Source organism: Campylobacter sp. BCW_6877, from assembly GCF_001762445.1.
GTDB classification, from domain to species: domain Bacteria; phylum Campylobacterota; class Campylobacteria; order Campylobacterales; family Campylobacteraceae; genus Campylobacter_D; species Campylobacter_D jejuni.
Window position 1 is genome coordinate 57,672 of the sequence record NZ_MJWW01000059.1, and the last position, 115,343, is coordinate 173,014.

A 115,343-nucleotide genomic window follows, 5' to 3' on the forward strand; every position below is an offset into this window, starting at 1 on the left:
CTCATAATATTTTCAAGACGCGCTGTGCTTGTAGGATCAAAATAATGCAAGTCAATATACTCACTAGAAATATTTAAGTTATTTTTTTCACTATTTTGACACACTACTGTAAAAAAGTAACCTAAGCCTTTTTCAAAACAAAGCCTTTCTAAGAAATGCTTTGCTAAAATACCGTCTATTATAATTAAAATATTATTCATTTTAAACTCCAAAAAGGAAATTATAACAAATGGAATTTAAATTAAAGCATAAAGATGGAATGGCAAGGGTTTGTGAAATCACTACCGCGCACAGCACTTTTTTAACCCCTGTTTTTATGCCTGTTGGCACAGTGGGAGCGGTTAAAAGTCTTGATGCTAATGATATGAAAAATGAGCTTGATGCAAAAATTATTTTAGCAAATACCTATCACATGTACTTGCGTCCAACTTCTAAAGTGGTAAAAGATTTTGGAGGTTTGCATGGTTTTACGAAATTTGATAGAAGTTTTTTAACCGATAGTGGTGGTTTTCAGGCTTTTTCTTTAAGTAAAAATTCCAAACATTTTAACGAAGGTATAGAATTTAAAAGTCACATTGATGGGAGTCGTCATCTTTTTACTCCAAAAAGTGTTTTAGATACTCAATATGATTTTAACTCTGATATTATGATGATTTTAGATGATTTAGTAGCCTTACCCGCAACCAAAGAAAGGATTAAAATTTCTGTTGATCGCACTATACTTTGGGCAAAAGAAGCCATTGCTTATCATAAAAATATGCAAAATAAAGGTATAGGCATAGGGCAAAATATTTTTGGTATTATCCAAGGTGGTACAGATTATGAAGAAAGAAAGCGTTGTGCTTTAAGTTTAAACGAAATGCCATTTGATGGTTTAGCTATAGGTGGGCTTAGCGTGGGCGAAGAAAACGCCTTGATGTATGAAACAGTACAAAACTTAAACCCTTATCTAGATGAAAATCGTCCAAGATATTTAATGGGTGTAGGAACGCCTGAAGATTTAGTAGAAAATGTTGAGCGAGGAGTAGATATGTTTGACTGCGTGATGCCAACTAGAAATGCAAGAAATGGAACATTTTTCACAAGTTTTGGAAAATTTAATATTAAAAAAGCAGAATTTATCAACGATCATGAAGCTATAGATCCTATTTGCTCATGTTATACTTGTCGTAATTTTTCAAGGGGTTATTTGAACCATCTTTTTAAAGCTAAAGAACTTACTTTTTTTCGCTTGGCAAGTTTGCACAATCTACATTATTATCTTGAACTTGCAAGAAAGATGCGTGAAGCAATTTTGAATAATTCTTTTACGCAATTTAAAAGAAATTTTTATCACTTAAGAGGCAAATAAAATGCTAGAACTACATGAAAATCTAAAAAAAATCCTGCAAGCAAAGAATTTAGAAACTTTCTATAGTGAAATTTATGGACAAAAAATTTTTGTTTACGTGGGATTAAATTTGGAAACTTGGCTTTTTAATGATGAAAAAATTTATAAACTTCAAGATGAAGAATTTAAGCTTTCTAGCATAGAAGAATTTTCAAATTTTATTAAATCCATTTTAGAAGATTTTAAAGTACAAAATACTCATTTTCAAAACCTTTTAGAACACAAAGAAGGTATTATCTTAAAAGGTGGTTTTGTTAAAAATTTTTACAAAAAATCCTTTGTGTTAAGACAAAAAATCAACAAAAATCTAAAGCAAATTAATCTTCTAAGCGAAGCTTTCAATCTTTTGCTTAGTGAACAAGCACAATACAAAAAACATTTAAAAATTTTAAATTTATCCATCGGCATCTTAAGTAAAAACACCAAAGAACATCTAACAAGAGTTGATACTCTTTATACGTTAACAAGTGCAATTAAAAATGAAAAAATGAATAAAAGTATTTATCTTTTAAGTATACTTTCTTCTATTTTCTTGCCTTTAAATTTGATCGTAGGATTTTTTGGAATGAATACTAATAATCTTTTTTTCAAAGATAGCCCTTATGGTACACTTTATATTTTTTCTTTGATTTGCTGTATTTTGATTGTAGGTTTTATATTTTATCATTCAAAAAAGACTAAAGAATTTGATTTAGATGAAGATAAAAAAGCTAAAAAACAAACAAAATAAGCAAAATTTTGCTTATTTTAAGAATATTTATATATAATTTTAACTTATTTTTGCGCTCATAGCTCAGCTGGATAGAGCATTTGATTGCGGTTCAAAAGGCCAGAGGTTCGAATCCTCTTGAGCGCACCATATTATTTATCTTCTTTAATTTTTCTTTTAGCTAATCCCATATGCTCGTAAGCATCAATTTCTTTTTTGTAAGATCCAGAAATTTTCTTAAGTTCTTTATTTAAGTAACTGACTGTTTGTGCACTTGCATTAATATTTGCAGCCAAAGCAGAAACAAATTCTAGTTTCTTTTTTGTTGCTTCATCTAATTCTTTAGAAGTTTTTGAACCAAGTTTATGTGTCTGCACATAAAGTTTGGCAAGTTCTTTTAATTCAATATCCGTTAGCTTAACATCGGAAGCAGCAATTATCATTTTATCTAAGTCTGTATCAAATTTTTTAGTCTTTTCAGCTACATGCTGCTTTTGACTAGTTTTTTGCTTTTTAATTGTTTTTTTGCCATCACTTGTAATAAGATAAGCAATCACGCCTAAAAACAATAAAAGCGCTAAAGCAGCACAAAAAATAACCAAAAAAATATGGCTCATTTACAGTTTGCCTACAAAATTTCGCTTCCTTCTTGCAAAAAGAGCTAAAACCACCATCAATGCAAATCCCCAATAAACATAATTAGGAATTTGAGCCGCTTCGCCTGCAGCGTAAGAATGAAGTCCTGTTAAAAAGTAATTTACTCCAAAATAAGTCATAATAATAACCCAATAAGCAAACATACTCCATAAAGCAAACACAAATTGATTACAATATTTTGGAATCATTCTAAGATGCAAAATTGCTGCATAAACCAAAATACTAACTAAAGCCCAAGTTTCCTTAGAATCCCAACTCCAATATCTCCCCCAACTTTCATTTGCCCAAATTGCACCTAAAAAATTTCCTACAGTAAGCAAACAAAGTCCAAAAATCATTGCCATTTCATTAATTCTTGTAGCCTCTGTAATATTTCTCAAAATATTAAGATTATATTTTCCATCTTTCTTAAGAAAACACATTAAGAACAGTGTAAAGATACCAAGTAAGGCACAAAGTCCTAAAAATCCATAACTAGCAGTAATAACAGATACATGAATACTAAGCCAATAAGAATTGAGCACTGGAACAAGATTTGTAATTTGCGGATTCATTTCGCTTAAATGTGCAACCATTAATACAACACCGGATAAAATAGAAGTTAATGACAAGGCTATAGGACTTTTTCTAGAGAAAAATATACCCGACAAAGACAATGCCCAAGCTATATACACCATACTTTCATAGCCATTACTCCATGGAGCATGACCTGATAAATAAGCACGAAGTCCAAGACCTAATGTATGAATTACAAAAGCTAAAACATTTAAAACATATACCACTTTAAATATAAAAGAGATTTTTAAATTCGGTATGACCATTTTAGAAAAAACAAGAATCAAAAGTAAAAAACCCGCAATTAAATATACAGGAGCGAGTTTAACGAAAATTTCAGCCTTATTAGAAAAAATTTCCATTTCAACCTTGGTTTTACTAGGCATGACTTTATATCCTATTTTTTCTTGATATTCCTTGATAAATTTCAAGCCTTCATCAGCTCTAGTCCAATTGCCATCTTTAAAAGCATTTTCCACGGCACTAAAATAATTCTGTATTAAAGCCAAAACAATATGCCCTTCATCCCCCTTAAGAGTAGTTACAGCAGAAAAAGGTGCAAGCCAAACATTATTTGGATTATTTTGAACAGGAATAAATTTAAATAATTCACCACTAAAAACTAAATTTACAACATTAGCTCTTTCATCTAGTTTTATAATTTCCTTATCAAAAACTCCTCTTGCATTTGGGTTTTTACGATTTGCATTTTCAACATATTTTTGAAGTTTATAGCGATTATTCTCATCAAAGAAATCTTTATAAGAAATATATTTAGCGCTAGGAATTTCTAAAATATTTGCAATAGCATCACGAACTGCTTGATTTTGTGGCATTAAAATAAAAGGTTCTATTTGCCATTTATCTACATCAACGAGCATGGAAAGCATAACAGCGTTAGAATTTTGACCCTTATAGCTATCGCTTTGATGAATTTTTTCTAAAATTTCTCTTGATAGCGTATCAAAAGGCACCATTCTTCCATCTGCTGATTTTTGAACTATTAAAGTAGCAAGAGCTTTAGCATGATTAGTATTTACCACAGGTAAGGTTGAATTTAAATCTTGAGCAAAAGTCTTTTCAGAACCAAAAGATAGCAATAAAATAAAAATAATCACACTTGTATGTTTTAAAGTGTCTTTATTGATTAATCTTGCCAAAGTTCTAAATCTAGAATGAGGATTTAAAAAATTCATAAACATTCCAAGACAAAGCAAAAAATAACCTATATAAGTTGGTATTTTGCCTGGATCTTTATTTACAGATAAAACAGTCCCTTTTTCATCTTGATCATAAGAACTTTGATAAAATCTATAGCCATCATAATCTAAAACATTATTCATAAAAATTCTATAATCAAAATTTTCATTATTATTTTTTACAGTAATTTCACTTGCATAAGAAGCTGGAGACATAGAACCTGGATAACGATCTAATACAAAATCTCTTAAATAAATATCAAAAGGCAATTGTTCATAAGAAAGCGCCCAAGAAATAAAGAATTTTTGACCTGCAAGTTCTATCATAATAGGTTTATTATATTCAAAAATATAAAATTCTTTACTTTCATTTTTATAGCTTAATTCTAATTTTAAAGCATTAGAGCCAGTTAATTCTAAGTTTTTATTCTCATTGCTTAAAGCAAAATCTTTAAAATGTAATAATAAAGAATTTTTCCAATTTTGAGGCTCGCCAAAAGTAGAAATCAACATAGTTCTACCCACTTCTAACCAAGCAGATTTAAACCATAACCAAAAACTTTCATCTTGAGGTCTATTGGAGCCTTCTAAAGCTTCTTGCGCATGCAAAGAAGCAGCTTTAACTACAAAACTAATATCATTAATTTCATAAAGCCTTCTTTCCTTAGCATTTGCCTTTTCTCCAATTTTAAGGTCTAAATTTTGTCCATCTAACATACTTAAAAAATGTAAGTTTTCACTTGAACTTAAAGTTAAATTTTCATCAATTTTTACAAAAGGTGCTTTAACATTATCATTCATAAAAGCAAAGTTAACCCCTTCTATATTCTTAACTTCACCTTTTTCAAATTTAACATCAACACCTTGAGATCCTTTTTGAGAAAGCATCAAAACCAATAAAGGATCAGAATTATTATTTTCTTTATAAGTATAATGAGCATTTAAAATTAAATCTTTATATTTTAATACAGCTTGATCATCACCTAAATTAAGTTTTAGTTTAAAAGAATTAGCAAAAGGCAAATTTCCTATATAACGATCATTAACCGCACTATAGCGTTCTCCATCTTTTATAGCAGAAATACGCAAAGAAGTCTTAGAACTTTCTATAAGTGAATTTTGAGTATGCTCTCTAATAGGTAAAATACCTTCAAAACCAGCATATCTTGTCATTGCAGAACCCACTAAAATAAATAAAAAAGAAATATGAAAAATCATTAAAGGCAATTTTTTAAGCCCAAACATTTTATAACGAAACATCCCGCATAGTAAATTAATACCAAGTAAAAGTTGTATATATTCAAACCAAAAAGTATCATAAACCATTGCCCAAGCCGTAGGAGTTCCATAAGCACTTTCAATAAAAGTTGCCAAAGCACAAAAAAGCGCGAAAAGCAAAAACAATACAACCGAAACTCTTAAATCCCCTATGCTTTTTATTATATTTTTCATTCTTTTTCCTTTAAATTTTAAAGCCCTAAATATTTCTTTCTAATCTCATCATCACCTATTAAATTTTTAGCCTCGTTTTCCATTACAATGCGACCATTTTCCAAAACATAAGCATAATCACTTATTTTTAATGCAGAATAAGCATTTTGCTCTACCAAAAGAATAGTTATACCCTCTTCTTTTAAACGCACAATAATATCAAAAACTTCGCCCACAATCTTTGGAGCAAGTCCCAAAGAAGGCTCATCCAACATCAAAAGTTTTGGTTCGCTCATTAAAGCCCTTGAAATCGCAAGCATTTGCGCTTCCCCTCCACTCAATGTTCCAGCTAAAGCATGCTTTTTGCTTGCAAGTCTTGGAAAAAGTTTATACATTTGCTCTCTTAAATGCTCATAATTTTCAGCATTATTAAAAGCACCTATTTTTAAATTTTCCTCTACGCTTAAATTGATAAAAACACGCCTTCCTTCAGGAACTAAAGCTATACCTTTTTGAACTAAAGTATGAGTTAAATGTCTTTTAGTATCATAACCTAAGAAATTAACCTCACCAGTTCTTTTAACTGAGTTTAAAAGCGCATTTAAAGTTGAAGTTTTACCTGCTCCATTTGAACCTATAAGAGAAACAATATGACCTGTTTCCACTTTAAAATCAATCCCTTTAACAGCTTCAATTAATCCATAATAAACATGCAAATCTTTAACTATTAGCATCAAAATCCCCTAAATACGCAGCAATTACTTCTTTATGATTTACAGCATCGCAAAGTTTACCTTCAAAAATTGTTTTTCCATAATCAAGCACCAATACGCGATCACACAATTTATTTACAAATTTCATATCATGCTCTATAAGTAAAACGCTAATTTTATAATCTTTTCGTAATTTAAAAATGAGCTCAGCAAGTTCATCGCTCTCAGAGCTATTCATCCCAGCGGCTGGCTCATCAAGCAATAATAATCTTGGCTGAGTAGCCATTGCTCTTGCAATCTCAACTTTTCTTTGTTGTCCATAACTTAAGCTAGTAGCCTTTTCATGAACAAATTCTGCAATACCAAGTTCTTCTAATATTGCATAAGCCTTCTCTTTAAATACTTGTTCTATTTTTCCAAAACGTCCTAAATGCAAAAAGGCTTCAAAAATATTATATTTCATTTGTTTATTAAAACCAATAAGAACATTTTCAAGCACATTCATACTTGAAAAAAGTCTAATATTTTGAAATGTTCTAGCTATTCCTAAATGCACAATCTTATGAGGTTTTAAGTGATCAATTCTTTCTCCTAGAAATTCAACCGAACCTGAACTAGGTTTATAGTTACCTGTTATAATATTAAAAAGAGTTGTTTTACCAGCCCCGTTAGGTCCAATTAAAGCAAAAATTTCACCCTCATTGATTTTAAAAGAAGTTTCATTAATAGCCTTAACACTACCAAAACTTTTTGAAATTTGTTTTAATTCCAAAATCATTTTTTACTCCTTTTAAAACGCTTTTTAATCCCTCTAATCACATCACTCAACTCATAATAACCCATTATGCCTTTTCTTGCAAAAAGCATTACTAAAATCAGAACAATAGAAAAAACAACCATTCTAAGTCCTGGTGTTGATTGGATATCAAGATTTAAAGAATCTATTTTTATATTTAACTCATCTAAAAATCTAAGCCACTCGCTTCCACCAATAACCAATATCGCACCTATGATAGCACCTGTAGTAGAACCAAGTCCACCCAAAACAATAATAATCAAAAGCTGGAAAGTAAGTAAAAAATCAAATTGAGTTGGAGATACGGTAGTCAACAGACAAGCTAAAAGTCCACCACCTATACCTTCTAAAAATGCTGAAGTGCCAAAAGCTAAAGTTTTTATCCAAAAAGTATTTATTCCCATGGCACTTGCAGCATCTTCATCATCTCTTATAGCCTTCATTGCACGACCATATTTAGAATAAACTATATTTAAAATTAAAATAACCGCTACAATAGCAATACCGCCTGTCCAATAGATCGTGGAAAATTGTGGAATATCTACCAGTCCTCTTGAGCCATTAGTAATAGAAGGAAAATTAATAGCAGCTATTTTAATAATTATTCCAAAGCCTAAAGTTACAATAGCTAAATAATCCCCTCTCACGCGAAATACAGCAAAAGCTAAAATCAGGGCAAGCAAAGATGAACAAATTCCAGCTACAATTAAAGCTAGAATAAAGGAATTTGAATGGATAGCTAAAATAAAAGAACTAGGACCATCTAAAAAAAACTGATCATTTTTTGCATCAGCACTTAAAAGAACTAAAGCAGCTGCATAAGCTCCAATCGCAACAAATCCATTGGGTTCTAGTGAAAATTGTCCAGTTACACCATTAATAAGGTTGTAACTCACAGCCAAAATAATAAAAATAGCAATTTGATTAACAATGTTTAATCCATAGTCCCCAAAAATATAAGGAGAAATGAAAATAAAAATAATTGAAGCAATTAAAAAGATTAAATGTGAAACCTTAATTTTAACCATCATTAAAACCTACTCTTTTCAAAATTTATACCTAAAATTCCCGTAGGCCTAAATAACAATATAAACACCAAAAAAATAAAAGCAAATGCATCTTTAAAGCCTGATAAATCTGGGAAAAAAGCCACAACAACAACTTCAGTAAATCCTATAATAAGTCCACCCAAAACTGCACCTACTACAGAACCTATACCTCCTAAAACGGCAGCAGCAAAAGCTTTCAAACCTATTAAAGTTCCCATAGTAGGTTCAACAGAGTAATAATTTGCAGCCCAAAAAACACCTCCAACTGCTGCCAAAGCTGAACCTAGGGCAAAAACTATAGCAATAATACGATTTGCATCTATACCCATTAAATTTACTGTTTGTATATCAAATGCTAAAGCACGAATAGCTATACCATATTTGCTTTTATACAAAATCCATAACACTGCTATTAAAATAACAAATGTAAGAGCAGGAACCATTAAAGAACCATAAGTTGTTATCACTCCACCAAAATTAACACTTTCCTCAAAATAACTTGGCGGTGTAAAAGTTCTAGGTGTTGAAGTAAAAAGCATATTAAAAAGATTTTGCAAGAAAAAACTAATACCAATTGCTGTAATCAACAATGAAATTCTAGGAGCCTGTCTTAAAGGTTTATAAGCAATTCTATCTGTAGCCATTCCAACACAGGCAGCAAAAATCATTGCTAAAGATAAAGCTCCTAGAAAAGGAACATTTAGGTTAGTCATGCAAAAAAGAGCTGCATAAGCACCAACCATCATAATATCGCCGTGAGCAAAATTAATAAGTCTTAACACGCCATAAACCATAGTATAGCCAACAGCAATAAGAGCATACATACTACCCAAACTAAGCCCATTAACAAGTTGTTGTAAAAATAAAGTAGAATCCATAATCTTTCTATTTTTCCTTTAAGGATTGATAATATCTTTATAATTTTGCTTTCGATTTTTAATTTCTTTAACCACTACAGAACGAGTTGCATTTCCTGTTTGATCAATGCTAATAACACCAGAAACACCTTGATAATTTTTAGTTTGGTGAATTTTTTCATTGACGCACTTACTAGTAAGATTATCAACGCAAGCATTCATAGCATTTAGCATTACAAAATACGCATCAGCACCCATAGCCGAAAAATTTGGAACTTCTTTTGTTCCTTTAGCTTTTTCATAAACACTAATAAATTCTTTGCTTAATTTTGTAGTTGGATTATTAGCATCAAAACTATCTGTGAAAATATAACCCTCGCTTGCATCTCCAGCTAAACTAATAAAAGTTTGATCAGCAACTCCATCTGCAGAACCCATAGGAATATTTAAACCTGCGAGTTTTGATTGTCTTGCAAATAAAGAAGCTTCACTATAATAAAGCGGTAAAAAAATAAATTCTGGATTTAAACTTTTAACTTGAGCTACAATAGCTCTAAAATCTTTATCACCTGAATTAACTCTTAAAATTCTAAGAATTTGACCACCATTAGACTTGTACTGTTTTTCAAAAGCTTTTGCTAAACCTAAAGAATAGTCAGTGCTTTGATCTACCACAATAACAGCACTTTTGTAATTAAGTTTTGAAAAAACATATTTTGCTAAAGATGAACCTTGAAAACTATCCATAAAACATACTCGAGAAGAATATATTTTTTTATCAAGCAATCTATCGCCAGTTGCAGCAGGAGCGATCAATGGAATTTTATTATCCTCTGCTACGCGCATAACTTGCAATGTATTAGCAGTAACCATTTCCCCTATAAGACCTATAACTTTATCTTGAGAAATTAAACGATTTGCTCCACTCGAAGATTCTAATTTATCACCCTTAGTATCAATAATAGCAAGAGAAACCTTATCTCCATTACTTAAAGTTGATTGCATTGAATTTGCAAGTTTAATCCCTTCTAGTGCACTTTGTCCATATGCTGCAGTAGCTCCGCTAAGTGGTAAAACAACTCCTATTTTGACTTCCGCAGCACTTAAACTTAAACCTAGAATACTTGCTAAAATTAAACTTTTTTTCATTCTCTACCTTTATTTTAGTAATTATGGATTTATAATTGTTTTATAATTTTGTTTTTGATTTTGAATTTCTTTAATCACAACAGAACGAATAGCATTACCGCTTTCATCTATGCTAATCACACCACCAACAGCTTGAAAATCTTTAGTTTGATGAATTTTGCTATTAATACATTCACTGCTAAGATTATCAACGCAAGCATTCATAGCATTCAACATCACAAAATACGCATCAGCACCCATAGCCGAAAATGCTGGAAGTTCTTTTGTTCCTTTAACTTTCTCATAAGCTACAACAAAATCTTTTCCTAATTGTGTAAATGGATTGTTATAATCAAAACTATCAGTGAAAATTACTCCATTAACAGCACTCCCGCCAAGATCTATAAAAGTTTGATTATTAACACCATCTCCTGCTGCTAAAAGTTTATCAAAACCAATTTGTCTTGCTTGTCTCGCAATTAAAGCAGCTTCAGGATGATAAATAGGCATATAAACAAAATCAGGATTTAAACTCTTAAGTTGAGAAACCACAGCTCTAAAATCTTTATCTCCTGAATTAATAACAAGTTTTTTTATAATTTTCCCACCATTATTCTTAAAAGAATTTTCAAAAGCTCTTGCCAAACCTAAAGAATAAACATTGCTTTGATCTATGATGATAACAGCATTTTTAAGCCCTAAATCCTTAGATACATAAGTAGCAAATTTATCTCCTTGAAAACTGTCTTTAAAACAAACTCTACTTGCATATTTCTTTTTATCTAGCAATTTATCTCCAGATGCCACTGGAGCTATTAGGGGAATTTTTTTCTCTTCTGCTATAGAAATAGCTTGAATAGTATTTGGAGTTGTAGCTTCACCAATAATCCCAAGGACTTTATCTGTTGCTATTAAACGATTAACTCCGTTTGAAGTTTCAAGCTTATCTCCTTTTGTATCTATTGTGATAAGTTTAATAACATCTCCATTTGAAAGTTTTGGTTGTAGCTTATTAGCCAGTTCAATTCCGTTAAAAACATCTTGCCCATAAGCTGCCACAGTTCCAGTTAAAGGTAAAACTACTCCTATATTAATATCCTTAGCATATAAGCAATTTACCATAGTTAAAACACTTAAAGTTAAAGTTAGTTTTTTCATAGCATTCCTTTTAATTATAGTTTTTACATTTTATTTTAGAAATATATTATGTTTTGTTTTTTGCGCAGGTTCTTCTTCAAGAAGGTCTTTTACTTGCAAATCAAGCGCAAAATTTCCACCTTTAATATAAGCAATAATATTATCTATATCCTCGTGGCTTAAATTTCTAGCATAAAAAGCCATTTGAGAAGCTGTTGTAGAACTGCTACTATCAAGAGTATAACCTATCAAAGCTCCTTTAATATCCTCAGGAGACATATCTTTTAAAATTCTAGATCCTATAACACTCTTTTCAGCATTATCTCCATGGCAAGTATTGCATTTATTTTGAAAATACAAAGCCTTCGCTTTTTCCATATCATATTGCTTATTTGCATCAAAGGTATAAGTAAAAAATGATTTCAAGTTAATACCAAAAAGCGCAACAACAAATATTGAACTAATAAACAACCATCGTATAATCATGATTTTCCTTATTTTATTGTAATTTCCGTTTGTGTTTTATTTTGATATCTATGTGTTTTTTTGTTGTATTTTTTTTCTTTTTTAATATCATAGCGATAACGAACAGTCCCTGAAACTTCTATATCTTTAAAGACTTCATCTAACGGAGCTGCAAAAACAAAATGATTTAAAATCATACCAATTAAAAACATTTTTTTCATTTTTATTCTTTAAACACAAAAAACGATTATATCAAAAAAAGATAATCCTTGTTAATGACCACCTTTATGTAAAAAATAAAGTCCTACACAAAGAGCTAAAATCGATCCAGCAAGAAAAGCCATATCCACAGGAGTAGCAAATTTCATCTGTAAAACCCTTTGAAAGAAATTTACCACTAAGACCATAATGATAACTTTTGCAAGCTTGTCTTTTAATTGATCTAAGCTATGCACCTCTAAAACCTTGCTTTGTTTTGTTTGTTTAAATTCTTCTATTTCGCTGATAAAAAGCTCATAAACTCCAAAAGAAAAAATAAACAAAACTAAAGCCATAAGATAAAGATCAACAGCTCCTATAATTAAAGCCACCACATCCTCATGCAAATCCACATTAGAACCTGCATCAAAAAAATAATTATAAGTATAAAATATAACTTTTAAAACATCATAACTTGCAATAAAAAACAATACAAAAGCTCCAATTAAACCAAAAATTACGGGTAAAATTGTAACAATACGACTTCTAACAAGTAAAGATTCAAATATTTTCTCTAACATTTTTTTCCTTATTTATTTTTTAATTCTAACCATTTTTGCGCAATACGCACAGCATTTGTTGCAGCACCTACACGAATTTGATCTGCCACACACCAAAGATGGAGTATTTTTTTATCATACACATCAGCGCGAATTCTTCCTACATAAGTTTCATTAGTATCACTTGTCATTAAAGGCATAGGGTATTTTTTATTTTTAGGATCATCTATGACAACAACACTTGGTGCTTTTTCTAAAATTTCTTTAGCTTTTTTTACATCTATTTCTTTTTCAAAATGCATAGTAATGGCTTCGCTATGACTTCTTAAAACAGGTACTCTTACACAAGTTGCTGAAACTTCTAAATTTTTATGTAAAATTTTTTGAGTTTCATTGACCATTTTAAGTTCTTCTTTGGTGTAATCATTATCCATAAAAACATCAATTTGTGGAATAAGATTAAGTGCTAAAGTATAAGGAAAAGTTTGAGATTTAAACTCATCAAGTTTAAAAGCAAAAAAACTTTGCATGGCTTCGACCAATTCTTGCATTCCTTCTTTTCCTGCTCCACTTGCAGCCTGATAGGTACTTACATCAACACGCTTTAAATTAAATGCATCATTTAAAGGTTTTAAAACTTGCACCATTTGTATGGTAGAACAATTTGGATTAGCAATAATCCCTGTTTTTTTCCAATCTTTAATATCCTCAGGATTGCATTCAGGAACCACCAAAGGAACATCTTTTTCCATTCTAAAATGACTTGTATTATCAATAACAACAGCACCAGATTCTGCTGCAAATTTAGCATATTTTTCACTCACACTTCCACCTGCGCTAAAAAAAGCAATATCAATAGGATTTTCTTTAAATACATTTTCAGTAAGTTCTTTGACTTTATAAGCTTTGCCTTTAAATTCTACTTCACTACCTACACTTTTTGCACTTGCTAAAGGTAAAATACTTTCCACTGGGAAATCAAGTTCATCTAAAACATTTAAAAGCTCTTCCCCAACCGCACCAGTAGCACCCACAATGGCTATTTTTTGTTTTTTTGACATTACTTATCCTTTATTTGATATTTTTTAATTTTTTCATTTAAAATTTTTATATCCATACCTAAAATTTGAGAAGCTTGATCCTTGTCATAATCTACACTTAAAAGAACTTCACAAATCAATTCTTTTTCTAAATTCTTTACATCTTTTTTTATACTTCTAGCTTCTAAGAACAAATCTTCACTTGAAATTTCATCATTTTCACTTAAAATACAAGCTCTTTGTACAACGGATATTAATTCTCTAATATTACCAGGAAAATCATATTCAAGTAAAGCATTTTTAGCTTCTTGGCTGAGCTGTTTTTCCTTAAAATCATATTCTTTACAAGTATCTTCTAAAACCTTTTGAGCTATACCTAAAATTTCTTCTTTGCGCTCTCTTAAAGGTGGGATATTAATAGGAACAGTGTTTAAACGATAATATAAATCTGAACGAAATTCGCCATTTTTTATTTTTTCATCTAAATTTGCATTAGTTGCACTGATAATTCTTACATCTATTTTGATGCTTTTCGTACTTCCAAGTCGCGTAATTTCTTTTTCTTGCAAAGCTCTTAAAAGTTTGGCTTGAATTTCATAAGGCATTTCGCCAATTTCATCTAAAAACAAAGTGCCCTCATTAGCCATTTCAAAAAGCCCTATTTTAGTTGCATTGGCATCAGTAAAAGCACCTTTTTCAAAACCAAAAAGCTCACTTTCAATCAAATTTGCAGGAATGGCTGCCATATTAATAGCAACAAAAGGCTTATTAGAGCGTTTAGAATGAGTGTGAATATAACGAGAAAATACCTCTTTTCCTACTCCACTCTCTCCAAAAAACATTACAGAAGCATCAGTTTTAGCCGCTTTTTGACTTAAATTTAATGTTTTTTCTAAATTAGGAGAAGTTGAAAAAAAATCTTTATTTTCTTCTTTTTTTTCATTTTTTTTGCTTTTTTTATCGGCTGTTTTTTCTCTTATGATTTTAGCACGCTTAATAGCCTCGACTAAAGTATCAACATCAAAAGGCTTGGTTAGAAAATCTTTTACTCCCAAACGAACCGCTTCTATAGCACGGCTTAAAGTAGCATTTCCTGTCATAATAATAAAATCATATTTATTTTCACAGGCTTTAACAAATTCTATGCCATCAATTCCTGGCATATTAATATCTGTAATAATCAAATCTGTATTCTCATCTATTTTTTTTAAAGCCTCAGTGGCAGATTTGTAAGATTTAATATTAAATTCTTCATACTCTGCTAATGCAATTTCTAAGGATTTACGCATATTAATATCATCTTCTACTATGACTAAATTCATCCTAAGCCTTTTAAAAAATTTCTGCTATAGTATCTAATTTGCGCTTAATTTTGAATTTACTTTTTTTTAAGATAATAAATTATCGCATTTTGTTCGCCAAATTCCACGGTAAAACGTAAGGGTAAAATTTTAACATAGGTTTCACTTTGGGCACGTAATAAGTCGGTATTAACAATATCCTTAACACTGATTCTAGCTCCTATAAAGCAATCACTTAACTCATCTTTATGAGAATTTAAAAAATTAAATTTAGTTATTTTTGGCATATTATCATCAATCAATCCTAAAGAAGTTCGAGGTAAAACTTTTAAATCTTGAACACTATAAGAAATTTCACATACCCATTGTTCTTCAGTATTTTCACTTTGCGTCATTGCTAAGGATAAATTTTGATTTTGATGAAAGAGAATGAAATTTTTACTAGAAAGCTCTGCCCAAAAAATAAATTCATCTTGGGCAAAAAGCTTAAAGCTAAAAAAGATTAATAAGCAAACAATTCTTTCCACTTGTCTGCATCGATTTTAAGTTCTAAGTTTACTCTATAAAGCCCTTGATTAAAATTCTCATCAATAATACTTGCATTTTTAATCAAACCATTTACTTGCGCAGTAATAGTTGAACTTCTAAGCATTGCATCTTTTACAGTGTCTTTACCATTTACTTTCACACCATAAAGCTTACTTGCAAGCTGTCTGTAAGCATCTGTAATCGCTGCTCTTTTTGCTAAAGCTAGGGCTTGAGCAGTAGAAACTGTATTCATCGGAGCAATCCCTTCACCAACTGCTGTAAAACTAAGTTCCGTTTCGCTAGCATCTGGAGCCAACATTTTTTCTTCTCTGATAATATCACGCACATCATCTTTATCGACTTTTTGCACGATAACATCTTGAGATGGAGCAGTGCTATTTGCACTTGAATTTTTAGTTGCACTGTTTACACTTGGTACACAACCAGCGAAAATTCCTGCTATTGCTAGCATAAAATAAATTTTTTTCATTTTTACACCTTCAAAATATTGTAATTAGTAAAATAAAAAGCAATAAGCGTTCCAACTTTAAACTTATTACAAATCTAAACCAAAGTTTTCATCGCTTAACTCATCCTCATCATTTTCCTCTTTAGGACACTTAGCGATGCTAACCACCTCGTCATTTTCCACGTTAACAACGATGACGCCACTTGTGTTACGCCCTGCTTTTCTAATACTTTGCATATCAACACGTATCATCTTGCCTGAACTTGTAAGAGCCATCAAATCCATAGTTTCATCTACTATAACTACGCTAATAAGATCTTTAGTTTTTTCTGTAAGTTTCATGCAAATTACACCCTTACCACCTCTGCTTTGTAATCTATATTCTCCAGCATTGGTGCGTTTTCCTATACCTTTTGCGCTTATGCTTAAAATTTCTTGCTCATCATTTTCTACAACAACTGCACCTACTAATTCGTCATTTTTCTCTTTAAACTTAATAGCCGTCACCCCACGACTTACACGGCCGATTTCACGCACTTTGGCAAGTGGGAATTTGATACACATACCTTTTTTGGTTACTGCAAAGAGCATTTTACCTTGTGTGTTTATACTTTCTTCATTTTCAAAATTTTCATCATCTAAATTTTCAATTTCTTGATTTTCTAAATTTTCTTCACCACCACTGGTAAAAATTTCATTTTCATCTCTTTGAACAATAATAGCAGTTACCAACTCATCATTTTCATCCAAGTTGATCGCTCTAACTCCTACACTTCTGATATTTTGATATTCACTCAAATTTGTACGCTTTACAATACCATTTTTAGTAAAGAAACATAAAGATTTACTCTCATCAAAATCCGTGGTTGGAATAATAGCCATGATTTTTTCTTCAGCTTGTAAATTGATAAGATTTACCACTGCTTTTCCTTTAGCCGTTCTTGAGCCTTCAGGAATTTTATAAACTTTAAGCCAATAAAGCTGTCCACGATCTGTTACAAACATAAGCGTATCATGTGTATTTGCCGTAAAGAAACTTTCTATAAAATCATCATCATAAGTCGTAACGGCTAATTTTCCTTTTCCGCCTCGTTTTTGCTTTTCATATTGTTTACTAGGCACACGCTTAATATAACCGCGATGCGTAATAGTTACAACCATATTTTCATTAGGAATCAAATCTTCAATATCAATATCATCATAATCATCTTCAATTTGAGTAATACGTGGCACATCAAATTTACTTCTAATTTCTTTTAATTCATCGCGAATTAAATTTTCAAGCAAGGTTTCACTTTTTAAAATTTCTTCAAGTCTTGCAATTTCTTTCATTAATTCTGCAAGTTCATTTTCGATTTTTTCTCTTTCAAGTCCTGTTAAACGACCCAGTTTCATATCTAAAATAGCATTGGCTTGAAGCTCACTAAGACCAAATTTAGCTACCAAAGAATCTCTTGCGGTATTATTATCAGAACTGTTTTTAATTAAAGCAATCACTTCATCTATATTATCAAGTGCAATTTTAAGACCTTCTAAAATATGAGCTCTTGCTCTTGCCTTTTGAAGTTCAAAAATCGTTCTTCTAATAATAACTGTTTTTCTATGGGTTAAGAAAAGATTTAAAAGTTCTAACAAAGAGAAAATTTTAGGTTCTTTATTGTGAATTGCCAACATAATCACACCAAAAGTACTTTCCATAGTGGTAGATTTAAATAGATTATTTAAAACAATTTCACTCATAGCCTCACGTTTAAGCTCTATAACAACGCGGATTCCTTCTTTATTACTCTCATCTCTTACTTCAGATATTCCTTCAATTTGCTTTTCTTTAACAAGCTCTGCAATCTGCTCTATAAGTCTAGCTTTATTGGTTTGATAAGGAAGCTCATCTATAACAATAACATCTTTATTTGTCTTTTTTTCAATATGAGTTTTAGCGCGCACTTTCACGCGACCACGCCCTGTGCGATAAGCTTCTATAATACCTTTTTTACCATAAATTATTCCACCTGTTGGAAAATCTGGACCTTTGATAAACTGCATAATCTCTTCTAAGCTTGCATCTTTATTATCAAGCAAATATAAAATTCCATCTATCAACTCATTTAAACTATGAGGTGGGATGTTTGTCGCCATACCTACAGCTATACCACTTGAACCATTTAGTAATAAATTTGGAACCCTAGAAGGTAAAACATCAGGTTCACTTTCTGAACCATCATAATTTGGAACAAAATCGACCGTATCTTTATCTATATCTTTTAAAAGTTCATGAGAAAGTTTGCTCATTTTTGCTTCAGTATAACGCATCGCAGCAGCGCTATCGCCATCTATAGATCCAAAGTTGCCTTGTCCTGTAATACTTGGATATCTCATAGAAAAATCTTGAGCCATTCTAACCAAAGCATCATAAACTGCTGTATCTCCATGTGGGTGATAACGACCTATAACAGCACCCACTATACGGGCTGATTTGACAAAATCTGTCCTACTTTTTGCCTCGTCATTTTGCATAGCATATAAAATTCTTCTATGAACAGGCTTTAAACCATCTCTTGCGTCAGGCAAAGCACGACCTATAATAACACTCATAGAATAGTCTAAATAACTACTTTTTATAGAATTTTCTATATCTACAAGTTCAATATCAGAATCTTTGCTAAAAATATTCTCCATAAAAATCCTTCTATTAGTTCAAAGTTTTGATTATAGCATATTAAACTTTTGCATCAGCTAAAACAAGAGCAAAAAGTACAGAAATTTTATTTTCTTCTAAAACTTTTTTAGCTTCCAAAAGGCTAGAACCAGTCGTTACAATATCATCTACTAAAATTACAGGTTCGTGAATGGTTTTTAAGAGTTTGTAATTTCTTTTATGTTTTTGACGAAATTCTAAACTTTTTCCAGAATATTTAATATGATTTTGTGCTTTTAAAATATTAAAAACAGGTTTTACAAATTTTGTTTTAAGATATCTAGCTAAAATAGCAGAATGTGAATAAAGCATATCTTCAACCTTATCATCTAAAGCTATAACATTAATTGTCATTCTAGGATCAAAAAAATCTTTAAATTTTGCAAAACTTAATTTAGCAAGCATTTTATAAACGAAATAACCATAAAAATAATGTTTAGAGTGAAGCAAGTGTTGTATCTCATGGTATTTATAAAAAGAATAGACTTTGAAATTATTATCAAGCTTTCTTACATTTAAGGAAAATTCAGAAAGCTCTAGCTCACATAAATCACAAAAGCAAAGCAGAGCAAAAGCTCCGCAATTTATACACCTCAAAGTTCAGAGATTAAACTAGCTGCTTTATTTGCCATTTGTTTTATTAACAAATGAGTATAAAAAGTTGTTTCTTTTAGATCATCGAAACCTTGTACATCTTGCTTGGTGCGGATTGTAAATTTCTTATTTTTGTTTATATCGCTAACTTGTAAAACTCCTACTAGTTTTGAATGTAATCCTGTAGTATCTTGAGTTGCTCCATAAGATATAAATTCTAAATCAATCTTACTCACATAAGGTGAATTTTGATCGTTATTGTCAAGCACAACTATTCCTCTAGCTTCAAGTTCTTGTTTTAAATAAGTATAAAATACCGCATTAAAATTCACATCAACAAATAACTTTTTCCCTTTAGCATTTAAAACTTTTTGTCCTTCTTTTAAATCATAAAATCTATGCAAATAAACCTTTTTTAAAGCAATACCAGTGTCTAAAGTGCGTTTATTGGCACAACATTGAATTCCAACATCGCTAATGTATAAAAGCCCTTTAATCTTTGCTTCAAAGCCATCAGGACTTTCGCAAGAACTGCATTGAGAATTTCTAGAAATTTGATTAACTTGAGCAAAAGTATCTTGTTTAGTTGCACAAGCACTCAAAAATAAAATAGGCGCTATAAAAATCAAAAATTTTTTAAACATTTTTTCTCCTTAGAAAATTATTTTAAAATTGTATTAAAAATACAAGCAAATTTCAAGCCAAGTTTTAAATTTATCATCAATCTATCTTTAAAACACTCAAAAAAGCTTCTTGAGGTAAATTTACCTTACCTATAGCTTTCATTCTTTTTTTACCTTCTTTTTGCTTTTCTAAAAGCTTTCTTTTTCTAGTAATATCCCCACCATAGCATTTTGCTGTCACATTTTTACCCATGGATTTAACAGTCTCCCTTGCGATGATTTTATTTCCAATACTTGCTTGAATGGCCACTTCAAAAAGCTGTCTAGGAACTATTTCCTTCATAGCGCTAACAAGCTCTCTTCCTTTACCTTGTGCTTTCTCATTAGGCACGATAATGCTTAGCGCATCAACATTTTCACCCGCCACTTTAATATCAAGTTTTACCAAATCCCCTACTCTAAATTCTATAGGTTCATAATCAAAACTCGCATAGCCTTTTGTTAAGGACTTTAATTTATCATAAAAATCCATCACAATCTCATTTAAAGGTACATCATATTCTAGCAAAACACGCTCAGGTGTGATATAGTCCATTTTAACCTGCACTCCTCTTTTGCGATTTAAAAGAGTGATTAAATTCCCTAAAAATTCACTTGGAGTAATGATAGTGGCTTTAACATAAGGCTCTTTTATATGATCGATTTTATTAACAGGAGGAAGCTCGCTAGGATTTTGAATTTTAACAAGTTCTCCATCGGTTTGATAAATTTCATAAGTCACAGTTGGAGCTGTAGCAATTAAATCAAGATTAAATTCTCTTTCAAGTCTTTCTTTGATCACTTCCATGTGTAAAAGTCCTAAAAACCCTACCCTAAAACCAAAGCCTAAAGCCAAAGAAGTTTCAGGCTCATAGGTAATAGAACTATCGTTAAGTTTTAGCTTATCTAAAGCATCTCTTAAATCTTCAAATTTATCCGTTTCTATAGGATAAAGTCCTGCAAAGACAAAAGCTTTAGCCTTTTCAAAACCGCCTATGGCTTCTTTAGCCTTGTTTTTTACTAAAGTAATAGTATCGCCTACTTGTACATCACCTACAGTTTTAAGCCCTAAAACCACCACGCCTACTTCACCTGATTGTAAAGATTGAGTTTTAATTGGGCTTAAAGGATGAGGATAAAAAAGATCTTGAACTATATGTTTTTTATCCGTACTCATGACTAAAACTTCATCATTTTTAGCAATACTTCCTTCATAAATCCTAACTAAAGCCAAAGCACCCAAATAATTATCAAACCAAGAATCATAAATTAAAGCCTTAGTAGGAGCTTCATCATCTGTTTTTGGTGCAGGGATTTTAGTAATAATTGTTTCTATAAGCTCTTTTATACCCACTCCTGTTTTTGCACTCACGCAAATGGCGTCTTTACAATCTATACCTATAATATGCTCGATTTCATGCTTGACTTTTTCAATATCAGCATTAGGCAAATCGATTTTATTAATCACAGGAATGATTTCAAGATTATTTTCAAGCGCTATATAAACATTAGCTATAGTCTGTGCTTCAACACCTTGAGAAGCATCTACTACAAGTAAAGCCCCTTCACAACTTGCCAAAGAACGACTCACTTCATAAGAAAAATCCACATGGCCAGGAGTATCAATAAGATTTAAAACAAAATTTTCGTTATTAAATTTATAATTTAAACGCACCGATTGTGCTTTTATAGTGATACCACGCTCTTTTTCTATATCCATAGTATCCATAACTTGTGAACTCATCTGCCTATCACTAATAGCACCACACTCGCTAATAATCCTATCTGCAAGAGTAGATTTTCCATGATCTATATGAGCTATAATAGAAAAATTTCTAATATTTTTTACCGACAAAATTTCATCCTAAATATAAAATTTTAAAGCTAGGATTTTAACAAAATTTATGTTTAAAACAAATAAATTTTATTTTATATAAAAAACTTCAATTGAAATTTATATAAAGCATACTAAAATATCAAATGTTTGAAAAATATTTAAAATCAGCTATGTTTTTAGCTCTTTATCCCTTAGCAATGTTAGCTTCTAATTTGCACGAATTTATAGCACTAAGTCAAAATAACGAATCCTATCTCATTAAACAAATGCAAAGCGAACAAGCAAATTTGGACAAAGAACAAGCTTTTAGAAATTACCTACCCTCTCTTGGTCTAAACTCAGCTTATGTAGCCAACAATAAAGATCGCTTCATTATCGATCCACAAGAAAGTTTATTTGCTAAAGTCTCTCTTAATTTTTTACTTTTTGATGGGGGTGCTAGAGAGGCCAATTTAAAAGCTTTAGAAAGCAGAGAAAAATTAAGCCTTTTAGACAAAGAACAAAATAAAAATTACCTTGCCCTAAATGCAATCACACTTTATTTTAACACCCTAAGTCTTGAAAAAATTTTACTAGCAAATCAACAAAAAGTAGCTTTTTTAAAATCAACTTTTGAAAGATTACAAAAATTTTACGACGCAGGACTTAGCCCTAAAGATGAACTTGAAAGCATTAAAGCTAAATACCATTTAAGCTTATTAGAGCTCAGTCAAAATGAATTAAAACTTGCCAATATACAAAAAGAGATTAAAATTTTAAGCGATACAGATTTTAAAGTGCAAGGGAATGCTTTTTTAGAAAATCCACAACAAGAAAAAAGTCAAAACTATGAAGTAATGATAGCTAAAGAACAAATCAATCTTGCTAAAGAAAGTGTAAATTTAGCAAAAGCTGAATATTTTCCAAAATTTTATATTCAAGATAATTTTAACTTTTATAAAAACAATTATAATCCAAAAGTTCCGACTCCTTTTGCAAATTTAGCGGATCAATTCTTAGAAAAATATTCTCAAGGTAATCAGTTTATTTTAGGCATGGAATGGAAAATTTTTGATTTCAATGCAAGGGCTAAAGAAGTTGAAAAAGAGCGTTTAAACGTTCAAATAGCCAATGCAAACGCAAGATTTAGTGAGAGAAAAAATAAAGAAGAATTAAATTATTTAGACAAAAGTTTAAAAGTTTTACAAGAACAAATTTTAGCTCTTAATCTTAGCTTAAATGCTGCAAATTTGGCTTTTGAAAGTGTAGATAAAAAATACCAAGCAGGACTTGTTTCTTATGTGGAATATCTTCAAGCTTTAGAGGCTAAATTTAAAGCACAAAGCGATTTAGAGCTTGCTAAAAATGAATTTGAAATTACTAAAGCAAATTATTATTTTAATGCAGGTATAGATCTTAATTCAAAGGTTAAAGAATGAAAAAAATTCTATTTTTACTTCTTGCTTTTAATTGCGCCTTTGGCGAAGAAATTTATGCAAGTTTCAATGTAGAAGCATCAAAACAAAGTAAACTTGCCCTTGAAAGCATAGGTTTAGTTCAAAAAATTCCTGTAGAAATTGGACAAAAAGTCAGCAAAGGAGAACTTTTACTTGCTCTTGATCAAGAAAGTGAAAAAATAGCTCTTCAAAATGCCCAAAATTCTTATCAACTTGCTCTTGTAGAATACGAAAATACCAAAAGCAAAATGCAAAAAATCAAAGCTGTAGAAAATGTTATAGACAAACAAAGCTATGAAGATATGAAAGCTAAGTTTGATGCAGCTAATTTAAATTTAAACAAAGCAAAAATCAATATAGCTTATTATAAAAATATCATGACAAAAAAAGAATTGCGCGCACCTTATGATGCTATTATCGCAAATAAATTTATACAAGTGGGTGAAGGAGTAGGAGGAGTAGCTCAACCTTTAATAGAAATTTTTTCCTATCCACAAAGCAAACTGATTTTAAGTTTTGATGAAAAATACAAAGATAAAGTTAAATTAGGCGATGATTTCTTTTACAAAATCGATCAAAATGGTACAGAATTGAAAGGAAAAATCAGCCTTATCTATCCAAGTATAGAAGTAAAAACAAGAAAAATTTATGCTGAAGTGCAAACCACAAATTTAACACCAGGGCTTTTTGGTGAAGGTAGAATTATCACTAAAGATTAAAAATGTTTAAACTAGCTATAAACCGACCAATTACTGTGCTAATGTTTTTCTTAGCTCTCATGATTTTTGGGCTAATCTCTGCTTTTAGCATGAGTGTGAATTTATTTCCTAATGTTTCCATACCTCTTATAAAGATTACAAGCAAGGTAAATGGAGATTTAAATTTCGTAGAATCAAAAATCACTAAAGAAATAGAAAATGCTCTAAGTGAGATTGATGGGGTAAAAACCATAACCTCAGCTGCGTATGATAATTTTAGTGTGAGTGTAGTGGAGTTTAAACTGGGTAAAAATCTTGAAGTAGCTGCTAATGATGTGCGTGATAAAATAGGAACTTTAAGCCTATCTTCTAAGCCTGAAATTGAAAAAATCGGTTCAGATTCTGGTTCTGCTATTTCGCTTTTTTTATATTCTAAAGATAAATTACAACTCATGCGTGAAATCAATGACAAAATAAAACCTTTTTTGCAAAGAGTTGAAGGAGTAGGTAAAATCGAGGCTAAGGGGTTTTTAGAACCCCAAATTCGCATAGAATTAAAACCAAATGAACTTAGAAAATACAATCTTAACGCCCTTGATGTAGCAAATATTATCAAAAGTCAAAATTTTAAACAAGCCCTTGGCGAACTTAATAACAATCAAGATAACTATATCATCAAAGGCTATTTTGAAGCCACAAATTTAGAAGAACTTAGCAATCTTCGCATAAAAACAGGGGTATTTTTAAGCGATATTGCTAATATTTCAAGCCTTTATGAAGATAAAAAACAAAGTGCTTTATACGAAGGTAAAGAAGGGGTGCTTTTAGAACTCGGAAAAATCACAAATTATAATACCCTTGAAATGATTAAAAATGTCAAAAATGCCTTGCCTATTTTAGAAAAACAAATTCCAAAAGATATAAGCATTAATGTGCTTTACGATAAAAGCTTAAATATCCACAAGCACCTTTCTCAAGTGATTTTTGATATGGTTTTGGGAATTTTTCTAACCCTTGTAATTGTATTTTTATTTTTAAGAAATTTAAGTGCAACTCTCATTGCTTGCATAGCTATACCTACTTCTATCATTTCAACTTTTTTTATTATCGATCTTTTAGGCTATGATTTAAACCGCTTAACTTTCATAGCTTTAACCTTAAGCATAGGAATTTTTATCGATGATGCTATAGTAGTGATTGAAAATATTGCTAAAAAACTAAAAACTTATCCGCCTTTACAAGCTGCTTTTTTAGGTATCAATGAAATAGGTTTTAGCGTTTTAAGCATCAGTATAGTTTTACTTTGTGTTTTTATCCCTATTTCTTATATGAACTCTATACCAGGGCTTTTTTTCAATGCCTTAGGCATAAGCGTTGCAAGTGGGATAGTGATAAGCTTTTTGGTTTCTGTATTTTTAATACCTAGTATTGGAGCAAGATTTTTAAATCCAAAAGAAAGTAAGTTTTATGAAAAAACAGAAGTTTTTTTTGAAAAAATAGAGCAAAAGTATGAAAATTTACTCTATAAAATTTTACAAAATAAAGCAAAATTTATCCTAGCCACTCTTGTTTTTGTAGGGCTTTCTTTTGCTTTAGCTACCCGTATAGGACTTGATTTTTTACCTATGGAAGATGATAGCGAAATTCAAGTTTTACTTGAAAGCAAAAAGGATTTAAGTTTAGAAGCCATGAAAGAAAAAAGTTTAAATTTGCTTGAAAAAATCAAAAATGATAGCAATGTCAAATACGCTTTTTTACTTGTAGGCTATGATGATGCCAAAGATGCTACAAAGGCTAAAATTTATGTTAAACTTAAAAATTTAGACGAAAGAAATTTAAGACAAAGTGCTATAGTAAGTTTATATCGTCAAAAATTTCAAGATGAAAGTTTAAAAATCAAAATTTTAGAACTTCCAAAGATAGAGGGTGCAGGCATTGATGATCCCGTGCAGTTTTTAATCTTAGGAGATGATTTAAACACTCTAAAAGAAGCTGCTTCTCGAGCAAAAGAAATTTTAGGCACTAATGCACGCATTGTAGATATAAGCGACAATGCTAATGCTACAAAAGATGAAGTAGCCTTACACATCAACAAAGAAAAAGCTAAACTTTTAGATGTCAATCCTGAATATATCGCTGGGGTTTTAGGGTATTCTTTTTCGCAACTTAGCGTAGGAAGTATGGATAGAGGCAATTCAAAAGATGATATTATCCTAAGTTTTGCTCCAGAATTTAAAAAAGACATAGAAGCTTTAAAACGCATTAGTATTAAAAACAACCAAGGTGTAAATTTAGAACTTTCAAGCGTGGTGGATTTTATATACAGTAAGGATTTAAAAACTATCAATCGTTACAATAAAAACCGCTCTGTGAAAATCACAGCTGGAGTAAATGATCTTTCCTTAGGAGCGGTGCAAAAACTTTTACTAGATAATATGGATAAAATTTTAAATAATAATGCAAGTCTTAGCTATGCTTTTTCAGGCTTTATCAATCTTTTAGGTGAAACCGTGCAAGGTTTTGCTATGGCAGTAGTACTTGCTTTTGTTTTAATTTATCTTGTTTTAGCTGCACTTTATGAAAGTTTTATTTTACCTTTAATCATCATGATAACCATGCCTTTAGCCTTTGGAGGAGCATCTATAGGGCTTTTTATCACAGGGCATAATTTTTCGCTTTTTGTACTTATTGCCATCATCTTACTTTTTGGTATGGTGGGGAAAAATGCTATTTTACTTGTGGATGTAGCCAATAAAAAATGCCATGAAGGTTTAGATCCCGATAAAGCTCTTTTAATCGCTGGAAAATCACGCTTAAGGGCTATATTGATGACAACTTTTGCTATGATTTTTGCCATGCTCCCACTCGCTCTTTCAAGGGGTGCGGGCTATGAAGCTAATTCTCCTATGGCAATAGCCATTATCTTTGGGCTTATAAGTTCGACCTTGCTTACCTTACTCGTAGTACCTGCACTTTTTAAATTTTGTTTTAAGCTAGATAGCAAATTAAGAAAAATTTATGAGAGAGAAAAATTAAATTAACCAAAATGATTAATTTAATTTTTTTAAGTATTATTCTTATAAAGTGCTTTTAAGTTATCATAGGCAATTTGTATTTTTTCAAACTGTTCTCTTGCGTAAGCTTTTTCTATTGCACTTTTTCCTTGATGAAAATCAGGATGATAAAGTTTTACCAAAATCAAATATTTTTGTCTGATTTCACTAAGATCATTTTGCGGAGTACATTCTAAAGTATTAAAATAATTACTAAAAAGCTTAGCTAAAGCATTAAATTTCCATTTCATATTTTCTTTATTGTGAATATTTTGGCGAAATTTTTTATACTCTTCTCGGTCAACTTCAAAATTCACGCAATATTTTAAATGCTCACTCTCATCCGCAAAAGCTTCAAAAAGTTCAAGGGTATTCTCGTTTTTATATTCTAAAATTAGAATATTTGTCATTTCATTGTATTCTATATTATGATCTTGAAAATAATTTTTTATATAAGTAACAAATAATTTTTCATTAGAGCTTAACTTCATCAAAATTCTACCCGCAGCAAAATCAATCTTGATAAACAACATAGGCTTAAGCATATTATTTTGCTCAAAATTTAATCTAAAAGTTTTAAAATGAGCATCTTGTAAATTCTCTATACCTTCATTTGTACTTTTGCGATATTTTTGATCTAAAACTTTTAAGAAATAACGACGCTGTGGAATTTCATTTTCTTCAAAAAAAGAAAAAATTTTATTTTTTCGTCCTATGACCTTTGTGAAATTTTTGGTAATCAAGTCTTTAAAATACTGAAATACGCTAATATCATCTGTATTAACATTGATAGTTTCTAAAGTTTGCACGATTTGCATCTATTTCTCCCATAAAACCTCATTTTCAAAAAGCTCTTTAGTGCCTTTTAAAATTTCATTGGGTGTATAATCGGCTTTATAAGATAAAGATTGACACTTTTTTACAAAATACCCAAGATAAATATAATCTAAGTTCATTTTTTTAGCTATTTGTATTTCATTGAGCAAAGAAAATTTGCCCAAAGAAAAATACGAAAAATCAGGATCATAAAAACAATAAATGCTTGAAATTCCATCCTCTAAAATATCAATCAAATCAACACAAACGAGCTTATCTTCTATATAAAATGCAAGCTCATATCCAAAATTCATAAAACCATCGACATAAAGATTATAATACTGCTTAAAGCTTAAATCATAACGCTTCCAGTTCTTTTTTTCTTCCATAAAACGATGGTATTTATCATATAAAAACAAATGTTCATTGCTTAAATTGGGTGTTCTAAGCATAACTTTGGTGTTAATATTTTTATTTATAACCCTTCTTTCACTTTTTGAAAAATTATATTCATTAACTAAAATTCTAAGACTTAAACATTCATCACAATCTTTACAAATAGGGCGCGAAAAATACCTACCAAAACGACGCCAACCTCGTTTTATTAGCCCATTATTGATTTCTTTAGGGCAATTTTCAATGTATTTATACTCTATTCTTGAGTGTTTATCTTTTAAGTAAGGACACTGATCTTCAAGAGTACAAAAACCAATCTCAAGCATTAAATTTTCTTAATATCTGCATCTTTGATAAATTCGGAAAATTCATCCTGTAGTTTTTCTTGCTTTAAGAAAATTTCTTGCATTTCCTTATCTATGTTTGTTTCTTGATTTTTTTCGCGAATATCTTTAGCTAGTTTTTCTAAATTTTTTACACTTGCACCACTCTTGCTTGATTTCTTCGCTAATTTTGGAGTATTGGCGTTAGCTTGCATTTCTTTTTTAATACTTTTAAGACTGTCTAAAAAATCCATCTATTATTCTCTACTTTCTCGTATTTTTTTAAGCGTAGCAGCTATTGCAGCTATAACTTCTTCTTTATTTTCTTGATGACGATCTTCTGTTTTTTCTAATAATTCTTGCATATGTGTTTCTATGAAAGAGGTGTCTAAATACCCTCTTCTAAATTCTCTTGTTTTTGTAATAGCAATTAAAAATGGTATTGTTGTTCTAATATCATCAATCACAAATTCCTTCAAAGCACGCTCAAGTTTATTAACCGCTAAATCATAACTTGTTGCTTTAATAATAAGCTTTGCAAGCATGGAATCATAATAAGGCGGCACAGTATAGTCTTTATAAATATGACTATCAACCCTAACAGATGGTCCAAGAGCTGGGTAGTATTCTCCTATTTTTCCAGGACTTGGAATAAAATTTTTCCATACATTTTCAGCAGTAATTCTAGCTTCAATAGCAAAACCCCTAGGTTTAATATCGCTTTGTTCTATGTCCAAAATTTCTCCTGCTGCAATACGAATTTGTCTTACAATAAGGTCAATACCTGTAATTTCTTCAGTAATTGGATGTTCAACTTGAATTCTTGTATTCATTTCCATAAAATAAAAGCGATTATAATCATCAAGCAAAAACTCTATAGTTCCAGCATTTGTATAACCTACAGCCTTAGCAGCTGCCACAGCTGTAACACCCATGGTTTTTCTAAGATTATCTGAAATTCCAGGGCAAGGTGCTATCTCAATTACCTTTTGATGTCTTCTTTGGATAGAACAATCCCTTTCACAAAGATGGATAATATTTCCGTAGTTATCTCCTAAAATTTGAAATTCTATATGCCTAGGATTAACTACATATTTTTCCATAAATACTTCATCATTATTAAAGTATGTTAAAGCTTCTCTTTTGCAAGATTCAAAAGCATTTTCAAGATCTTGTTCTTTATGAACAACGCGAATTCCGCGTCCACCTCCACCACCTGAAGCTTTTAAAATAACAGGATAACCAATCTTCTCAGCAAAAATTTTAATTTCTTCCATGCTATAGGAATTTAATTTTTCAGTCCCTGGAACAATAGGTATGCCATTTTTAGCCATTAACTTACGAGCGATATTTTTATTTCCCATCTTATGGATTACTTCAGATTTTGGACCTATAAAAATAATTCCAGCATCTTCACAAGCCTTAGCAAATTCGTAATTCTCACTTAAAAATCCATAACCAGGATGGATCGCATCAGCACCACAAGCCTTAGCAATCTCGACAATGCGAGCAACATCTAAATATCCTCTTATAGCATCCGTTCCTATGCGATAAGCCTCATCTGCGATTTTTACATGCAAACATTCACGATCAGGCTCTGTAAAAACTGCAACACTTTTAATATGCAAATCTCTACAAGCGCGGATTACTCTAACAGCTATTTCAGCTCTATTTGCTATGAGAATTTTATGGATTTGATTCATAATTTGCCTTTTTTGTTATATTTTTATTGTAAATTTTAGCAAATTTTCCTTACAAAAACTTAGCAAAAAATTTAATTTATTTTAGTTATAATAAAACTTTTTAAAATTTTAATTCCAATAAAGAAAAGTTATAATTATAATGGTTGCTGATAAAAGATTATTTTATTTAAGTTGTATTTTAATCACCATAGGAATAGTATTTTCATACTCTCTTACAGCTTTTACTGTTCTTTTTCTTGACTATAGCGAGTTTCATTTTTTTATTCGTCAGCTTTTTTTTGGAATTAGTGGCATACTTATAATGTTTTTTATTTCTCGATTGGATCCTGATAAAGCACTTTCTAAAAAAATTATTTTAGCTATTTTGATTATTTCTTTTATCTTTATCATCATTTTACCATTTTTACCTTCTGTATTAGCAACAGCTAGCGGAGGAGCTAAACGCTGGATACGCTTAGGCCCACTCTCTATCTCTCCTGTGGAATTTTTTAAAATAGGATTGATTTATTTTTTAGCATGGAGCTATACAAGGCGTATTGATGATAGTAAAAAAGCTATCAGACACGAGGCTTTAATTCTTCTACCTTATTGCATCTTAGCTTCTATAGTTATAGGATATATTTATATCACTCAAAACGATTTAGGACAAAGCGTAATTTCTTTCTTTTTGATTCTAGCTTTAGCTTTTTTTGCAGGAGCTAGTAAAAGGCTTTTTGCTTTTGGAACTTTAATCATTATGATGATAGGTATAATGGTAATTTTTAGCAACCAAAGAAGAATTCAAAGAATCGCTTCTTGGTGGGGGAATATACAAGATGCTTTTTTACCTATGCTTCCTGATTGGCTGGCAAATGCTTTAAGGGTAAGTAGCAACAGCGAACCTTATCAGATTTCGCACTCTTTAAATGCTATAGCCCATGGAGGAATGTTTGGTGAAGGCCTAGGACTTGGAACTTTTAAATTAGGCTTTTTAAGTGAAGTGCATACTGACTTTGTTCTTTCAGGAATTACTGAAGAAATAGGACTCTTAGGTCTTGGAGTTATTTGCTATATTTATCTTTGGATGATTTTAAGAATTTTTAGAATTGCAGGAAGATGCGAAGCTAAACAAGATTTTATTTTTTGTTCAGGCATAGCCTTACTTTTACTTTTTTCCTTTTTTATGAATGCTTTTGGTATTATTTCTCTTACTCCACTAAAAGGTGTAGCAGTTCCACTTTTAAGCTATGGAGGAAGTTCAATGTGGGCAATTTGCATAGGCATAGGATATGTATTAATGATTTCAAAAAAGGTTAAATTATGACAATAGCTTTAACAGGTGGCGGAACTGGTGGGCACTTAGCCATAGTGCGTTGCTTATTAGAAAGTGCGATTAAAAAAAATATAGAATGTGTATACATAGGCAGTCAAAATGGTCAAGATAAAGCTTGGTTTGAAAATGAAGTACGCTTTAAGGAAAAATTTTTTTTAAGCTCTAAAGGAGTGGTTAATCAAAGCAAATTTGGCAAAATCAGTTCTTTACTCCACACCTTAAAACTCTCCAAAGATTGTAGAGAAATTTTTAAAAAATACCACATCCAAGCCGTTTTTAGTGTAGGTGGATATAGTGCAGCTCCTGCATCTTTTGCGGCTTTATTCTCACATTTGCCTCTTTTTATACATGAGCAAAATTCAAAAAGTGGCTCTTTAAATATGCTTTTAAAACCTTTCGCTACGAAATTTTTTAGCGCCTTTGAAAAAGAATTCAGCCCTTATCCTGTAGCAAATAAATTTTTTGATAATGCTAGGATTCGCAAAGAATTAAAAAATATTATTTTCCTAGGAGGATCACAAGGAGCTAGTTTTATAAACGAATTAGCTTTAAATCTCGCCCCAAAGCTTCAAGAGCAAAACATCAAAATCATCCATCAATGCGGAAAAAATGATTTTGAAAAGTGTAAAAAACATTATCAAAGCTTAAATATCCAAGCTGATATTTTTGATTTTAGTTCAAATTTGGAAGAAAAAATGAAAAATGCGGATTTAGCTATATCAAGAGCAGGTGCAAGCACCCTTTTTGAACTTTGTGCTAATACTTTGCCCACTATTTTTATACCTTATCCTTATGCAGCTAAAAATCATCAATACTTTAATGCTAAATTTTTACAGGATCAAGCTTTATGTCAAATTTTCACGCAAGTTTCGATCAATCTTGATGATTTTTTCAAAGCAATGTTAAAACTCAACTTAGAAGATATTTCTACAAGATTGCAAAATATAACACAAAAAAATGGTGGGGATATTTTACTAGAAAAAGCACTATCTGATAACTTGGCTTTTATACGATAAATATCCAAAGATATTTACCAAAATCCCTACAAAAATCAACATCAAAATAGCAAGTGAAAAATTTTCAAATTTGTCATGCAAAAAACCTATAATCCATTGTCCTTGTGCTGCGATTAAATACCCAAAACCTTGAGCTAAAGCAGAAAGTCTCGCTGCTATTTGAGCATTAGAGCTTTTTTGTGCAATAAAAAGCAACGCAATGCCAAAAACTCCACCCCATGGAAAACCCATGATGAAAGCACTGATGATAATAGAAATTTTGCTATCAAAAATAAAGAGCATACCAAAAGCGATCACATACATACTGCACAAACTAGCTATGTAAAAAGTATGTAAATTTTGCCTTAATTTTCCTAAAAGTAAAGGGCCAAAAAGAGACACTGGAGCTGCAACAAGTTGAGCAAATAAAACCATACTTGTAGAAAATTCTTTATCAAATCCTTTTTCTACAACAATTTGAACATACCAAAAAAACAAAGAATAAGCTAAAAAACTTTGAAATCCCATAAAAAGAGTAATTTTCCAAGTTGTTAAATTTGTAAAAAGATTGATTTTTTTATAAGCTTTTTTCTTAATGCGAAAAAATCTACCATTTTTAGCTTGAGGATAGTAAACTACTAAAGCTACAAAAGAAAAAATAGCCCAGAAAAACATAGCTCCAGCTAAATCAAATACACTAAGCAAAGGTATAGCTAAAGCAATACCCATAATCGAAGAAATACTCAAAACAAGACTATAAATTCCCATTATACTTGCTATTTTTTTTGGAAATTTTTCTTTAATAAAACTAGGAAGTAAAACATTTGCAATTGCTATACCACAGCCCATTGCTAACATTCCTAAAAATAAGCCATATACACCAAAATAAGAACGAATAATTTCGCCTAAAAAAATTAAAAAAATTCCAAAAACAATAGCACGAATAGGAGAAAAATACCCCACAATAAAAGAAATACTTCCAAAAGCTATCAAAGGAAGACTTGTAAGTATGCCCGCTACGGTTGAGTTTAAATAATACTTATCTTTAATAATATCAATAATAGGCCCCACTGCAGTAATTGGGGCTCTAAGATTAAAAGCTACAATAATAACAATAATAACATTAATCCAAAATATCTTTTTAAAAGAAGCCATAAAAGCCTTATTTGTTAAGTTCTACTTTGAATATTTTACCTTCTGCCATCTTAGGAATCCATAAAATATTACCTTCAATAAATATATCTGCAGGACCTTTCATCAAAGGAAATTCAAGTTTTACAGATTTAACATTATCTAAATTATAAATATATCCATTTAGATTATTTCCCCAAGAACTTACCAATAAACCATCTTTATAAGGAACTATTCCATCATAAGATTCTTTTTCATTTTTAATTATACTGAGTTCTTTTGTATTTAAATCATAAGCCATTACAACACCGCCACTTACACCATCAGGATGATAACCAGCTATAAAAAGCTTATGTTTTTTTCTATCTAGATATAACCCATTTGGACCGCCAAATTTTACTAAATCAAGTTTTAATAATTCATCATATTGCTTAGTTTTTAAATCAACCTTTAAAATAAGCCCTGTGCCAGTATCGCTAACCAAAAGCGTATTGTCGTCTAATTTTTCTATGTCATTTAAAAAGATTGCACCTTTAATAGGTAAATTAAAAATTTCTTTTTTAGTTTTAAGATCAAAACCGCGTAAAACATCGATATCTACCACATAAAGAGTTTTTCCAATCTCCATCATGCCTTTTGGTGCATTAAGATGGGTTAAAAATTTATATTCTAGCACTTTGCCATTTTTATCAAGCTTAGAAATAAATCCATCATTATCTTTCGCCAAAGGTTCAAGTTTTTCTCCTACATTAGATACATAAACATAGTTTTTATCTACAAAAATACTTTCAGGGCTTTTAAAACCATCAAATTCTTGATATTTTAATTCACTTGCACCAAGCAAACTTCCAAGAAGCGCTAAACTTAAAACATATTTTTTCATATTTTCTCCTTTATTTAAAAATATTTTCATTAAATTATATTTATTTAGATAAAAAAATGTGCTAGTTTTTTGATAAAAAATACAAGTTTTTTGTTTTTTGATATTGCTTAGGAGTTTGCTCATATTTCTCTTTAAATCTTTCAATAAACCAAGCTACCGAAGAAAAAGTGCACTCATTAGCTATTTCATTGATATTTTTTTTAGAAAATTTAAGTAAAATCTTTGCTTTTTGCAACCTTTTTTCATCTAACCATTTTTTAGGACTTTGTCCAAAACATTTCTTAAATTCTTTAGAAAAAGTTGCTAAATCTAATTTCGCAAAATTAGACATTTCATTTACGCTTAAAAATTCTCTACCACAATACTCAAAAAGTTGGGAAAGATCAAGGCGAAATTCTTTTAAAATTCCTGATAAAAAACTAATAAAATAAATATTCTTATTTAAAAGCAAATGTAAAAAAATCTCTTCAAATTTCAAACTCACTATAGGATCTAAAATTTGCGTATTTTCTTCAAAATGCGGTGAAAAACTTTCCAAAATTCCTTGCAAAATCTTATCATTTTTTACCCAAAAAATTTCATAGTTTTGAAACTTTTGATCTAGTTTAAAAAAATCTTTATACTTATAAATAAGTTCAATTAAAAATGCATTGTCAAAAAAAATAAATAAGCTTCATAAACTCCTTTACTAAGTCCTACATTACTTAAAGTATAGCTCCCAGCTTTTAAAAACAAAGTTTCATAAGAGTTAATCTTATAATCTTTTGATGCAGTATGTAAAATTTTATATCCTTTGCGAACAAAAGTTAAAAGATGACTTCCTACATTAACAAAAGTAGAATGCGAAGTATCCGTTTGTGTATATTTAGCAAAAGTGCAAGATTTAATTTTTTTATAATTGACACCTTTTAATTGCTTTAAATCTTCTGGTAAAGAAAGAATTTTATTCATCGTAATTTTTGCCTACATTCTAAAAGATACTTTTTAAGATCTTTTTCTTTCATTAAAATTTCACGCATACAAACGCCTGCTATATTTATATCTTTAAAATTTTCTATATTTTGAGCATTGATACCGCCTATAGCATAAAGTGGAATTTGACTAAATTCAAGTAAGGATTTTAAAAAATCAAGCCCTTTAGGTTCTAAACCCGCCTTGCAAGAACTTTCAAAAATATGCCCTACAAAAGCATAATTTACCTTATAACTCATCGCCTCTAAAAGCTCTTCTTTGCTATGGACTGAAGTACCAAGTATATGAAAATATTTTATTAATTTAGGCTCTTTTCTTAGCAAAGAAAGCGGTGCGTGAAAATAACGATGTCCCAATTTTAAACAAACCTTATCAAAAGAATGCAAAAAACAAGTCACTTTTTGCTTTGTGCAAATGCTTAAAACTTCTTTTGCTAAGTCATAATACTCAAATTCGCTTAAATCTTTTTCTCTTAAAACTATAGCATCTACCTTGGCCTTAGCAAGTTTTTCAATCTGCTTTAAGAAGTCTATTTGCACACATTTTCTATCACTTATAGCGATGATTTTTTTATCCCACATAAATGCTATCACTCATCACAGCTTGCAAATTGGATCTTTTAAGCATGGCTAAAATTTCATCTACACTCCTATCATCTGAAATTTCAAACTGCTCATCGCCCTTTTTCTCGCCCTTATGCTCACCTATACCCACACTCACTCCTGCACTCATTTTAGTAGCACCAAGCTTGATAACCTCATCTCTAAAACCTATTCTTTCACGACTTGAAATGGTAATACCCGCAAAAGGTAAAAAAAGTCTATAAGCACAAAGTACTTGCAAAAGGCGTTTTTCACTCACATCTTTAGGATGGATTTTGGCATTATTGATAATAGGTCTTAAACGAGGCACTGAAATAGAAATTTCAGCATGCGGATAAGCTTGTTGTAAAAAATGCGCATGAAGTGCCGTAGCAAGAGCGTCTTTTCTAAAATCATCTATACCCAAAAGTGCCGCAAAAGCCACTCCACGCATACCCGCTTTTAAAGCTCTTTCTTGAGCATTAAAGCGATAAGGAAAAATGCGTTTTTCGCCACCTAAATGAATTTTAGAATATTTTAAAGGATTGTAAGTTTCTTGAAAAACAGTCACATAATCACAACCCTTTTCATGTAAAATTTTATATTCATCTTCATTCATAGGATAAATTTCAACGCCTACAACCTTAAAATACTCTCTAGCTATTTTACAAGCATTTGCTATATATTCTACACTTGCAAACTCCCTACCCTCACCTGTTAGCATTAAAATTTCTTCTAAACCACTTTTAGCAATAGCTTGCATTTCTTCGTGAATTTCAGCTTCACTTAGCTTAGCTCTTGCGATTTTATTTCCTTTTTGAAAACCACAATAAACACATTTAGAATTACAATAATTTGACAAATAAAGCGGAGTAAAAAGAGAGATAGAATTTCCAAAATATTTTTGCTTGACTTTGGCGGATTTAAAGGCTAATTCTTCTATGAAATCTTCTGCTGTACTTGAAAGCAAGGCTTTTAAATGCTCTATACTTAAATGCGCTTGATTTAAAGCATTTTTAACATCCTTGGCGCTAAATTGACTCTCATCATAGCTTTGAACTTGAGTTAAAACCTTGTTTAAAATTTCGCTTTTTATTTCCTGCATGTGAGGTAAATGCTGCATATAATCTTGCATGATTAATCCCTTAAAAAGCCTGTTAATGGAGAACTTGCTTTAGCCTCGCTCACACTTGCCAAACCCGCCAAAAAAGCCGCTCTTCCTGCATTTACCGCCAAAGAAAAAGCTCTAGCCATCAAGGCTATATCTTTAGCTTCAGCTATGGCTGTATTTACCATCACCGCACTTACTCCCATTTGCATAGCTTCACAAGCTTGCGCAGGACTTCCAATACCCGCATCTACAATAATAGGCAAATCAATTTCATTAAGCAAAATTTGTATAAATTCCTTAGCACATAAGCCTTTATTGCTCCCAATAGGTGCTGCCAAAGGCATGATAGCCGCAGCTCCTGCATCACGCATAGCTCTAGCTGCGTAAAGATCAGCATGCATGTAAGGTAAAGGCGTAAAGCCCTCTTTAGCTAAAAGCTCGCAAGCTTTAATCGTTTCATAATTATCAGGCAACAAATACCTACTATCACTTATCACTTCTATCTTGATAAGTTCTCCGCAACCAAGCTCTCTTGAAAGCCTTGCAATACGTAAGGCTTCATCGGCGTTTCTTGCGCCTGAAGTGTTGGGTAAAAGTGTGATATTTTTAGGGATATAATCAAGTATATTAGCAATTTCCCCTGTATTTGCACGGCGTAAGGCTAGAGTGATAATCTGCGCTTTAGCTTCTTCTATGGCTGATTTTATAAGCTCTAGCGAATATTTTCCAGAACCTAAAATAAATCTTGAATCAAACTCGTATTTGCCTATTTTTAATTTATCATTTTTTAAATTTTCTTGCATTTTTACTCCTTATTTGCTAAAAGCTCTAAAACAAGGTTACTTTGATGTCCTGCGCAAATATTTACCCTTGGCGCCATAAGTCCATTTCCTAGCTTAGCACCATTTACCAAATCCCCACATACATAGAAATTTTTAGCAATTTTTCTTGTTTGTATGCTGTTGCTATCGCCATAACCCGCAAGTCCTGAAGCACAGATTAAAATACTATCTTTGTAAAATCTATGAAAATTTTGTGCTATCATCGCTTTTGCGATAGCACTATCAAAGGCTTCACAAACTATATCTATATCTTTAAACAAAGACTTTAAATTATCCTCATCGATTTTTAAAGTGCAAATTTCAACGCTAATATAAGGGTTAATCTCGCTAATTTGCTCTTTTAAAGCTTCGGTTTTAAATTTACCCAAATCACTCACACGATAAGCTTGACGATTCAAATTACTAGGCTCAATCACATCAAAATCAATCAGCTTTAAAAACCCCACACCGCTTCTTGCTAAATTTATCGCTATATGCGATCCAAGTCCGCCCAAACCACAAACTGCCACACGCCCATTTTTAAGCTTGTCGTGAAGCTTTGGAGTGTGTCTTGCTCTCATCATAGCATCTAACGCATCTTTTGGAGGTAAAGTATTTCTTTCTATACAAAAAAGCTCATCATCTTCATTTAAAGCAATATTCTCTTTTGTTGCAAAACCATTGATAATCCAAACATCATTTTCATTTTTGCTGATATTATCAAAAAATTCCAAACTTGTTTTAAAGTCTGTATCAAGTTCTTTACCATTGAATTTCACTCTCATCATCCACCTCCTACAAAGCTTACGATTTCAGCTTTATCGTTTTCTTTTAAAATCAAATTTTCAAACTCACTTTTTGGTACGATTTCTCCATTTAATTCTAAAGCGATAAGTTCGATTTTAAAACCTTTTTCTTTAATAAAATCCATAAATTTAAGCTCTTTTAACTCAAGCTTTTGTCCATTGATAATCATTTTAAACCTTTAAAAATTTTCTATCAAGTCTTTAAAAACAAGACAAAGTTTTTCAAATTCTTCTATACTTACTCTTTCATCAATAGCATGAATTCTATCATTACAAACCCCAAATTCCACTACTTTTACACCATATTTTGCAAAATACCTTGCATCACTTGTACCGCCTTTAGTATTAAGCTCTGGCACTTCATGAGTGATTTTTTGAACGCTTTCATTCATTTTTTGAACGATTTTATTGTCGATATTTGTCAAAAAAGCTTCGCTTGATTGTTTTAGCTCTAACTCATAGTTTAAACCATGACAAATTTTTTCTACATAGCTTTTTACATCTTCTAAGCTTGTATCAGGGGAATTGCGTACATTAAACATAAGTTTTAAATCATTTGGCGTTATATTACATACCCCCATACCTCCGCGAATATCGGTAATAACAATTTTTGAAGGACTAAATTCAGCACTTCCAGGATCAAGATCAAAACCCGCTAAAAGCTTTAAAACCGGTGCAAAATCATGCACAGGATTGATACATTTTTCAGGATAAGCAACATGCCCTTGTTTTCCGCGGATTAAAAGCTTTCCATTAATAGAACCACGACGCCCTATTTTAATGCTATCGCCGATTTTTTTAACACAGGTTGGCTCAGCAACCACGGCATAATCAGGTAGTATATCTCTTTCTTGCATCCATTCTAAAACAGCCTTAGTTCCATATATAGCTTCGCCTTCTTCATCACTTGTTAAAATAAGACTCAGCCTAGCTCCTTTAAAATCCGCATTCTTTGTCGCATCTACAAAGGCTGCTACTCCGCTTTTCATATCTTGAGCACCTCTTGCATAGATAAAGCCTTCTTTTTCTATAGGCACGAAAGCATCGCTACTCCAACCCTCGCCTGCAGGCACCACATCTACATGCCCACCAAAAGCTAAATGCTCGCCTTCATCTTTAAATTTTTTAGTGAGTAAAAGGTTTTTAATGCCTTCTTTTTCTATAAAAAAAGCTTCAAAATCACTCAGTTCCATAGCGATGAAATTTAAAGCTCCATCATCATTTGGCGTAACAGATTTAAATTTTAAAAGTTCGATTAAAAATTCTTTTGCATTCATTTTTTATCCTAAGAAAGTTTTATATAATAAATTAAGAGCAAAATACTCTATAATTATAGCTGAAATTATATTGATTATAAAAACAACTTTTGCACTAAAAATATGACTATATCTTGCCACCACAAAGGCTAAAGCACTTACCCAAAAAAGTATAGCCACAACAAGCCCTAAAGTCATCAAATAAGCATGATCACTATTTAAAACCACACTTGCAGCACTAAGCCAAAATCCTATCACAAAAGGATTTGAACCATTTAAAAAAGCTCCTTTAATATAACTTTTCAAAAGACTTTCTTTAAATTCTTTATGCTCTAAATTTAAGCTTTCTTTCTTTTTTCTTAGCATCAAGTACGCCATATAAGTTAAAAAACAAAAACCAAAAATCGCCAAAGAACGCATAAAAATAACATTGTCTAAAAAATTTAAAAGCCCAAATTGAAGCAAAAAAAGATAAAGCATATCTATACTAAATGCTCCAAGTCCTACAGCTATGGAATTTTTAAAAGCTTTTAGTGCATAAGTTAAAATCAAAATATTTACAGGTCCAAAAGGCACACTCACTCCAAAGCCCAAAAAAACTCCACTTAAAAAAGAATCAAACATTACCATCTTTCATAAAATTTTCTATATCAAGTGCGATTTTATCAATAGCGCTTATAATATCTTCTATGTAGATTTTATCAAAATACCGCTCTAAATTCGCATCTTTTTCGTAGATATTTAAAATACTTTTTTCACACATTGAAGCATAACGCCCTACAGGCAAAACCGCCCCACTTGTGCCTATGCTGATAAAAAGCGAAGTTTGATTTAACAAAGAATAAAGCGTAGCATAAGCAGGAGCTTGCTCTTCAAACATGACTATATTGTGTCTTAAATCCTTGCTTTTGCATTTTGGGCATTGTTTATCTGTGATTATTTCATAGCCTATATTAAAAATTTCTTCGCATTTTAAGCAGCGAAGTTCAGGCAAAAAGCCATGCAAATGAATCACATCTTTACACCCTGCACGCTCTAGCAAATCATCTACATTTTGCGTGATGACAAAAAGATTTTTACCCCATTTTTCTTTTAATTGTGCGATTTTTTCATGAGCATAATTTGGCTTTACATTTTGAAGTTGCGCCCTTCTTGCATCGTAAAAATCAAGTACTTTTTTAGGATTTTTTCTAAAACCTGTTGCAGAGCAAACCTCCATCACATCGTATTCTTCCCAAAGTCCATCATTGTCTCTAAAAGTTTTAAGCCCACTTGGAGCAGACAAACCCGCTCCGCTTAATATCATTATATTTTTCATAATTTTACCACCTTAGCACCAAAACCACCTTGATTGATCGGTGCATCATTAAAGCCTTTGACACTTTTGTGAGTTTTTAAAAACTCTCTTACCGCAAAGGCAAGCTTTCCTGTGCCAATACCATGATAGATCAAAACCTCATCAAATCCCGCTATCAAAGCATCTGAAATAAATTTATCAAGCCTTGAAATAGCCTCATCACTCCTAAGTCCATGCAAATCCAAAGTTACGCTTAGATTGCTTGGTTTACTTACGCTTATACTTGTTTTTGCTACTTTTTTTGGCATTGCACCACTTTTTTTAAGCAGTTTTAAAGGCACGCGAAGTTTGATCTCATCGCTTTCAACCATAGCATCGTTTTTAGAAATGCTTATGATTTTACCCTTAATTTTTTCATATTTTACAAAATCTCCCACACGCAATTCTTCATTTTGTTCCATACTTGGCAAAATGATTTCTTTTTTAAGCTCATTGGCTTTATTAAGGCTTCTTTGCTTGTCTTTTGTGTCTTTAAGCTGTATGGTTTTTTTAGCTTCTTCTATGGCTTTGTGAAATTTAAATTCTAAATTTCTCAAACTCGTACGAAATTCTTGTTCATTTTTTTCTTTTTGCTCTTTTAAGGAAAGTAAAATTTCATCGACTTTTTGCTCTTTTTTCTCGACATTTTCAAGCTTAGCTTTTAATTCTAATTCAAGATTGATATTTTTACCCACAAGCTCTTCTAAATTTTCTTTATCCTCGCCATAAAGCTTTTTAGCCTCGCTAACTAAATTCGGCGGAATCTGATAACGCAAAGCGGTTTCAAAGGCATAAGATTTTCCTATAGTACCTTTTAAAAACTCATATTTTGGGCGTGAAAGCTCTTCATCATATAAAGCAGCGATGAGTTCAACTTGCTCATTCTTTGCTAAAAGCATGGCAAGGCGTTTGTGGTGCGTGGTGATGATGATTTTAAGATTATTAGCTATGAGTTTTGAAATTAACACACTATACAAACAAGCCGCTTCTTCAAAATCTGTTCCAAGCTCTATTTCATCGATACCTAAAAGCAAATTTTTCTTAGAAAAAAGCCTGGAAAAGTGCAACATTCTTCCTGCAAAAGTTGAAATGTCGTTTTTAACATTTTGCGGATCTTCTATGATGGCATCAAATTCTTTAAAAGTGCCGATTTTACTTTCACTTGCTTTTATATGCATAGGCAAAAGATGTTTAGCTAAAAATGCTGCGCTTAGCATGGATTTTAAAAGCATGGATTTTCCACCTGCATTTACCCCTGTGATGATTAAAACTTGTTTTTTAAATTCCAAACTCACGCTTTTTGGATTTTTTAAGGCAGGATGAGCGAAATTTTTAAGCACTAAATCCGTACTTTGATCACACAAAACAAATTCAAAATCCCTTTTTTTAGCAAGCAAAACCCTAGCACTATAATGATCAAAAAGATCAAAGGCTGTATTGATAAATTTTAAAAAAGGTAGGTTTTTTGCTAAAAAAGCTGAGAAATTTTTAGCGTATTCATAATAAATTTCTTCTTTTTGATTTTTGATTTTTTCTATATCATTTTGCAAATTTTCAACACTTAAAGGCACGATATAAAAGCCGCCACTACTACTCCTGCCTATGATTTTTGCTTTAATAGCATGATTAAACCCACCTCTTACAAGCAAGGCTTCAAGATTGTTTATAAGATGGATTTGTGTATCGATAAGATAAGGCATCAAAGCTTTTGTGTAGCAAAATTTCTTAAACTCAGCTATTATGCTTTCATTTTTTAATCTTAGAGCGGCATTAAGATTTACAAGTCTTTCATCTAAACTTTCTTTTAATTCTCCTTTCTCATCGAAATTCAAACAAAGCTCCAAAGCCCCGCTAACAAATTCTATCTTTTGCAACCAAGAGTCTAAATTTGTTCCTAATTTTATTTTTTTTAGCTTTTCAAAATAACGAAAAATTTTTACAAATTCAAAAATTTCATCTAAATGCAAAATTCCTTGCTTACTTAAATGCACTAAGGCTTTATCAAGATTGCCAAGCTCTGGCATAGCAGGAAATTCCACCTCGCAAAGCTCATGTATGCGTTTAAAATGAAGATTAGAATCTCCTTGCAAAAAAATCTCCTTATCTCTTGCAAAAAGGCCTTTAAATTCTTCTAAATAGCCGTTTAAATCAAGCTTTGAGATCAATTCTTCTTTTGCATCATTCATCATTTAACCTGCAATCTTTAATATCTATGATTAAAGAATTAAAACTTTGATTATTATCTTTTGAAATAAAACTTCCTGTACCAAATTCATAATTAAAATACGCCTTAGAAACATTGATATCTTTACATAAAATATTTTTATTTTGATTAAAAGCTACGATAATATCTGTTCTTAAACGACTTTTTTGCGTATTTTCAAATTCAAAAAATACCGCTAAAATGATAAAAATCACAAGCAAAATACAAAAAAAAGGTTTGGTTTTTTTGCCTAATTTTTCACGCAAAGCAAAAGTGATTAAGGCTAAAATTAAGATAATTAAAAGATATAAAAAAAACCTACTCATTTTTTTGCCTTAATTTATTGCTAATATCTCCCGCACCAAAACCTATAATAAGCCCTTCTTCAAAAACCTGCCCCTTAGAAGCTACCAAAAATTTACCCTCTCTTTTAATATCTTCTACAAACAAAGCCTTAGGAAAAACCGCCTTTAAATCAAGTTCTATAGACTCTTCTCCTGCGGCATAAACAGGTAAAATTACAAGCTCATCAACACCTTCAAAAGCCTTTGCAAATTCCTTTAAATTTGCGGCCAAACGCGTGTAGCGGTGAGGTTCAAAAATGGCTGTGATTTTTTTATATCCACCTAATTTTGCGTATTCTTGTGCTGCACTTAAAGTCGCTTTTATTTCGGTAGGATGATGACCATAATCGTCAATTAAAACCAAATTTTCATCAGCATGTAAAATATCAAAACGCTTTTTAATACCTTGATAATTTTTAAGCCTGGTTCTTATCGTTTCTATATCTAAGAAATTTAAAGCCGCCAAAATCGCCAAAGACGCATCAAGGGCTAAATGATATCCCATACCAAAAACCTTAAATTCACCTAAATCTTTCAACTCAAAACTTGTAAAAGGTTTGAAATTTTCTATACACATGGTGCAGTTTTTGATATCTTTGCTCGGATAAAGCTTGATTGACTCATTTTTATAATTTTTCAAAAACTCATCTTCAGCATTAATCACACGAATTTTAGCCGTATCTAAAAACTCCACATAAGCATGATGGAGTTTTGAAACTTCATTGCCATAATGATCTAAATGCTCTGCTTCTGCATTGGTAACTATAGCCAAATAAGGATTTGAATTTAAAAAAGAACTATCGCTCTCATCAGCTTCAAAAACAAGGTTTTGGCTTTCTTTATAAATCATATTTGAACCAAATTCTTTTAAAATCGCTCCGATAATCACAGAAGCATCATCGAGCAAAGAAGCTAAAATGCTTGAAGTTGTGCTTTTTCCATGTGCTCCTGCAACTGCAAAAACACACTTATCTTCTAAAATAAGAGGCAAGGCCTCCTTGCGTGAAAGACATTTAATGCCTAATTCTTTAGCGTGTTTAAATTCAGGATTTTCTTCTTTAATTGCAGCAGAGTAAATAACTAAATCTTTGTTTAAAATATTGTCTTTATGATGAGGGATGCTGACCTTAACCCCTTCTTTTTCAAGTTCTTTAGTAATTTTACTTTCCTTAAGATCACTCCCACTAATCTTAAAGCCTTTTTCTTTTAAAAATCTTGCTAAAGCGGAAATTCCTATACCACCTATGCCGATAAAATGGATATTTTGCATCATTTAAACCTTTATACTTTAAAGGCTAAATTTTAGCACTTTTTTACTAAAAAGAAAATATAAATCCTATTTTGAAATGCCTAGACGCTGACTTAATTGATAAAGATTTAATTCTTTATAAAATTGAGCGAAATTTTTATGGTATTCATCAAGCTCAAAGGCATGATTTGTATCTTTTAAGGTATTATTATTTTCAAAATAATACCCCTTAGCACCGCTATATACTCCATTTTTATCAATCCATACAGCATCGTTGATCCCAAATTCAAATTTCTCATCACTTGGTCTTGCTAATATATTTCTTCCGCCTACGCTTAAATACTTAACATTATTTAAACTTAAAGCATAAAGAGTTGGAAAAATATCCTTATGAGATCCTATACGATTCTTATCATAATAAATATTATCTTGCAAATCCTTAGGAATATAAAGATAAAAAGGCACGCTATAAGCAAAAGCTTTTTGGGAATTTAAATCCATACTCATTTCGCGTACTCTATGATCTCCAGTTGCTGCTATAATGACACTATTCTTAAATGGACTTTGTTTTACTTTATCTAGAAATTTTCCAAATTCATTGTTTGCATAAACATAAGCTTTGATAATATTGTCTTGTTTATCTTTTTCATAAGGAAGCATATTAAGCAAAGTTTGTGGAATGTTTTGTAATTTTGGCAAATCATTTTGCGGAATTTTATAAGGTGGATGATTAGAAATAGTAAGAGCAATTATAAGGGTGTTGTGTGGATTTTTTTGAAGTAAGTCATAAACTTTTTTATATAAAAACTCATCAGCAATCCCATAACCATTTTCGCTATCTTTTGCTCCATTATACTCTTTCATTAAAATATTTTCATCTATAATCTCATCTACTCCCAAAATACTGAGATAATTTTTAATATTTTGCCAAGATCCATTACCTGCACTTACAAAAATCACCTTATATCCTGCTTTCTTATAAACAGCAATAGGTGTTAAATCTAAATAAGTTTTCTGAAATTTACTTGTAGAAATATTAGAAAATGGACTTACAAAAAATAAGTTTGCAAAACTTGGTATAGTTCCATTACTAGAACTCAAAAAACGTTTGAATAAAAAATCTTGCTTAAAATGTTTATCTAACGAACCCAAAAAATTATGTTCTGTATTTGTAAAATCAGCCAAATTAAGCCCAAAACTTTCCATTAAGTTAACAAATACACTAGGATGATTCTTTTCAGCTTTTAGATTTATAGGACTTTGATGCAAATAATCAAAAAGTTTTTCTTTAAGTTCTTGTGCTTTCAAAGGTGTGATAACCTTCAAAGCCGCTTCTTCTTTATATTGTTTTAAAGCCCAAGAAAATGCCATAATTGGATTTAACATTGTATCATTTACAACACTATACTCACTAAAAGAATAATTTTGTACATTTATAGCCACGTGCTTAAATGGACCCCTTAAGGCTATAACATAAACAATAATTAATATTAAATTTAAAGCTATCAAGGGAAACAATCTTAAATTAATAGGTTTTAACTTTAAATTTAATATTTTCAAATTTAAAAAAATACAAAAAATTCCAAAAATCAACATTAAAGCTAAAATTTTTAAAATTGGATAATCATGATAAATAATACTTAAAATAGTTTTTGTATTATCATCTTTTAGAGTAAACATAAAAATATCAAATTTAGTCTTATAAATTTCGTAATAATAGTATTTTGCATAAGAAAATCCTATACAAAGACAAGAAAGAACAATTATATAAATGCTTGAAAAAATGAAATAAAAATTTTTACTATATATTACTAACTTATTATTTATTTTTATATTAGAAAAAATTAAACTTAAAAAACCACAAAGTAAAAGTGGCAAAAATGCTGCGCTTAAAAATCTTATATCATGAAAAATACCTAAAAGAAACATTAAAAAGATTTCATTTTTATCACTAATTAAACCAGTAGGGATGAAAGAATTTTGCATTAAAATACGATTAATGGTAAAAATTACTATAAATAATACACTAAAAATAAAAATTTGAAGTAAAATTTTTCTCATATTTACCTTCTTTAAAAATTCTTAAGAATTTTATCAAAACCCCAAAGTTTTCTTGCTTCATCACTTTTTTTAGGCTCTATAATAAGCATTTCTTCTTCAGAACCTAATCTACTTTCTATCTCACCAAAAGCGTTGATAAACAGAGTATCACCGTAAAAATTCCACTCATCTTTTGTTTTGCCTATGCGATTTACTCTTAAAATGCTTGTAGAATTTAAAAAAGCTCTTGTTTTTAAAAGTTCTTCCCATCTTTGTTTGCTTTCAAAGGTACAAGCACTAGGAACGATAACCAAATCAATTTTTTTCGCCATAATCTGTTGCCAAAAAATATCAAAATGCGTCTCAAAACCAAAAAGCAAAGCACATTTTAATTTTTCATAATTAAAAGTAAAAATTTTTAATTCTGATGGAGTTTTGTTGCTGAAAAATTTTTCTTCATTCCAATGTTCATAAGGCATTAAAATTTGCTGTTCATAGCTTTTAACACCATTTGGAGCAACTTTTAAGCAAAGTTTTTTATAATTTTTAGCTTCAACGCTTACATAAGGAGCGATGATTTCTAATTCATATTTTTTAGCAAATTTAATTAAACTTTCTTTTTTGGCTTCGCTTTGTTCTTTTATCATATTTCTTGGCATGTGTAAAAGTTCTGTAAAAAAACTATTGATCACATATTCGCCCAAAACTACCAAATTTGCCCCATTGTCTTTTGAAGCTTTAAGATAATAATCGAGCCTTGATTCACTTAAAGCTAAAGTTGGAAACTGTAAAGCCGCTATTTTACTCATCGATTTGCTCCACTTCTAATTTTGCTTTTTCAAGCTCAAGTCTTGCTTTTTTGATACTCTCTAAACCTTCTTTGTAAATTTTTACACTTTCATCTAAGGCAAGCTCTTGATTGTTTAATTTTTCCAAAGATTCATTAGCGTGTTTTAAATTTTCTTCAAAACTCATTGATGATTAACCTTGTAATTTGGTGCTTCATGAGTGATAGTAACATCATGTACATGACTTTCTTTAAGCCCTGCAGTGGTAATTTCAACAAATTCAGCTCTTTTTTGAAAATCTTCTATATCTTTAGCCCCAACATAACCCATAGAAGAACGCAAACCTCCTAAAAGTTGATGCACCACGCTTCTTATACTTCCCACATAAGGAACACGCCCTTCTATACCTTCAGGAACGAGTTTATCTTGAGCGGTACCTTGCTGAAAGTATCTATCCGAACTTCCCTTTTGCATAGCCCCAAGCGAACCCATACCACGATAAGACTTATATTGTCTTCCTTGATAAGTAAAAAGCTCTCCTGGACTTTCATCCGTTCCAGCTAAAAGCGATCCTATCATAACAGAACTCGCACCCACAGCTAAAGCTTTTGCAATATCACCTGAATATTTAATCCCGCCATCAGCTATGACAGGAACGCCAAATTTATTTGCTTCTTCCACGCACTCATCAATGGCCGAAATTTGAGGCACACCCACACCTGAAACAATACGCGTAGTACAAATACTTCCTGGCCCAATACCTACTTTAACCGCATCTACTCCTGCTTCACAAAGTGCTTTTGCTGCGGCTGCAGTAGCGATATTTCCTGCGATAAGATCTAAATTTGGATATTTAGTTTTAATTGCTTTTATCGTATCAATAATACCCTTAGAATGTCCATGCGCAGAATCAAGCACAACAACATCAACGCCTGCTTCAACTAAAGCATCCACACGATCCATTTGCCCTACTCCTATAGCCGCACCCACGCGTAATCTTCCAAAATTATCTTTATTGGCATCAGGATATTCTTTGCGTTTTTTAAGATCTTTTATAGTGATAAGTCCTTCCAAGCGTCCTTGTTCATCAACTATAGGAAGTTTTTCTACTTTGTTGGTGCTGAAAATTTTTTCTGCATCATCTAAAGTACAACCCTTTGGAGCAGTAATTAAAGGCATTTTAGTCATAACATTTTCAACCAAATTTGAAAAATCACTCTCAAATCTTAAATCACGATTGGTAAGTATGCCTATTAGTTTCTTATCTTCATCTACTACAGGAACACCTGAAATTCTATACTCTGCCATGATTTCTAAAGCCTCTGCAACACTTGCTTTAGGACTTACAAAAATAGGATCGATAATCACTCCACTTTCACTTTTTTTCACTCTTTTTACTTCTCTAACTTGTGAAGCTATATCCATATTTTTATGAATTACCCCAAGTCCTCCAAGTCTTGCCATCATGATAGCAGCTCTGTGTTCAGTAACTGTATCCATAGCCGCAGAGATTAAAGGCATATTTAAAGTGATATTTTTTGTTAGTTTAGTGTGAATTTTTACTTCCTTAGGTAGAACTTCAGAATACCCAGGACGCAGTAATACATCTTCAAAAGTTAAAGCTCTTTTTACAATTTTCATCTTTCATCCTTAATTTTTAATCATTTGTTCTAAACTTAAAGCCCCATCTAACAAGGTTTGTTCATCATAAGCTTTGCAAATCAGTTGTGCTGATATATTAAGCCCTTCTTTATCTTTTGCAACAGGCACACTAATGCCTCCAAGTCCTGCTAAATTTACAGAGATAGTATAAACATCTTCTAAATAAGTTTGCATAGGGCTTTTTTGAGTATCAAATTTAAAAGCCGTTGTAGGAGTTACAGGCATAAAAATAAGATCACAATCTTGCAAAATTTCTTCATATTTTGCCTTGATAAAAGCTCTAGCTTTTTGTGCTTTGATATAATACGCATCATAATATCCACTACTTAAAACAAAAGTTCCTAACAAAATTCTTCTTTTTACTTCTTCGCCAAAACCTTCGCTGCGTGTATTTACATACATTTCTTTTAAATTTTGGATATTTTCAGAACGCTTGCCATAACGCACCCCATCATAACGACTTAAATTTGCACTTGCTTCAGCTGTTGCGATGATATAATACGCTGCGATATCAAACTTAGAATCAAGCAAATTTTTATATACAATCTCATGTCCATTAGCTTTTAATATATCTATGGTTTTTAAAAGTGCGTTTTTTACTTCGCTATCTGCATCATTGACATAATTTTCAATCACTGCAATTTTTAATTTTTTATTTGCATTTAAATTTGGAGCGGTTTTGATAAACTCGATATTTGCACTCGTGCTATCCATTTTATCATATCCTGCGATCGCATCATATAAAATTGCCGCATCTTCTACATTTTGCGTTAAAACCCCGATTTGATCCAAACTTGAAGAATAAGAAGCCAAACCATAGCGACTCACTCTTCCATAACTCGGTTTAAATCCTACACAACCACAAAAAGCCGCAGGTTGGCGTACAGATCCTCCTGTATCAGAACCTAAACTTGCTAAAGCCAAGCCACCCGCTACCGCAGCAGCACTTCCACCACTTGACCCACCTGGAACACGCTCAAAATTTAAAGGATTTAAAGTTTTTCCATAACAAGAACTCGCTGTTGAACTTCCCATAGCAAATTCATCCATATTACAACGCCCAAAAGGAGAAAAACCATTAGCCTTTAAATTAACAATCGCACTTGCATCATAAGGAGCGATATAACCTTGTAAAATCTTACTCGCACTAGTAAGCTCCCAGCCCTTTACACTGATATTATCTTTTATGGCTACAGGCACACCTTCACCTGAAACACTTAAGTCCTTATCTAAAAATTGTTCGATATAAGCACCTATTTTTTTTTCTTTTTTTGCTTTTTCATTGAGTTCTTTTTTTAAATTTTCAAGTTCTTCTTTGGAGTATTTTAAAGCTTCTTTTAAAGTTGTCATTTATTTTCCTTTGTTTTTTTGATCAAAAATACCGCTAAAGCACTAAAAGCCAAAACCACCGCTATAGTTGTGATGATAATACTATTTGAAATAGGATTTTCTAGCATTGAATCCCTTTTAAAACTTCTTCACATCTTAAACAAGGCGTTTCTTCATCTTTACTTTGAAGTTTCCAACATCTTGGGCATTTACAAAGTGAAGCTTTGGTGATTTTAAATTTCTCATTCTCTACTTCAAATTCAGCCAAAATTTCTTCATTTTCATTACTGATTTGACTTACCATAAACCAATCGGCTAATTCCTCATTTGGGAATTTATTAAAACTGATGTTTAAATTTAATTCCAAAGTAGATTTAATGATTTTATCTTTTTTAAGCATATCAATTTGTTCAAAAAATTTCTCTCTAGCACTCATTAAAAATGTATCATCTATACCAAAATCATAATCAAAATCTTGAGTTAAACTTAGATCAAATACATCTTTTGCATCGCCTTTGATTAAAACATTGGCATGTTCTAAAGCCTCATCTACGCTATAGCTTAAATTTGGAGCAAGTAAATTTAAAAGCTCTTTTGTTATCAAAGCCATAGCCACTTGAGCGGATTTTCTTCTTTGAGCATTTTCATTATCGCAATAAAGCCTATCTTTACTAATATCAAGATAAATCCCACTTAAATCCGCACTTAAGAAATTTAAAAGCAAACTAAAACCTTTAGCAAATTCATAAGCAAAAAATGCCTCTTTGCTTGCTTTAAAAACTTTAGTTGCACGGCTTAATATCCATTTATCAATAAAACTAAATTCTTTAACTTCTAAATCTTTTAAGTCATTTGTATTAGCAAGTAAAAATCTTATAGTATTTCTTATTTTGCGGTATTGTTCGCCTACTTGTTTTAAGATATTGTCTGAAATTTTTAAATCACTTGAATAATCACTTAAAAGTATCCAAAGTCTTAAAATTTCAACTCCATAGGTTTTTGCTACATATTCAGGAGCAATCACATTGCCTTTAGATTTAGACATTTTTTGCCCTTTTTCATCCGTAGTAAAACCATGAGTTAAAATACTTTCATAAGGTGCACTTTCATTGATCGCTGTACCTACAAGCAAAGAGCTTTGAAACCAACCCCGATGCTGATCGCTTCCTTCTAAATACATACTTGCTCTTTTTTCTCCTGCATCATAAAGTCCGCTATTTAAAACTGCATTAAAAGTACTTCCACTATCAAACCAAACATCTAAAATATCATATACTTTTTCTAAATTTTCAGCTTTATATTTTGAATTTTCAGGAATTAAATCTTTGATTTCAAACTCCCACCACGCATCAGCACCGTGTTTTTCAAAAATAGCTACTACAAAGTCAAAAAGTTCATCATCAAAAATCACTTCTTTAGTGTTTTTATCTCTAAAAAAGGCTATAGGCGTTCCCCAGTCCCTTTGTCTTGAAATACACCAATCTGGTCGATTTTCCACCATAGAACCTATTCTTTTTACTCCGCTTTGCGGATAAAAGGTTGTTTTTAAAAGTTGTTCTTTTGCACACTCTCTTAAAGTTTTTCCTTGAAGTTTTGGTTCATCCATTAAAATAAACCATTGTTTAGTAGCTCTATAAATCACAGGCTTATGCGTTCTCCAACAAAATGGATAAGAGTGTATAAATTTAGAAGAATGTAAAAGTTTTTCGCCTAAAAGTTCTAAAATTTTTTCATTGGCCTTAAAAATATGAAGACCTATAAACTCTTCAAGCAAATGAGAAGGCAAAAGCCCTTTAGCTCTTAAAGTTTCATCATAACATCCGCTATCATCAACAGGCATTAAAACCTCAATGTCATATTTCAAACAAGCATAGTAATCATCTTCGCCATGTCCTGGTGCAGTATGTACAAGTCCACTTCCACCATCCATCAATACATGCTCGCCCATAATTAAAACAGATTTTCTTCCATTTAAAGGATTGATAGCTTCAAGTTTTTCAAATTCTTTTGCGTTTAATTCTTTTTGAATTTCTCCACTTGTAAGTCCTTTTTCTACCATACTTTTAAGTAAAGCACTTGCAAAAATCAAACCTTCTTTAGTGATCACATAATTTTCGTTAGGATTTAAGGCTATAGCTTGATTAGCCACCAAAGTCCAAGGCGTAGTTGTCCATATCACTGCACTTGCTTTTGAAACGCCTAATTTTTCACAAGCTTTTATATCCAAATCAAAAGCCACAAAAATAGAATAATCCTCTTTATCTTGATATTCTACTTCAGCTTCTGCTAAAGCTGACTTTGCCGCCCAACTCCAAAAAACAGGTTTAGAACGCTCACAAAGTAAGCCTTTTTTAGCAATCTCGCATAAAGTTCTATAAATCGCTGCTTCAAACTCAAATTTCATAGTCAAATAAGGCTTATCCCAATCTGCAATAATGCCTAAATTTTTAAATTCTTCTCTTTGGATATCTACAAATTCACTCGCATGTTGTCTGCAAAACTCACGAATTTCTTTTTTACTTAAGCTTTTTTTCTTTTCTCCAAGCTTTACTTCTACTTGTTGCTCTATAGGTAAACCATGACAATCCCACCCTGGAGTAAAACGCACACTCTCACCTTTAAAATAATGCGTTTTGATAATAGTTTCTTTTAAAATTTTATTTAAAGCATGTCCTATATGGATATGTCCGTTAGCATAAGGGGGGCCATCGTGTAAGGTAAAACTTTTTTTCGCATTTTTGCGATTTTCTTTCATTTTTTCATAAGCATAATTTTGCTCAAACCATTTTTTAAATCTTTGCGGTTCAAGTTCCGCTAAATTCGCCCGCATAGCAAAACTAGTACTGGGCAAAAGTAGAGTTTCTTTGTAGTCCATTTTTTCCACCTAATTTTTAATAATCTTAAATTCTACTCAAATTAGCTTTAATTTCTACTTTGTTTTTGGCTATAATTATAAGAAAAAAAGGAAAATTTATGAAACATTTGCTTTATCTTATAGGAGATGAGCTTACTATAAACGAAAAATTCAAAAATTATATTTATAGAACTTATGAAGAAAAATTTAAAGAAATTAACGAAATTCGCATACAAAATAAAACCGATAAAGATTTACCCTTTTTACTTGAAAATCTCTTAAATCAGTATGATTTTATCACTTTATTTACAAGCTCTTTGCATTATGCGACTGTTGCTAAAATTTTAGCAACTTTAAATGATGATAATCTTATCTTAAAAGATGATACCTTGGTTCCAGATAAAGCAGAATTTAGTAAAAATAGCTTTGTATGTAATTTTTCAAATTCAAAAATTAATGTCGTTAAAATAAATCCAAGCGGAAAATTACCTGATCTTCTTGGGCATATAAAATTAAATTTTGCATATTTTTGCATTTTTGGCATGGATGATGAAAGCGCTATATTACTACTGCAAACCCTAACAAAATCTTATGAGATAAGTATAAAATCAACCAAGCTTTTAGATAATCTTGTGCTTATTAAGGCCACTTGCGCTAATTTTGGAAAACTTGATGGTTTTTTAAATAGCGTAAAAAATCTTTTTGGACAAAAAGTATTTTTAGGTAAAGATCCTATACATTTTATAAGCTCTAAACTTTTAGAAAAAAAATTAAAAATTTCTTTTGCTGAAAGTTGCACAGGCGGACTTTGTGCAAGCACCTTAACCAAAATTTCAGGTGTAAGTGAAATTTTTGAAGGATCTATTGTAAGTTATTCCAACCGCATCAAACACGAATGGCTTGGAATTAGCGAAAGCGTCTTAGAAAATAATGGCGAATACAGTGAACGTTGCGTTTATTTTATGCTAAAAGGTATTTTTAAAACAGCTAATCCTGATTTTGCCTTAGCTATTAGCGGAGTAGTTGGCGAAAAAGATGAGGGAAAAATAAAATCAGGCACTATTTATATAGGTGCAATGTTTAGAGATGGAACTTTTGTCCAAGAAACTCTTTATTTAGATGGGGATCGTGAATTTATGCAAGAACAAGCCGTTTTAGCATCTTTTTGCTTGCTTTTAAAATTAAAACCTGAAATTTTTGAAATTTAAAGGATTTAAAAATGAAAGAAATTAAGCTAAAAGAAGACTTGGAAAAAATTTATCCCTTGATAAAACAATTAAGAAACAATCTATCTTTGAAAGTTTTTTTAGACAAATTCCAACTTGCTACACAAACTCAACATTATAAACTTTTTGCCTATGAAAATGAGGGAAGCTACAAAGCAGCTTGTGGAGTCATGCCTTTTAATGTGCTTTATCATAACCATTGTCTTTATATTTGTGATTTTGTCGTAGATGAAACTTTAAGAGGAAAAGGTATAGGTCAAGCTTTTTTGAAAAAAATCCAAATTTGGGCAAAAGATCAAGGATATGAAGAATTAGAACTAAGTTCAAGTTTTTTTAGAACACAAGCTCATAAATTTTATATCCAAAAAATGGGTTTTGAAAAATCCGGTTTTGTTTTTAAGAAAAATATCAAACTATAATATTTTTTGATTAAGCTTTGCATTTTATAATTAATATTATTATTTTTGATTTTAAGGAATAAAATGAATTTTAAAGAACTAATTTCAAAACGCAGAGCTTGTAAACTTTTTAATGATAAAAAAATCAATGAAAAGGATTTGCATTTTATCTTAGAAAGTGGAGTCTTAGCCCCAAGCTCACATGGATTTGAGCCTTGGAAATTTGTAGTATTAGAACAAAAAGAACACAATCTTAAACTCTCAACCCTATGTTACAATCAACAAAATGTAGCAAGTGCGAGTCATAATATTATTTTTCTAGCAAGAAAAGATCTTCAAAGCAAAGATGAATTTACACAAAAACAGGTGCGTCGTTTCTCAGGTTCTAGCGAAGAAAATTTTCAAAAAATTTTAGAAATTTACACCCATAAAACCAATGCAATGAATGATAATGAACTCTATCATTACGCACAACTTCAATGCTATCTTGCTATGATGCAAATGTCGCTAGCTGCAATGAGCTTAGGTATTGATTCTTGTATGATAGGCGGCTTTGAAAAAACTAAGGTTGATGATTTTCTTCATTTAACTTATCCTTTTGAAACTGCTGTAATTTTATCCTTAGGATATAAAGCCCACGAACCAAAATATTCTACTCAACGCTTAAATTTTAATGAAGTCGTTGAATTTTACAAGGAAAAATAATGAAAAAAGAACTTGAAATTTTTAGCACAAGATATTCTTGTAGAAATTTTAAAAATGAAAAACTCAAAAAAGAGGATTTAAATTCTATTTTAGAAATAGCAAGATTAAGCCCCAGTTCCTTAGGACTGGAACCTTGGAAATTTATAGTAGTGCAAGATGAGAAAAGAAAAGAAGAGCTTTCTAAAATTTGCAACCAACAAAAACATGTAAAAGATTGCGCTGTATTAATTATCATCATTTCAAGACTTGATTTTTTAGATTATTTTGAAGAAAAACTTAGAAAAAGAGATATGAGTGAAACAGAAATTCAAAAACGCTTAGATACTTATATGCCTTTTTTAAAATCTCTAAATCAAGAACAAAAAATATCTTATGCAAGAGAACAAGCTCATATAGCTCTAGCTAGCATACTTTACAGTGCTAATGCTTTAAATATAGCAAGTTGTACTATAGGTGGTTTTGATAAAGAAAAGCTTGATTCTTATTTATCACTTGATATTCAAAAAGAAAGATCAAGTTTGGTGGTGGCTTTAGGATATTGCAACGATGAAAAAAATCCTCAAAAAAATCGTTTTAGTTTTGATGAAGTTGTAAAATTTATTTAAATTTTGCTTTTAAGCAAAATTTAAATAAAAATAAACTGATTCTTTTTTGTATTTTTACTAAGTCTTTGCTTAAATTTTATACAATTTTGATTATAATTTTACATTTAATTTCACAAGGCTTGTTATGAATTTACCCAATATCTTGGCGATTTTTAGAATGGTTTTAGCGCCTTTGCTATTTTTTTTATTAATTCATAAATTTGAAAATATTCATCAAAGTTGGATTAACTATTTTGCTGCTTTAACTTTTTCATTAGCAGCTTTAAGTGATTTTTTCGATGGATATATCGCAAGAACTTGGAAACAAACTACAAAACTGGGTGGAATCTTAGATCCATTAGCTGATAAAATGCTTGTTTTAGCAGCTTTTTTAGGGCTTTTACTTACAGGAAAAGCTAATGAATGGGTAATTTATATTATATTAGTAAGGGAATTTTTTATCACAGGTTTTAGAGTTGTGATGATTAGCGAAAATTTAAATGTCAATGCTTCTTTTGCAGGCAAACTTAAAACCGCTTTTCAAATGACTGCGATAGGATTTTTAATCATGGAGTGGATAGGCGGAGAAATTCTACTTTATATAGCTTTGATTTTAACTCTTTATTCTGGATTTGAATACATCTATACTTATACAAAAGCTCAAAAAAAAGGAGAAAAATGAGATCTTTATTGTTTTTAATTATTATTTTGATTTTAGGAATTAAATTTTATTCTATTGAATTTTTAGCAACTGTTTTAGTCATCTCATTTTTAATCTTCTTTCACGAATTAGGACATTTTTTAGCTGCAAGATCTTTGGGTGTAAAAGTTGAAGTCTTTAGCATAGGATTTGGAAAAAGTCTTATAGAACGTGAATTTAAAGGCACAAACTATCGCTTAAGTGCTTTGCCACTTGGAGGATATGTTAAACTTAAAGGACAAGATGATATGCGTCCTGGTTTTGAAAATCTAGACAAAGATAGCTATAGCATTTTAAGCCCCTTAAAAAAGATTTATATTCTTTTTGCTGGACCATTTTTCAACCTGATTTTAGCTTTTTTTCTTTATATTATCATAGGAAATTTAGGTCTAAACAAACTTGCTCCACAAATAGGAAACATAGCGCCAAACTCTGCTGCACAAGACATAGGACTTCAAAAAAATGATACTATCTTAGAAATCAACGGTGTAAAAATTCAAAGCTTTGATGAAATTTCAAAACATTTAAGTTTAGAGCCTTTGAAAATATTAATCAATAGAGAAGGAAAAAATTTAGAATTTATTTTAACTCCAAAAATAGGACAAGGATATAATGACTTTGGGCAAATTATTGAAAAACCTCAACTTGGAATCAGTCCAAATGGTACAAGCACTCTTGTAAAACATCAAGGTTTAGAAAGTTTTAAATATGCCGCACAAGAAAGTTTTCAAGCTTCTACACTCATCATCAAGGGTATAGTAAAACTCATAAGTGGTGAAGTTGAAGCAAAAAATTTAGGTGGTATTATTACCATGACTGAAATTACCTCAAAGGCTGCACAAAATAGCTTTACTTTACTTTTATTTATCACTGCTTTAATTTCTATAAATTTAGGCATTTTAAATCTTTTGCCTATTCCTATGCTTGATGGAGGACATATACTTTTTAATATTTATGAAATGATTTTTAGACGCAAGGTTCCACAGCGTGTTTTTGAATATCTAAGTTATGCAGGCATGGCAATACTTTTAAGCTTGATGCTCTTTGCAACTTATAATGATATATCAAGGATTGCAGGTGAATAAAAAATTTTCCTACCCTATTCCAAATTTTACTGATAGAAGAAAAAGTATCATCTTTTGGCGCTATTTGCGTTTTCAAGCAAGAAAAATTCTATATTTTCCTCAAGTAAGACTTCTGGAAAAAACGCTTAATGAAGAAAAAAATAAACATTTAAAAGACTTTTTCTCTCAAAGACCCTATGCTTGCTACAATGCTACAAGAAGATTTTGCGATAAAAGTTTTAAAGCAAATGAACGCGTTAAAACACTTATTTATGATGTTGATAAGGGACTTACTTGTTTTAAATTTCTTCCCGAAGAACAAATGATTTTTTCTTTTGATAAAGATTTTGAGCTTTTTTTAGGATATAACCATAATGTTTACGAAGAAGGTTTTTGGGCTTTTTCTTTAAAATTTAAAAAATACACTATTTCACAATGTAATTTTTGCTTTACTTTAGAAAATAATCTTCTACTTTCTTGCATACAAGGATATAAATACAAAGATTTCAATATTTTAGAAATTAATAAAATTTTAACTAAAAAATGTCACGGTTTGCGCCCTGTTGCTTTACTTATAGAATGCTCTAAGATGCTTTGTGAAATTTTAAAACTTCAAGCTACTTTAGGTGTACATGAAAAAAATCAAATCCGTTCTCAAAAAGGAAAAGAAAAGGGCTATTTTGTAGATTATCAAAAAATTTGGCTAGAAAATGGTGGAGAATTAATAAAAATCGATAAACACAAATACTACAAGCTCCACCACTCGCAAAAAAACCTAGAAGAAATCCCTTCGCAAAAACGCTCCATGTATAAAAAACGTTTTGCTATACTTGAAAATATTAAACAAAATTTATTCCAAATTTTATCTAAATAATACTTTTTAAATATTCTACACTTTTCTCGCAACCTTTTTTTTGAAGTTTTAAAAGCCTCTCTAAGCATTCTTGAGATACTTCTTGGGGATAATAATACTGCATAGCTTTTAAATCTTCAAATAAAGCTTTTTCTATCTTAAAAGCCCCTTTACCTAATTCTTTAACCCCGCCTGTTCCTTTTTCTCTTTTAAAAGTCGCACAATAAGGATAACATTGCTCTACATTAATACGGTCAAGTCCTTCTTTTTTAAGAATTTCTACACAAGTTTTAATGTCTAAATTTCCTTCTCCTAAAGGAACGCCACAAACATATTCTACACCCTCTTCAATGAAAACTATATGATCCTTACAATGCGTGCTAAAAGTATATTTAGCCATGTCTTTGCAAGCTTTTATAGGATCTTCATAGGCCATCATGGAATTTCCAAAATCATATAAAAATCCTATTTTAGGATGATTGATCAATTTCAACAAATCAAGCAAATCCTCTGAAGTTTGATACTCATGATTTTCTATAGCAAGTTTTAAATCATATTTTTCCAAAATCGGTATCAAAGCTTTTATTTCATCCTTTGTAGCTAAAAAATCTTCTTTATCGAATCTAGTAGTAATTTTAGAATCATCATAAGCCCCATCGCTAGCATGTTTAACCTTTTTATTTTTATCGGTTAAGGGCACATAAGAGCGTATAATTTTAGCGCCTAAAATAGAAGCTACTTTAGCAATTTTTTCAAATTTATCTTTATTAAAACCCTTAGAGTCAATCTCACAATACATATTGTATTCATCCAATTTGGCTTTAATTTTTTTAAGATGATTTTCGTCATCGCTTCCTAAGCATCCCCATTCTTCATCCAAACCAAAATCTTTAATGATATTTATAATCACACCCTCACAGCCCAAATTTTTAGCAAAATCGATATAAGAAAATATATCCATCCTACCATTTTGAAACCATAAATGCATGCTTTCAGTTTCTAAACCTATTTTCATGATACCACTCCTTTTAATGCTTTTTTTTAGCTATCATCTTAAGTAAAATCGTAGTTACAATCACACCACAAATAGTAAAAATCCCCATTAACGCAAAAACAATTTGATAGCCTAATAAACCTTTAAAATGATCGATCATAAAACCATAAAGTGCAAAACAAAAAAGTTGTGGAGAATAACCAAAAATACAAGCTATACTCATAGCAGCTCCGCTAATTTCTCTAGGTACTTCTATCTCATCCACAGGTGCAAAAAATGTCGCACGCATAGTAAAAACAAGAGCGGCAAAACCTAAGGTTAAACTCATACCAAAATAAATATTTAATTTCTCATGAGGCATAAAAACAAAAATTAATATGGCCAAGGCTCCTAAAATCAAAGCAAAACGCAAATATCTTGTTGAAGATTTAAAGGTTTTATCTGCTAAATATCCCCCAATTGGCCCACCTACTAATTTTAAAGTGTATTGATTGATAATACCATAAGCACCGACCAAAGCCACAGGCATACCATAAATATCTTTTAAAAATGGAATAAAATAAGTCAAACCACAATACACAGAATAAATAGTAAAAATGGTCAAAGATACCACCCAAATTTCAGGAGTTTTAATCGCTTTGATAACTCCATTCCAAGCGGCTTTGTTTTTACTGATTTCATTTCCTTGCTCATCTTGGGTATTAATTTTGTCATCTTCAAGTAGAAAATATGCCAAAATACCTGCTATAATCACACAAGCGCTATAAAATAATATAGCAGCCTTAAGTCCACCTGCGCCAGACCCTAAAAGTAAAAAAATTCCCAAAGCGCTAAAAGCAACTATAGTATCTATAACACCACGTCCTGCTTCTAAAAATCCAAAAAGTCTTCCTTGTTGAGTAGAATCTCCAAGCAAGCGAATGGCTTTAAGCAAAACAGGCCAATACACAACTTCTCCAAATAAAGAAAGCAAACCCCAAGCTATTAAAATTCCATAAAAAGAAGGGAAAGTAGAAATATAAATTCCAACCAAACCCACACAAACCAATGAAAAAGGAATGAGTATTTTTTTAGAAAATCTATCTGCTATATAAATAGATGCAAAATTTCCTACCGTTTGCACTATGCCATAAACTGAGAGCGCGAGTCCAATTTGTGTATTGCTAAGATTCATAAATTCTTGCATAGGCACATAAAAGGCATCTTTTAAAGAGGAAAGTTTAAAAACAGTTCCTCCGCCAATAACTAAAACGATAAAAGTAAACCAACGAATAGGTTTCGTACTATTCATATCCACCCTCCTTTTTTAACAATTCGCAACTTAAATAATTATATCACGGATTAAGATAAAAGGTTAAAATTTCATCTTTAAATTATAAACAGTAATTACAAAAAGTTACAACACTTATTGAAGTATAAATTAAGTATATTTTGATATAATTTAGTCTTGCTTTATGCAAAATCCTTGCTCATGAAAATGGGCTTTAATATCCATAAGGAGAAAAGATGAAACATTATGAGGTTTTATTTATCTTAAAACCAACACTTACCGAAGAGGAAGTGAATGCGAAGTTGGAATTCGTTAAAGAAGTCCTAACCAAAAATGGTGCAGAAATTGAAACTGTTGTTCCAATGGGCACTAGAAAATTAGCGTATAAAATCAAAAAATACGAAAGAGGAACTTATTTTGTGATTTATTTCAAAGCTCCTACAAATTTGATCGCTGAGCTTGAAAGGGTGTTAAGAATCACTGAAGAAGTAATAAGATTTTTAATCGTAAAATATGAAAGCAAAAAAGAAATTGCAGCTTGGGAAAAACTAAGCCACGGGATTAAGCAATCTAAAAAAGAAATCAAACCTTTAGATGCTCCTGAAATTCAATAAGGAAAAAGATGTTTAACAAAGTTGTTTTGGTTGGAAATCTTACACGTGATATAGAAATGCGTTATGCACAAAGCGGTAGTGCTATTGGAGCTTCCGCTATAGCAGTAACAAGAAGATTTACCACAAATGGAGAAAAAAGAGAAGAAACTTGCTTTATTGATATAAGCTTTTATGGTCGCACCGCAGAAGTTGCAAACCAATACCTTACAAAAGGTTCAAAAGTACTCATAGAAGGACGTTTAAGATTTGAACAATGGAGTGATCAAAATGGACAAAATCGCTCTAAACATAGCATTCAAGTTGAAAATATGGAAATGCTTGGCAATTCCAATGCTCCACAACAAGGCGGAAATTTTGGCAATAATAGCTTTTCAAACAACAATTATAGTGGAAACTATGAAAATCAAAGCTATGATCCTTATATGAGTGAAAATCAAAATTTTAATAAAGCAAAAACAAACCCTGCTCCACAAAGAAACCAAAACCCACAACACGAAGAAAAATTAAAAGAAATTGATATCGATGCTTATGATAGCGATGATACTAATTTACCATTTTAAAGGATAAACTATGGCAGAAAAAAGAAAATACTCTCGCAAATATTGCAAATACACTGAAGCAAAAGTTGAATTTATTGATTATAAAGATACAGCAATGTTAAAACATGCTTTATCTGAAAGATTTAAAATCATGCCACGCCGTTTAACAGGTACAAGCAAAAAATACCAAGAAATGGTAGAAGTTGCAATCAAACGTGCAAGACATGTAGCTCTTATCCCTTATATAGTGGATAGAAAAGAAGTAATCAATAATCCTTTTGAAGGACTATAATCTTTTAAAAGCAAACTTGTAAAAAGTTTGCTTTTATATACATTTATTCTCAAAATAAAATTAAACCAAAGTATATTTTAAAACATCACTAAAAGTATCAACAGCAATGATTTCCATATTGTCTCTAACCTCACTAGGAATATCTTTTAAATCCCTTTCGTAATTTTTTCTTGGGATTAAAGCTATTTTTATATCTGCTTTATAAGCTGCAATTAATTTTTCTTTTAATCCACCTATTGGTAAAACTTTTCCTTTTAAATCTATTTCACCTGTCATTGCAACATCTGCTTTAACCTTTTTATCACTAAAAATAGAAGCAATGGCTGTGCTTATCGTAATGCCTGCACTTGGGCCATCTTTTGGAGTAGCTCCATCTGGCACATGTATATGAATATTATAACTATCATAAACATTAACTTTAGGATCGATAATTATTTTTTTAGGTATTTTTATTTTTCCTTCATCGATTAAAACTTTTATCATGCTAAAAGCAATTCTAGCTGATTCTTTCATTACATCACCCAAACTTCCCGTGAGCGTTAATTCTCCTTTACCTTTAATTTTTACAGCCTCTACTTTTAAAACATCTCCACCTACACTTGTCCAAGCCAAACCATTAACCTGACCTACTTGATTTTCTCCATTATTTTTTTCTATTTCAAAAACTTTTTTATCTAAAAATTCATTCAAATTTTTTGTATTAATAATGACTTTTTTAATATTTTCTAAAAGTAGTTTTTTAGCACTCTTACGACACAACTCTGCCACTTTGCGACGCAAATTTCTGACTCCTGATTCACGAGTATAATCACTAATGATTAACTCTATAGTTTCATCATCAATAGATAATTCATTGGATTTTAAGCCATGTTTTTTAAGCTCATCTGGAATTAAATATTTTTTCATTATATGAAATTTTTCACTTGGAGTATAAGAGCTAAGTTCTATAAATTCCATTCTATCTCTTAAAGGTGCAGGAATATTGCTAATATCATTTGCCGTTGCTATAAAAATGACTTTACTTAAATCAATATTAAAATTTAAATAATAATCCCTAAATTTAGAATTTTGCTCTGGATCTAAAATTTCTAAAAGCACCGCACTTGGATCGCCTCTAAAACTGCGATTTAATTTATCAATTTCATCCAATACAATTACAGGATTAATTTGTTTTGCCTCTATAAGTCCTTGGGTAATACGTCCAGGCATAGCGCCTATATAAGTTCTACGATGACCACGTAGCTCATTAACATCTTCAAGTCCGCCTAAGGCTATGCGAATAAGCTCTCTTTTTAAAGCTTTTGAAACAGAATTTGCCAGTGAAGTTTTACCCACGCCAGGAGGTCCATAAAGACAAAGTATAACTTTAGCACCATCTTTTTCTGCTATTTTTCTTTTTTCTAAAAGTTCCCTAACTGCAAAATATTCTTCTATGCGTTCTTTTGGTTTATTTAATGCATAATGATCATGGTTGAGCTGTTTTGAAACTTCTTTAATATCAAGTTTTTTCTTAGAAATTTTTTCAAAAGGAATATCTAATGCTGTTTCTATGTAAGTTTGAATCATCGATGCTTCGGAATTATCTTGATGAATGCGTTCGAATTTTTCAATTTGTTTTTTGATTTCTTTATAAGCATCTTCGTGCATAAATTTCTTCTTTAATTCCAGACGCTTTTGATACTCTCTAACCTCATCTTCTTTTTGTGTGTCAGAACCAAGCTCTTTTTGAATTTGTCTTAATTGTTCTTTTAAAAAATATTCTTTATTTACCTTATCAATACGAGAATGTACTTTATTTTTAATTTCTTTTTGAATTTTATTGGCTTCTATTTCTTGGGCAATTAAATCTATTAATTTTACTAATTTTTGCTCAAGATCTGTTAAAACAAAAAACTCATAAGCAACTTGTTTTTTAATACGCACAGTATTTAAAATCAAATCACAAATCCTAGATGCATCAAAACCTTCTTCAATTGTTCTTAAAAGATCCGGAGAAAAATAATGACTAATATTTGCCAAATTTTTTACCTTCTCTTTTAAAACTTCAAGAAGCGCTTCTTTTTTAGTTCCTTCTAAAAAGTCTTCTTTTATAAGTTCTATCTTGGCTTCCAAAGGTTTATTAGAAATTTGCTCTATAATTTTACCCTTAGCATATCCTTGAAAAAGTATTTTCACCCTTCCATCAGGTAAAGGAACTTTTCGCATGATAGTCCCAATCACTCCACAATTATAAATTTCATCAAAATTTCTTCCATTTTCCAACCTTGAAGGCGCAACAAAAAGCATACTATCATTTTTAATCGCAAGATCTAAAGCTTTCATATTGGATGAATCGTTAATAAAAATAGGAGTTATCATAAAAGGATATAAAAATAATTCATCTTCAACCAATACTGGTAAATTTGCTGGATAATTTTGTATCTCTTCAATCTGCATTTATTTTCCTTGTTTATTAAAATCTTTCAAATATACTTCTATACCAAGGAAGCTCAGGTTTGATAATACTTTGCTGATAAAATTCACTTTCTTGAAGTCTTTGTTTATAAATTTGTGCACTTTCATCATGCCCTATGCGCTGGTATAGATTTTCTATAGTACTATTAAGATAAAAAACCGCTAAATTAAATTTTGTAAGCATTGTCTGAACCAAAGGTTCATATTCTGTATAAGGATAATCTTTCAAAAAAGTATCTATTTCTTTTTGGCTTTCAAGCATTAAAGCCTGATTACGATTTGGCACTGCAAATGCATCAAATTTTGCTTTAATTTTAAGATAGCGAATATAATCAGCATTGCGTGAATTTCCAAATTTTTTATTATATTCATCTAAATAAAATTCAGCTAACTTATATTCCTCTTCATCCATATGAGCTTGTGCTAAAATAATTAAAGTAGTTTCCAATAAAGGATCGGCAATGTGCTCACTTGCCATGCCATTATAATGATCATCGGCTTTTTCCAAATCCTTGTCCTGTAAATCTTTAATAATTTGCTTATACCACTCACTAGCACTAAGATTGTATAAACCTTCATCATTTTTCGTACTACACGCATTAAAAAAAACACTTAAAAAAACCAATAAAAAAATACCTTTTTTCATACTTCACCTTGATTTATATTCTCAAAAATCTATATTTTAACGATTTTATAATTATGTTCTTCTAAAATTATAATAAAATTAATTAAATAATTTAAAATTTTGGAATGATTATTGCTTATTTTATGTTAAAATATTAAACATTATAACTTGAGGAGAAAACATGACCCTAGCTGTTAAATGCCCTATCTTAGGTTTTGAAGAAACCAAAAATATGGAATTTTCAACTATCGATGAAGTATTTGTAAGACTTAAAAGTCTTGATGGTAAAGACTTTTCTTTTGTTTTAATTAATCCTTATTTAATTAGACCTGATTATGAATTTGATATACCAACTTATTATCAAGAGCTTCTTTCTTTAACACCTGAATCTAATATGAAAATTTTTAATATAGTAGCCATAGCAAAAAGCATTGAAGAATCGACAGTGAATTTTCTAGCTCCAGTAGTCATTAATCTTGATAATAATACTATGGTACAAGTGATACTAGATACAGTTAATTATCCGGACTTTTTTCAAGCTGATCAAATTGCTAATTATATTAAAAAATAATGCTCTATATACTTGCAAATGGAGCTATGGCAACAGCCTTAGCCTATGGATTAAAAGATAATTATGAAATTTGTATAGTAGGAAGAAGCATAGAAAAACTTCAAGCCCTCACCAAAGAAGGCTTTAAAACCTTACTTTACAAAGATTTTAACATAGAAGGTAAAGATGTTATTTTAGCATTTAAACCCTATGCTTTAGAAAATATTGCTCAAATGCTAAAAGGACAAGCACGTATCTTAATCTCTGTTTTAGCCAATGTTGATTTTGAAAAACTACAAACCATCAAAGCTCAAAATTATGTTAGAATAATGCCTAATACAGCAGCTAAATATAAGGCTTCAACCACACCATATATACTTAAAAACTCTCATTTTGAAAATGAAATTTTAGACATTTTAAAAACTTTTGGCTCGGCTTATAAATTAGATAATGAAATACAAATGAATGCAGCTATGGCGATTAGCGGCTGCGCTCCTGCTTTTTTAGCACTTATAGCAGAAAGTATTGCTAATGCTGGAGTTTATGAAGGTTTGTCAAAAGAACTTAGTCTCAATCTTACGCGCTCTTTATTTAAAAGCTCTAGTACTTTACTAGAACATGAACATCCAGCTATTATCAAAGAAAATATTTGCTCCCCTGGCGGAGTTACAATAAAAGGCATAAAAATACTCGAACAAAAAGGAATTCGCGGAAGTTTTTTTGAAGCCATAAATGCTAGCAGCGCTAAATGAAAAAGGCTTTCATACTTATAGAAAGTATTAGTGCTATAACGATCATATCTTTAATTTTCATTGGCATTTTTTATTATTATACTCAACTTTACAAAAACTATGAAAATTTAAATATTTTTGAAAGACTCTATAGACTTCAAGAAGAATTATATGAAAAGCCCATTTTTAAAACCATCATACTTCAAACTTCAGCCTTAAAACCTATAGTTTTACAAGAACAGTTTGTTAATGATGGTATATTTCAATTTCAAAAATTATATTTTCAAGATCAAAATTATAGTGTTTATTTTAAAGAATGAGCAAAGCTTTTACACTTTTTGAACTTATATTATCACTAATACTTTTTACTTTTATAACTAGCTTACTTTCAAAACCTTTAATGGATTTTTATCATTTAAATTTCACTGCTTTACATACAAACAATCTTATCACTCAAGCACATTTAAACTTGCTTAAAATAGAAAAATTAATACAAAATTGTATTAATATTACATTTTCACAAAATACATTAAAATGTCTTTTAAAAGATGAGTTAATTAGCCTAAAAGATAATAAACTTTATCTTATTAACTCTGCTCTTATTTTAGAAAATAATCATACACTTTATTCACCTCATTCTGATTTTAAAACACAACTCCAAAATAGAAAAGATTTATATAATGACAATGAACATATTGGCTATGCTTATAAAATTAATAAGGTTGAAAAAATATTCATCTTAGAAAATGGTATATCTGCAAATTTTACAGGTAGTTTTATTCCTTTGCAAGCTCAATTAGTTATCAAATTGCAAAATGGAGAACTTATATATGAAATAAAGCCAAAATTTAATGAACAATTAAACCAACAAGGATTAATTTCTAAAAACATAAGCTCATTTAACCTGCAAAACAATAAATTAAAAATTTGCCTAAAAAGACAAGCAAAATATTGTCTTGAAAAAAGAATTTTACTATGAAAAAAGCTTATGTTTTAATTTGGACAATTTTTTTAATATTACTAATAAGTCTATGGATGAGCTTGACCTTAAACATATCTAGCTACACTCCAAAAATAATCCAAGATAGTTATTACTACCTTCAAGCTCAAATTTTAAGTCATAATGCAACACAATTTTCTAAATATTTTTTATATCAAGCAAAGCAAGAAAATAAAGAATGTTTAGATAATATATATTTTAATTACACAAAAGCTTTGATTAAAATAAAATATTTTTATCCTATTGCACAATGTGTTAATTTTAAATTTTCCAACTTTAATCCCGATGCAAATTTAAGCAAAGATGGTGTTATTATAGCCCACATTAGCATTGCTTTAAATCGTGATAAAAACGTCAATGATGAAATTTTACTCACAAAAAGCATTATTATTTATCCCAAAGAAAATTTTTGGAATTTAAAAAATTAAACCAAAGTCTTAGCAAGCTTAACACACTCTAAAAGACTTTGATTTTCGCATATATAAAGATTTTTAAAATTTAAAAGCTTCTTTGCTGTGCTTTGTCCTATAACTACAACCTTATCTTCTTCTTTTAAGCTATAAAATTTTAAAAAATTTTCTACACTTAAAGGAGAGGTAAATATAAAAATAGCAGGATGAGTAAGTTTTTTGTCACCTTTTTTAAAAACATTTTCATAAACAATTATTTCATCTAAATCCACACCTGCATTTTTAAGATCCAAATTTAAAGTCGAAACAATATTTTTAGCCCTTAAATACAAACATTTTTGCGTTTTTAATTCCTCTTTAAATTCAAGAAAAAGATCTTTTCCATAAGCCTTTGATGGAATTTTAATCTTTTTAAAACCTAAATTTTTAGCGTATTGAGCTGTACTTTGTCCTACAGCGTATAAATTGAGTTTGAAATTTAAAGTGATTTTTGCATGTTGTAAAGCTTTTAAAGCATTTTTTGAAGTACAGATTAAAACATCATACAAACTCAAATCTATACTAAAATCATAAAAAATAATCTCATTTAAAATAAGATTTTCCACCCCTTTAAAAGGAGTTTCATTTAAGAGGTAAATTTTCATAGATTTTACGCTTTAGCTCTTTAGCTGCCAAAAAAGCATCTTTAGCATCCATGATCGCCCTAACCACAGCCACGCCGCTTAAATTTATACCCTTTAACTCATCAAGCACTGCTTTATCAACCCCTCCTATAGCTACAACCCCTATAGGACTTTTATCACAAATTTGGCTTAAAAGCTCAAGGCTTAAAAGCGAACTTTCTTTAGTAGGCGTTGCCTTGATAGCTCCGCAACCTAGATAATTTACTCCTTGTATAAACTCAAGTTGTTCTAGCTTTTTAAGGCTTAAGCCTATGATTTTTTCATCTCCTAAAAGCTTTCTAGCTAGTTTTACTTCTAAATCTTCCTGCCCTAAATGCACCCCATCAGCATCTAAGGCTAAAGCTATGTCCACTCTATCGTTAATCAAAAAAGGTATTTTATAAGCCTTGCAAAGTTTTTGCACCTTTAAACCTAGTTTGTAAAATTCTCTTGCATTAAGCTCTTTTTCACGAAGTTGAACTATACTCACTCCGCCTTTTATAGCATTTTCTAAAGTATTTAAAAAACATTCCTCGCTTTTATTTCCCTTAGTAGCAACCAAATAAAGGCTAAGATCTAATTTATTTTTCATCTAAAAACTTGAAAAAATGATTTGTAGGACCACAACCTTTTCCAAGATTGAGTGAATAATAAATCGCATTTCTTACATATTCTTTGGCTTCACTAACGGCATAAAATAAATCCTTGCCTTTAGCTAAATTACCAGCAATAGCCGAAGAAAGCGTACAACCTGTACCATGAGTATTTTTAGTTTCTATGCGTTCGCCTTTTAAAATATAAATTTCTTTTCCATCATAAAGCACATCATTGGCATTTTCTTCACTATGCCCGCCTTTAAGTAAAACTGCCTTAGCTCCCAAGCTACATAAATGCTTAGCTGCCTTTATCATCTGCTCTTCATTGGCAATCTTAAAACCACATAAAAACTCTGCTTCAGGAATATTAGGCGTAAGAATGTCTGCAAATTTTACTATGGTTTGTTTGAAAAAATCACAATTTTCTTGAGGCATTAAAGCATAACCATTTTTAGCAAACATTACAGGATCGATCACTATGTTTTGAGGTTTAAACTCGCTTAAATTTTTAGCTACACAGCTCATTAATTCACAAGAACCTATCATTCCGATTTTAGTTGCCTTTGGCGCTATATCTTCAAACACGGCAAGCATTTGTTCGTCCACGCTTTGAGTAGGTATATCGTGTACAGAAATCACCCTTGCGGTATTTTCAGCTACCACACTTAAAACCACACTCATACCAAAAAGATTGTGTGCACTAAAGGTTTTAAGATCGGCTTGTATCCCTGCTCCACCACTACAATCACTCCCTGCTATAGTTAAAACAGGTATAAGTTCACTTCCTTTTGCTTTCATAAATCTTCCTTTAAAATTTTGATCCATTCTTCACCCTTAGGGCTTAATTTTTGTCCTTTAAAACTCTGTTTTGCAAAAGCTACGATCAAAGCATGAAAAATTTGATAAAGTTCGTAAAGTTCGCATTTTTTTCCTAAAATTTTACACAAATTTTCTTGCTCACTTTCTATGCCACTTTGAAAAAATTCTCTTAATTCTTCATAATTTTCAAACTCATAACCTAAGTAAAAAGCCAAACGCAAACTATAGCTATCTACAACCAAAATCTCTCTTTTACAAAGATAGCTTAAAATACCATCAACACTTTCAAAACCTAAACCTTTGATATTTAAAAGCCATTCTCTGCTTACATTTGTTTTAAAATTTTCTAAATTTTTATAAGTGTTTATGATACTTTCTACCAAGCCTTTTAAACGCTTGGCTTTGGTGTTGTAAAATCCGCTAGGCTTAATTAAAGTTGCAAGTTCTAAATTGGATAAAGTATTGATTTGTTCTAAGCTTGCAATATTTTCTTTTTTTAAATTGTCTAAAGCTTTTAAGACATTTTTCCAATTTGTATTTTGAGTTAAAATCACAGAAATTAAAAGCTCAAATTCACTCAATCCTTGATTTTCAAGCCAATCAAAATCATGATAATTTAAATCCAAATTTAAAAGCTTGGTAAAAATTTGCGCTCCAGTCATTTAAAATTCTCCTTAAAAGCCAAATAAAATTGCTTCACAGTACGACCACTTCTACTTGCTCTTAGAGTAGTAAATTCTTTAGCTTTAGCGTGTAAAAGCTCTTTATCACAAGAATAATCTTTAAAATAAAAATCTATCATCTTTAAATACTCTTCTAAATTTCCTTGATAAAAACTTAACCACAAACCAAATCTATCACTCAAGCTTAATCTTTCTTCAGCAGCATCGCTTAAATGAAGTTCTGTATGTGCAATTTGCGTATCAAGATTATCAGCAATGCTTTCACTTAATAAATGCCTACGATTTGAACTCGCATAAATAATTACATTATTTGGGGCTTTTTCTATGCTTCCCTCAAGTAAAGGTTTTAAAAATTTATAACTATCATCTCCCTTCTCAAAAGAAAAATCATCACAAAAAAGTATGAATTTAAAATTTTCTAATCTGATTTCATCGATGATATCTGCTAAGGCAAATAAATCTTCTTTATTTAATTCAACAAGTCTTAAGCCCTGATCTTTAAATTCGTTAAATATAGCCTTAATTAAACTTGATTTTCCAGTACCCTTAGATCCCCATAAAAGTGCGTGATTTGCCCCTTTGTTTTGAATGAAATTTAAAGTATTTTCATAAAGTGCTTTTTTTTGTTTTTCCATACCTACTAAATCTTTTAAAGCAATAGGATCGATTTCAAAAATAGGCTTTAAATAGTCTTTTCTTGCTCTATAAATTGCTGCATAAGTTTTGTTCCAATCCATTTTAAGCCTTTCTTAAATGCGTTAAAATTGCCTCTAAAATATCATCATCGTCTTTGCTTTTTGCTTTGATGAGTTCTTTTTCATCATTTAAAGCAGTAAATTGAATATTTTGCTCATAGTTGCTAATACTTTTAAATTTATTTAAAGCTAAAATTTTAATAATAATCAAAGATAAAAATTGCTTAGTATAAACGTCAAGTTTTCCAAAGCGATCTTCAATTTCACCTTCGATCTCATAAACCTCATGAACTTGCTCACACTTGCTAAGTCTTCTATAAAGTTCTAATCTTAAGCGATCTTCGCTGATAAGCTCACTATTTAAAAAGGCATTAACATTGAGTTTTAAATCAAGTTTATTTTCTTTTTGATCCACTTCATTTTTACTTAAAGCATTAAGTTCATCTTCTAACATTTTAAGATATAAACTATATCCAATTTGCTCGATATGTCCACTTTGATCTACGCCTAATAAATTTCCACCGCCACGAATTTCAAGATCATGATAAGCCAAAACAGAACCTGCGCCTAAAAAAGAATTACTTTCTAAAGAAACTAGACGCTTTAAAGCATCTTTTGTGATAGCATTTTTATCTTCGATTAAAAAATAACAATAACCTTGCTTATCACTTCTTCCTACACGCCCACGCAATTGGTGCAAATCAGCCATACCAAAACGATCGCTTTTTTCTACTATGATAGTATTTGCATTAGGTAAATCAATCCCACTTTCTACGATAGAGGTACTTAAAAGCAAATCATATTCTTTGTTTTCAAATTTCAACATTTCTTCTTCTTGCACCTTGGCATCGATTTTAGAATGTAAAATCAAAATACGCAAAGTAGAAAAAAGTTCTAATAAATGTTTTTTACACTGCTCTATACTTGCAATATGATTATGAATATAAAAAATTTGCCCACCACGTCTTAACTCTCTTGCTATAGCTTCTTTTAAAAGTGCGTCATCATTTTCTTTGACAAAAGTTCTTACATCCATTCTATCTTCTGGTGGAGTTTGTAAAACACTATAAGATTTTATAGAACTTAAAGCTTGATTTAAGCTTCTTGGTATAGGGGTTGCTGACATGGATAAAATATGTGAATTTTGAGTGATTTCTTTAAGCTTTTCTTTTTGCTTCACTCCAAATTTATGCTCTTCATCAATAATAACAAGAGCTAAATTTTCACATTCTACACTTAAAAGCGCATGAGTTCCTACAACTACACAAGCTTTATTTTCTTTTAAATTTTGTAAAACTTGTTTTTTTTCTGCACTACTTGTAAAGCGATCCAGTTTAAAAACCTTTATATCAAAAGGATCAAAACGCTTTTTTAAGGTTTTATAATGCTGATGAGAAAGCAAAGTTGTAGGCGCAAATAAAAATGCACAAAATCCACTTTTAACCACTGGATAAATAGCATTCATGGCAACTTCTGTTTTTCCAAAACCCACATCACCGCTTAAAAGCCTATCCATAACTTTTCCACTTTGAAAATCTTGCAAAATTTCATGACAAGCTTTCTCTTGATCGCTTGTATAAATAAAACCTGCACTAGTTATAAAATCAGCTTGTCTATTTAAATCCACTGTAATTTTTTTTGCTTGCACCAAAGATCTTTTAGCCGCCATAATAACAATTTCAGAAGCTATAGCTAAAAGTTTAGTCTTTAATTTTTCTTTAAGTTTAATAAAGCTTGTTTTACCTAGTTTATCTAAGCTTGGAATAGATCCACTCACACCCAAATATTTATCAATCAAATAAAGATTTTCCACTGGTAATAAAAGCTTATCAGAATTTTGATACTCTATAGCAACAAACTCTTTTTTTGCTCCGCTTATCACTATCATCTCAAGACCTAAAAATTTGCCCACTCCATAATCTTCGTGCACTATATAATCCCCATTTTTAAGCTCATCTATAATCAAACTAGCTTTTTTTCTTGTTTTTTGTTTTTCTTTTTGATTTAAAGAAATGATTAGCTCTTCAGGACTAATAAGATTAAGCCTTAAATCACTTTTTACAAAATGGATATTTTGAGTATCTTCAAGCTCCAAAGCTTTAAACAAAGCTTCATTTTTAGCTAAAAGTGTGATTTTTTTATTTTTATGAAATTCAAAAAAATCTTTATTGTAAGAACTTTGCAATTCTTTAAATTTTTTAGCTTGAGGTAAAATTTTTGCATTCACAAAACTTATATCTTTTTCATATTCATTAATATCAAACTTTTCACAAGCTAAAAAATCAAGTTCTAAATAATCAAAAAAATCATCAATACACCAAAATCCTAAAGAATTAATATCATGTATTAAAGTATCGCTTTGAAAATCTTCTAATTTGTCCTTAAAAATTTCATAATTTTCTTTGTCAAAATATTTTAAAAAAGGACAAATTTCAAAATATTCTAGTTCATTAGGAATAGACTTTTGACTTTGCAAATCAAAATATCTTATGCTTTCAATCTCTTCGCCAAAAAGTAAAATTCTAATAGGATTTTCTTCATTGATACAAAAAATATCAATAATATCCGCACGAATTGAAATTTCACCTTTATCCTGAACTATATCTACAAATTCGTATCCCAATCTTGAAATTTCATCTTCAAAACATTTCAAATCAAAATTTTGTTTTTTATCGATATGATAATTTTGTAAATGTTTTTTTGAAGGAAGTTTTTTTAAAACAGTATTTAAAGGAGAAATAAGGATTTTTTTTTCTTCTTCTTTATGATAAGCATTTAAAATCTTGCAAAGATCAAAAAGTTCTTTGGAAAAAGCCCTTAAATCATCTCTAAACTGCGCTCTAAAATCAGGTAAAACAAAGGTTTTTAAACCCTTAAATCGTGAAACTTGAGCGAGCAAATCTGCTTGTTTTTCATCTTTACAAAGCAAAAGTTCACAAATTTTTGGATTTTGTAGGTATTCATAAAATGAAGCTTGCATTATTCTTCGTTGTTATTTTCAATAAGTTTGATAGTATCTTCTTTAATTTTACTAGTTCCATTAAAGCGACCGCCATTTTCTATAGAAATTTTTTGCGTTGAAATATCGCCATTAACAACTCCGCCCGCTAAAATTTCTAAACTATTGGCCTCAAGTTGCCCTTCAAAATACCCATTTACTACAATTTTATCTGCTTGTAATTCACCTTTTAAATTTCCATTTTTTCCGATAACTACAATGCTTTCAGAATGAATAATACCACTTAACTCTCCATCGACATGAAGCATAGAAGCAAAATAAAATTTACCCTCAATTCTCGCACCTGAAGAAATTACTGTTGTTTCTGAGCTAGGACTGGATGTTGGGCTGATACCGCCTTTATTAAAGATTGCCATGGAACTCTCCTTTCTTGATTAAAAAAATCATTCATATTTTTTCTTTGCAAATTTAAAAAATACAAAGGTTCTAAAGTTTTATTAATAAACCTTACCTCATAGTGCAAATGCGGTCCCGTAGAAAGACCTGTATTGCCACTATAACCTATCAACTGCCCCTTGCTAACAAATTGACCTGCTTTGACTACTTCTTTGCGCATCATATGAGCAAATACTGTTTTAAAACCAAAATTATGCAATAAAATTACATTATAGCCATAGCCATTATCACTATAACCTGAAAATTCCACTACTCCACTTGCTGGTGCATAAATAGGAGTACCAATTTCTGCTCTTAAATCAATACCAGGATGAAATTCCCTTCTTTTTAAAAGCGGATGCTCTCTCCAGCCAAAATTTCCTGTAATGCCTTTATTTTCAATAGGCCATCCATTAGGAATTTGCCCCAAAATTCCAAGCTGCTGCTCATTGGTAAGCTGAAGATTATCAAGTCTTGCACTAATTGTAAGATTATTTTCTGCTTCTAAGCCCAAAGCCTCTTCAAAAGAAGCTATTTTATCTTCTATAGCTGCATACTGCTGAGTTTTTTCTTCTATGCTTTTTTGCATTTGCGAATTAGATAATTCCAATTCTTTGCTTTTTTTCAAAAGCTCCTCACGCTTTTCACTGATATCACTAAGTTTGCTATCGAGATATTTGATATAAAAACCACTAAAAACTAAAAATAAAACAATAAAAGCAATAGTATAAAAAACTATTTTTTTGATTATTTGATTTAAATAAAAATGTCTTGAACCGTTAATATCTGTAATGGTAATAGTGAATTTATTTTTTACCACACCACTCCTTTAAAAAATTTTCTACCAGCATAAAAGAGCCAAAAACTAGATTTTTTTTATTTTCTTCTAATTTTACAAATTCTTTACATTGTATGCCTAGCTTTGATGCAATACTATAAATTTCATCATCAGCCAGCTTTCGTTCTGCACTTTTATATTTATATATTTGTATTGTATCAATAATAGGCTTTAATGCATTTAAAATTTGAAAAATATCCTTATCCAAATAAGCATTATAAATAAGATTTATTTTTTCTCCTTGAAATTTATCAAGCATAGCCTTAGCAGCCATGGGATTATGACCCACATCAACAAAAAAATTTGGAGAAATTTCTTGGCATCTTCCTTGTAAATTTAACTCTTGTAACTTTTTTAAAGCTTCTAAGGTTTTTTCTTGCGAAGTTAAAATTTCACAAGCCTTTAATGCAAGCTTTAAATTATGCTTTAAAAAACAAGGTAAAACAAACTTTTTACAATAAATCTCAAAATTTTCTTTCAAAAAAGGATTTAAGGAAGAAACTTGCAAATCAGCTTTTTTTAAAAAAGCAATTTTTTTTGCTAAGTTTAAAACATTTTGCTCTTGCTCATCACTTATAAGTGCTATAGGTGCCATAATTTTAAGCTTGGTTCTTGCAATATCTTCTAAAGAATTACCCAAAATTTGAACATGGTCAAATCCAATTCTTGTAAAAATATTCATTCTTCTTTCAAAAACAGAAGTAGCATCATATTCTCCACCCACCCCTGCTTCTAAAACAATGAAATCGCATTTTTGAAATAAAATCATAGCTAAAAAAGTAGCATATTCGAAATAACTTAATTTTTGCAAGTCTTGTTTAAAAATTTCTTCAAGTCTTATATGCGCTTGATCTAATTCTTCATCATTTGCAATCTTACCATCAAGATAAAATCTTTCATTAAAACTGAAAATGTGCGGGCTAGTATAATGCCCTATTTTATAATTTAAATTTTCTAAAAGTTGAGTTAAATATCTGCCCGTGCTACCTTTACCGTTTGTGCCTATAAGTTGGATTATAGGAATATTTTTAAAATATTTCTTATATTTTTCATACATTCTAAACATCAAAAAACGGTCAATTTTATCGTAATTTATACTTTTTTGGGCTAAAAAATTCTCAACTTTCATTATATTGCTCATTAACCGCTGTAATTTGCTTTATTAACTCGTCTAAAATATTAATACTTGGCTTACTTTGCTTATCAAGATAAGCCACTTGAATTTTAGGAGTTATAATATCTTGCTTATAAATAAATCTAAAATTTTCTATAGTTTTAAGATTTGTATTTACAAGCTGTGTAATTTCATCTTTACTTTTTCCTGGCGAAACAATCAAATAACTCTTTTCATCTATCATCCACAGTTCATCAAATTCGCTACAAGAATCTTTTAAAATTTTTTTAAATCGAACAAAAATTTCATTCAAACTTCCCATACCATATTTTTCCATAATGAAACGGTAATTTACTATAGAAAATAAAGCTAAAGAATAATTAACTTTATACTTATTAAAATTTTCATCCATTTTATCAAGCTCTTTAAGAACACTCCAAGCCTCTCTCTCCTCCAAACTTTGCGTGAATTCAATTTGATTATTTAAAGATGTAATTTTTTCTCTAAGTTGTTTAAATTTTAGTTTTAAATCCTCAAAACTAAGTTTTACTTCCCCATTTTCATCTGGTTTTAAGGTATTAATAAAATCCATGTTTTGTTCATTCGATTTATTAAGCAAAACAAGCAATTCATAGATTTTTTTTAGATTATCATTAAAAAAATTTAAATTTTTTTGGACATACATATTATCAACCATTATGCGATGATTGATAAATTCCATTAATTCGTTCTTAAAATTTTCTTCGCCTATTATAAAAGGTTTTTGTGTTAAATTTTGTATAAAACCTTGAATTTTTAAATCTTCCACCAATGAAGGATTTAAACCCAAGCATAATAATTCACTAAAGTGCTCATAACTACGCTCTTCAAGTTTAACTAAGAGTTTTTTAATCACGCTATCATAATCATCATATTTACTAATGCCATATTTACGAGCTTGTTCTTCTAAATTATTTTCATCATAATTTCTTTCAAGCTCTTTCCATTTTTTGGTAAGCAAGTAAATACTTTCACTATCCATAGTTTTAGAAATTCTAATCGAAGTCACCTTAGCCAAATCTCTTATCTTTTTATCCTTACTTATTTGCAAAGTTTTAGATATGGTATATAAAAAATCAAAAAATTCACTAAATTGTTTTCCGCTTTGTCTATTTAAAACAGAAATTAAAAAACTAATTAGTTCTTCTAAACTTCTTATAGTTTTAGAATTTAATTCTTGTTGATAAATCGGTAAAAGTAAGGTTTTGTATTTGTCAAGTTTAGCTTTATTTGAGCTTGTGATACCATATTTTAAAGATAGTTCTTCAAAAATTTCCGTATAATTTTCAGGAGTTGGTTTTAGTTTTCTTTCTTTTAATGCAATTAAAGTTTGCTTTGCTATTTCATTAGTATTTGGAATCACGTTTTTGCCCTTTAATAGCAATTACGGAAATAAACTCATCAAATGCCTCGCTTGAAGCTGCTCGAATAGCCTCATACCTTGCAGAATCACTAATAATACTATTTGGAGAAATTTCAAAATTATAACTTCCACTTGTACTAAAAGCCTGACTTGAACCATCTTTAAAGACAACATTAAAATCTAAATTTAATTTAGCTTTATAACTAATGACATAGCCATTTTTATCATAAGCTAAAGGAATAAATTCTAAATTATTCATTTTAACATTGATTACATCATCTGCCTCGTGTTTTAAAGCAAGTTTACGCCCTAATTTTGAAATTACCATTTCTTTTAAAGTATCGGCAACATAGATACTATTTTTTGGGTCTTGTTGACTTAATTCAACATTAACATAAACCTTCTCATCGAAAATATTATTAGCGATTTTTGATGTAGGAACATATCCACAAGCACCTAAAAATAAACCTATACAAAAAATTAAAATCTTTTTCATTTAATCACTAGATTAACTAGCTTTCCTTCCACATAAATTTCTTTAACTATACTCTTACCTTCAAGCCATTTAGCAGTATTTTCTTTTGCAAAAGCTAAAATTTCTTCTTTACTCGCACTACTTGAAATTTCAAATTCAGCCCTTTTTTTACCATTAATACTTACAGCTAAATTTAAAGTATCTTTTACAAAAACCTCTTCTTTAAGTTCTAATTTTTTGAAATTTTTACATTTAAAAAGCTCCTCGCTAAGCTCAAAACAAACATGAGGAATAATAGGCTCTAAAATATTTAAAATAATATAAAAAGCCTCTTGCTCCAAAGCTTCATTTTTGCAAAGCGCTAAAGCATTTAAAGCTTCCATGCAAGCTGCAATTAAAGTATTGAAAGCAAAACTTTGATGATAAACTTCAAAAGATTTTTTCAAAGCTTCATATACCTTTAATCTTGCATATTTTTCTTCTTTATTTAAATTTTCTTGTTTTAATTCTACAAGCTCACCTTTTTTAACATTTTGCGCCCTATCATAGAGTTTGCAAATAAATCTATAAGCCCCTTCAACCGCATCATCATTCCATTCAAGCTCTTTAGCCGGAGGCGCAGCAAAAAGTATAAAAAGTCTTGCGGTATCAGCACCGTATTTTTCTATAATCTCATCAGGATCTACAACATTGCCTTTTGATTTTGACATTTTAGCACCATCTTTTAACACCATACCCTGAGTTAAAAGTCTATCAAAAGGTTCATTTTGTGTTAAATAACCCAAGTCTCTTAAAGCTTTTTGGAAAAATCTCGCATAAAGTAAATGCAAGATTGCATGTTCAATACCACCTATATATTGATCCACACTCATCCAATACTTTACACTTTTTTCATCTAAAGCTTTTTCCTGCCAAGTTCTCTCATCACTTGCAAAACGTGCAAAATACCAAGAACTTTCAAAAAAAGTATCTAAAGTATCACTTTCTTTTTGAGCCTCTTTGCCACATTTAGGACAAATACAATTTTTCCAAGTTGGATGTTTATCAAGTGGATTACCCTCACCTGTAATTTGCACATCTTCAGGTAAGATAATAGGTAAATTTTCTAGTTTTTGAGGCACTATACCACAAATTTGACATTTAATCATAGGAATAGGCGCACCCCAATATCTTTGGCGTGAAACACCCCAATCACGAATTTTAAAATTTACAACCCTTTTTCCTATATTTTTAGCTTCAAACTGAGAAATGATTTTTAATCTTGCCTCATTACAATCAAGATTATCAAACTCTTGGCTATTAATTAATTTTCCTGATTTTTGCGTATAAGGTAAATTTTCTTGAGTTTGAATAACTTGTTTGATGGCAAGATTATATTTTGTTGCAAATTCAAAATCTCTTTCATCATGAGCTGGAACAGCCATAACCGCTCCACTACCATAATCAGCCAAGACAAAATTAGCCACCCACAAAGGAATTTTTTCTCCGCTTAAAGGATGAATGGCATAAATTCCTAGAAAATAACCTTCTTTTTCAGAACTTTGTCTTTCTCTTGGGCTTTGATTTTGAATAGTTTTGATTTTATTTAATACATCTTGATTTAATAAATTTTGCGAAAGCAAATTTTGAACAATTTTATGTTCTGGAGCTAAAGCGATATACGAAACTCCATAAATTGTATCTGCTCTTGTAGTAAAAACTTCTAAAGAACTTTCTTTGGTTTTTTGCTTGCTTTCTTCGTCTAAATTTAAAGAAAATTCCAAACCTTCGCTTTTACCAATCCAATTTTCTTGCATAGTTAAAACTTGATTAGGCCATTTATCTTTTAATTCTTCTAAATCTTTTAAAAGTTCCTCAGCATAAGCAGTGATTTTTACATAATAACCTGGCATTTTTTTCTGCACCACTTCATGACCACAACGCCAACATTTTCCGTCTTCAACTTGCTCATTAGCCAAAACCGTTTGATCTTGTTCACACCAATTTACATTTGCTTCTTTAGTGTAAATCAAACCTTTTTCAAACATCTTAATAAAAAATTCTTGCTCAAATTTTGTATAAAGTGGATCTGAAGTAGCAAGCATTCTTTTTTTAGAAAAAGAAAAACCTAAAGAAAAAAGTTCTTTTTTCATATAAGCTATATTTTCATAAGTCCATGACTTAGGATGAATTTTATGTTTAATAGCTGCATTTTCAGCAGGCATGCCAAAACTATCAAAACCTATAGGATGTAAAACATTAAAACCTATCTTGCGATAATATCTTGCCAAAGCATCACCTATAGTATAATTTCTTACATGCCCCATATGAATGCGTCCACTAGGATAAGGAAACATCGATAAAATATATTTTTTAGGCAAATTTAAGTCATCTTTTGGCTCAAAATATTCATTTTCATCCCAAATTTTTTGCCATTTTTTTTCTATTAAACTTGCTTCATAAGCCATAAATTCTCCTTACACAGTTCCTTTTTCATACATTGCACGATTGCGTTCTTTATCTTGTTTTCTTTTTGCTTTTTCAATTTCTTTATTTCTAAACTCAAGCACACTAAATTTAAACCATAATAATGTCGGACTTGCAACAAAGATAGAGCTTAAAGTTCCCGCTATAATACCTACAATTAAAGCCAAAGAAAATCCTTGTATCATTTCCCCGCCAAAGAAATAAAGTATCACAACGGTTGCTAAAGTCAACCCTGAAGTTAAAACCGTTCTTGATAAAGTTGCTGAAACACTTTCATTAATAATAGGTGCAAGTTCGGTTTTTTTACTTGTTTTAATACCTTCTCTGATTCTATCAAAAATAATAATTGTATCATTCAAAGAGTATCCAAGCACAGTTAAAACAGCAGCCAAAGTATCTAAATTGACATCAATTTTAAATAAAGAAATTGCTCCTAAAGTAATCACAACATCATGAATTTCACTGATTATAGCCGCAAGAGCAAAACGCCACTCAAAACGCAACGCTATATAAATTAAAATTGCTATCAAAGATACAGCTATAGCCATAAGTCCTTTATTTCTAAGTTCATCACCTACTTTTGGTCCTACCACATCAGCACGACGCACCTCAAATTTTCCCGTATCCTTTAAAAGAGTGCTTATATGCTCGCCTATATCATTGCTTACATTATCATTACTTCCTAAAAAGCGTATAGTTACTTCTTCATTGCTTCCAAACTCAGTTACAGATAAATTTTGAAAAGTTCCTTGATTTTCTAAAATTTCTCGAATTTGCGTTATAGGAGCTGCATTTTCATATTTAAGCTGAACTAAAGTTCCTCCGCTAAAATCAATGCCATATTGTAAACCCCTATCCCAAAGTAAATAAATAGAACCAAAAAACAAAATAAAAGAAAGGGAAATAGCAGCAAAACGCATTCTCATAAAATCATAAATTTTCTTTTCGCTAAAAAACTGCATTATCTTCTCCTATAGCCAAACCAAAATCTTGTATTATTATTTTTTTCTATGCGTTGCATAAAATAATCAAACATTCCGTGAGTTCCTAAAATAGCTGTAATCATAGAAACAACGATACCAATTCCCAAAGTCACAGCAAAACCTTTAACTGCTCCTGTTCCATAGGCATAAAGTGCTACCGAAGTAACTAAAGAAGTGATATTTGAATCTATAATCGCACTCATAGCATTTTTATAACCTTGTTCTATACTAACTCTTATATTTACTCCATCTCGCAAGAGTTCTCGTATACGCTCATTGATAATCACATTTGCATCTACTGCCATACCCACAGTTAAAACAAGTCCTGCCATCCCTGGTAAAGTTAAAGTTGCTCCAAACATAGCCATAACAGCAACTACTACCAAAACATTAACTAGCATTGCAATATTTGCAAAAATTCCTGCCACACCGTAATACATCATCATAAATACTACAATAAAAACCGATGCACCGATTAAGGCTATCATACTCATTTTAATACTATCAGCACCTAAAGATGGTCCTATGCTTCTTTGTTCAAGTAATTTTACAGGCGCAAGCAAAGCTCCACTTCTTAAAGCTACCGCCACATCGCGTGCTTCTTCTTGAGTAAAAGCTCCACTGATTTGCCCACTACCTCCGCCTATGCGTTCATTGATAGATGGAGCAGAATATACTTTATTATCAAGTACAATAGCAAGACGCTTTCCAACATTTGCTCCTGTATAATCAGCAAATTTTTTAGAACCCTCGGCATTTAAAGTAAAATTAATCACAGGATAATTACTCTTATCACTAATCCCTACTCTAGCATCAGTAAGCATAGATCCATCTAAAATAGGTATACTTTTTAAGGTATATTTTAAATTTGGATTTCTAGAATCAGGCACTAAAATCAGTCCATAACTCGCAGCCTCAGCGTCGCTCATTGTGGAAGCTTGACCCATTTTAGAATCATCAACTTCCATAAGTTGTAAATGTGCTGCTTTTGTGATGCGTTCTTTTGCTCTTAGTTCATCTTCTTTGGTTTTAATCCCTGCAAGTTCAACCAAAATCTTATCATTACCTTGTTTAGCAACTGTTGGCTCTGCTAAACCAAATTGATCAAGCCTATTTCTTATGGTTTCAACTGCTTGCAAAAGTGCAAAATTTTCTATATTTTTTACTTCTTCTGAGGTAAAAGAAATTTTATAGTGCATATTTTCACTTTGTATATTAATTCCTTTTATTTCTTTAAGCAAATTTTCAACTTTTGCAATATCCGCATTATCAAGCAAAGTAAATTCTAAAATATCATCATGGGTATTTAAGCCGTCATTTAAAATATTTTCTTTATTAAAAGAATAACTCAATGAAGATGCAATTGATTTTATTTTAGATTTTACAGCTTCTTCATTATCTACACCTAAGAGCATATAAAGCCCACCTTGCAAATCAAGCCCTAAATTAATCTTCACACCACGTTCTGACTGCAAAAAAGAAGGGAGTGAAAAAGCCACTCCAAAAATAAATACCGCTATAAAAATAATCAAGCGATAATTGATTTTAGAATTACGCATCAATTTTCTTTGCTATAAATTCTCTTGAAATTTTTGCAGTAACATTGTCTTCATTAAGCTTAACTTTGATAAAATCCTCCTCTGGTTTTACGACTTCACAAATAAGTCCGCCATTAGTGATGATTTTATCTCCTTTTTGCAAAGACTCAAGCATTTGTTTATGTGCTTTTGCTTGTTTTTGTTGCGGTCTGATCACCAAGAAATAAAAAATTGCAAATAACACTACAAGAGGTAATAATGAAGTTAAAATTGAATTTTCTGCCATATTTTTCCTTTATTCCAAAAAAATTAAACACTAATTCTATCATTTTTAAAATAATAAAAGTCTTTTTTATTGCAATTTTACTTTCAAATTCTATTTATCTATCATTTTTTGAAAATATTTTTACACAAACCATTAGCCCATTTTTAGCTATTTACGGGTTAGTTTTACTTCTAAAAAGTAAAAATTCTAAACAATATTTTTGGATAGGTTTTTTTGTAGGGATTCTTTGGTTTTGGTGGATTGGTTTATCTTCAATTTATTTTAATCTAAACTATTTAGTACCAATTATACCAATTATCATTGGTTTTATTTATGGACTACTTTTTAGATTATGTTATTTATTAAAATTTGATTTTTTAAGACTTTGTGGAATTTTTTGCATAAGTTTTATCCATCCTTTAGGATTTGATTGGCTTAATTGGGGAATTTTTACAGTTTATGGTTTTTTTGACCCAAGTTATCGTGGTATTATTTGCATATTTTTAATAGCATATTTCATCTATGAGGGTTATATATCAAGATATTATAAAATAGCAATTGTTCTTGTTTTATTCTTTAGTGGATTTCAATATAATGAAAAACAAGCTCAAACTCTTAATTTAAACTACAAACTCATCAATACTAATATCTCTCAAGATCAAAAATTTTTACAAGAAAATTTAAAATCAAATTCTGATATCCTAATTCAAGATATATTTCAAGCTATAAATGAAAAAAAAGAACTTGTAATCTTGCCTGAAACCGCTTTTGCTTTTGATTTAAAAAATACCAAATATGAACTTATGCTTAAAGAATTATCTTATAAAATTACCATTATTACGGGAGCATTTTATACTGAAAAAGAGCATACTTACAATAGCACGTATATCTTTAAAAAAGGCAATGTCTATATTTTAAATAAGCATTTTTTAGTTCCCTTTGGTGAAGAAATTCCATTTTTTAAAGACTTAATAAAAAAATATTTTCTTAAAAATATTGAAGAATTTTCCCAAGGTCCTATACAAAGCAAATATAAATTAGACAATCAAATTATTACAAATGCAATTTGTTATGAAGCTACCAAAGAACAAAACTATCAAAATTCACAAATTATTATAGCTCTAAGCAACAATGCTTGGTTTAATAATAGCAGCGAATACAAACTCCAACAACTCTTAATGAAATTTTATGCAAGTAAATATGGGGTTAGTGTTTATCATGCTACAAATGGTAAAGAGAATATAGTTATACTCCCTAAAAAGCTTTTAAGTAAAGATTGGAAAAAATTTATCCAAAGAAATATTTAATGATAAAAAATAATATTAAAATTTTAATTTTAAAGTAATTTAAGTTATTTTATATTATAATTCTGTCAAATAATATTTTGACTTAGAGGGGTTTTTACCCCAAAGCTAAATTAATTTAGCTTCCTTCCTAACTTTTATATTTATGGGGGATATTGAAAAATATCCCTCTAAGTCAAAAATTAATACAACTTCATTAATTCTTTATAATTATACAAGCCTTATTTAAGCTTGTATAATATTGTTAATTTTTTAAAGCAGCTTTTTAAACTGTTCTAGAGCATCAAGTTGTTCCCAAGGATAGTCCTTTTGTCCTACTTGCCCACGAGCCGCTACATCCGCATAAAGAAAAGTTTCTTTACTTGGTTTATCCAGATGAAATTTATCACGGATCCAATTTGGCGTTAAAGAGAAGTTTTGCATAACAAAATCACTTAAAACATCATCATTTACACTGGTATTTGTGCCCATACAATCCACACTTACCGAAGTAGGTTTTGCAACACCTATAGCATAACTAAGTTGAACAATACATTTTTTAGCAAGCCCTGCTGCAACTATATTTTTAGCTAGCCATCTACCTGCATAAAGTCCACTTCTATCAACTTTAGTATAATCTTTGCTCGATTGTGCGCCACCACCTATTGGAGAATAACCTCCAAAACTATCTACTATAAGTTTTCTTCCTGTTAAACCACTATCATGTAAAGAAGAATGATTAATATATTTACCAGTTGGATTGATTAAAATTCTAGTCTTATTAGGGTCAAAAAGTTCTTTTGGTAAATTACTATCTAAGATAAGTTTCATCACCAAAGATCTTAAATCTTCTATTTTCATACTTTCAACACAAGGCGCAGAAACTACTATAGTATGAATACTTTGCGGTTTGCAATTTTCAAAATTCGCCTTAGTGCCATAATCAATAGTTACTTGAGTTTTAATATCCACGCCAAGTTCGTGTGGATTTGCTTTTGCATAAGCGTAGACTTTATCACATAGCATTCTTGCATAGCTAATGGCTGCTGGCATGTATTCTTCAGCCTCACAACTTGCAAAACCAAACATAATGCCTTGATCACCTGCCCCTGTTTCGCCATCTTCTTGATCAACACCTTGATTGATATCAGGGCTTTGTTCATTTAAAAACACCATAACATCAACTTCATCAGGATGCAAACACTGCTCTTTGTTAAAATGCCCTGCCCCATCATAACCAATGTTTTTTAAAACATCTTTAACTAAATTATCGTAATCAGCTTTACTAAGTTTGTGATTTGACTTAACTTCGCCTCCTATCACAACCTTATTTCCTGCGACAAAAACCTCACTCGCCACCCTTGAATTTTTGTCATTTTTCAAGAGTATATCCACTATCGTATCAGCGATTATATCAGCGCACTTGTCTGGATGACCTGCACTTACGACTTCTGAAGTGAATAGATACATAAAAAGTCCTTTCATTTAAAATGAACCACAATTGTATCCAAATAAACTTATCAAAGCTTGATAAATTAAAAATTCTCTAAAATTAAGCAAAAATTAGCTAAAATCAACTTCTGATATAAAAAATATTTAAAAGGTTTTTATGTTTTCTAAAATCATTCAAAGCTACGCTAAAGGCAACCTCATAGTTCAAATTTGCATAGGTATAGTACTAGGAATACTTATAGGCATTAGTTCTAAAGAAATATCTGAAATTGCAAATTTACTCGGAATACTTTTTACAAGCGCCTTAAAAGCTATCGCTCCTATGCTTGTTTTTATTTTAATTTTAACCTCAATTTGCACTAAAGATTTTTCTCAAAGTGGTGCTAAGATCAAAAATATTATTATTTTGTATATAGTAGGTACCTTTCTTGCTTCAGCTTGTGCGGTTCTTGCTAATTTTTTCTTCCCTATAAAGCTTGTTTTAGATGGAGTTCAAACTGCTACAAACTCATCTCCAACCCACATGAGTGAGATTTTTAAAGATCTTTTATTTAAAATTGTCGATAATCCCATAAATGCTCTTTCAAGTGGGAATTATTTAGGAATTTTAACTTGGGCAATAGCTGGAGGTATAGCATTAAAACACTGTTCTAACGAAGCAAAACAAGTTTTTATAGATATCAATGAAGGGGTTTTGAAAATTGTTAAATTTATAGTAAAACTTGCTCCTTTTGGAATTTTTGGACTTGTGGCTAATTCTGTAGCACAAACAGGAGCACAAGGTTTACTAAGCTATGTAAAACTCTTAATTTTACTTGTAGCTACTATGCTTTTTGTTACTTTTGTTATCAATGCTTTAATAGTCTTTTTTTATACAAGAAAAAATCCTTTTCCTTTGATTTTTATCTGCTTAAGGCACAGTGCATTTTTTGCTTTTTTTACAAGAAGTTCAGCAGCAAATATTCCTGTAAATATGGCACTTTGTGCCAAACTTGGCATAGATAAAGAATTTTATGGTATTTCTATACCTTTAGGAGCTACTATCAACATGGCAGGAGCAGCAGTTACTATAGCTATTTTAAGTCTTACTGCAGCTAATACTGTTGGTATAGAAATCAGTCTTTTGCAAGCCTTTTTATTAAGCATTATTGCTACCTTTGCAGCTTGCGGGGCTAGCGGAGTTGCGGGTGGATCCTTACTGCTTATACCTTTGGCTTGTTCTTTATTTAATATAGACTATGATATTGCTATGAAGGTAGTTGCCATAGGTTTTATTATAGGGGTTATTCAAGATAGTGTTGAAACTGCTTTAAATAGTTCTACAGATGTTCTTTTTACAGCAATTTGTTCTAAAAATGAATTAAATTATAATATCAAATAAGGTAAAAACATGCGTCATCTCATCACTACAAAGGATTTTAATAAAGTCGAAATTATGGAGCTTTTTAAAGAAGCAAGTGATTTCTTAGATGAAAAACCTAGAACTTTTCTTGAAGGAAAAAGTATCACGACAATTTTTTTTGAAAACTCTACACGCACCCTTTCATCTTTTGAAAGCGCTGCAAGAAGATTAGGTGCTAGGGTTTTACGCCTTGATGTTTCAAGATCAAGCTCTAGCAAAGGAGAAACTCTTTATGATACTGCTGCTAATTTAGATGCGATGAGTCCTAATGCTATTGTTATAAGACACGCAAACTCAGGAGTTCCTTTGATATTAGCAAAGCATATGCATTGTCCAGTTGTTAATGGAGGAGATGGAAAACACGCCCATCCTACCCAAGCTTTGCTAGATTTATTCACTATTTATAATCATTTTCAAGGCGATGTCGAAGGTAAGAAAATTTGCATCGTAGGTGATATTAAAAATTCCCGCGTTGCAGCGTCCAATATAGAACTTTTAAGCAGATTTAATCTTGATATTACCCTAGTAGCTCCACCACATTTTATACCTAATACCCATCTTAAAAAACATTATAAGCTTGATGAGAATATCATAGCAAATTCAGATATTATCATGAGTCTTAGAACACAAACAGAAAGACATAATAAAACCGTTTATGCTTCACTTAAAGACTATGCAAATGATTTTTGCATTCAAAAAAGCTTAGTAAAAGATAAAAAGCTTATTTTACTACATCCAGGCCCTGTAAATCGCAATATTGACATAAGCGATGAAATGATGAGCGATGAAAGGACTTTAGTTTTAAAACAAGTTAAAAATGGAGTGGCCATTAGAATGGCTGTTCTTAAAAAACTCATATTAGAAAATGAAGGATAAAAAATGTTAGAATGGGATTTAAGTGCTTTATTTCACGATAAAGAAGCGTTGCAAAATTTTACACAAGATCAAATCCAACAAAGTTTAAATTTCAAAAAAAACTATGAAAATAAACTTTATACATTAAATGCTAATGAGTTTTTACAAGCTTTAAAAGATTATGAAATTTTAAATCAAGCTCTTGGCAAAATCATGACTTATACTTATTTGCTTTTTGCTAAAAACACTCAAAATGGTTCTTTTTACGCACAATACGAAGAAGAATGCAAAAAAATAGAAGAAAATTTACTCTTTTTCGAGCTTGAATTTTGCGAGTTAGCTCCTGAGAAAAGTCAAAAATTTACAACTTTTTGCAAAGATTATGATTTTTATCTTTCTAATTTATTGCAAAACAAACGCTATAATCTTAGCAAAAACGAAGAACGCATTATGCTCTATCTTTCCAATACAGGTGCAAATGCTTTTAGTAGACTTTTTGATGAAAGTATGAGCGCTTTAAAAATCCCTTTTGAAGGTAAAAAACTTAGCGAAGAAGAAGTTCTAAGCAAAATGTATGATGAAGATAGAAAAATACGCAAAAAAGCTGCTAAAAAATTCAGTAAAGTTTTGCAAAAAAATAGCAGACTTTTAAGTTTTATTATCAATATGATAAAAACAGAAAGAAAAAACATAAGCTTATTAAGAGGTTATGAAAATGCTGAAATTTCAAGACATATCAGCAATCAAATTTCACAAAAAAGCGTTGATTCTTTGATAGCAAGTGCACAAAAACATTTTAACTTAGTATCGCAATTTTACAAAAGAAAAAAACAAATTTTAGGCTATGATGAGCTTAAAGACTATGACAGATATGCACCCATAGGAAAAGAAGCAAGTTTTGATTTTAAAACAAGTAAAAATATTGTTTTAGAGGCATTTCAAGCTTTTTCTCCTCAATTTTATGATATAGCAAAAAATGCTTTTGATCAAGGTTGGATTGATGTTTATCCGCAAGAAAATAAACAAGGGGGTGCTTTTTCACATTCTGCAACTTCTGATGCACATCCTTTTGTTTTATTAAACTACACCGATAAAAGGCGTGATCTTTTTACACTTGCACATGAATTAGGACATACTATCCATCAAAAACTTTCTTACAATGTAAGCTACTTAAATCAAAACACACCTTTAACCACCGCAGAAACAGCTTCAGTTTTTGCTGAAATGCTCGTATTTGATTTTATTAAAGATAAGTTAAAAAAAGAAGAACTCCTATCTTTATATGCAAATAAAATCGAAGATATTTTTGCAACTTTTTATAGACAAATTAATTTTACTTGTTTTGAAAGACGCTTACATGCTCAAGAAAATGAACTTAGCACCGAAGAAATCAATAAAATTTGGATGGAAGAATCTCAAAAGATGTTTCAAGACAGCGTAAAACTTACAAAAAATTATGCTTCTTGGTGGAGTTATATTCCTCATTTTATCCATTCTCCTTTTTACTGCTATGCTTATGCTTATGCACAACTTTTAGTTTTAGCTCTTTATGGACTTTACAAAAGTAAAAAATGTGAAAATTTTAAAGAACTTTATATCAAAATGCTTTCTTTAGGTGGAAGCGTGAGTCCAAAAGAACTAGTAGGAATGTTTGGCTTTGATATAGAAGATGAAAATTTTTGGGAAATAGGCATAAAAGAAATTCAAAAACTCATCAATGAATTTATGGAGTTACAATCATGCTAGAAACAATCTTAAAAAATGAAAATTTTATCCATACCATGCAAAAGCATTGTTATGAAGTTATTTCACACCTTATAGAAGAAAATATAGAATTTTCCATAGTTGCAAATACAAATTTCATAGATTTTAGCCCTGAACTTCCCAAAGAGCTTGATGTTAAACAAAATCCTTATGCTCTTTTTGCTCTTGGAGGATACACCTTTGAATCCATACAACTAAATAAAGATTTCATTCAATTTCACGCAGGTTTTGGAAATGATGATTTTGATAGTTTTGTAAAGGTTGATTTAGGAGCTATCACGCAAATTCAAATAGAAAATAGCATTTTATTTGTTAATTTTAGCCTTTATAAACGCGAAGATAGTAAAAATTTACAAAAATCTAAAAATATATTTTTAAATAATCCAAAAAATAAAGATATTTTCAAAAAATGAATCTATTTGAAGATTTAAATTATAGTCAAAAACAGGCAGCAAGCCACATTGATGGAGCTATGCTTATCCTAGCGGGTGCAGGTAGTGGAAAAACCAAAACTATCACCACTCGTCTTGCTTATCTTATCGGTGAAGTAGGCATCCCCTCGCATAACACTCTTACTCTTACTTTTACAAATAAAGCAGCTAGTGTTATGCGTCATAGAGCATTAAATTTTCTACAAGGCAATCACAATCCTTTGCTTTGCACCTTTCATAAATTTGGACTTTTATTTTTAAAACTCCATTTTGAAAGATTGGAGCGTAAAAATAGTTTTATTGTTATCGATACAGATGATACAAAAAAAATAATTAAAGACTTAATCCATGATAAAAACAAAGATAATGTCTATGATATTATCAAATACATATCTTATTGCAAAAATGAAGGCAAAAGAGTAAGCAATGTCTTTGAAGATTTAAATTTACTAAAAGAACATAATTTTGAAAAATATCAAAATGAATACAAATTTGCCAACTATTACCGTGCTTATGAAGAATACTTATTAAAACAAAATTTTGTAGATTTTGATGATCTTTTATTGCTAAGCAATCTCATTTTAGAAAATGATATAAATTTTGCCAAAGAACAAAGCTTACTTTATAATTACATTACAGTTGATGAGTATCAAGATACTAATACCTTGCAATATAAAATTCTAAAAAATCTATGTTGTATGCATGAAAATATCACAGTTGTTGGTGATGATGATCAAAGTATTTATAGTTGGCGTGGAGCAAAAATTGAAAATATTTTAAATTTTCAAAACGATTTTAAAAATGTTAAACTTGTAAAACTTGAACAAAACTATCGTTCAGTAGGGACTATTTTACAAGCAGCAAATAATCTCATATCTCACAATGAGCAACGACTTGGAAAAACTTTAATCTGCACTAAAGATACTGGGGAAAATATTAAAATATTAAAAAACGAAAACGAAAAAGATGAAGGTTTATATATCGCTCAAGAAGTGAAAAAATTGCTAAATTCTGGAGTAGAAGCTAAAGAGATCGCCGTTTTATTTCGAGTTAATGCACTATCAAGAGCAATAGAAGAAGCATTTATGAAGGAAAAAATTTCTTATAAACTGCTTAGCGGTATGCGTTTTTATGAAAGATTAGAAATAAAAGATTTAATCTCGTATCTTAGACTTATCTTAAATCCAAACGATGATTTGTCATTTAGGCGTATTATTAATCGCCCTAAAAGATCCATAGGAGAAAAAGCCTTAAAAAATTTAGAAGAATATGCAAAAAAACGTCAAATTTCACTTTTTGATGCCTTATGTGAAAGCGATGGCGGTGTAGGAATTTTAACAACAAAAAAAGCACAAAATGAAGCAAATATTTTTATACAAAATATTCACACTCTAAAAAGCTACGATAATGCAAAAAAAGTTTTTGACAATATAGAAGAATTATTTAAAATCAAAGATTATTTTTCAGAGCAAGATGATGGAGATGAAAGAATCAGAAATCTTGATGAGTTTTATGCTAATCTAAGAGAAAAACTCAAAGAAGATCCCGAAGCTTCTTTAGAAGATCTACTTAGTGAAATTTCTTTATTAAGTGATCAAGATAATTTAGATGAAGAATGTGTTTGCTTGATGAGTATTCATGCTAGCAAAGGTTTGGAATTTGATTATGTTTTTATAATAGGCTTTGATGAAGGATTTTTTCCTTTAAATAGCGAAGAAAATCTCGAAGAAGAACGCCGTCTTGCTTATGTTGCCATCACTCGCGCCAAAAAATTTCTCACAATAAGTGTTGCAAATTCTCGTTTTTATCATGGTTCAAGAGCAAATATCAATCCTAGTCGCTTCTTAGAAGAAAGTAAATTAATCAATGAAAAATCAAAAAATCAAAATATACAAAAAACTAGCTTTTGTAAAGGAGATCTAGTTAAACATAAAATTTTTGGCATTGGCAGGGTTGTTGAAGTTAATAAAAGAGGAAAAGAGGAACAGCTTAATATTAATTTTGGCGGCATAATGCGTGTAATCATGGCAAGCTTTGTGGAAAAAGCAGTATGAACAAGATCTTTGCAGCCTTTAAACCAAGGGGTTTGAGCTCTAATGCCTTTTTAAGCACTTTAAAGAAAAAATATAAAAATAAAAAAGCAGGATATTCTGGCACTCTTGATCCTTTCGCCAAAGGGATTTTAATCGTTGCATTTGGACAATACACAAAACTTTTCCGTTTTTTAAAAAAAACTCCAAAAACCTATAAAGCTACTTTATGGCTTGGAGTTTACTCCTTAAGTCTTGATGATCAAAATATAAAAGAAATTAAAAATATAAAAGAATTTGATCTTGCAAATTTACAACAAATCGTTGATCAAATGCAAGGAATTATCTCCTATACACCACCGCAATTTAGCGCCAAAAGAATCAATGGAACTCGCGCCTATGAACTTGCAAAAAAAGGTATAGAAGTAAATTTAAAACCTTGTCAAATGGAAGTATTTGATTGCAAGATCTTAAGCTATAATCATCCTTTTTTAAATATTGAAATCACAGTCAGTGAAGGTGCTTATATAAGATCTTATTGCGAACTTTTTGCTAGAAAACTAGGTATTAATGCGACTTTAAGCTCTTTAGAGCGCATTAAAGAAGGTAAATTTGTTTATAATAATGAGAAAAGCTTAAATGTGTTAAAATACATTAACCTAAAGCCAAATTTTATCAAGAATTTAAGTAAACTCGAAAATGGTGCTAAAATTTTTGTCGAAGAATTAGAATTTCATGATGAAGGAGATTATTATATTGAAACAGAAAAATATTTTAGCGTAATTAATATTAAAGAAAATACAGTAAAATATCTTCTAAATAAGGTTGAAAAATGTTAATATTATCAAGAAAAGAAAATGAAAGTATAATTATCGGAGAAGGTATAGAAATCAAAGTCGTTCAAACAGGGAAAGGATATGCCAAAATAGGCATAGAAGCTCCAAAATCTCTTATGATACTTAGAAAAGAACTTGTTCAACAAGTAAAGGATGAAAATTTGCATTCTGTTGTTCAGAATGATATTAAACTTGATGACTTAAGCAAAAAACTAATCAAATGAAAGCTTACGCTAAAGCAAATATTTTTTTAAAACTTACCGGTTTTGACTCAAGAAAATATCATCTTTTAGAATCACGATTTATACTTTTAAAAGATCTTTTTGATGAGCTTGAGCTTGTTGATAAAGAATCAGACTCTAAAAAAGAATTTGAAATCATTAGTAATTTTAAATGCGAAAATAATATTATTCAAAAGGCTTATTTGCTACTTTCTAAAAGATATAATAACGAATTAAAAGAATTATTTAGCAAAAAAAGCCTAAAACTCACAAAAAATATCCCAGTATGTGCTGGGCTTGGTGGTGGAAGTAGCGATTGTGCGAGTTTTTTACTACTAATGAATGAAACCCTAAAATTAAAATTAAACCTACAAGAACTTATAAATTTAAGCATACAACTAGGAAGTGATATTGCCTTTTTTTTAAGTGGCTTTCACTCTGCTAATGTAAGTGGCTGTGGTGAAATTATAAAAGAATTTGAAGATGACATACCTAATTTAAAATGGACTTTTCCACAAATATCTTGCCAAACTAAAGCTGTTTATGATGAATTTGATAGAGGAATATTTGACTTTCAAAAAAACAATAATCAAGCGCAAATCTACAAAAAACTCAGCACAAAAGAGTTGTTACAAAACTTTAAAAACAAAGAATTAAATGATTTATTTACTCCTTGTGCAACTTTATATCCTAAAATGAAGTCTTACTTACAAGAAGATTTTTTTCTAAGCGGTAGCGGTAGTAGTGTTTTTAAGGTTGATCGATGAAAATTATTGCGAGAAATAAAAAAGCTTTATTTGATTATAGCATCATAGAACGCTTTGAAGCCGGAATTGTCCTTAAGGGAAGTGAAGTTGTAGCCTTAAGAGCAGGAAGAGCAAATCTTAAAGACTCTTTTGTTCGCATTATAAAAAATGAGATTTTTTTACTTAATTCTCATATTTCATTGCTTCATACTACACATTCTTTCTATAAACACGAAGAAAGAGGTGCTAGAAAGCTTTTAATGCATAGAAAGCAAATTGATAAATTATTAGGTAAAGTAAGTATAGAAGGATATACTATCGTTGCATTAGATCTTTATTTTAACACAAAAAATAAAGTAAAAGCCACTCTTGCTTTAGCTAAAGGGAAAAATTTGCACGACAAGCGTGAAACTTTAAAGAAAAAGCAAGCCGATTTAGAAGCTAGAGCTGCTATGAAAAATTATAAATAAAGGAAATTAAATGAAAAAAATTTTAACCCTATTTTTAATAAGTTTAGCATTTTTTCTTAATGCTTGCTCCAAAAAAGAAGAAATTCAAAATGATTTTATGTTTGAAGAGTATCACAAAGGAGATAAAATAGTATTAAATAGTGTAAATGGTGGAAGCAAAACTTTAATAAGAACAGATAAAGGTTTTGTGGTAGAAGGAGAGGAAGGAAAAGTTCTAATGTTTGATTTTTTTGGCACTTTTTGCACCCCATGTAAAGAAGAAGCTTTAGATCTTAGCAAACTTTGGAAAAATAATTCTAGCAAATTTATCATTATAGGACTTACGCATTTTGAAGATGTTAGCGATGAAACAGTTAAAAAATTCGCAGATGATTATGGTGCTTACTATTTTCTAAGCAATGGCAGCTCTAACGATCGTATTATTGCTCAAATTTTAAAAGATATAGACTATCAAAATATGGAGCAACTTCCTTTTAAGGTCGTTTTAAAAAATGGAATTTATCAAAAAATAAGCGATTACTGGAATAATAATGCTCCAACAAATTTTTATCTTGGTAAAATTCCAACAGAACTCATGCAAGAAGATTTAAATAAAATCTACAAAGGAAAATAATGCCAAAAACCCAAACTCTAGAACAAATAAAACTTAGTGAACCAAAAATGTATAAAGTTATACTCTTAAATGATGATATAACAACTATGGATTTTGTTATAGAAATTTTGATGAATATTTTTCATCAAAACCTTGAGAAAGCAAGTCAAACAATGTTAGAAATTCATCACAATGGTTCTGGAATTTGTGGCATTTACACTCAAGAAATAGCTCTTTCAAAACAAAAAAAAGTTATAGATGCGGCTAAACTTGCTAATTTTCCACTACAAGCGAAGGTAGAAGAAGAATGAAATACCAAGAAAATTTACAAAAATATCTTGATAATGCCAAAAATCTAAGCTTAATAAACCACCATGAATTTGTTACCTGTGAGCATGTGCTGTTTGCATTACTAAAACTAAGCACTGATTTTAAGGATATATTTGAAGAATTTTCAGATGGAGATCTTGAACTTCTAGAAACTGAATTAAAAAATTACATTTCTCAAAACAATCAAATTATTAAACAAGAAATAGAACCTACAATATCTGTTGTTTTAGATGAAATCTTACTTTCACTTAAAAATAAAAATAATGAAATTAAAATTATAGATTTTTTAGAAAAGCTCATACAGGATTCAAGAAGTTATTCTAGCTATCTCTTAAAAAAACACAACATAAATCTTAACAAAATTCAAGAACTTCAAAATCATAAAAATATACAAAATTTAAGCAACCACACAAGTGATTTAACACTTTTAGCTCAAAATGGCAAGATTGATCCTTTAATAGGAAGAAAATTTGAACTTGAAAGAATGATGCAAATTCTTTCACGTCGCAAGAAAAATAATCCTATTTTAGTAGGAGAAGCAGGAGTTGGCAAAACGGCCATTGTAGAAGGATTAGCATTGGCTATTGCGGAAAAAAAGGTGCCTAAAAACTTACAAAATGCAAAAATTTTTAGTCTTGATATGGCTAGTATACTTGCGGGAACAAAATACCGTGGAGATTTTGAGAAAAGAATTAAAGAAATTTTAAATGAACTTGAGAAAATACCCAATGCTATTTTATTTATTGATGAAATTCACACTATAGTAGGAGCTGGAAGCACAGGAGAATCTCATACTGATTTTTCCAATCTTTTAAAACCAGCTCTAAGTAATGGAACTTTAAAATGCATAGGTGCAACAACTTTTATGGAATATAAAAATACTTTTGATAAAAATAAACCCCTAAGTCGCCGTTTTGCTAAAATAAATGTAGATGAACCAAGCCAAGAAGAAAGCTTGCAAATTCTTAAAGGATTAAAAAACAAATATGAAGAATTTCATCATATAAAATTAAACGATGAAATTCTTCAATATGCTGTAATTTGGGGTAAAAAATTTTTTAATGATAAATTTTTACCTGATTGTGCTATAGATCTGATCGATGAACTTGGCGCTTCTTTTGCTTTAAATCCAAAAGCTAAAAAAAATGTCAATTTAAAAGATTTAGAAAATGTTTTAGCAAAAATGACCCACCATCACAAAATGTTTGAATTCGATCAAAATAAAGCTTTAATGAATTTAAAAACAAATTTAAAAGCAAAAATTTTTGGCCAAGATGAAGTTATAGATAGTCTTGTTTCATCACTTAAGCAAAGTTTCGCAGGATTTAAAAATTCCAATACACCACGCGGAGTGTTTTTGTTTACTGGATCAAGTGGAGTTGGAAAAACAGAACTTTGCAAAGCTTTAGCTGAATTTTTAGGTTTAAATTTAGAACGCTTTGATATGAGTGAATATGCAGAAAAACATGCTATAAGTAAACTAATAGGATCTCCAGCTGGATATATAGGTTTTGAAGAGGGTGGACTTTTAAGCAATGCTATCCGCAAAAATCCTTTTAGTCTTGTTCTTTTTGACGAAATAGAAAAGGCTCATCCTGATTTAAGCAATACCTTTTTACAGATTTTTGACAATGCTGAACTCACCGACAATAGCGGTCTTAAAGTAGATTTTAAAAATACAATCATTATTATGACATCTAATCTAGGGCTTAAAGAAAGCAATGAGCTTGGTTTTTTAAGTAAAAATGAAGAAAAAAGTAATCGTGCTATCAAAGACTTTTTTGCTCCAGAATTTATTAATCGTATTGATAAAATTTTACATTTTAATGATTTAAACGATGCTATACTTGTTAAAATTATCGAAAAAGAACTTGATGAAATTTCTAAAAATTTAAACAATATAAAATTATCAGCGGATGATAAAGCCAAAATTTATTTAACTAAAAAAGCCTATAATAAAGAATTTGGAGTAAGGCTTTTAAAACGCATAATTTCTGAGGAGATAGGAGAAAAAATCAGTGATGAAATTTTATTCGGAAAGCTTAAAAAAGGCGGTATAGCTAAAATCAAACTTGGTAAAAATGGAAAGCTCGAATTTATATTCTAAATTACTCAATGCACCTAAAAATGCTCCTGTATTTTTAAGTCAAAATTTAGAAGCTGATTTTATTGTAAAAGCTTATACTTTTGGTCTATTCCCATGGACAAGTAAACCTGTAACTTGGTGGTGTCCAGATCCTAGATGCATTTTAATTCCAAATCAAATTCACATCCAAAAAAATATGAAAAAATTTATTAATCTCTATCAAATTAAACTTGATTATGATTTTTTAAAATTAATTACATTATGTCGCGATACACGCTCTCAAAGCTGGATAGATGATGAATTTATTACCACTTATTATAAGTTATTTACCCAAGGCTATGCGCATAGCCTTGAACTTTATGAAAATAATGAACTTATAGGTGGAATTTATGGTTTAATTTTAGGCAAGGTTTTCTTTGGTGAAAGCATGGTAAGCATTAAAAAAAATGCATCTAAAGTTGCCATGATTAAGCTTTGTGATTTATTAAAACCTTATGATTTTATCATAGATTGTCAAGTTTATAACCAACATTTAGAATTCATGGGTGCTCATAATATTTCTAGGAAAGAATTTTTAAATATTTTAAAAGAAAAATGCAATCAAGAAAGTGGTTTTAAAAATTTTAAAGATTTAATGACTTAAAAAATAAGCGTGAAAATCACGCTTATGACATTGCTTTAGCAACTTCAGTAGAGCTTTCACGAATTTTCTCCATACATTCTCTTGCTTCTTTTGCAAGTTCAACACTCTGATTAACATCCTCTAAACCGCTTTTAATACTCTCAACCACTTGTGATGTAACATTACGAATAGAATTAATCGTAGTGGTAATTTCATTAACTGAATGCCCTGTTCTTTCGGCTAAATTTCTTACTTCATCAGCAACAACAGCAAAACCTCTACCATGTTCACCAGCACGCGCTGCCTCAATAGCAGCATTTAAAGCAAGCAGATTAGTCTGATCAGCAATATCACTAATAGTCTGAATAATAGATTTAATTTCATCTGATTGTTGATTTAATGAAGAAACAAGATTTGAACTTTGAGACATCATATCAGCAATATTCTGAACATTTGAAACAGTGTTTTCAATTACACGATCTCCATCTTGAGTAAGATTATCATTTTTTTCTGCAAGTTCGCTTATGAGGCGAAGTTTTTCTTGATCTTTTTTAACTTGTTCGCTTATATCTGTAGCAAATTTAATAACCTTGTAAATTTTCCCATCATCATTTTTAACCGGATTATAACTTGCTTCAAGGTATACTTTTTTATTATTTCTTCCGTATCTTATATATTTACCTGATTGAAATTTGCCCTCTCTTAAATCTTCCCAAAATTGAACATAGTCCTTAGAGTGTCTATAATTAGAATCACAGAACATACTATGATGCTTTCCTTTAATCTCATCAATATTAAAATCCATAGTTCTTAAAAAATTTTCATTAGCCGTAATAATAGTCCCATCAGGTTTAAATTCAATAATAGCCATGGAACGATTAGCAGCAGCAATAGTATTTCTAAGATCAAGCATTTCATAATGTCTTTGAGTTATATCATTGGCAAATTTAATAATTTTATAAACATGGCCATTATTATCACTAATTGGAAGATAATTTGCTTCTAAATAAACATCTATCCCTCCCTTAGCTATACGTCTAAAAAGACCACTTCTAGCTTTTCCATCTCTTAAATCTTTCCAAAAATCACTATATGCTGAAGAATTAACAACTTCAGGCAAACAGAACATACTATGATGCTTGCCCTTGATCTCTGAAAGGGAGTATTTCATAGTTGTTAAAAAATTTTGATTTGCCTCTAAAATAACGCCATCGGTGGTAAATTCAATTACTGCCATGGTATTCCCAATAGATCTTAAAATATCTCCTAAACCATTACACTTTTTTTCAAGTTGTTCAATTATTTCAGTATTATTTTTCTTAGCACCAAACATAAAACTCACCTTTTTAATAATAAATTATTTTAAAATTATATCATATTTATATAGTATTATTTACTTAAAATTATATTAATTTATAAGTTAAATATATCCTTTAAACCTACAATAACCATCTTAAACCCCATAGCAGCAATAAACACTTGTGCTATACGAGAAAAAACATGCAAAATCAATTTTCCAACTATTTTTTCTATAGTAGCTGCAAAATGAAAAAGTACAAACATAAAAATAAAAGCTATCATTACTCCGCCAAGAGCAACATCAAGCCCACCATCTTCTGCTATAACGACAATACTAGCTAAAGTTCCAGGTCCAACAAGCATAGGAAATGCCATAGGTATTAAACTCTGTCTTAAAATTTCCTTATCATCCATATCCTGATAAGAACTAAAATCCTTAGTTACAATTTTTGTTGAAAAAAGTAAATTTTTAATAGCCATTACAATAAGAACCAAACCACCAGAAACCCTTAAATCATCTAATGAAACTCTAAAAATATAGTTCATAAATAAAGGTCCTGATAATAAAAATACCAAAACTATAGTAAAAGCTGTATAGACAATAGTTCTAAAAAGTTTTTTCCGAAGCATTATAGGTAATCCATCGCTCATAGCCAAAAATTGAGTTAAATTACCAAAAGGATTTAAGATGGCAAGTAAAGTAATTGCAGCAAAAAATATCAAATAAAGCTCAGAACCCATACTAGAAAACACTATCAATCCTTAGTTTTTACAAATTCCAAAGAAATAGAATTTACACAATGTCTTACATTTTTAGCAGAAAACCCTTCTCCTTCAAAAACATGACCTAAATGTCCATTGCAGTTTGCACACACAATCTCGGTTCTAATCCCATCTTTATCAGGAATTCTTTTAATAGCCCCTCTTATTTCATCATCAAAGCTAGGCCATCCACAACCTGATTTAAATTTATCTTCGGATTTATAAAGCGAAGCTCCACATTGCTTGCATTGATAAATTCCTTTTTCATAAAAATCATTATATTTCCCACTAAAAGGAGCTTCTGTTCCTTTATTTAAAATTACTTTTTTTTCTTCTTCATTTAATTCTTTCATGATCTACCCTTGTAAAATAATTTTTATATTATATAATTAAAATTTCAATTTTAAATGATAAATTTTTATAATTTTCAAGAAAGTTTTAAATGCAAAAAGAATTTTTTCAAGAACTTCAAGATATTTTATATGAAAAAAATATAACTATAAAATTTCACTCTTTTCAAAATTTTTATGAAGACTTTAAAAGCCACAAATTTAATTTTAATCACGAGAATCAAAGCATTTTCAAAAAAAATACATCACAACAAATTACCTTGCTTCATCCTACGCGTATAAGAAGGCCTAAATTTGTCAATTCAACTCATGCGCTTGCTAAAATAATTCATTCAGTCGCTCATATAGAATTTAATGCAATTAACCTGGCTTTAGATGCGAGTTATCGCTTTAAAAATCTACCTTTGCAATTTTATTACGATTGGCTGGAGGTAGCAGATGAGGAAATTAAACATTTCAAACTTTTAAATTCAGTACTTGAAGAACTTGGTTACAAATATGGAAATTTTCCAGTGCATGATAATTTAGAATCTGCTCTAGAAGCTACAAAAGACTCTTTAAGCTTTAGAATGGGAATAGTTCATAGAGGTTTAGAAGCTAAAGGGCTTGATGCCAACCCCTTTGTTGTTCAAAAACTTCAAAGTTCCAATCATTCCATTAAAAATCTTTTAATGGAATATCTTGAAATTATACTTAATGATGAAATAAAACACGTTAAAAAAGGAGATACTTGGTGGAAATTTGCAAATCAAAACAAGTATGATTTTATCGAGCTTTGTAAAACGTTTAAACAATTCTCTCTTGCAGGAAAAAAACTTAACATTCAGGCAAGAATCAAAGCTGGTTTTACTCAAGAAGAATGCGAAGTCATTGAAAAATTTTACTCTTGATTTCTTATCTTAAATTTTGAAACAATAATGGTATATAAAACCCGAATAATTCCATAAAGCACATACAAGCTTGCTAAAATTACTAAACTTTCAAGGGGGTAAAGATATAAAAATGAAAATATTATAATTAAAATAATCAAAACTTTTAAAACGCTAGAACGATTAAAATCAAGCTTTTTAAAGCTGGGATAGCGTATATTACTTACCATTAAAAGCCCTAAAATTGCTTGAAGCACCAAAAAAACTACACCATAAGGCTTTAAAAAATCATAACTGATAAACGCATAAGTCCATATAGCACTCACAACTGCTGCAGTAGGTATAGGAAGACCTATAAAAACAGAAGGTTCATAAGTACCCGTGGTAACATTAAATCTCGCCAAACGAATGGCTCCAAAAACCACAAAAAAAGCCGTAATCAAAGATCCAAGTTTTCCAAAATCATAACCTATAGCCATATAAAAAAGAACCGCTGGAGCAACTCCAAAAGCTACTAGATCGGCTAAAGAATCAAATTCTACTCCAAATTTTGAAGTAGAATTTGTAAGTCTTGCAACACGGCCATCAAGCCCATCGCAAATCAAAGATAAAATAATATAAATCAAAGCTGTATAATAATTTCCATGTATTGAAGCTATAATAGAAATAACCCCTAAAAAAGCTGAAGCAGCTGTAAAAAGATTGGGTAAAATATAAATTAATTGCGGTCTGTTATTCATTATTTTTCCTTACGCAAAATAGCCTAACAATGAACCTGCTTTAATTTCATCATTTAAGCCTATATGAATTCTAGTATCTTTTGGTAAAAGTAAACTTATAGAGCCATTAATTAAAAAACCCATTCTATCTCCTGCTTTTAAATCATGAGAAATATTATCGAGCTTTAATTTTCTATCAAAAGAACCTGCATAGATTCGCAAAGCTATCGTTTTATTCTCTTTAACTTTTGCCAAAATAAAAACTCTTTGATTCATCATTTTTGCAGATTTTAATTCACTGCACAAAAAAAGGCCATGTCGTAAACGAATATCTGTTATAGTCATTGCAAAAGGTGTATTAAAATTTCCAGCATCATAAAGAGCATTTTTAATAGTAATTTCAACACATTCACCCAAATCTTTATGATGAATATTTTCTATTTTAGTAACCCTACCATCTATAGGTGCAAAAATAGCTTTTTCATCACTACAAACAAGTTCTCTTTTAGGCACTCTAAAAAGAAAAATACAAATTACAATTAATGTTAATAGCAAGATGGAAAAAGAATAAAAAATCCACACAAAAATAAAAATCAAGCTTAAAATAATAAGACTTAAATATCCATCTTTTGCAATAAAATCTTTCATTCTTCTACTTTAACTTCAGTTTTAACTTCTTCAAGTTCTTGTAAACGACTTGGTAGACTATTTTGATCCTCAAACTCTTTAATAATCTCGCGCACTTTAGTACCTTCAATAGTTTCTTCTTCATAAAGGGCTGCAACCATAGTCTCAATCGCTCCTTTATAAGTATTTAAAGTATCTTTAACATCTTTATAGCGTTCATCTAAGGTTTTCTTTACATAATCATCTAAAGATTCTGCCATCTTTTCAGAATAATCTTTTATGGTTTGTCCACCACTTAAGAAAGTATTTCTTTGTTTTTCAAGCACCATAAGTCCTGCAATTTCACTCATACCATACATAGAAATCATAGCTTTTATGATATCGGTTGCTCTTTCTAAATCATTACTTGCACCCGTTGAAATTTCACCTATAAACACTTCTTCAGCTGCACGACCACCTAAAAGTACATCTACTTCAGCGATAAGTTCATGTTTTTGCATTAAAAATTTATTTTCCTCAGGAGTATTTAAAGTATAACCTAAAGCCGCAAGACCACGCGGAATCACAGAAACCTTACTTACACGTTTTGCACCTTTGGTAGTTTCAGCGATTAAAGCATGACCGCATTCATGATAAGTAACAATTTTCTTTTCTTTTTCATTAATACGACGTGATTTCTTCTCAAGTCCTGCTATAGCTCTTTCAACAGCTTCAACTAAATCATTTTGTTCTACATATTTTTTAGAATCCCTACCTGCTAAAAGTGCCGCTTCATTAATAATATTTGCAAGATCAGCTCCTGCAAGCCCTGCGGTTAAGCGTGCTATGTCTTCTACCTTAACTTTTGGGGAAATTTTGACATCTTTCATGTGCACTTTTAAAATATCACACCTACCTTTAAAATCAGGTTTATCAACTAAAACTTGTCTATCAAACCTTCCTGGTCTTAAAAGCGCTGCATCTAAAACTTCTGGGCGATTTGTTGCTGCTAAAACAATAACTGGGGAACTTTCTGTCCCAAAGCCATCCATTTCAGCCAAAAGCTGATTTAAAGTTTGTTCTCTTTCATCGTTTCCACCCATCATGCCACTTGCTGCACGACTTTTACCAATAGCATCTATTTCATCTATAAAAACAATAGCAGGAGCTTCTTTTTTTGCATTTTCAAACAAATCTCTCACACGAGAAGCACCTACACCCACAAACATTTCTATAAAAGACGAACCTGAAACACTAAAAAACGGCACATCAGCTTCACCTGCAACTGCTTTTGCAAGCAAAGTTTTTCCTGTACCTGGAGGTCCAACAAGCAAAAGTCCTTTTGGAATTTTCGCTCCCAATTTAATATATCTTTCAGGATACTTTAAAAAATCTACAATTTCTTTTACTTCTTCTTTAGCTTCTTCAACACCAGCTACATCGCTAAATTTTACTTTAGGTTTTTCTGAATTTACAAGCTTCTTAGAACTTCCTATACCCAATATAGAACTTCCCATATTTTTTTGCATACGACTTGCCAAAAACATCCAAATACCAAAGAAAATAAATACTGGCAAAACCCATGAAAAAAGTATGTCCGTAAACCAATTTGTTTCAGAATAGGCACCATAAGCGATATTTTTACTATCTAGTAAACTCACAAGCTCAGGATCGTTAACTTTTTTTGCTGTATAAACAGTATTGTGAGAGCTTGAAATTGCTTTGATTGTTGTTTGTCCTATACTAACTTGATTGATTTGTCCACTTTCAATAAGCTTTTTTAACTCAGAATAAGGGACATTTTTATTTACTTCATTACCATTCAATGCCCCACCAAAAGAACCATTGCCATCAAAAAATCCCTTAAAAATAATTATCATTACAATTGCAAAAATCGCAAAAATAAAAATGGGATTTTTGTTAAAAAAATTATTACCCTGCGGATTACCCTTATTATTTGGGGTATTATTATTCATTACTTATCCTTTTTATTGTTTTTATATACAAAACTACACCACTCATTGATTTGCATTTCATCAATGAGTTCTAAATCTTGAAATTTTTCTTTAATTCTTGTTGAATATTTATCTAAAATTCCTGACAAAATAAGTATAGCATTATCTTCTAAATGGTTTTTAATATCTTTTTCTAAAATTAAAATCACATCTGCAATGATATTTGCAACAATTAGGTTATATAAACCATTTGCTTTATCTATAGATCCACACCAAGTCTTATGAAAATCGACATCATTTAATCTTGCATTTTCCAAAGAACTATCAATAGCCAACTCATCAGTATCACAAATTTCAACATTACAGCCAAACTTTGCCATGATAATACCTAAAATTCCACTACCGCAACCAAGATCTAAGGCTCTTAATTTACTTTTAGAAAATTTTTGTAAAAATTTTACACAAGAATATGTGCTTTCATGATGTCCTGAGCCAAAGGCTAAGGCTGGATTAATCTTTATATTTATATAATTCTTTTTTTCTTCTTGCCAAGTGGTATGGATATAAACATTATCCACTAAAATAGGTTTTATGCCGTTTTTATATTCTTGTATCCAGTCCTTGTTTTCTTTCTCTACAAGACTTAAATTAGAAATAATTTTATGGTTTAAATTGAAAGTAGTTGTAAGTTTTTGAGCAAATATTTCAAGTGCCCATGAAAGCTCTTCTAAACTCTCATGGGATCTAATATAAACACCATTATCTTTCTCTTCTATAGCTTCTATACCTAAATCAAAAGCAAAATCAAGAAATAAATTTTTATACTGCTCTTCTACGATAAAGAACAATTCGTAATATTTTTTTTGCATTTAGAATTTTAAAAATCAGCCTTTACTCAGCTGTACCTTCTCCACTTCCTATTCCTAAAACATCTTCAAGCTTTTCTTTTAAAACTTGTGGAGTAAAAGGTTTTACAATATAGTTATTTACGCCAGCTTTTAAAGCAGTAATCACTTCAGCTTTTCCGCCCTCAGTTGTAACCATGATAATAGGCATATCTTCATATTTTTTCTCTGCTCTTACTTTTTTTACCAACTCCAAGCCATTCATTTCTGGCATATTCCAATCTGTAATTAAAACTTTTACATCTTCATTTTTAGTTAATAAATCCCAAGCCTCAACGCCATGCTCGGCTTCTAAAACATCATCGTGTCCAAGTCTTGTTAGGGTATTTTTAATAATCCTTCTCATAGTAGAACTGTCATCAACAACTAACAATTTCACAATTTCGTCCTTTCAAAGTTTTTATAGTTTTATTTTACCCTTTTTAGCCTTATTAATCAAGCTAAAAAATTTTAAAAAATAGCATTATATCATCTTTTATTTAAAATTTTACTCAAATATTATTATTTTTATACTTAACCGTAAATAAATATACACTTAAACCTAAAAGAAGCAAGCTCACTCCACCGATAAGATAAATCGCATAAATCATCTGAGAAAAATCACCAATAGCAAGTTTAAATACCAACATCAAAGCTTCTATAGCCAAAGCAATGATAATAGAACCTAAAAATCTCACCATAGTTTTTTGAATTCCGCCTTCTTCTTTTTTTGTTTTTCCTAATACTTCTTGTTCGATCAAAGTTTTTGCCAAATCGAAAATAGCTAAAGCTAAAGTTATAGCAATAGTACTTTCAAACATATGTTCTATACCTATAGCTTGATTATCAAAAAGACTAAAAAAACCTTTTTGAAATAAAAAGCAAGTAATCACAAATAAAACCAGTGCGAAACAAAAATATACCAAACGACTAAATTGAGTAAAAACAAACTCAAATTTTCCTGCTTGAATAATCCTTAAAATATCTTCAAGCTTGATATCGATACAAACAACAAAAAGCAAGTTATTTTTATCATCGTAAATTGGCATAGAAGCTGTCACGCAAAGTTCGTTGTTTAAAACCGAAGGATAAGGATCGCTTAAAACGCATCGTCTTAATTTTACAGCTCTATAAAAATAAGAACGAGTACTTCTATCCTCACCCTGCCCTATTTCATGAGCCTTATTTAAGGAAATTGCATTTTCTATTTGCATGCCTGAAATATCTAAAATATACAGAGCATCAAAAACAACAACTTCATGAGCTATTTTATCTAAAGCTGTTTTAATCGTTTCAAGGTGAATGTCAGGAAGTTTATTAGGTAAATTTCTTGTTAAAATATAACTCATATAAGCTCTAGCGCGATAGCGATTATCTTCAAATCTTTGTATATCTTTTATATACATTATACACCTTCTTTATTGTGTTTAAATTCAGGCACAATCTTTAATAAAGCTTCTGAAATATCTTCACATATTTGTAAATTTTCTATCTCTTTATTAAGCCAATCAAGATCAACCTTTTCATTCTTTGCTACAAAAATACTCTCATATTGCGTTTTAGCATCATTTTCATCAATCAAAAGCTCTTCATAAAGCTTCTCGCCTTTTCTTAAGCCTGTGATTTTAATTTCTAAATCATTACGATTAGAAAGTAAAAGCATTTTTTTAGCTAAATCTATGATTTTTACAGGCTTACCCATATCCAAAACAAAAAGTTCTCCCCCTTTTGCAATAGCTCCAGCTTGTAAAACAAGTTGCACTGCCTCAGCCACAAGCATAAAATAACGCACTATATCAGGGTGTGTTAAAGTTAAAGGCTCATTATTGGCAATTTGTGCTTTAAATTTCGGTATCACACTACCACTAGAACCTAAAACATTACCAAAACGCACACAAGCAACTTCAAAATTTTCATCACTCATACTTAAAGTATAAAGCTCGCAAACTCTCTTAGTGCAACCCATAATATTTGTTGGTCGCACTGCTTTATCTGTACTTATCATCACAAATTTAGCTACTTTATTTTCTTTAGCACTATCGCATAAAATTTTAGTTCCTAAAATATTATTAATTACTGCTGAATGTGGATTTTGTTCGCAAAGAGGCACATGTTTATAAGCGGCTGCATGTAAAATAAGCTCAGGTTTATAAGTTTTTAATACCTCATCTAAACTTTGCTTATCTAAAATACTTAACAAAATAGGAGTAATTTTTTCTTTATATAAATTTAAATCATCATTGATTTTATAAAGATTATACTCACTATGATCAACCATGATAAGATGCTTAGCGCCAAATTTAATACATTGCTTACAAAGTTCACTGCCTATAGTTCCACCTGCTCCACTTACCAAAACTACCTTGTCTTTTAAAAAAGTCGCCACAGCACTATCGTCTAAATCTTTTGGTTTTCTAGCAAGCAAGTCTTCTATACTGATATCTCTTGCTTCATTTCTTGTAAAAGAAAATATTTTTACATCGCAAATACCATAAGCTACAAGTTCTTCAAAAAGTTTTTTAAGCTCTTCTTGTTCAAGTCTTAAAGCAATAATGGCAGTTTTTACCCCTTGTTCTACATAAGATTTTATTTTTTCTTTTTCTTCTACAATAAATTTATCACAATAAGTCCCTATAAGCTCTTTCCTCGCATCAACTACACCCACAGGAAAAAGTCCTAAAGAACCTTCTTTTGCGCCTTTTAACAAATGCAAAGCCTTAGAAGTTGCCCCTACTACAACACAAGGAGTTTCTTCTTCTTTCATTTTAGAAGGTTTAAAATCCACAAGCATTCTTTTGCTAATTCTTAAAGTACCTATAAACATATAAGAAAGAACAAAATCTATCACAATAGCACTTCTTGGAAAAGGATTAAAAAAATCACTAAAAAAATAAAAAATAAGAAAAAAACAAAACTCAGCTAAAAGCAAAGCAATAAAAATTTTTCTTGCTTCATTGAGAGAAAAAAATCTCCAAGCTACTTTATAAATTCTAAAAACAAACAAAAATGAAAGTTTTAAAACAAGCAAAATAATAGCAGAAATCATCATACCATGATAAAAAATACTCGGAATATCTCCACTAAATCTCAAAGAAAAAGCCAGATAAACGCTAAGTAAAATTAAAACAATATCTGAAGTTAAAAAAAATGCTAATCTTTTGCTTTTATAAAAAATCATTTTAAGCCTTTATGCTCTTTAAGATCAGTTTTGAAATTTCATAAACATCATCTTTACTCATCGCCGTGCCACTTGGCAAACAAATTCCTTTTTGGAAAAATAACTCACTATTGCCATTAAGATAAGCCTTAGCTCCTTTAAATACTTCTTGAGTGTGCATAGCTTTCCATAATGGTCTTGTTTCTATTTGTTCATTTTTCAAATCTTCTATGAGTTTTGAAATTTTTGGATGCAAAGCGATATTTTTTTGACTGATATTTATATCTTTTTGACAAGCATTAAGTTCATTTTTATCAAAATCAATCAAAGCTGTACTTAACCAGCGATTGCTTCTTGAATTTTCTAATTCATCTAAAAAGCTAAAATGCTCTTCTAAAAATTCTTTATACCACTCATAAATTTCTCTTTTTTTAAGCACTCTTTGTTCTAAAACCTCCATTTGTGCTACACCAATAGCTCCTAAAACATTGCTTAAACGGTAATTATAACCATAATCTAAATGTTCATAATGCAAACAATTTTCCCTTGCTTGAGTGCTATAAAATCTTGCTTTTTCAATCTTTTCTTTATTTTTTCCTATAAGCATACCTCCACCTGAAGTGGTGATGATTTTATTGCCATTATAAGAATAAGCTCCAAATTCTCCAAAAGTTCCTAAAGCTTTATTCTTATAAAAACTTCCTAAAGCTTCGGCAGCATCTTCGATTAAAACAATGTCATTTTCTTTGCAAATTTCAACAATTTCATCCATTTTTGCAGCATTACCATAAAGATGAGTTAAAATCAATGCTTTTGGTTTTTTTTCACATTCTTTAATAGCAAGTTTTAACAAATCTACATCAATATTATAAGTTTCATCACAATCTATAAATACAGGCTTTGCTTTAAGATAACAAATAGGTGCTACTGAAGCGATAAAAGTAAAAGAAGAAGCCAAAACAATATCATCTTGTTTTACCCCTGCCACCCTTAAAGCTAAATGCAAAGCCGCTGTGGCTGAATTTAAAGCTAAGGCATTTTCACTTTTGCTATAATCTTTTACACTTTGCTCAAAGCGATTTACAAATTCACCCAAAGGTGCTATATAATTGCTTTTGAAAACTTCTTCTATGTATTTTAATTCATTACCACCCATATGCGGAGGAGAAAGAAAAAATCTCATTTTTTATCCTTTATATAAAGCAGAATTTTTTATCCTTATATATTTTATCTAAAAAAAATTACCAAGATTCAAATATTTAAATTCTTTTTATAGTCAAAGCTTGTTTTCATACCAATTTTTAAGCTTTTCTAAGTCTTCTTTTTTATAAATACTTTCAAAGCATTTAAGGAGTATTTTATTTTTTGTTTTGATAACAAAACAAACTTCAACTTGATTTAAAAATTTCATTTTTTCTATTTTAACAATTTCCAAATCTTCTCGTTTTATAAAATACATATAAAAAAGATTAAATTTACTAACTATATAAATTCCATTTTCACAAACTATTGCTAAATTTATAACGTACATCAACAATAATAACATACCTGTTATCACAGAAGAAACTGATACTTGCAAACTCCAAAGTGTTTTTAAATTTTCATTTTCTAATTCAAAGAAAAAAAGAAGTTGATAAAAACCTTCAAAATTATACCAAATTCCTATTAATCCACCCAAAAAAGCAGCAATACCTGTATATTTTACAATCCTACTATTTTTAGAATTTACATTTGCTTTAAGACTAAAAAGTTTTTTGTGTTTTAAAGAATTTTTCAAAGGAAATATGTAGCATATTAGACATATGGTTAGTAAATTAATGACAATCCACCCCAAAGGCGAAGGATTTACTATATAGTGAACAACAAGATTGTTATTAAAATGCAATTTACATCCTTTTTGCAGGTATTCCTATAAAAACACCTTTTTCATCTTGACTTTTAACCAAAGTTGCTCCACCACCTAAAATACTACCATCTGCTAAGCTTAAATTAGGCAAAACACAAGAATTAATCCCTAAAAAACAATTTTTACCGATTTTTACATTGCCCGCACATTTAGCCCCCACACTCACATGAGAAAATTCCCCTATCACGCATTCATGTTCAATCACGCTTGAAGTATTTAAAATCACGCCTTTTTCTATTTTGGCTTTAGCATTAACTACTACATAAGGCATGATTAAAATTCCTGCATTTTCTTCCACACTTGCACTAGAACTTATAAGCGCGCTTTTATGAATAAGATTAACGATTTTAAAGCCATTTTCTAAAATTTTTTGATAAATCTTTTTTCGAATTTCATTGTTTCCTATGGCTATAAAAAAATCATATTTAGGTAAGGTGCTTTCAAATTTCATTCCTTTAAAATCATCTAAAAAAATACATTCTTTATAACCCATATTTTTAGCCACATCTTCACAAACAAGCCCATGACCACTAGCACCATAAATATAAATTTTTTCAGTTCTTGCCATTAAATTTCTCTGTTGTAACATGGCCTTCTTTGCTTACCCCGCTTCGTTTTAAAACCTTTAAGGCTGTTAAAAATATGATTTTTAAATCAAGTAAAAAAGAAATATTTTTCACATAATACACATCAAGTTCGAATTTTTTCTGCCAAGAAATAGCATTTCTTCCATTTACCTGCGCCCATCCTGTTATACCTGGACGCACTTTATGACGCAATTTTTGCTCTTCATTATAAAGGGATAAATACTCAACCAAAAGAGGTCTAGGCCCCACAAAACTCATATCCCCTTTTAAAACATTAAAAAGTTGCAAAAGCTCATCCAAACTTAAGCTTCTAACAATTTTTCCAAAAGCTTTCAAACGCAATTCATCGCTCAATAGCTCACCCTTTTCATCTCTTTCATCACTCATGGTTTTAAATTTATAAATTTTAAAAATTTTTTCATCTAAACCAGGGCGATTTTGGGTAAAAAACACACTTCCTTGAGTGATTTTTAAAAGTAAAGCAGTGAGTAAAATCACCGGAGAAAAAAGCACTAAAAGCACTAAAGCTAAAATAAAATCAAAAATTCTTTTAAAAACTTTTTCATACATTCTTAATTACCCTATCATAAAGTTTTAAATAACGCTGTGCGATATTATTTTCATCGTATTGCAAAACATCTTGGGCGGCATTTTTAGCTAAATTTAATCTTAATTTTTCATCTTCTAATAAAAGTGAAATTTTTTCGCTTAAATCCTTGGCATCTTTTGTTTTTGCCCAAAGTCCATCATAAGCATTAGAAATAGCCTCCACACAACCTTCACAATCACTCACCACTATAGCCTTACCACAAGCTTTTGCCTCCAAAACACTTACAGGAAAGCCTTCTTTATAGCTTGGTAAAACAAAAATATCACAATTTTGTAAAAGCTCGACTATATCACTTCTAGCACCCAAATAATACACCACACCCGAGTTTAAAAACTCCAAACTTGCACAAAAAGGATTTTCATCTCTTCCACCAACTAAAACAAAATTTGCCTTGTCTTTTAGCATAGTAGCACTTTCATAAAATTCTTTTACACCTTTATGCCATAAAGCTCTTGCTATCATAAGCACAATTGGTTTTTTATCTATGTTTAAATTTTTCCAAAAAAGCTCTTTTTTTTCCGATTCTACATAAATAGGAAAAAATTTTTTTAAATTGATCCCTACAGATTTTATCACGCAAATTTTATTTTCTTTAAGTCCTAAATTCCGCATAAACTCAGCATTACTTTCATTGACAAAAATAAATTGGTGTGCAAATTTAAAACTTAATTTATAAAGATTATTAATAACAAAACGCACTAAATTTGCCTTAAAACCTTGATCTATATAAAAAGAACCCAAGCCTTCTACTAAGGCAAAACGATAAGGAATTTTTGCCCATTTTGCCGCTAAAATTCCAAAGGTATTGCTTTTATGTGCCGCACTTTGAATAAGATCAAGATTTAAATTTTTCAAAACCTTAGCAAGATAAAAAAAATTCTTTAAAACCACAAAAGGATTTAAGCTAGCTCTTGAAAGCTCATAAACAATTACTTTTAAGCCAAGATCTCTAAGTTTTTGCGTGTATTCATCTTGTGGCACTATAACAAAAACTTCATCTTTTCTATCTTTTAATGCTTTTATAATAGGCATTCTAAAATGATAAATACTTGCTCCTGCATGTGATAAAAATCCTATTCTCATTTTCAACCCTTAAATTTTAAGTTTAAAAACCTTAGCATCTCTAGAATTAATCACCAAGTCAAATAAATTCTTATCATAATTTCCTAAAAAAAACATTTGCACATAAGCACTATTAAACATGGTTTTATCCATTAAAATAAATTGTGCATAAGGAATAGCACTATCCTTTAAATAAAAAATATAAAACTGAGCCTTATCATCGATTGGAGTGATTTTGTATTCACCTTGTTTAATAGAATTAATCTCTACGATACTATTTACAGAAACCACATTATCACCTATTTTAAAACTTCTAAAATCATCGCTTAAAACCACTCCGTTGCTAAGATAAATTTCTCCATTTTTAACATCAAGTGGATAAGCTGTGCTAAAGGTAAAAGGTTTATCCAAAACCCCTGTATCTAAATTAATAAAAGAAAAACTAGCCAC

Annotated in this window: 117 protein-coding genes, 1 tRNA gene and 2 pseudogenes (2 of these 120 cut by a window edge); 38 read left to right on the forward strand and 82 right to left on the reverse strand. The window is 30.4% G+C overall.

The genetic code is table 11. The features are described 5' to 3' along the window. Positions 1-200, reverse strand: partial view of a COG3400 family protein gene (locus AJ936_RS07550; protein WP_002880603.1) — the start only. 1,201 nt of this gene lie to the left of the window's left edge; 200 of the gene's 1,401 nt are visible here — the first part of the coding sequence; the start codon lies at positions 198-200; its stop codon lies beyond the left edge, outside the window. A 29-nt stretch (positions 201-229) separates the two neighbouring features. On the opposite strand from AJ936_RS07550, the gene tgt reads away from it, so the two are divergent. The 3 genes from tgt (at position 230) to AJ936_RS07565 (ending at position 2,249) form a co-directional block, all read left to right on the forward strand. Further along, positions 230-1,351 (forward strand): tRNA guanosine(34) transglycosylase Tgt, encoded by a 1,122-nt coding sequence (gene tgt, locus AJ936_RS07555; RefSeq protein WP_014516779.1) that lies wholly within the window; start codon positions 230-232, stop codon positions 1,349-1,351. Position 1,352: 1 nt separating this feature from the next. Beyond that, positions 1,353-2,120 (forward strand): magnesium transporter CorA family protein, encoded by a 768-nt coding sequence (locus AJ936_RS07560; RefSeq protein ID WP_070274266.1) that lies wholly within the window; start codon positions 1,353-1,355, stop codon positions 2,118-2,120. 52 nt (positions 2,121-2,172) lie between these two features. Continuing rightward, positions 2,173-2,249 (forward strand) — tRNA-Arg (locus tag AJ936_RS07565). Between the two features lie 2 nt (positions 2,250-2,251). Here the strand turns inward: AJ936_RS07565 and AJ936_RS07570 are convergent. The 19 genes from AJ936_RS07570 to lepA all read right to left on the reverse strand — a co-directional run bounded on the left by AJ936_RS07570 (position 2,252) and on the right by lepA (position 21,988). After that, complete coding sequence (locus AJ936_RS07570) at positions 2,252-2,701, reverse strand: hypothetical protein (protein WP_074486965.1); 450 nt, start codon at positions 2,699-2,701, stop codon at positions 2,252-2,254. Positions 2,702-2,716: 15 nt separating this feature from the next. Then, positions 2,717-5,962 (reverse strand): cytochrome c biogenesis protein, encoded by a 3,246-nt coding sequence (gene ccsA / locus AJ936_RS07575; protein ID WP_070274267.1) that lies wholly within the window; start codon positions 5,960-5,962, stop codon positions 2,717-2,719. 17 nt (positions 5,963-5,979) lie between these two features. After that, a complete protein-coding gene (locus AJ936_RS07580; protein WP_002852965.1) occupies positions 5,980-6,675 on the reverse strand; it encodes an ABC transporter ATP-binding protein in 696 nt (231 codons plus the stop codon). Beyond that, positions 6,662-7,432, reverse strand: a complete 771-nt coding sequence (locus AJ936_RS07585; protein WP_044793971.1) for an ABC transporter ATP-binding protein — start codon at positions 7,430-7,432, stop codon at positions 6,662-6,664. Before AJ936_RS07585 ends, AJ936_RS07580 begins: the two co-directional genes overlap by 14 nt. Continuing rightward, positions 7,429-8,481 (reverse strand): branched-chain amino acid ABC transporter permease, encoded by a 1,053-nt coding sequence (locus tag AJ936_RS07590; protein WP_070274268.1) that lies wholly within the window; start codon positions 8,479-8,481, stop codon positions 7,429-7,431. The genes AJ936_RS07585 and AJ936_RS07590 overlap by 4 nt, the downstream gene beginning before the upstream one ends. Beyond that, positions 8,481-9,377 carry a branched-chain amino acid ABC transporter permease gene (locus AJ936_RS07595; protein ID WP_002881774.1) on the reverse strand — a complete coding sequence of 299 codons (897 nt, stop codon included), beginning with the start codon at positions 9,375-9,377 and terminating at the stop codon, positions 8,481-8,483. Before AJ936_RS07595 ends, AJ936_RS07590 begins: the two co-directional genes overlap by 1 nt. An 18-nt stretch (positions 9,378-9,395) precedes the next feature. Further along, entirely contained in the window at positions 9,396-10,505 is a 1,110-nt protein-coding gene (locus AJ936_RS07600) for an ABC transporter substrate-binding protein (protein WP_070242939.1), read from the reverse strand. Positions 10,506-10,526: 21 nt separating this feature from the next. After that, positions 10,527-11,642 carry an ABC transporter substrate-binding protein gene (locus tag AJ936_RS07605; RefSeq protein ID WP_070242938.1) on the reverse strand — a complete coding sequence of 372 codons (1,116 nt, stop codon included), beginning with the start codon at positions 11,640-11,642 and terminating at the stop codon, positions 10,527-10,529. Between the two features lie 30 nt (positions 11,643-11,672). Continuing rightward, a complete protein-coding gene (locus AJ936_RS07610) occupies positions 11,673-12,107 on the reverse strand; it encodes a c-type cytochrome (protein ID WP_002853959.1) in 435 nt (144 codons plus the stop codon). 8 nt (positions 12,108-12,115) lie between these two features. After that, complete coding sequence (locus AJ936_RS07615; RefSeq protein WP_002861753.1) at positions 12,116-12,307, reverse strand: mini-MOMP protein; 192 nt, start codon at positions 12,305-12,307, stop codon at positions 12,116-12,118. Positions 12,308-12,358: 51 nt separating this feature from the next. Further along, positions 12,359-12,865, reverse strand: coding sequence for a YqhA family protein (locus tag AJ936_RS07620; RefSeq protein ID WP_002852919.1), 507 nt, complete (start codon positions 12,863-12,865; stop codon positions 12,359-12,361). A gap of 8 nt (positions 12,866-12,873) precedes the next feature. Further along, positions 12,874-13,905: an aspartate-semialdehyde dehydrogenase gene (locus AJ936_RS07625; protein ID WP_002880732.1), complete on the reverse strand. Its 1,032-nt coding sequence runs from the start codon at positions 13,903-13,905 to the stop codon at positions 12,874-12,876. Next, on the reverse strand, positions 13,905-15,206 hold the full coding sequence (gene flgR, locus AJ936_RS07630; RefSeq protein ID WP_002867162.1) for a fla regulon two-component system response regulator: 1,302 nt from the start codon (positions 15,204-15,206) through the stop codon (positions 13,905-13,907). The genes AJ936_RS07625 and flgR overlap by 1 nt, the downstream gene beginning before the upstream one ends. Before the next feature lie 56 nt (positions 15,207-15,262). Then, positions 15,263-15,712, reverse strand: a complete 450-nt coding sequence (gene flgQ, locus AJ936_RS07635; RefSeq protein ID WP_002870586.1) for a flagellar assembly protein FlgQ — start codon at positions 15,710-15,712, stop codon at positions 15,263-15,265. Then, positions 15,688-16,203, reverse strand: a complete 516-nt coding sequence (flgP, locus tag AJ936_RS07640; protein WP_002880736.1) for a flagellar assembly lipoprotein FlgP — start codon at positions 16,201-16,203, stop codon at positions 15,688-15,690. The genes flgQ and flgP overlap by 25 nt, the downstream gene beginning before the upstream one ends. Positions 16,204-16,269: 66 nt before the next feature. Next, positions 16,270-18,858 (reverse strand): DNA topoisomerase (ATP-hydrolyzing) subunit A, encoded by a 2,589-nt coding sequence (gene gyrA, locus AJ936_RS07645; protein WP_002880737.1) that lies wholly within the window; start codon positions 18,856-18,858, stop codon positions 16,270-16,272. Positions 18,859-18,898: 40 nt separating this feature from the next. After that, entirely contained in the window at positions 18,899-19,474 is a 576-nt protein-coding gene (locus AJ936_RS07650) for a ComF family protein (protein WP_002880738.1), read from the reverse strand. Continuing rightward, positions 19,471-20,115, reverse strand: coding sequence for an outer membrane lipoprotein MapA (mapA, locus tag AJ936_RS07655; RefSeq protein WP_002880739.1), 645 nt, complete (start codon positions 20,113-20,115; stop codon positions 19,471-19,473). The genes AJ936_RS07650 and mapA overlap by 4 nt, the downstream gene beginning before the upstream one ends. A gap of 76 nt (positions 20,116-20,191) precedes the next feature. Continuing rightward, entirely contained in the window at positions 20,192-21,988 is a 1,797-nt protein-coding gene (lepA, locus tag AJ936_RS07660; RefSeq protein WP_002880740.1) for a translation elongation factor 4, read from the reverse strand. Between the two features lie 125 nt (positions 21,989-22,113). On the opposite strand from lepA, the gene cmeD reads away from it, so the two are divergent. Genes cmeD through cmeF form a run of 3 tightly spaced genes read left to right on the forward strand, consistent with a single transcriptional unit; the run spans position 22,114 to position 27,145 of the window. After that, positions 22,114-23,388 carry a multidrug efflux RND transporter outer membrane subunit CmeD gene (cmeD, locus tag AJ936_RS07665; protein WP_070274270.1) on the forward strand — a complete coding sequence of 425 codons (1,275 nt, stop codon included), beginning with the start codon at positions 22,114-22,116 and terminating at the stop codon, positions 23,386-23,388. Further along, on the forward strand, positions 23,385-24,125 hold the full coding sequence (cmeE, locus tag AJ936_RS07670) for a multidrug efflux RND transporter periplasmic adaptor subunit CmeE (RefSeq protein ID WP_070210233.1): 741 nt from the start codon (positions 23,385-23,387) through the stop codon (positions 24,123-24,125). The genes cmeD and cmeE overlap by 4 nt, the downstream gene beginning before the upstream one ends. A 2-nt stretch (positions 24,126-24,127) precedes the next feature. After that, on the forward strand, positions 24,128-27,145 hold the full coding sequence (cmeF, locus tag AJ936_RS07675; protein ID WP_070274271.1) for a multidrug efflux RND transporter permease subunit CmeF: 3,018 nt from the start codon (positions 24,128-24,130) through the stop codon (positions 27,143-27,145). Positions 27,146-27,168: 23 nt separating this feature from the next. On the opposite strand, the gene AJ936_RS07680 is transcribed toward cmeF, so the two are convergent. The 4 genes from AJ936_RS07680 to AJ936_RS07695 are packed head-to-tail and all read right to left on the reverse strand — an operon-like array spanning position 27,169 to position 30,395. Continuing rightward, entirely contained in the window at positions 27,169-27,975 is an 807-nt protein-coding gene (locus tag AJ936_RS07680; protein ID WP_070274273.1) for an adenylosuccinate lyase, read from the reverse strand. Continuing rightward, complete coding sequence (locus AJ936_RS07685) at positions 27,976-28,695, reverse strand: arginyltransferase (protein WP_070274275.1); 720 nt, start codon at positions 28,693-28,695, stop codon at positions 27,976-27,978. Further along, complete coding sequence (locus AJ936_RS07690; RefSeq protein ID WP_070274277.1) at positions 28,695-28,946, reverse strand: hypothetical protein; 252 nt, start codon at positions 28,944-28,946, stop codon at positions 28,695-28,697. Before AJ936_RS07690 ends, AJ936_RS07685 begins: the two co-directional genes overlap by 1 nt. Positions 28,947-28,949: 3 nt before the next feature. Further along, positions 28,950-30,395 carry an acetyl-CoA carboxylase subunit A gene (locus tag AJ936_RS07695; protein ID WP_044780236.1) on the reverse strand — a complete coding sequence of 482 codons (1,446 nt, stop codon included), beginning with the start codon at positions 30,393-30,395 and terminating at the stop codon, positions 28,950-28,952. A gap of 139 nt (positions 30,396-30,534) precedes the next feature. On the opposite strand from AJ936_RS07695, the gene ftsW reads away from it, so the two are divergent. Continuing rightward, positions 30,535-31,698 (forward strand): putative lipid II flippase FtsW, encoded by a 1,164-nt coding sequence (ftsW, locus tag AJ936_RS07700; RefSeq protein ID WP_002866069.1) that lies wholly within the window; start codon positions 30,535-30,537, stop codon positions 31,696-31,698. Next, on the forward strand, positions 31,695-32,723 hold the full coding sequence (gene murG, locus AJ936_RS07705) for an undecaprenyldiphospho-muramoylpentapeptide beta-N-acetylglucosaminyltransferase (RefSeq protein ID WP_070274278.1): 1,029 nt from the start codon (positions 31,695-31,697) through the stop codon (positions 32,721-32,723). Before ftsW ends, murG begins: the two co-directional genes overlap by 4 nt. Here the strand turns inward: murG and AJ936_RS07710 are convergent. The 22 genes and pseudogenes from AJ936_RS07710 to ileS all read right to left on the reverse strand — a co-directional run bounded on the left by AJ936_RS07710 (position 32,694) and on the right by ileS (position 54,089). Then, complete coding sequence (locus tag AJ936_RS07710; RefSeq protein ID WP_070274280.1) at positions 32,694-33,857, reverse strand: MFS transporter; 1,164 nt, start codon at positions 33,855-33,857, stop codon at positions 32,694-32,696. The two genes, murG and AJ936_RS07710, sit on opposite strands and share 30 nt — an antisense overlap. A gap of 7 nt (positions 33,858-33,864) precedes the next feature. Beyond that, the gene (locus AJ936_RS07715) at positions 33,865-34,716 is read right to left on the reverse strand and encodes an ATP-binding protein (RefSeq protein ID WP_002861770.1); all 852 of its coding nucleotides are present in this window, start codon (positions 34,714-34,716) and stop codon (positions 33,865-33,867) included. Between the two features lie 61 nt (positions 34,717-34,777). Next, the gene (locus tag AJ936_RS10780) at positions 34,778-35,047 is read right to left on the reverse strand and encodes a helix-turn-helix domain-containing protein (RefSeq protein ID WP_407918714.1); all 270 of its coding nucleotides are present in this window, start codon (positions 35,045-35,047) and stop codon (positions 34,778-34,780) included. A 150-nt stretch (positions 35,048-35,197) separates the two neighbouring features. Beyond that, positions 35,198-35,667: pseudogene (locus AJ936_RS10785) on the reverse strand (AraC family transcriptional regulator); the annotation flags it as partial. Continuing rightward, a complete protein-coding gene (locus AJ936_RS07725; protein WP_070274428.1) occupies positions 35,664-36,269 on the reverse strand; it encodes a thiamine phosphate synthase in 606 nt (201 codons plus the stop codon). The pseudogene AJ936_RS10785 and the gene AJ936_RS07725, both read right to left, overlap by 4 nt. Then, positions 36,259-37,404: a 2-iminoacetate synthase ThiH gene (thiH, locus tag AJ936_RS07730; RefSeq protein WP_070274282.1), complete on the reverse strand. Its 1,146-nt coding sequence runs from the start codon at positions 37,402-37,404 to the stop codon at positions 36,259-36,261. Before thiH ends, AJ936_RS07725 begins: the two co-directional genes overlap by 11 nt. Before the next feature lie 2 nt (positions 37,405-37,406). Continuing rightward, on the reverse strand, positions 37,407-38,183 hold the full coding sequence (locus tag AJ936_RS07735) for a thiazole synthase (RefSeq protein WP_057100806.1): 777 nt from the start codon (positions 38,181-38,183) through the stop codon (positions 37,407-37,409). 2 nt (positions 38,184-38,185) lie between these two features. After that, positions 38,186-38,989, reverse strand: a complete 804-nt coding sequence (thiF, locus tag AJ936_RS07740) for a thiamine biosynthesis protein ThiF (protein ID WP_079396818.1) — start codon at positions 38,987-38,989, stop codon at positions 38,186-38,188. Next, positions 38,986-39,177 (reverse strand): sulfur carrier protein ThiS, encoded by a 192-nt coding sequence (gene thiS / locus AJ936_RS07745; RefSeq protein ID WP_002858367.1) that lies wholly within the window; start codon positions 39,175-39,177, stop codon positions 38,986-38,988. The genes thiF and thiS overlap by 4 nt, the downstream gene beginning before the upstream one ends. A 9-nt stretch (positions 39,178-39,186) precedes the next feature. After that, positions 39,187-40,284 carry a succinyl-diaminopimelate desuccinylase gene (dapE, locus tag AJ936_RS07750; protein ID WP_070274284.1) on the reverse strand — a complete coding sequence of 366 codons (1,098 nt, stop codon included), beginning with the start codon at positions 40,282-40,284 and terminating at the stop codon, positions 39,187-39,189. A gap of 3 nt (positions 40,285-40,287) precedes the next feature. After that, complete coding sequence (locus AJ936_RS07755; RefSeq protein WP_002870568.1) at positions 40,288-40,887, reverse strand: LysE family translocator; 600 nt, start codon at positions 40,885-40,887, stop codon at positions 40,288-40,290. Continuing rightward, positions 40,880-41,581, reverse strand: a complete 702-nt coding sequence (locus AJ936_RS07760) for an NAD-dependent deacetylase (protein WP_070274286.1) — start codon at positions 41,579-41,581, stop codon at positions 40,880-40,882. The genes AJ936_RS07755 and AJ936_RS07760 overlap by 8 nt, the downstream gene beginning before the upstream one ends. After that, positions 41,578-43,788: an endonuclease MutS2 gene (locus AJ936_RS07765; RefSeq protein WP_079264234.1), complete on the reverse strand. Its 2,211-nt coding sequence runs from the start codon at positions 43,786-43,788 to the stop codon at positions 41,578-41,580. The genes AJ936_RS07760 and AJ936_RS07765 overlap by 4 nt, the downstream gene beginning before the upstream one ends. Beyond that, positions 43,778-44,128, reverse strand: coding sequence for a hypothetical protein (locus tag AJ936_RS07770; RefSeq protein WP_002870565.1), 351 nt, complete (start codon positions 44,126-44,128; stop codon positions 43,778-43,780). The genes AJ936_RS07765 and AJ936_RS07770 overlap by 11 nt, the downstream gene beginning before the upstream one ends. Beyond that, the gene (gene murC, locus AJ936_RS07775) at positions 44,121-45,419 is read right to left on the reverse strand and encodes a UDP-N-acetylmuramate--L-alanine ligase (protein WP_074486932.1); all 1,299 of its coding nucleotides are present in this window, start codon (positions 45,417-45,419) and stop codon (positions 44,121-44,123) included. Before murC ends, AJ936_RS07770 begins: the two co-directional genes overlap by 8 nt. Positions 45,420-45,482: 63 nt before the next feature. Next, positions 45,483-47,456 (reverse strand): LTA synthase family protein, encoded by a 1,974-nt coding sequence (locus AJ936_RS07780; protein WP_070274288.1) that lies wholly within the window; start codon positions 47,454-47,456, stop codon positions 45,483-45,485. Between the two features lie 11 nt (positions 47,457-47,467). Next, positions 47,468-48,244, reverse strand: a complete 777-nt coding sequence (locus tag AJ936_RS07785; RefSeq protein WP_053872961.1) for a carbon-nitrogen hydrolase family protein — start codon at positions 48,242-48,244, stop codon at positions 47,468-47,470. Continuing rightward, the gene (gene xseB / locus AJ936_RS07790; RefSeq protein ID WP_002853034.1) at positions 48,237-48,410 is read right to left on the reverse strand and encodes an exodeoxyribonuclease VII small subunit; all 174 of its coding nucleotides are present in this window, start codon (positions 48,408-48,410) and stop codon (positions 48,237-48,239) included. The genes AJ936_RS07785 and xseB overlap by 8 nt, the downstream gene beginning before the upstream one ends. Beyond that, positions 48,407-49,864 carry an IMP dehydrogenase gene (guaB, locus tag AJ936_RS07795; RefSeq protein WP_002870560.1) on the reverse strand — a complete coding sequence of 486 codons (1,458 nt, stop codon included), beginning with the start codon at positions 49,862-49,864 and terminating at the stop codon, positions 48,407-48,409. Before guaB ends, xseB begins: the two co-directional genes overlap by 4 nt. A gap of 9 nt (positions 49,865-49,873) precedes the next feature. Further along, positions 49,874-51,235, reverse strand: coding sequence for an Asp-tRNA(Asn)/Glu-tRNA(Gln) amidotransferase subunit GatA (gene gatA / locus AJ936_RS07800; protein WP_070242932.1), 1,362 nt, complete (start codon positions 51,233-51,235; stop codon positions 49,874-49,876). Beyond that, positions 51,232-51,342, reverse strand: coding sequence for a hypothetical protein (locus tag AJ936_RS07805; protein ID WP_002870558.1), 111 nt, complete (start codon positions 51,340-51,342; stop codon positions 51,232-51,234). The genes gatA and AJ936_RS07805 overlap by 4 nt, the downstream gene beginning before the upstream one ends. Further along, the gene (gene ileS / locus AJ936_RS07810) at positions 51,336-54,089 is read right to left on the reverse strand and encodes an isoleucine--tRNA ligase (RefSeq protein ID WP_070274290.1); all 2,754 of its coding nucleotides are present in this window, start codon (positions 54,087-54,089) and stop codon (positions 51,336-51,338) included. Before ileS ends, AJ936_RS07805 begins: the two co-directional genes overlap by 7 nt. A gap of 98 nt (positions 54,090-54,187) precedes the next feature. Here ileS and AJ936_RS07815 point away from each other — a divergent pair, with 98 nt between their 5' ends. The 7 genes from AJ936_RS07815 (at position 54,188) to AJ936_RS07845 (ending at position 59,619) form a co-directional block, all read left to right on the forward strand. Further along, entirely contained in the window at positions 54,188-55,276 is a 1,089-nt protein-coding gene (locus AJ936_RS07815; protein WP_002880779.1) for a CinA family protein, read from the forward strand. Positions 55,277-55,287: 11 nt separating this feature from the next. Further along, positions 55,288-55,713, forward strand: coding sequence for an N-acetyltransferase (locus tag AJ936_RS07820; protein WP_070274292.1), 426 nt, complete (start codon positions 55,288-55,290; stop codon positions 55,711-55,713). A 63-nt stretch (positions 55,714-55,776) separates the two neighbouring features. Continuing rightward, the gene (locus AJ936_RS07825; protein WP_070233068.1) at positions 55,777-56,397 is read left to right on the forward strand and encodes an NAD(P)H-dependent oxidoreductase; all 621 of its coding nucleotides are present in this window, start codon (positions 55,777-55,779) and stop codon (positions 56,395-56,397) included. Then, complete coding sequence (locus AJ936_RS07830) at positions 56,397-57,002, forward strand: NAD(P)H-dependent oxidoreductase (protein WP_070233067.1); 606 nt, start codon at positions 56,397-56,399, stop codon at positions 57,000-57,002. The genes AJ936_RS07825 and AJ936_RS07830 overlap by 1 nt, the downstream gene beginning before the upstream one ends. Before the next feature lie 124 nt (positions 57,003-57,126). Next, complete coding sequence (gene pgsA / locus AJ936_RS07835) at positions 57,127-57,663, forward strand: CDP-diacylglycerol--glycerol-3-phosphate 3-phosphatidyltransferase (protein ID WP_002871789.1); 537 nt, start codon at positions 57,127-57,129, stop codon at positions 57,661-57,663. Next, a complete protein-coding gene (gene rseP / locus AJ936_RS07840) occupies positions 57,660-58,766 on the forward strand; it encodes an RIP metalloprotease RseP (protein WP_044780214.1) in 1,107 nt (368 codons plus the stop codon). The genes pgsA and rseP overlap by 4 nt, the downstream gene beginning before the upstream one ends. Next, on the forward strand, positions 58,759-59,619 hold the full coding sequence (locus tag AJ936_RS07845) for a VirK family antimicrobial peptide resistance protein (protein WP_070274294.1): 861 nt from the start codon (positions 58,759-58,761) through the stop codon (positions 59,617-59,619). Before rseP ends, AJ936_RS07845 begins: the two co-directional genes overlap by 8 nt. Here AJ936_RS07845 and AJ936_RS07850 read toward each other — a convergent pair. Together AJ936_RS07850 and AJ936_RS07855 are read right to left on the reverse strand one after the other, a co-directional pair. Next, positions 59,612-60,613 carry a sugar phosphate isomerase/epimerase gene (locus AJ936_RS07850; protein WP_002861795.1) on the reverse strand — a complete coding sequence of 334 codons (1,002 nt, stop codon included), beginning with the start codon at positions 60,611-60,613 and terminating at the stop codon, positions 59,612-59,614. The genes AJ936_RS07845 and AJ936_RS07850 overlap by 8 nt on opposite strands. A 13-nt stretch (positions 60,614-60,626) precedes the next feature. Further along, a complete protein-coding gene (locus AJ936_RS07855) occupies positions 60,627-61,883 on the reverse strand; it encodes an MFS transporter (RefSeq protein ID WP_070274296.1) in 1,257 nt (418 codons plus the stop codon). 215 nt (positions 61,884-62,098) lie between these two features. Here AJ936_RS07855 and rpsF point away from each other — a divergent pair, with 215 nt between their 5' ends. Genes rpsF through rpsR form a run of 3 tightly spaced genes read left to right on the forward strand, consistent with a single transcriptional unit; the run spans position 62,099 to position 63,307 of the window. After that, positions 62,099-62,476, forward strand: a complete 378-nt coding sequence (gene rpsF, locus AJ936_RS07860; RefSeq protein WP_053872673.1) for a 30S ribosomal protein S6 — start codon at positions 62,099-62,101, stop codon at positions 62,474-62,476. 8 nt (positions 62,477-62,484) lie between these two features. Beyond that, on the forward strand, positions 62,485-63,036 hold the full coding sequence (locus tag AJ936_RS07865) for a single-stranded DNA-binding protein (RefSeq protein WP_002877747.1): 552 nt from the start codon (positions 62,485-62,487) through the stop codon (positions 63,034-63,036). Positions 63,037-63,046: 10 nt separating this feature from the next. After that, positions 63,047-63,307, forward strand: coding sequence for a 30S ribosomal protein S18 (gene rpsR, locus AJ936_RS07870; RefSeq protein ID WP_002853032.1), 261 nt, complete (start codon positions 63,047-63,049; stop codon positions 63,305-63,307). A gap of 60 nt (positions 63,308-63,367) precedes the next feature. On the opposite strand, the gene lon is transcribed toward rpsR, so the two are convergent. Together lon and bamD are read right to left on the reverse strand one after the other, a co-directional pair. After that, positions 63,368-65,743: an endopeptidase La gene (lon, locus tag AJ936_RS07875; protein WP_044793949.1), complete on the reverse strand. Its 2,376-nt coding sequence runs from the start codon at positions 65,741-65,743 to the stop codon at positions 63,368-63,370. A 16-nt stretch (positions 65,744-65,759) separates the two neighbouring features. Beyond that, complete coding sequence (bamD, locus tag AJ936_RS07880) at positions 65,760-66,407, reverse strand: outer membrane protein assembly factor BamD (RefSeq protein ID WP_002861799.1); 648 nt, start codon at positions 66,405-66,407, stop codon at positions 65,760-65,762. A 160-nt stretch (positions 66,408-66,567) separates the two neighbouring features. Here bamD and fliW point away from each other — a divergent pair, with 160 nt between their 5' ends. From fliW to AJ936_RS07905, 5 genes are read left to right on the forward strand one after another with little or no spacing between them, the layout of a single operon-like run. Next, positions 66,568-66,957 (forward strand): flagellar assembly protein FliW, encoded by a 390-nt coding sequence (gene fliW / locus AJ936_RS07885; protein WP_002852982.1) that lies wholly within the window; start codon positions 66,568-66,570, stop codon positions 66,955-66,957. Further along, positions 66,957-67,688 (forward strand): pyrroline-5-carboxylate reductase, encoded by a 732-nt coding sequence (locus AJ936_RS07890; RefSeq protein WP_002861800.1) that lies wholly within the window; start codon positions 66,957-66,959, stop codon positions 67,686-67,688. Before fliW ends, AJ936_RS07890 begins: the two co-directional genes overlap by 1 nt. After that, positions 67,685-67,987, forward strand: coding sequence for a type II secretion system protein (locus AJ936_RS07895; RefSeq protein ID WP_070274298.1), 303 nt, complete (start codon positions 67,685-67,687; stop codon positions 67,985-67,987). Before AJ936_RS07890 ends, AJ936_RS07895 begins: the two co-directional genes overlap by 4 nt. Next, positions 67,984-68,646, forward strand: coding sequence for a hypothetical protein (locus tag AJ936_RS07900; RefSeq protein ID WP_070274300.1), 663 nt, complete (start codon positions 67,984-67,986; stop codon positions 68,644-68,646). The genes AJ936_RS07895 and AJ936_RS07900 overlap by 4 nt, the downstream gene beginning before the upstream one ends. Then, complete coding sequence (locus AJ936_RS07905) at positions 68,643-69,095, forward strand: hypothetical protein (protein ID WP_002859148.1); 453 nt, start codon at positions 68,643-68,645, stop codon at positions 69,093-69,095. The genes AJ936_RS07900 and AJ936_RS07905 overlap by 4 nt, the downstream gene beginning before the upstream one ends. Here the strand turns inward: AJ936_RS07905 and AJ936_RS07910 are convergent. The 15 genes from AJ936_RS07910 to yajC are packed head-to-tail and all read right to left on the reverse strand — an operon-like array spanning position 69,092 to position 85,028. After that, positions 69,092-69,721 carry a uroporphyrinogen-III synthase gene (locus AJ936_RS07910; protein ID WP_070274302.1) on the reverse strand — a complete coding sequence of 210 codons (630 nt, stop codon included), beginning with the start codon at positions 69,719-69,721 and terminating at the stop codon, positions 69,092-69,094. The two genes, AJ936_RS07905 and AJ936_RS07910, sit on opposite strands and share 4 nt — an antisense overlap. After that, positions 69,699-70,331, reverse strand: a complete 633-nt coding sequence (gene thiE / locus AJ936_RS07915; protein WP_044779157.1) for a thiamine phosphate synthase — start codon at positions 70,329-70,331, stop codon at positions 69,699-69,701. Before thiE ends, AJ936_RS07910 begins: the two co-directional genes overlap by 23 nt. Next, positions 70,321-71,133: a bifunctional hydroxymethylpyrimidine kinase/phosphomethylpyrimidine kinase gene (thiD, locus tag AJ936_RS07920; RefSeq protein ID WP_070274430.1), complete on the reverse strand. Its 813-nt coding sequence runs from the start codon at positions 71,131-71,133 to the stop codon at positions 70,321-70,323. The genes thiE and thiD overlap by 11 nt, the downstream gene beginning before the upstream one ends. After that, positions 71,130-71,816, reverse strand: a complete 687-nt coding sequence (locus AJ936_RS07925; protein ID WP_070233061.1) for an endonuclease III domain-containing protein — start codon at positions 71,814-71,816, stop codon at positions 71,130-71,132. The genes thiD and AJ936_RS07925 overlap by 4 nt, the downstream gene beginning before the upstream one ends. After that, complete coding sequence (locus AJ936_RS07930) at positions 71,813-72,574, reverse strand: ATP-binding protein (RefSeq protein WP_070274303.1); 762 nt, start codon at positions 72,572-72,574, stop codon at positions 71,813-71,815. The genes AJ936_RS07925 and AJ936_RS07930 overlap by 4 nt, the downstream gene beginning before the upstream one ends. Before the next feature lies 1 nt (position 72,575). Continuing rightward, positions 72,576-75,512 (reverse strand): DEAD/DEAH box helicase, encoded by a 2,937-nt coding sequence (locus AJ936_RS07935; RefSeq protein ID WP_070274305.1) that lies wholly within the window; start codon positions 75,510-75,512, stop codon positions 72,576-72,578. Further along, positions 75,512-75,907 (reverse strand): polymer-forming cytoskeletal protein, encoded by a 396-nt coding sequence (locus AJ936_RS07940; RefSeq protein WP_002861809.1) that lies wholly within the window; start codon positions 75,905-75,907, stop codon positions 75,512-75,514. The genes AJ936_RS07935 and AJ936_RS07940 overlap by 1 nt, the downstream gene beginning before the upstream one ends. Next, positions 75,844-76,746 (reverse strand): M23 family metallopeptidase, encoded by a 903-nt coding sequence (locus tag AJ936_RS07945; protein ID WP_002861810.1) that lies wholly within the window; start codon positions 76,744-76,746, stop codon positions 75,844-75,846. The genes AJ936_RS07940 and AJ936_RS07945 overlap by 64 nt, the downstream gene beginning before the upstream one ends. Further along, complete coding sequence (locus tag AJ936_RS07950) at positions 76,733-77,893, reverse strand: folylpolyglutamate synthase/dihydrofolate synthase family protein (RefSeq protein ID WP_070274307.1); 1,161 nt, start codon at positions 77,891-77,893, stop codon at positions 76,733-76,735. The genes AJ936_RS07945 and AJ936_RS07950 overlap by 14 nt, the downstream gene beginning before the upstream one ends. Continuing rightward, positions 77,883-79,280: a hypothetical protein gene (locus tag AJ936_RS07955; protein WP_070274309.1), complete on the reverse strand. Its 1,398-nt coding sequence runs from the start codon at positions 79,278-79,280 to the stop codon at positions 77,883-77,885. Before AJ936_RS07955 ends, AJ936_RS07950 begins: the two co-directional genes overlap by 11 nt. Continuing rightward, positions 79,264-79,776, reverse strand: a complete 513-nt coding sequence (gene lptE, locus AJ936_RS07960) for an LPS assembly lipoprotein LptE (protein ID WP_002860199.1) — start codon at positions 79,774-79,776, stop codon at positions 79,264-79,266. The genes AJ936_RS07955 and lptE overlap by 17 nt, the downstream gene beginning before the upstream one ends. Then, positions 79,773-82,202: a leucine--tRNA ligase gene (gene leuS / locus AJ936_RS07965; RefSeq protein WP_002880809.1), complete on the reverse strand. Its 2,430-nt coding sequence runs from the start codon at positions 82,200-82,202 to the stop codon at positions 79,773-79,775. Before leuS ends, lptE begins: the two co-directional genes overlap by 4 nt. Before the next feature lie 9 nt (positions 82,203-82,211). Continuing rightward, positions 82,212-83,183: a protein translocase subunit SecF gene (gene secF, locus AJ936_RS07970; protein ID WP_002858025.1), complete on the reverse strand. Its 972-nt coding sequence runs from the start codon at positions 83,181-83,183 to the stop codon at positions 82,212-82,214. After that, on the reverse strand, positions 83,183-84,763 hold the full coding sequence (gene secD, locus AJ936_RS07975) for a protein translocase subunit SecD (protein WP_070240191.1): 1,581 nt from the start codon (positions 84,761-84,763) through the stop codon (positions 83,183-83,185). Before secD ends, secF begins: the two co-directional genes overlap by 1 nt. Continuing rightward, positions 84,756-85,028: a preprotein translocase subunit YajC gene (yajC, locus tag AJ936_RS07980; protein WP_002786346.1), complete on the reverse strand. Its 273-nt coding sequence runs from the start codon at positions 85,026-85,028 to the stop codon at positions 84,756-84,758. Before yajC ends, secD begins: the two co-directional genes overlap by 8 nt. On the opposite strand from yajC, the pseudogene AJ936_RS07985 reads away from it, so the two are divergent. Continuing rightward, positions 85,001-86,327: pseudogene (locus AJ936_RS07985) on the forward strand (apolipoprotein N-acyltransferase). The gene yajC and the pseudogene AJ936_RS07985 overlap by 28 nt on opposite strands. Positions 86,328-86,563: 236 nt before the next feature. On the opposite strand, the gene metK reads toward AJ936_RS07985, so the two are convergent. Then, the gene (metK, locus tag AJ936_RS07990) at positions 86,564-87,760 is read right to left on the reverse strand and encodes a methionine adenosyltransferase (protein ID WP_002861817.1); all 1,197 of its coding nucleotides are present in this window, start codon (positions 87,758-87,760) and stop codon (positions 86,564-86,566) included. A 139-nt stretch (positions 87,761-87,899) separates the two neighbouring features. On the opposite strand from metK, the gene sstT reads away from it, so the two are divergent. The 13 genes from sstT to aat are packed head-to-tail and all read left to right on the forward strand — an operon-like array spanning position 87,900 to position 100,148. Beyond that, entirely contained in the window at positions 87,900-89,123 is a 1,224-nt protein-coding gene (gene sstT / locus AJ936_RS07995; protein ID WP_002861818.1) for a serine/threonine transporter SstT, read from the forward strand. A 9-nt stretch (positions 89,124-89,132) separates the two neighbouring features. Further along, on the forward strand, positions 89,133-90,020 hold the full coding sequence (locus tag AJ936_RS08000; RefSeq protein WP_070274312.1) for an aspartate carbamoyltransferase catalytic subunit: 888 nt from the start codon (positions 89,133-89,135) through the stop codon (positions 90,018-90,020). Between the two features lie 3 nt (positions 90,021-90,023). Beyond that, positions 90,024-91,745: a M3 family oligoendopeptidase gene (locus AJ936_RS08005; RefSeq protein WP_002861820.1), complete on the forward strand. Its 1,722-nt coding sequence runs from the start codon at positions 90,024-90,026 to the stop codon at positions 91,743-91,745. Further along, positions 91,739-92,176: a hypothetical protein gene (locus AJ936_RS08010; protein WP_070274314.1), complete on the forward strand. Its 438-nt coding sequence runs from the start codon at positions 91,739-91,741 to the stop codon at positions 92,174-92,176. The genes AJ936_RS08005 and AJ936_RS08010 overlap by 7 nt, the downstream gene beginning before the upstream one ends. Beyond that, positions 92,173-94,248 (forward strand): ATP-dependent helicase, encoded by a 2,076-nt coding sequence (locus AJ936_RS08015; RefSeq protein WP_070274315.1) that lies wholly within the window; start codon positions 92,173-92,175, stop codon positions 94,246-94,248. Before AJ936_RS08010 ends, AJ936_RS08015 begins: the two co-directional genes overlap by 4 nt. After that, positions 94,245-95,063 carry a tRNA pseudouridine(55) synthase TruB gene (truB, locus tag AJ936_RS08020; protein ID WP_002870522.1) on the forward strand — a complete coding sequence of 273 codons (819 nt, stop codon included), beginning with the start codon at positions 94,245-94,247 and terminating at the stop codon, positions 95,061-95,063. The genes AJ936_RS08015 and truB overlap by 4 nt, the downstream gene beginning before the upstream one ends. Beyond that, a complete protein-coding gene (gene csrA / locus AJ936_RS08025) occupies positions 95,057-95,284 on the forward strand; it encodes a carbon storage regulator CsrA (RefSeq protein ID WP_002852854.1) in 228 nt (75 codons plus the stop codon). The genes truB and csrA overlap by 7 nt, the downstream gene beginning before the upstream one ends. After that, positions 95,281-96,048, forward strand: a complete 768-nt coding sequence (locus tag AJ936_RS08030) for a 4-(cytidine 5'-diphospho)-2-C-methyl-D-erythritol kinase (protein WP_070274317.1) — start codon at positions 95,281-95,283, stop codon at positions 96,046-96,048. The genes csrA and AJ936_RS08030 overlap by 4 nt, the downstream gene beginning before the upstream one ends. Continuing rightward, entirely contained in the window at positions 96,045-96,497 is a 453-nt protein-coding gene (gene smpB / locus AJ936_RS08035; RefSeq protein ID WP_002852861.1) for an SsrA-binding protein SmpB, read from the forward strand. The genes AJ936_RS08030 and smpB overlap by 4 nt, the downstream gene beginning before the upstream one ends. A 10-nt stretch (positions 96,498-96,507) precedes the next feature. Beyond that, complete coding sequence (locus AJ936_RS08040) at positions 96,508-97,110, forward strand: TlpA disulfide reductase family protein (protein WP_070274319.1); 603 nt, start codon at positions 96,508-96,510, stop codon at positions 97,108-97,110. Continuing rightward, positions 97,110-97,400: an ATP-dependent Clp protease adaptor ClpS gene (locus tag AJ936_RS08045; RefSeq protein ID WP_070274321.1), complete on the forward strand. Its 291-nt coding sequence runs from the start codon at positions 97,110-97,112 to the stop codon at positions 97,398-97,400. The genes AJ936_RS08040 and AJ936_RS08045 overlap by 1 nt, the downstream gene beginning before the upstream one ends. Continuing rightward, on the forward strand, positions 97,397-99,526 hold the full coding sequence (locus AJ936_RS08050) for an AAA family ATPase (RefSeq protein ID WP_070274323.1): 2,130 nt from the start codon (positions 97,397-97,399) through the stop codon (positions 99,524-99,526). Before AJ936_RS08045 ends, AJ936_RS08050 begins: the two co-directional genes overlap by 4 nt. Then, complete coding sequence (gene aat, locus AJ936_RS08055) at positions 99,501-100,148, forward strand: leucyl/phenylalanyl-tRNA--protein transferase (protein WP_002932715.1); 648 nt, start codon at positions 99,501-99,503, stop codon at positions 100,146-100,148. The genes AJ936_RS08050 and aat overlap by 26 nt, the downstream gene beginning before the upstream one ends. A gap of 22 nt (positions 100,149-100,170) precedes the next feature. Here the strand turns inward: aat and cetZ are convergent, their stop codons facing one another. The 3 genes from cetZ to AJ936_RS08070 form a co-directional block, all read right to left on the reverse strand. Next, complete coding sequence (gene cetZ, locus AJ936_RS08060) at positions 100,171-101,460, reverse strand: energy taxis response protein CetZ (protein WP_070274324.1); 1,290 nt, start codon at positions 101,458-101,460, stop codon at positions 100,171-100,173. 80 nt (positions 101,461-101,540) lie between these two features. Then, complete coding sequence (locus AJ936_RS08065; protein WP_079860817.1) at positions 101,541-102,167, reverse strand: MarC family protein; 627 nt, start codon at positions 102,165-102,167, stop codon at positions 101,541-101,543. Between the two features lie 14 nt (positions 102,168-102,181). Beyond that, entirely contained in the window at positions 102,182-102,541 is a 360-nt protein-coding gene (locus AJ936_RS08070) for a methionine-R-sulfoxide reductase (RefSeq protein WP_002861829.1), read from the reverse strand. Positions 102,542-102,630: 89 nt separating this feature from the next. On the opposite strand from AJ936_RS08070, the gene AJ936_RS08075 reads away from it, so the two are divergent. Next, positions 102,631-103,428 carry a ferritin-like domain-containing protein gene (locus tag AJ936_RS08075; RefSeq protein WP_070274327.1) on the forward strand — a complete coding sequence of 266 codons (798 nt, stop codon included), beginning with the start codon at positions 102,631-102,633 and terminating at the stop codon, positions 103,426-103,428. Here the strand turns inward: AJ936_RS08075 and pssA are convergent. From pssA to pglB, 13 genes are all read right to left on the reverse strand, one after another. Beyond that, positions 103,419-104,147: a CDP-diacylglycerol--serine O-phosphatidyltransferase gene (gene pssA, locus AJ936_RS08080; protein WP_002859122.1), complete on the reverse strand. Its 729-nt coding sequence runs from the start codon at positions 104,145-104,147 to the stop codon at positions 103,419-103,421. The two genes, AJ936_RS08075 and pssA, sit on opposite strands and share 10 nt — an antisense overlap. A gap of 9 nt (positions 104,148-104,156) precedes the next feature. Then, positions 104,157-104,774, reverse strand: a complete 618-nt coding sequence (locus tag AJ936_RS08085) for a phosphatidylserine decarboxylase (RefSeq protein ID WP_070210818.1) — start codon at positions 104,772-104,774, stop codon at positions 104,157-104,159. Then, on the reverse strand, positions 104,771-106,708 hold the full coding sequence (gene ftsH, locus AJ936_RS08090) for an ATP-dependent zinc metalloprotease FtsH (protein WP_052857560.1): 1,938 nt from the start codon (positions 106,706-106,708) through the stop codon (positions 104,771-104,773). Before ftsH ends, AJ936_RS08085 begins: the two co-directional genes overlap by 4 nt. After that, complete coding sequence (locus tag AJ936_RS08095; protein ID WP_002861833.1) at positions 106,708-107,556, reverse strand: 50S ribosomal protein L11 methyltransferase; 849 nt, start codon at positions 107,554-107,556, stop codon at positions 106,708-106,710. Before AJ936_RS08095 ends, ftsH begins: the two co-directional genes overlap by 1 nt. A gap of 22 nt (positions 107,557-107,578) precedes the next feature. Continuing rightward, a complete protein-coding gene (locus AJ936_RS08100) occupies positions 107,579-107,971 on the reverse strand; it encodes a chemotaxis response regulator CheY (RefSeq protein ID WP_002870513.1) in 393 nt (130 codons plus the stop codon). 112 nt (positions 107,972-108,083) lie between these two features. Beyond that, on the reverse strand, positions 108,084-108,977 hold the full coding sequence (locus tag AJ936_RS08105; RefSeq protein ID WP_002861835.1) for a PDC sensor domain-containing protein: 894 nt from the start codon (positions 108,975-108,977) through the stop codon (positions 108,084-108,086). After that, positions 108,977-110,749: a UDP-N-acetylglucosamine 4,6-dehydratase (configuration-retaining) gene (pglF, locus tag AJ936_RS08110; protein WP_070210816.1), complete on the reverse strand. Its 1,773-nt coding sequence runs from the start codon at positions 110,747-110,749 to the stop codon at positions 108,977-108,979. Before pglF ends, AJ936_RS08105 begins: the two co-directional genes overlap by 1 nt. A 1-nt stretch (position 110,750) precedes the next feature. After that, the gene (pglE, locus tag AJ936_RS08115; RefSeq protein WP_070242913.1) at positions 110,751-111,911 is read right to left on the reverse strand and encodes a UDP-N-acetylbacillosamine transaminase; all 1,161 of its coding nucleotides are present in this window, start codon (positions 111,909-111,911) and stop codon (positions 110,751-110,753) included. 93 nt (positions 111,912-112,004) lie between these two features. Then, entirely contained in the window at positions 112,005-112,631 is a 627-nt protein-coding gene (locus AJ936_RS08120) for a hypothetical protein (RefSeq protein ID WP_223209410.1), read from the reverse strand. Continuing rightward, positions 112,615-113,202 carry a UDP-N-acetylbacillosamine N-acetyltransferase gene (gene pglD / locus AJ936_RS08125; protein WP_032599162.1) on the reverse strand — a complete coding sequence of 196 codons (588 nt, stop codon included), beginning with the start codon at positions 113,200-113,202 and terminating at the stop codon, positions 112,615-112,617. Before pglD ends, AJ936_RS08120 begins: the two co-directional genes overlap by 17 nt. After that, on the reverse strand, positions 113,189-113,791 hold the full coding sequence (pglC, locus tag AJ936_RS08130) for an undecaprenyl phosphate N,N'-diacetylbacillosamine 1-phosphate transferase (RefSeq protein WP_070274329.1): 603 nt from the start codon (positions 113,789-113,791) through the stop codon (positions 113,189-113,191). Before pglC ends, pglD begins: the two co-directional genes overlap by 14 nt. Continuing rightward, positions 113,784-114,914 carry a N,N'-diacetylbacillosaminyl-diphospho-undecaprenol alpha-1,3-N-acetylgalactosaminyltransferase gene (gene pglA, locus AJ936_RS08135; RefSeq protein ID WP_070274331.1) on the reverse strand — a complete coding sequence of 377 codons (1,131 nt, stop codon included), beginning with the start codon at positions 114,912-114,914 and terminating at the stop codon, positions 113,784-113,786. The genes pglC and pglA overlap by 8 nt, the downstream gene beginning before the upstream one ends. Before the next feature lie 9 nt (positions 114,915-114,923). After that, positions 114,924-115,343, reverse strand: partial view of an undecaprenyl-diphosphooligosaccharide--protein glycotransferase gene (gene pglB, locus AJ936_RS08140; protein WP_044780183.1) — the 3' portion only. The gene runs 1,722 nt beyond the window's last position; 420 of the gene's 2,142 nt are visible here — the last part of the coding sequence; its start codon lies off the right edge, out of view; its stop codon occupies positions 114,924-114,926.

What these genes read in the sequence shown, in the direction of transcription:
- tgt (WP_014516779.1), top strand. Translation starts at nt 230, where the DNA reads ATGGAATTTAAATTAAAGCATAAAGATGGAATGGCAAGGGTTTGTGAA.
- AJ936_RS07560 (WP_070274266.1), top strand. Translation starts at nt 1,353, where the DNA reads ATGCTAGAACTACATGAAAATCTAAAAAAAATCCTGCAAGCAAAGAAT.
- ccsA (WP_070274267.1), bottom strand. Translation starts at nt 5,962, where the DNA reads ATGAAAAATATAATAAAAAGCATAGGGGATTTAAGAGTTTCGGTTGTA.
- AJ936_RS07580 (WP_002852965.1), bottom strand. Translation starts at nt 6,675, where the DNA reads ATGCTAATAGTTAAAGATTTGCATGTTTATTATGGATTAATTGAAGCT.
- AJ936_RS07585 (WP_044793971.1), bottom strand. Translation starts at nt 7,432, where the DNA reads ATGATTTTGGAATTAAAACAAATTTCAAAAAGTTTTGGTAGTGTTAAG.
- AJ936_RS07590 (WP_070274268.1), bottom strand. Translation starts at nt 8,481, where the DNA reads ATGATGGTTAAAATTAAGGTTTCACATTTAATCTTTTTAATTGCTTCA.
- AJ936_RS07595 (WP_002881774.1), bottom strand. Translation starts at nt 9,377, where the DNA reads ATGGATTCTACTTTATTTTTACAACAACTTGTTAATGGGCTTAGTTTG.
- AJ936_RS07600 (WP_070242939.1), bottom strand. Translation starts at nt 10,505, where the DNA reads ATGAAAAAAAGTTTAATTTTAGCAAGTATTCTAGGTTTAAGTTTAAGT.
- AJ936_RS07605 (WP_070242938.1), bottom strand. Translation starts at nt 11,642, where the DNA reads ATGAAAAAACTAACTTTAACTTTAAGTGTTTTAACTATGGTAAATTGC.
- AJ936_RS07610 (WP_002853959.1), bottom strand. Translation starts at nt 12,107, where the DNA reads ATGATTATACGATGGTTGTTTATTAGTTCAATATTTGTTGTTGCGCTT.
- AJ936_RS07615 (WP_002861753.1), bottom strand. Translation starts at nt 12,307, where the DNA reads ATGAAAAAAATGTTTTTAATTGGTATGATTTTAAATCATTTTGTTTTT.
- AJ936_RS07620 (WP_002852919.1), bottom strand. Translation starts at nt 12,865, where the DNA reads ATGTTAGAGAAAATATTTGAATCTTTACTTGTTAGAAGTCGTATTGTT.
- AJ936_RS07625 (WP_002880732.1), bottom strand. Translation starts at nt 13,905, where the DNA reads ATGTCAAAAAAACAAAAAATAGCCATTGTGGGTGCTACTGGTGCGGTT.
- flgR (WP_002867162.1), bottom strand. Translation starts at nt 15,206, where the DNA reads ATGAATTTAGTCATAGTAGAAGATGATATTAATATGCGTAAATCCTTA.
- flgP (WP_002880736.1), bottom strand. Translation starts at nt 16,203, where the DNA reads ATGAAAAAAATTTATTTTATGCTAGCAATAGCAGGAATTTTCGCTGGT.
- gyrA (WP_002880737.1), bottom strand. Translation starts at nt 18,858, where the DNA reads ATGGAGAATATTTTTAGCAAAGATTCTGATATTGAACTTGTAGATATA.
- mapA (WP_002880739.1), bottom strand. Translation starts at nt 20,115, where the DNA reads ATGTTTAAAAAATTTTTGATTTTTATAGCGCCTATTTTATTTTTGAGT.
- cmeD (WP_070274270.1), top strand. Translation starts at nt 22,114, where the DNA reads ATGTTTGAAAAATATTTAAAATCAGCTATGTTTTTAGCTCTTTATCCC.
- cmeE (WP_070210233.1), top strand. Translation starts at nt 23,385, where the DNA reads ATGAAAAAAATTCTATTTTTACTTCTTGCTTTTAATTGCGCCTTTGGC.
- cmeF (WP_070274271.1), top strand. Translation starts at nt 24,128, where the DNA reads ATGTTTAAACTAGCTATAAACCGACCAATTACTGTGCTAATGTTTTTC.
- AJ936_RS07680 (WP_070274273.1), bottom strand. Translation starts at nt 27,975, where the DNA reads ATGCAAATCGTGCAAACTTTAGAAACTATCAATGTTAATACAGATGAT.
- AJ936_RS07685 (WP_070274275.1), bottom strand. Translation starts at nt 28,695, where the DNA reads ATGCTTGAGATTGGTTTTTGTACTCTTGAAGATCAGTGTCCTTACTTA.
- AJ936_RS07690 (WP_070274277.1), bottom strand. Translation starts at nt 28,946, where the DNA reads ATGGATTTTTTAGACAGTCTTAAAAGTATTAAAAAAGAAATGCAAGCT.
- AJ936_RS07695 (WP_044780236.1), bottom strand. Translation starts at nt 30,395, where the DNA reads ATGAATCAAATCCATAAAATTCTCATAGCAAATAGAGCTGAAATAGCT.
- ftsW (WP_002866069.1), top strand. Translation starts at nt 30,535, where the DNA reads ATGGTTGCTGATAAAAGATTATTTTATTTAAGTTGTATTTTAATCACC.
- murG (WP_070274278.1), top strand. Translation starts at nt 31,695, where the DNA reads ATGACAATAGCTTTAACAGGTGGCGGAACTGGTGGGCACTTAGCCATA.
- AJ936_RS07710 (WP_070274280.1), bottom strand. Translation starts at nt 33,857, where the DNA reads ATGGCTTCTTTTAAAAAGATATTTTGGATTAATGTTATTATTGTTATT.
- AJ936_RS07715 (WP_002861770.1), bottom strand. Translation starts at nt 34,716, where the DNA reads ATGAAAAAATATGTTTTAAGTTTAGCGCTTCTTGGAAGTTTGCTTGGT.
- AJ936_RS10780 (WP_407918714.1), bottom strand. Translation starts at nt 35,047, where the DNA reads ATGTCTAATTTTGCGAAATTAGATTTAGCAACTTTTTCTAAAGAATTT.
- AJ936_RS07725 (WP_070274428.1), bottom strand. Translation starts at nt 36,269, where the DNA reads ATGTGGGATAAAAAAATCATCGCTATAAGTGATAGAAAATGTGTGCAA.
- thiH (WP_070274282.1), bottom strand. Translation starts at nt 37,404, where the DNA reads ATGCAAGATTATATGCAGCATTTACCTCACATGCAGGAAATAAAAAGC.
- AJ936_RS07735 (WP_057100806.1), bottom strand. Translation starts at nt 38,183, where the DNA reads ATGCAAGAAAATTTAAAAAATGATAAATTAAAAATAGGCAAATACGAG.
- thiF (WP_079396818.1), bottom strand. Translation starts at nt 38,989, where the DNA reads ATGATGAGAGTGAAATTCAATGGTAAAGAACTTGATACAGACTTTAAA.
- thiS (WP_002858367.1), bottom strand. Translation starts at nt 39,177, where the DNA reads ATGATTATCAATGGACAAAAGCTTGAGTTAAAAGAGCTTAAATTTATG.
- dapE (WP_070274284.1), bottom strand. Translation starts at nt 40,284, where the DNA reads ATGAATGCAAAAGAATTTTTAATCGAACTTTTAAAATTTAAATCTGTT.
- AJ936_RS07755 (WP_002870568.1), bottom strand. Translation starts at nt 40,887, where the DNA reads ATGTTTGATTCTTTTTTAAGTGGAGTTTTTTTGGGCTTTGGAGTGAGT.
- AJ936_RS07760 (WP_070274286.1), bottom strand. Translation starts at nt 41,581, where the DNA reads ATGAAAAATATAATGATATTAAGCGGAGCGGGTTTGTCTGCTCCAAGT.
- AJ936_RS07765 (WP_079264234.1), bottom strand. Translation starts at nt 43,788, where the DNA reads ATGATGAATGATGCAAAAGAAGAATTGATCTCAAAGCTTGATTTAAAC.
- AJ936_RS07770 (WP_002870565.1), bottom strand. Translation starts at nt 44,128, where the DNA reads ATGAGTAGGTTTTTTTTATATCTTTTAATTATCTTAATTTTAGCCTTA.
- murC (WP_074486932.1), bottom strand. Translation starts at nt 45,419, where the DNA reads ATGATGCAAAATATCCATTTTATCGGCATAGGTGGTATAGGAATTTCC.
- AJ936_RS07780 (WP_070274288.1), bottom strand. Translation starts at nt 47,456, where the DNA reads ATGAGAAAAATTTTACTTCAAATTTTTATTTTTAGTGTATTATTTATA.
- AJ936_RS07785 (WP_053872961.1), bottom strand. Translation starts at nt 48,244, where the DNA reads ATGAGTAAAATAGCGGCTTTACAGTTTCCAACTTTAGCTTTAAGTGAA.
- xseB (WP_002853034.1), bottom strand. Translation starts at nt 48,410, where the DNA reads ATGAGTTTTGAAGAAAATTTAAAACACGCTAATGAATCTTTGGAAAAA.
- guaB (WP_002870560.1), bottom strand. Translation starts at nt 49,864, where the DNA reads ATGAAAATTGTAAAAAGAGCTTTAACTTTTGAAGATGTATTACTGCGT.
- gatA (WP_070242932.1), bottom strand. Translation starts at nt 51,235, where the DNA reads ATGACAACTTTAAAAGAAGCTTTAAAATACTCCAAAGAAGAACTTGAA.
- AJ936_RS07805 (WP_002870558.1), bottom strand. Translation starts at nt 51,342, where the DNA reads ATGCTAGAAAATCCTATTTCAAATAGTATTATCATCACAACTATAGCG.
- ileS (WP_070274290.1), bottom strand. Translation starts at nt 54,089, where the DNA reads ATGGACTACAAAGAAACTCTACTTTTGCCCAGTACTAGTTTTGCTATG.
- AJ936_RS07815 (WP_002880779.1), top strand. Translation starts at nt 54,188, where the DNA reads ATGAAACATTTGCTTTATCTTATAGGAGATGAGCTTACTATAAACGAA.
- AJ936_RS07820 (WP_070274292.1), top strand. Translation starts at nt 55,288, where the DNA reads ATGAAAGAAATTAAGCTAAAAGAAGACTTGGAAAAAATTTATCCCTTG.
- AJ936_RS07825 (WP_070233068.1), top strand. Translation starts at nt 55,777, where the DNA reads ATGAATTTTAAAGAACTAATTTCAAAACGCAGAGCTTGTAAACTTTTT.
- AJ936_RS07830 (WP_070233067.1), top strand. Translation starts at nt 56,397, where the DNA reads ATGAAAAAAGAACTTGAAATTTTTAGCACAAGATATTCTTGTAGAAAT.
- pgsA (WP_002871789.1), top strand. Translation starts at nt 57,127, where the DNA reads ATGAATTTACCCAATATCTTGGCGATTTTTAGAATGGTTTTAGCGCCT.
- rseP (WP_044780214.1), top strand. Translation starts at nt 57,660, where the DNA reads ATGAGATCTTTATTGTTTTTAATTATTATTTTGATTTTAGGAATTAAA.
- AJ936_RS07850 (WP_002861795.1), bottom strand. Translation starts at nt 60,613, where the DNA reads ATGAAAATAGGTTTAGAAACTGAAAGCATGCATTTATGGTTTCAAAAT.
- AJ936_RS07855 (WP_070274296.1), bottom strand. Translation starts at nt 61,883, where the DNA reads ATGAATAGTACGAAACCTATTCGTTGGTTTACTTTTATCGTTTTAGTT.
- rpsF (WP_053872673.1), top strand. Translation starts at nt 62,099, where the DNA reads ATGAAACATTATGAGGTTTTATTTATCTTAAAACCAACACTTACCGAA.
- AJ936_RS07865 (WP_002877747.1), top strand. Translation starts at nt 62,485, where the DNA reads ATGTTTAACAAAGTTGTTTTGGTTGGAAATCTTACACGTGATATAGAA.
- rpsR (WP_002853032.1), top strand. Translation starts at nt 63,047, where the DNA reads ATGGCAGAAAAAAGAAAATACTCTCGCAAATATTGCAAATACACTGAA.
- lon (WP_044793949.1), bottom strand. Translation starts at nt 65,743, where the DNA reads ATGCAGATTGAAGAGATACAAAATTATCCAGCAAATTTACCAGTATTG.
- bamD (WP_002861799.1), bottom strand. Translation starts at nt 66,407, where the DNA reads ATGAAAAAAGGTATTTTTTTATTGGTTTTTTTAAGTGTTTTTTTTAAT.
- fliW (WP_002852982.1), top strand. Translation starts at nt 66,568, where the DNA reads ATGACCCTAGCTGTTAAATGCCCTATCTTAGGTTTTGAAGAAACCAAA.
- AJ936_RS07890 (WP_002861800.1), top strand. Translation starts at nt 66,957, where the DNA reads ATGCTCTATATACTTGCAAATGGAGCTATGGCAACAGCCTTAGCCTAT.
- AJ936_RS07895 (WP_070274298.1), top strand. Translation starts at nt 67,685, where the DNA reads ATGAAAAAGGCTTTCATACTTATAGAAAGTATTAGTGCTATAACGATC.
- AJ936_RS07900 (WP_070274300.1), top strand. Translation starts at nt 67,984, where the DNA reads ATGAGCAAAGCTTTTACACTTTTTGAACTTATATTATCACTAATACTT.
- AJ936_RS07905 (WP_002859148.1), top strand. Translation starts at nt 68,643, where the DNA reads ATGAAAAAAGCTTATGTTTTAATTTGGACAATTTTTTTAATATTACTA.
- AJ936_RS07910 (WP_070274302.1), bottom strand. Translation starts at nt 69,721, where the DNA reads ATGAAAATTTACCTCTTAAATGAAACTCCTTTTAAAGGGGTGGAAAAT.
- thiE (WP_044779157.1), bottom strand. Translation starts at nt 70,331, where the DNA reads ATGAAAAATAAATTAGATCTTAGCCTTTATTTGGTTGCTACTAAGGGA.
- thiD (WP_070274430.1), bottom strand. Translation starts at nt 71,133, where the DNA reads ATGAAAGCAAAAGGAAGTGAACTTATACCTGTTTTAACTATAGCAGGG.
- AJ936_RS07925 (WP_070233061.1), bottom strand. Translation starts at nt 71,816, where the DNA reads ATGACTGGAGCGCAAATTTTTACCAAGCTTTTAAATTTGGATTTAAAT.
- AJ936_RS07930 (WP_070274303.1), bottom strand. Translation starts at nt 72,574, where the DNA reads ATGGATTGGAACAAAACTTATGCAGCAATTTATAGAGCAAGAAAAGAC.
- AJ936_RS07935 (WP_070274305.1), bottom strand. Translation starts at nt 75,512, where the DNA reads ATGCAAGCTTCATTTTATGAATACCTACAAAATCCAAAAATTTGTGAA.
- AJ936_RS07940 (WP_002861809.1), bottom strand. Translation starts at nt 75,907, where the DNA reads ATGGCAATCTTTAATAAAGGCGGTATCAGCCCAACATCCAGTCCTAGC.
- AJ936_RS07950 (WP_070274307.1), bottom strand. Translation starts at nt 77,893, where the DNA reads ATGAAAGTTGAGAATTTTTTAGCCCAAAAAAGTATAAATTACGATAAA.
- lptE (WP_002860199.1), bottom strand. Translation starts at nt 79,776, where the DNA reads ATGAAAAAGATTTTAATTTTTTGTATAGGTTTATTTTTAGGTGCTTGT.
- leuS (WP_002880809.1), bottom strand. Translation starts at nt 82,202, where the DNA reads ATGGCTTATGAAGCAAGTTTAATAGAAAAAAAATGGCAAAAAATTTGG.
- secF (WP_002858025.1), bottom strand. Translation starts at nt 83,183, where the DNA reads ATGCAGTTTTTTAGCGAAAAGAAAATTTATGATTTTATGAGAATGCGT.
- secD (WP_070240191.1), bottom strand. Translation starts at nt 84,763, where the DNA reads ATGCGTAATTCTAAAATCAATTATCGCTTGATTATTTTTATAGCGGTA.
- yajC (WP_002786346.1), bottom strand. Translation starts at nt 85,028, where the DNA reads ATGGCAGAAAATTCAATTTTAACTTCATTATTACCTCTTGTAGTGTTA.
- metK (WP_002861817.1), bottom strand. Translation starts at nt 87,760, where the DNA reads ATGTATCTATTCACTTCAGAAGTCGTAAGTGCAGGTCATCCAGACAAG.
- sstT (WP_002861818.1), top strand. Translation starts at nt 87,900, where the DNA reads ATGTTTTCTAAAATCATTCAAAGCTACGCTAAAGGCAACCTCATAGTT.
- AJ936_RS08000 (WP_070274312.1), top strand. Translation starts at nt 89,133, where the DNA reads ATGCGTCATCTCATCACTACAAAGGATTTTAATAAAGTCGAAATTATG.
- AJ936_RS08005 (WP_002861820.1), top strand. Translation starts at nt 90,024, where the DNA reads ATGTTAGAATGGGATTTAAGTGCTTTATTTCACGATAAAGAAGCGTTG.
- AJ936_RS08010 (WP_070274314.1), top strand. Translation starts at nt 91,739, where the DNA reads ATGCTAGAAACAATCTTAAAAAATGAAAATTTTATCCATACCATGCAA.
- AJ936_RS08015 (WP_070274315.1), top strand. Translation starts at nt 92,173, where the DNA reads ATGAATCTATTTGAAGATTTAAATTATAGTCAAAAACAGGCAGCAAGC.
- truB (WP_002870522.1), top strand. Translation starts at nt 94,245, where the DNA reads ATGAACAAGATCTTTGCAGCCTTTAAACCAAGGGGTTTGAGCTCTAAT.
- csrA (WP_002852854.1), top strand. Translation starts at nt 95,057, where the DNA reads ATGTTAATATTATCAAGAAAAGAAAATGAAAGTATAATTATCGGAGAA.
- AJ936_RS08030 (WP_070274317.1), top strand. Translation starts at nt 95,281, where the DNA reads ATGAAAGCTTACGCTAAAGCAAATATTTTTTTAAAACTTACCGGTTTT.
- smpB (WP_002852861.1), top strand. Translation starts at nt 96,045, where the DNA reads ATGAAAATTATTGCGAGAAATAAAAAAGCTTTATTTGATTATAGCATC.
- AJ936_RS08040 (WP_070274319.1), top strand. Translation starts at nt 96,508, where the DNA reads ATGAAAAAAATTTTAACCCTATTTTTAATAAGTTTAGCATTTTTTCTT.
- AJ936_RS08045 (WP_070274321.1), top strand. Translation starts at nt 97,110, where the DNA reads ATGCCAAAAACCCAAACTCTAGAACAAATAAAACTTAGTGAACCAAAA.
- AJ936_RS08050 (WP_070274323.1), top strand. Translation starts at nt 97,397, where the DNA reads ATGAAATACCAAGAAAATTTACAAAAATATCTTGATAATGCCAAAAAT.
- aat (WP_002932715.1), top strand. Translation starts at nt 99,501, where the DNA reads ATGGAAAGCTCGAATTTATATTCTAAATTACTCAATGCACCTAAAAAT.
- cetZ (WP_070274324.1), bottom strand. Translation starts at nt 101,460, where the DNA reads ATGTTTGGTGCTAAGAAAAATAATACTGAAATAATTGAACAACTTGAA.
- AJ936_RS08065 (WP_079860817.1), bottom strand. Translation starts at nt 102,167, where the DNA reads ATGGGTTCTGAGCTTTATTTGATATTTTTTGCTGCAATTACTTTACTT.
- AJ936_RS08070 (WP_002861829.1), bottom strand. Translation starts at nt 102,541, where the DNA reads ATGAAAGAATTAAATGAAGAAGAAAAAAAAGTAATTTTAAATAAAGGA.
- AJ936_RS08075 (WP_070274327.1), top strand. Translation starts at nt 102,631, where the DNA reads ATGCAAAAAGAATTTTTTCAAGAACTTCAAGATATTTTATATGAAAAA.
- pssA (WP_002859122.1), bottom strand. Translation starts at nt 104,147, where the DNA reads ATGAATAACAGACCGCAATTAATTTATATTTTACCCAATCTTTTTACA.
- AJ936_RS08085 (WP_070210818.1), bottom strand. Translation starts at nt 104,774, where the DNA reads ATGAAAGATTTTATTGCAAAAGATGGATATTTAAGTCTTATTATTTTA.
- ftsH (WP_052857560.1), bottom strand. Translation starts at nt 106,708, where the DNA reads ATGAATAATAATACCCCAAATAATAAGGGTAATCCGCAGGGTAATAAT.
- AJ936_RS08095 (WP_002861833.1), bottom strand. Translation starts at nt 107,556, where the DNA reads ATGCAAAAAAAATATTACGAATTGTTCTTTATCGTAGAAGAGCAGTAT.
- AJ936_RS08105 (WP_002861835.1), bottom strand. Translation starts at nt 108,977, where the DNA reads ATGTATATAAAAGATATACAAAGATTTGAAGATAATCGCTATCGCGCT.
- pglF (WP_070210816.1), bottom strand. Translation starts at nt 110,749, where the DNA reads ATGATTTTTTATAAAAGCAAAAGATTAGCATTTTTTTTAACTTCAGAT.
- pglE (WP_070242913.1), bottom strand. Translation starts at nt 111,911, where the DNA reads ATGAGATTTTTTCTTTCTCCTCCGCATATGGGTGGTAATGAATTAAAA.
- pglD (WP_032599162.1), bottom strand. Translation starts at nt 113,202, where the DNA reads ATGGCAAGAACTGAAAAAATTTATATTTATGGTGCTAGTGGTCATGGG.
- pglC (WP_070274329.1), bottom strand. Translation starts at nt 113,791, where the DNA reads ATGTATGAAAAAGTTTTTAAAAGAATTTTTGATTTTATTTTAGCTTTA.
- pglA (WP_070274331.1), bottom strand. Translation starts at nt 114,914, where the DNA reads ATGAGAATAGGATTTTTATCACATGCAGGAGCAAGTATTTATCATTTT.